Origin of the sequence: Ketobacter sp. GenoA1 (assembly GCF_003671475.1) — a bacterium.
Classification (GTDB): domain Bacteria; phylum Pseudomonadota; class Gammaproteobacteria; order Pseudomonadales; family Ketobacteraceae; genus Ketobacter.
The window spans coordinates 57,672-173,014 of sequence record NZ_RCHM01000042.1 but is presented as its reverse complement, the minus strand read 5'-3'; the positions used below and the strand labels follow the sequence as shown (position 1 = coordinate 173,014).

Below are 115,343 nucleotides of genomic sequence, written 5' to 3'. Positions count from 1 at the left end.
TACTGTGGAAAATAATCGCTCCCTGCCGGGCAAGTGCAACATCGACTACATAAGGAAATACCGGTGCAACCTGGGCATCAACATAGGCCTGTAAATATTGATCCCATTCTTCGGTAACGGCGCGTCGCGCGGCACCGCTTTGCAACAGGTTCACCTGATCGGCCGCCGCCATATCAATACGCGTTGCATCAACCGATAGCCCACCATCGAAAAACTTACGGGGCCGGTGACTGGTGTTCCACCAGTTGGGCATATCCTGGTTGCCGTGATAGGAGTGATTAAAGGGCAGTTTGATGGGATTGGGCGCCAATGACAGGGTATCCACATCCCAGATCAGCGTGAGCAGATCAAATGCACCGACCGCATTGGAGGTACCACGGGTATTGTTTAACGAAATGGGCAGCAGACCGCCCACCAGGCCGCGGGAAAGATCACGCATAAAAATCATCATATCAGTGTTGGTATTGCCCATCCCCGGAATGGAGCCCAGCCCTTCACCGTCCTCGGCGTATCCGATCTGTCCACCATGACAGATATAGCAGTTCATACTGATGCGGCCGTTATAATTACCATCGTCATCGCGCCCCTGAATTAATCCCATGGGCAATTGGCCACTGCCCCCGCTGGTATTAACCGGGTCTTCCCCCGGCAGCGGATAAGGATTGGGGTAAGGCGCCGGATTAAAGCCGTAACGCTCAGTCAACAGGCGGTCGAAGTTTTGCGGACGTGCGCTCATGCCCCAGGCTTTCCACAAATTGTTAAGAACATCGGCCGATACGGCAATGTCCGTCATGGCTGCACGTTGATTGGCAAAGAAATCACCGGCGGTCACCCTGGCCCGGTATGCTCCGCAGGTTTTCGGCGCCTGTTCAGACTCGGGCAGATTGGTATGACAATCCTGGTAAAACGAATTATAAAATACCGCTTTACCAGCATTGACACCGGGGCGAATCAAAGTGCGCGGATCAGCGGGCAACGGTGCATCGTCCGCCAGATCCTGACAGTACTGGTTCCATAAATGGCTGCCATGAGAACTACCCAGCAACGCCCCAGCGGGTTCAGGTTCGGGTACCTGTGGATCGGGTTCCGGTTGTGATAATAAAGAGCAATTTTGCGGTTGCTCCCAGCAACTCAATAATGTTGCCACTTGTTGGTACTTGTCGCTGCCCTGGGGCCAGGTTTTGCCGCCGGAGTGAGGCTCAGAAACCAAAGCATTTTCAACCAACAACAGATTGCTTTCGACGCCTTTTCCCAAATCAATCCAAGCTTGCTCAAAGCTTAGGTAATTCGACCGGCTTTCCAGCAACACAAAACGATCACCGTCCTCCGTATCCGCCACCCCGCCGGGCACATGACAAACGCCGCAGTAACTCATCTCAGGTTCGATATAACGGTTGAAGTAAACTTCTAAAGCAGACGAATTATCTTCATTATTCCGGGGAGCTTGCGGCGACCCCGAGTTCACTGAGGCGGACACATCACCTTCACTATCCTGGCTACCGCTGTAATCTCCGCCGCAGCCTGTTAGCAGCATTATGGCCGCACACAACATTCCCAGTTGCCACTTAAAGCTAAACAGTTGTATACACGTAACTTTCACAACCTTCTCCTGTAAAACTTGTTATTCGTGTTCTCATCACAGGATCAAATCCAACAGCGGACGAAGCCGACGGTGGTATGCAGGTTACTGCGAGCACAGGAACAGACTCAAGATTTGGACTGGCCAATTACGACACCACCATGCCATACTGAATTGGTGAAGCAGAAATTGACTCAGCTGAGAAGTTTGGTCACGACAACAGGCTGGAATTTTCGTTGATGTCCGGCCATATTATTTTGCAGCCAAGGTATTTCACGGCTGCAATTGAGGGGAAAACCATGCCTGCACCCACCGTTGCGTTTGAGCTATACGACGCGGTCTTTCAGTACCTGGAAAGATTGGGATATCCACAACAAACACTCTGTGATCACGTTAATGTCAGATCCAGGTTTGATTTCCGCAGCAACGGGCGCACCCCCCTATCACTCTATGAAAAGGCGTTGATTGCCGGGGCTGAAATTACCGGCGATTCAGCCTTCGGTATGCGCATGGGAGGATCAGGGTTTCCGGCACACATTGGTGTATTTTATTTTCTTTCCATGACGGCAAAAGATGTGTCGCAAATTATGGAGTCGGTCTGCAAGTTCTTTCCTTTGGCTTTCGACTTCATTCGTCTTGAAGTCGAAACCGATGCATCCAGTTTGCATACGGTGTTTCGTTATCAGGTGCCCCGCCCCCACCGGCACGTAATCGAGTACATCACCGCTTACTGGTACAGCATTTCCGCACAAATGAGTTTTGACGCCAAAAACGTACCACGCGTACTCTATCTGGAAAATCAGCAGTGCTGTGACGACAGCGTTGTCGATGAAATCTTTCAGTCCACGACCATCCTATTTGGCCAGCCTGAAGACCGCTTTGACCTGAGACTGGAGGGGCTGGGCTATCACTCTGATCTGACCGATCACAACCTGTTTAGCCTTTCAGAAAGCCGGGCGGTGAATCTAATGATGCGGCTGCGCTCGGAAGACCGTATTGCCCGGGAAATCTGCCATCACGTAACGCAATTGCTGACCGAAGGTGCCCCCGGTATAAACGACGTTGCCAGGCGCATGAATTGTTCCGGCCGCACCTTGCAGCGACGCCTGGCCGAACGTAACCTGAGTTATCAGATGTTGTTGGATTATGTACGCAAGGATATGGCCATTGAGATGCTGTGCAAAACCACCCTGCCCATTACCCGCATTGCTGAACGCACGGGCTTTGCTGATGACAGTACATTTCATCGTGCCTTTCGCCGCTGGACCGGACTGTCTCCAGGCAGCTATCGCCACTGATTTCACTGTGGGGAAACAACCGCTTGTTGCTTGTTAGGCGCCCAGCGCAGAAACACCTGCAGTTTACGAAACCGGTGGAAGCCAATCATGTCAGGAGTCACCAGGATGTGGCGGCGACCGCGCCCGGATATAAAACTGAGGCGAATGGCGTAGCTGCCCAGGTGGGTTTCCGGCGATAGCGTCAACGGCCCCGCTTGTCGCTGATCACGATAGGCGATAAACCAACCTGCTTCCGTCATCCAGACCCGAACTACTGATGTTTTCAACAGCAGCAACCCATACTTGGCGACGTTGACAAAGCCCGCCAGGACCACCAGGGGGAGCAGCGGCCAAAACACCGCCGGCAGTATCCACACGGCAACGGCAGCAGCAAAGTGAAGCAAGACAATCAGCGCCGTGAACGGCGCTGAGGGCTGCAAATGCAGATCAGGTATCCACACGATTCAGCACCATGGATACGATACGCGCCAAATCAGCTGCTTCCGGTTTGGAACGATGGGTAAACCACTCAAACATTTCCACATCATGCTGATCCAGTAGTTTTTCAAACAACTTCTTGTCATCCTCATCCAACGCGGGGTACTTCTCCTCAAAAAATGGGAGCAACAACACCTCCACCTCCTTGATGCCTCGACGGCAGTGCCAGCGTAATCGGCGGATATGCTCTTCCTGGGTGGTATTGTGATCAGACATAGGTTTTCACTCCAATTCGATGGCGGCATTATAAAGAATTCGCCCCCATTAACCTATCGCTGACTTTTCCCCGGCGGCACCGTATGATGGCAACCAAACCCGTGCCATTCCGCAGTCGAGGAGGTAAATCAGCCATGTGGTCGGATCATCTTAACGTTATTCAACAGGCTCCATGGGGAACCTGTATCAATGAACTGGACACCGAGGCCAGCCTGGTGGAGCAAAACGCAAGCTTCGTTGCTCTGCTGGAGTGCATGGCCGTCATCCGGGTATCAGGCGAGGAGGCTGCCAGTTTTCTGCAAGGACAAATCACCTGTGATGTAAGCCCATTGAACTCAGGCCAGGCGGTGCTCGGGGCTCACTGCAATGCCAAGGGCCGGGCCCAGTCGACGTTCCTGTGCCTGCGCCAGGGCGATGATTTTTTATTGTTGCTGCCACAGGATCAGGTTGCACCGACGATTCAGGTACTGTCCAAATTTGCCATGTTTTCCAAAGCCGACGTCACGGCCGACGAATCACTGTTGGTGTTCGCTCCCGCCGGCCCCGATCAGGCCACCATCCACAGCATGGTACAGGATGCCAATCAGGGAGCCACACTGTTTACCCTGCCGGCCCTAGGCTCATTAGGCGTGATTGCGCAGGCCCAGGCGCCAGCCTTCATACAATTACTGCAACAGCATTCGATTCCCCTGGTGGGGGACAACGCCTGGAATCTGTCCCAGATCAATGGGGGCTTGGTGCATATCCACGCCAACCAGGCAGAAAACTGGATACCGCAGGAGATCAACTACGACCTGGTGGAGGGCGTCAACTTCAAGAAAGGATGCTACAAAGGCCAGGAAATTGTGGCGCGGATTCATTATCGCGGACAAACGAAAGTACGCACCTTTCCCCTGGAAATCCACGGCTGTGACGCGGTGGAAATTGGCGACAAAATCGTCAGCGAAGCCGGAAATGGCACAATTCTGGCCGTGGCAAGGGTGAGCGAGCGCACACTAAAAGTACTCAGTACTCTGAAGATAGAGGCATCTGAATCACAAAATTTGAAGCTGGAACAAAATGATGCCTGCCAAATCCACGTGCTTCCGCTGCCCTATGCTATAACTTAAGTAGGTTTAATCGAAATCTATTTACAGCAAAGGATGTGGAGCTGCTGATGGCGAGTATTGAAGAAGTCACCCTGCAGGAGATCAACGAGCTTATCGACAACGACCGCCTGGTGTTACCCACCTTGCCGGAAGTGGCACTGAAAGCCCGGGAGACAGCGGAAGACCCTAACGCCTCAGCGGGCGACCTGGCCAAGGTTATCAACAACGATGCCGCCATGACCGCCCGCATCATCAAAGTGGCCAACAGCCCCATCATGCGGGGCGCCCGTGAAATTGAAGATGTGCAGATGGCCATCGCCCGGCTGGGCATCACCTGTATTTCCAACCTGGTCACCGGCCTGGCCATGGAACAGATGTTTCAGGCCACCTCGGACTTGATCGATAAAACCATGCGGGAATCCTGGCACCACAGTACCGAAGTGGCGGGCATTGCCAACGTGATTTGCAAGCATTACACCAATCTGAAACCGGACCAGGCCACACTGGCGGGGCTGGTTCATGAAATCGGGGTACTGCCCATCCTCACCTACGCGGAAGAATCCGACCGTTTGAACGACCCCATCACCCTGCAAAAAGTAATTCACTCGATCCATCCCAAGGTGGGCGTGAAGATTCTGCAATCCTGGGAGTTCCCCAAAGAGCTGATTGATGTACCCGCCTACTACCGTAAGTTCAACCGCGACACCGGAAGTGACAAACCGGACTACGTGGATGTGGTGATGGTGGCGAATCTACAGACCTACATGAGCAAACCCGATCACCCCTACATCACTAAACTCAACTGGCACGACGTCACCGCCTTCAACCGGGTGGGGCTGGACCCTAATATTGGTGATAACGAAGACGAAGATCTGAATGCAGAGATGGAAGCCGCCATGGCCATGCTGCAGGCCAACTAGCCACGGATAAACGATTAACGACTCGAAAACTCGGGGCCTTTTTGGCCCCTTTTTTAACGCTTATTTTTCCTGCTTTTCAAACCACTTCTGAATGCTGGAAAAATCCTTTTTGCCCCAGCCATTACGGCCATGCTGCACATACAGGCTCTTGGCCAGATTGCCCATCGGGGTGGCGGATTGGCTTTTTAACCCTGCCTCCAGTGCCAAACCAAGATCCTTGTTCATCAGGTTTACCTGAAAGCCACCTTCATATCCTTTGCTTGCGGGCACGGACTCCATTACCCCCGGATAAGGGTTGTATAACTCCAGCGACCAGTTGCGACCGGAGCTTTGCAACATAATGTTCGACAGAACCTCCGGATCCAGGCCATTGTCCACGCCCAGCTGCAACGCTTCAGCCGTACCGATCATATGCACTGCCAACAGCATGTTGTTACAGATCTTGGCGATTTGCCCGGCACCGTGATCACCGGCATGGAACACGTTCTTACCCATACCCAGCAGCAATGGCCGGGCGCGTTCGAAGTCAGGCAACGCCCCTCCCACAATAAAGGTGAGAGTCCCGGCCTGCGCGCCGGCAACGCCTCCGGACACCGGTGCGTCCAGGGTGGCAATGCCCCGCTGCCGGGCGGCCGTGGCCAGATTGACTGCGTTGTCGGGGGCAATGGTGGAGCAGTCAATCACCAGAGACGTTTTACTGATTGCCTCCAGCAAACGGGCACCGTGAATATACAGATCCTCCACAATGGGGCCGGAAGGCAGCATGGACACCACAAACTCTGCACCCGCCACCGCTTCCTCGGGGGATGCCGCTGCTGCTGCCCCTGCGGCAACCACCGGCTCCATCAATTGTGGTGACAGATCATAAACCTTCACTTGATGTCCGGCCCGTACCAGGTTAATGGCCATAGGCCCCCCCATATTTCCGACACCAATAAATCCTACTGTTGCCATCTTCACTCTCCGCTGTTTACCAGGCCAGATCCTGCAATGGATTTACACCATCCGGCCACGGCGCCTGAAAATGTTCTTCCACCCACTGGGGGCTGACCTCCGCAACCGATTGGTGCTGCCATTGCGGTGCGCCGTCTTTGTCCACCAACAGTGCCCGTACTCCCTCCGGAAAATCCGGGTGCAACGCACATTGCAGCGACATCACCAGCTCCATCTGAAACACCTCCGGCAAGGACAGCTTTTTGCCCCGCCGCAACTGTTCAAACACCAGGTGAGCGGTACTGGGGCATCCCGACTTCAAAGTGGCCGCCGCTTTTTGCAGCCATTTCTCGTCACTGTCGATGGCCAGAATGTTGGCCGCCACGCCGGCGGCGCTATCGGCGTCCGTCACCGCCTGAATCACATCATAGTGCTGGCGGACATTGCCTGCCGGCATCAAATCCAGCACCTCGCAGGAACGCAACACCGTGCCCACCAAAACCTCATTTTCCCGCGTGCAATCCGTCCATGCCTGCTTTTGCAAGCCATCCAGTACAGACTGCTTCTTCATGCTGGGGATGAAACGATCCGCCATACCCACGAACATCGCATCCGCCGCGTTGAAATTGGCACCGGTCAAACCAAGAAACAAGCCGGTGCGCCCCGGCGCATGATTCAAAAACCAGGTACCCCCTACATCCGGATACAGGCCAATGGTGATTTCCGGCATGGCCAAACGGGAGGTTTCAGTAACCACACGGTGTGATGCCCCGGACATCAAGCCGATTCCACCCCCCATCACAATACCGTGTCCCCAACAGATGATCGGCTTGGAATAGCAGTGAATCAAATAATCGAGCCGGTACTCGTTTTCAAAGAAAGACTGTACGTAGGGTAATGCTGCCTGTGCCCCCACTTCGGCAATTCGATCCCGCAGGCAACGCACATCGCCACCGGCGCAGAACGCCTTCTCTCCTGCGCCCTGCAACCAGATGCAGACGATGCTGTCATCCTGTTCCCATTGTATGAGCTGATCCGTTAACAACATCACCATCTGCTGCGTCAGGGAGTTGAGCTTTTTCTCCACGTTCAACGTCGCGATGCCAATTTTCTTGTCATTGGCCGCCGGCAATACATCAAACACCACACTTTCTGTCACTGAATAACCTCCGTTGCACCTTCCATCAGTGCGCGCCGTGCAATGATCATGCGCATGATTTCGTTGGTACCCTCAAGAATCTGATGTACCCGCGTGTCACGCACATGGCGCTCCAGGGGATACTCTTTGATATAACCATAGCCACCATGAATCTGCAGGGCGTCGTTGCAAACCTGGAACCCGGCATCGGTGGCAAAACGTTTTGCCATGGCGGAATAGACACTGGCATCGCCATCTTTCTGATCCAGCTTCACCGCGGCCAGCCGCACCATCTGGCGGGCCGCCACCAGCTGCGTCAACATATCGGCCAGCTTGAACTGTAATCCCTGAAACTCCGCCAACGCCCGGCCGAACTGCTTGCGCTCCAACAGGTAACGTTGCGCCGTATCCAATGCGGCCTGCGCCGTGCCCAAAGAACAAGTGGCGATATTGATGCGCCCCCCGTCCAGCCCTTGCATGGCAAATTTAAAACCGTCACCTTCACTGCCCACCCGTTGCCCCCGCGGCACCTTAACGTCATCAAAGGTGATGGTACGAGTCGGCTGACAGTTCCATCCCATTTTGTCCTCCTTGCGCCCATAGCGAATCCCCTGTCTATCGGCCTCCACCAAAAAACAGGATACCCCTTTGGCCCCGGCTCCGCCCGTGCGCGCCATCACCAGCAGCAGCTCGGTGGCACCGGCACCGGAAATAAAACACTTACTGCCGTTGAGCAGGTAATATTCTCCTTGTAACCGCGCACTGGTTTTCAGCGACGCCGCATCGGAGCCGGCGTCCGGCTCGGTGAGGCAATAGGAGGCCAGGGTTGCCCCCGAGCACAAGCCCTCTCCCCAGCGCGCCACCAACTCAGCGCTGCCGAAGGTGGTCACCATCCAGGTACACATATTATGGATAGTGAGATAGGCCGCCGTGGCGGTACAACCATAGGCAAGCTGTTCAAATATCAGGTGCGCGTCCAGCCTTGACAGCCCCATGCCACCGGCGGCCTCCGGCGCATAAATGCCACAAAATCCCAACTCACCGGCTTTGCGGATCACTGCCAGAGGAAATTCACTGAGCGCATCCCAGCGTGCCGCATGGGGGGCCAGTTCTGCGGCGGCAAATTGTTTTGCCGCCTGCTGGAAGGCCTTTTGATCGTCGGTTAAATCAAAGTCCATGGGCTTTATTTCAAATGAATCGTCATGTTGGGTCCGCTGGCGGCTATATCACTCTCAAACCAACGCGCGGTAATGGTTTTGGTTTCGGTATAAAAACGCACCGCCTGCTTGCCATAAGCATGCTGGTCACCATAAAACGAGGCCTTCCATCCGGTAAAGGAGAAGAAGGGTAACGGCACGGGAATGGGCACATTGATGCCCACCTGCCCCACCTCAATTTCGTGCTGATATTTGCGTGCCGCCGCGCCGCTGGCTGTGAAAATGGAGGTGCCGTTACCACAGGGGTGCTCATTGATCAGGGCGATGGCATCCTCCAGCGAATCCACGCACAACACGCACAGTACCGGCCCAAAAATCTCTTCGCTGTAGATGCTCATCTCTGGCTTAACATCGGTAAACAGCGTGGGCCCCACCCAATTTCCGTCGGGGTAGCCTTCTACGCTGCATGCGCTGCCATCCAACAGGCAAGTGGCACCTTCCTGCTTGCCCTGGGCGATCAACCGCAGTACCCGCTCTTTTGCCTGGAGGCTGATTAACGGGCCATAGGCTGCCTCTGGATCATCCCACACCCCGGGTCGAATACCCTCCAATGCGGTTTTGATGTCGTCGACCCAGTCGCGGGCACCACCCACCAAGACCACTACGCTGATGGCCATGCAGCGCTGACCGGCTGCACCGCAGGAGGCTCCAACGATGTTATTGACTACCTGTTCCCGGTTGGCATCAGGCATAACCACCATGTGGTTTTTTGCGCCGGCGAAAGCCTGCACCCGCTTCATGTTGGCGGTTCCGGTTTGATAGATATACTGCCCCACCGGCACAGACCCGACAAAGGAAATGGCCTTGATGTCAGGATCACTCAAGAGGGCGTCTACCTGCTCTTTGCGACCGTGTACCACCTGCAGCACATCTTTTGGAGCCCCAGCCTCAATGAACAGCTCCGCCAGCCGCATGGGGGTTAATGGATCCTGCTCAGAGGGCTTCAGGATAAAGGTGTTGCCGCACGCAACGGCCAGAGGAAACATCCACAGGGGAATCATGGCTGGAAAGTTAAACGGGGTAATTCCGGCACAGACCCCCAAGGGTTGAGTGTACGAGTAAGTATCGATGCCACCGGCCACGTTCTCAACGGTTTCCCCCATCAGCAAACTGGGAATATTGGCAGCGTGCTCCACCACCTCAATCCCGCGCCACACATCACCCTTGGCATCTTCAAAGGTTTTACCGGTTTCCTTGGCCAGAATCCCGGCCAGTTCATCATGATGGGCTTTCAGTAATGCCTGATACTTCAGCATCACCCGCGCCCGCACCGGCACTGGAGTATCCCGCCATACCTTGAACGCCGCCTTAGCCGACGCGATGGCCTGCTGCATTTCATCGGCCGTGGTACAGGGTACCTGGGCGATGACCGACTGGGTTGCAGGGTCGGTGACATCAATCCAGTGGCTGGCGGCACTGTGCTGAAACTCACCATTAATAAGTTGTTGAACCTTGATGGGGTTGGAGGGGGTCATATCGTTTCCTTGGCGCTGCATTCAATTCTCTATATGTAGCATAGCCCGGCACCGGTTACCATTGACGATATTGCGCATAATATGGATTATATTGTCATTCACCAAACCTGAGTATTAACATGCCTGTATCCTCCGGATGGCCCCTCAAACCCGGCGCCATACGCTATTTTGTCCCCCATTTCGCCAGCGCGCAGTTGGCCCGTCATCCGTTAACGGAAGAGCTGCATATCACTGGCATGGGGTTCTACCCCAGAGCCCACAACCACACCATGACGCGCCTGGAACACGAGGATAATTTATTGATGTACTGCAGCGAGGGGAACGGTTGGCTGACGCTGAACGAGGTGGAGTACCCCGTACATGCCGGTGATCTGATGGTCTTGCCCAAAGGCCTCCCCCACCATTACCGTGCCGACCTCAACACACCCTGGTCATTGCGCTGGGTGCACTTTGCCGGAAGCAGGGCTCTGGATTATATTGCGAATTTACATCTGCCCACTAATTGTTTTGTGATTGCGGTGGGGCAGCACCCCCGCATCATCAGCGATTTCGATACCCTGTTCAGCGTGCGGGAAACCGGCTACAACATGAAGGCGCTGATCCATGCCTCCCAGGCACTGAAGCAAATGTTGACCTACCTGGCCCTACTGTCTGCCAGCCAATCCCGGCAGGCAAGGCAACCCATCGACCTGGAAAACATTCAAGCCCTAATGATGGCCAACCTGGCGGGGGAACTGGATCTGCACGCACTGGCGGAAGCCGCCCATCTTTCCAAATATCATTTTGCCAAGCGCTACAAGGCACTCACCGGGTATTCCCCCATTCAGCATTTTATTCATATGAAAATGGAGCGGGCCTGTTACCTGCTGGACACCAACAACCAACCGGTGAGCCGTGTCGCACAGGCACTGGGTTATGACGACCCCCAGTATTTTTCCCGTTTGTTCAGGAAAGTAACCGGGCTGTCACCGCGGGATTATCGCAAACTGGATAAAGGATAGGTCTATTCAGGCACCGACCAGTCAATGGGCGTCAAGCCTTTGGCTTCCAGATACTGGTTGGCTTTGGAAAAATGCCGACAACCGAAAAAACCACGGTGGGCCGACAGCGGGCTGGGGTGAGGCGCCTTGAGCACGCAATGCTTCTTTTGATCAATAATCTGGCCCTTCTTCTGCGCGTAGCTGCCCCACAACATGAACACGATACCTTCCCGCTTTTCATTGAGCTCGCGAATCGCCGCATCGGTAAACTGTTCCCAGCCCTTACCCTGATGGGCAGCCGCCTTGGACTGTTCCACCGTGAGCACCGCATTCAACAACAAAACCCCCTGCTCTGCCCAGTGGGTAAGGCAGCCGTTGGTGGGAATGGGTAAGCCCAGGTCGGCGTGGATTTCCTTGAAAATATTCTGCAATGAAGGAGGAAAACGCACCCCTTTTTGCACCGAGAAACACAAACCATGGGCCTGGCCGGGCCCGTGATAGGGATCCTGCCCGATCATAACCACCTTGACTCGATCAAACGGTGTCAGGTTAAAGGCATTAAAGTACTCATCCCCTTTCGGATAAATCACTTTTCCGGCTTTTTTCTGCGCCACCAGAAAGTCACGCAGGCTATGCATATAATCCTGCTGAAACTGCGGCAACAGATGTTGTTTCCAACTGGGTTCAATCTTTATCTGCTCTGGTGACATGCTTTCACCCATATGGTTTCCCCCTTGATGCCCGCTTAGGGCAGAAAGGCGGACAACTGCCGCCTGATCATGCGACACGCCTTATCCTCATCAAACTGTGCAACCGGAATCATCAACGCTTCATGCTCAATGCGAAAAATGGTTCCCATCAACAGCTCTCCGGCAATCTCCGGATCTTCCACGCCGATGACTTTACACAGTTCCACCATCTCTTCCAACAGGTGATCGAAATAGGTCTGGGCAATGCTGCGCAAACGGGCATCCCGCAGGCACTCATGCTTGAAAGCTTGCTCAGCAATCATGTGATCACGCTTGTCCGTGAGCTCCAGTTTCATATAGCTCACTATCATTTGAGACAGGTTCTGCAGCAATTGATTAGTCACTTCCGGGCTGGCACCCACATCCGCTTTGTGCTGCTCAATGAATTCACCCACATGTTGGTAGATGGGTTGCACCACATCGTTCATGGCGTTTTCGGCGAACAGGGTAAATGTGTCAGCGATCAGATCAGAAATATCTTTAAAGTAATAGGTGGTTGCCGACAAAGGCACTTCCGCTTCTTTCGCCACGGCGCGGTGACGAACACCACGCACACCATCGTTTACCACGATGCGTAAAGCGGCTTCCAATATGGCCTTGCGCCGCTGCTCACTGCGGGCACGAGACGCCTTGCGGCCACGATAATTGATGGCATTTTCATCTGACATGCTTCTGACAACCGGTCAATTGAGTTGGCTGGCAATGATACTCGAAAGCAGTCGGCAATTCATGGTGGAGAGCAGGATAACGCGTTGTTTTTGTATCAATTTTTGAACAAACAGACAAAAAAAGGCCCCACCTGCGCGTAGCGCAGGATGGGGCTCCCAGCAAGAAGTTGAACAGCGTCGTTGGTCTGTTTCGCTGTTGCTGTACACGTTGCAACCAGCTTGCCAACTTTCACGGGCTTCCTATCTTGCTGTTTTTCCTAATTAATCTACCAGGCCTTAATACCTAATGTGGTTTTCTACCTGAGAGTACAGGTCAGAACCTGACCATATGCGTCAGGCCAGGCTACGAAAGGCAAATTGGCTGGGATCCCCTCCCAATCCATCAAAAATATTTTTACGGCGCATCCTGTGATTGCCTTGCTCCAACAGCTTCTGCAGGGCCGTTGGCGCCAGGTAACGACCTTTGGCCGCCAGCCGGATGGCTTCTCGAATCAGCCGCACCTTGGCACGATCTGCCGCAGTGGCATGCATGTTGATGTCCTTTGCCACCACCGGCCCGATAAGAAACTCGCTGAAGGCAATCAATACGCCCTCCGGCAAATGGAATGGCGGCTCCTTGGCCATGTCCCGCAGCAGCGCTTTGGCCAGTTTCTCGCTGTCTGGAGTGGGGTTATAAAGGTGGGTTGCCAACTGCAACGCCAACATCTCCTGCTCATCCAGGCTGGCCGGCAGCAACCCTTCCTTTACCCCCAACACATAGCCGGCGTAGCGCCAGAAATACTGCATCAGGCTTTTTTCTTCGGTACTGAGATTCACCCCCAACCGCTCGATGCCACGGGCCACCATAAAATCAAATTCCAAAACCGTGCCTGCCATATCCTCCTGATTAATGGGCTGGTCGTATTTTTCCACATCCCACTTACCGGAATGCCAAAGAAACTGACGCACAGATGAATGCGTCAAGCGCACTTCCATCAACGTGCGGTGCCCTGCTGAACCGGGGGCGATGTTATCCTTACCCACCATGTTATGCAGCAGTTGACCGGTTTGATAAATACGCCGGGTGACGTCTTTCTGCAGCCGCCCGGTAGCCACCAACACCTGGGCTGGCTTGTTGTAGGCATAGCCTTCCACCAGGCTGCTGCACAGCAACACCAGCCCCTGCAACGGGGCGTAGCGCTTAAATACCCGGCTACCCTCTTCCAGAATATCGAAATCCACCCAGCCGGGTACCTGATGGCAGTGCTGCAAAAATTCGCCGAACGCCCCCCCTTCAGTGGCGGCTCGGGTTTCCACTTGATCCAGCATATCCGAAGGGCGACCACGCTTGATCAGGGCAGTACAGGCATCCGCCCGCTCATCACAGACCTGTCGCCATTGCTCTAAATTATGATGGGAATAACGATCCCACCAAACGCGCTGCTGCGGGGATTGGGGGCCTAGCTTGATTCGTTCTAGTTCTTCTGGAGTAGGCATAACTTCACCGATTATTGCGTGACCACTGGGTTCCGGAACAGTAGCAAAAGCGCCTCCGCCTGACAAGAACTCGTGAGTTCTATTTTTTATGCCCACCTGTTAGCTCTATTAAATATGTTATTTATTATGTCTATTCGAACCTACATAACCTGTTAAACCCTATAATTTACCCAAAGTCAGGTTCGATTTGATTCGAATCCGAACCATCATTCTTGATAAAAACAATAAACAGAGCCATGACACACTGCATAAATCAGGATCCGATCCTGTTATATCTGTGGAAACGACGAACCCTCTATCTGGGTGAGCTGCCCTCCATACCCGACCTGACCCCGGCCGCCTCCACTTTACTGGTGGGCCTGGACAAACCGTTTCTGATCTGGGACTACGCCAGCGGCCAAAAAAGGGAAACCCGCACCGCCCTGGTACCGGCGGGCACTCACTTTGGCGCTGATCCGCGGAACCAGAACATGGTGAACTGTTATCTGGATCCGCTGGGTGAGGATTTGCGCGCCTTAAGCCCTATGATGCAGGGCAGCATCGGCCCCATTTTGGTGGACTGCCGGGATGAACTTGGCCAACTGGAGGATTTCCACACTATTGTCCGTGATACGCCGCCGGCAGCAGACGCCTATGGGATCTTGGATGCTCAATTCCACAGACAGGGCTCGGTGAGCATTGCAAAGTCCCGAATGGTAGAGCCGATACAACGGGTTATTGATTTAATTCAAAGCGACCCGCTGTCCAACGAACCCACCGAATGGCTGGCACACAAGGCGGGATTAACCCAACCGCAATTGAACCGCTGGTTCAAACGCATTACCGGCGTACCGGTACGACGTTACCGCCTGTGGCACCGGCTGTTTGTGACCGCGAACCTGATGAGCTTTGGCAAGTCGTTAACGGATGCAGCCCATGAAGCGGGCTTTTCGGATTCGTCCCACCTCAATCACACATTTCGCAGCATGATTGGCATGACACCCTCTTTCGTTTTTCAGCGCTCGGATCGCCTTAGGATTTTCACCTGCCCTGAACACTGAATGGGGTGGGGCGTGATATGACACACCCCACCCCAATCTAATGCTGGCAAACTTTGAATCAGAGTGAATCCAGCCAATCTGCAATGGCCGGAAACGAAACAGTGGGGGCAGTGTTGCCCACCAAAACATCCAGGTGTGATGTACCGGGAACAACCATCCATTGGTCATTGGGGTGTTGCGTTTTACCTGCAAACAGCAGATTACTCATGCGTTCAGGGTTGACGCCGCCATTGCTTTCAGAAAACACTGCAAAAGCCGGCACCGTAATACGATCCATATGATCATTGTAATAATAATAGCCGTCACCCGCCTCGCGATCCACAGCAATCAACCGATTGCGATTTTCGTAACCGTTTTGCCAATGTTCACGTAACTGGAAATCATTAAGCCCCCAATCCGCGAACTGTGCGATGTTACCGATATAGAAGCCGGACAAGCCGATACGCACCATAAAGTCTTCCACATAGCCATTAGTATTGGCGGTATTCCAGATCTCGATCGCCCCAAACAAATCCATCCAACCCGGCAATAAAACAGGGAACGCATCGGCCATATTGGAAATGGTTTTGAAAATAATATCCGTGGCACCGGCTACCACAATGGGGGGTACCAATGACAACACCACCGGCAGCACCGCATCCAGATCCATCTTCACTTCCAACGCCAACAGATCCCAACCGATGGCGTTATCCACCATGAAGTTGTAAGCAAAGTCGGGCGCACCGGCCGGATCCAACCCCAGAAAACCCGCTACCTGGTTATTGCGCTGAGCCGCCAGCGTCGTACTGCCGCGCACATGAGGCAGGTACTCCCCGGCCTTAACAACCGAGGCATCCATAGTAGTGCCCTGCAAATACTGGTAGGCGCACATGGCCCCGGTGCTGAAACCACCGATTACAGGTTTCCTGCCGGTAACTGCGCGCACCTTAGCCACCGCCGCCGGGTAATCCAGCGCACACCAAACATCTAACGTGGTATTGCCATTGCCGTTATCACTCTTGAAATCGCCTCTGCCGGTGCCACGAAAATTCCCCAGCCACACGTCATAGCCACGCAAATACAGGTAATGTGCCAGGCTGAACATTTTCAGGTTATCTTTCTGCACGATAGGATCGTTCTTCGCCCATTGTGGCGCATCGGACGGCATTTGATAGTTATAGCTGTTCAACCACAACGGCGAGCGCACATCAAACTGATCAAAATTGTTCACTATACCGGGAAACAACAGAACCGGCTGACCGGAGCGATAACGGTACTCGTTGGAGGGCCGGTAGCGGCGCATCTTAATGTCCAGACCGTCGTCGGTTTTCGCCACATAACGGCCTTCTACCCCGTCCACGCCACCGCCACATCCGGCCAGCAGCATCAACACTGCAACCAGGATTAAGCCCAAGGCTCTATCATTTTTCATAAGCAATTGTCTCTTTTTGTTATGTTTATTTAGATCCGCCACTGAAATTTCAGGCAAACAATGCCCGTACCCTGAAAAAGACCATTTTCAGGGTATCGAAACAGACCTTGTGATGAATCAGTAAGGAATAACCTTGTGCAGGAAGCCTTACCTGATAGGACACAACCATAAGGGCAATGTCCGAATCTGACTTGTACGAATTTAACATCACTCGATCCGGTGATAGACTGAGTGCCACACCACTGCCTTGCGAATGCCTATGGACATCAACTCCTATGGACATCAACTACGTCACACTGTGCCAGATCGATGAACTGATGTGCCTGCGGGTGGATCACCCCCAGGCGAAAGCCCTGATTGCTTTGCAGGGAGCCCAGTTATTGGAATACACCCCCACAGGCGAGCAGCCGGTAATATGGCTGAGCGAGCTGGCCGAGTTTAAAAAAGGCAAATCCATACGCGGGGGCATTCCGATTTGCTGGCCCTGGTTTGGGGATGCCAGGAAAAACCCGGAATCGGTACAAAAACACTTACCGAAGGGTGCGTTGCCTGCCCACGGCTGGGTGCGGGACAAACCCTGGTTACTGGAATGGGCAGCAAGCGATGAGGAACGGGTGCACTTGCGGTTTCGTTTCCCCACCAATATATGGCCGGCTCCGTTCCCTAACGGAGTGGAACTCAGCGTGGAAATGCGAATCGGCACAACGCTGCAGATGTGTCTTACCACCAACAATCAATCGGACCAGACGGTAAACTTCAGTCAGGCATTGCACAGCTACTTTGCCATCAGTGATGTGGGGAGTGTGCAAATTGGAGACCTGGAGGGCGTCACCTATATCGATACGCTGGATGATTGGCAAGAGAATAGCAGTGATACCCCACTCGCCATTGCCGAAGAGGTGGATCGAATCTATGTGGATACGCCGAAGGTGATCACCATTGCGGACAGCCGTTGGCAGCGAACAGTCCAGTTGACTTCACCGGACGCCAAGTCCGCCGTGGTATGGAATCCCTGGATTGAAAAGAGCAAACGCTTGGGACAATTTGCAGATGACGCTTATGAGAGGATGGTTTGTGTGGAATCTGGAAACACTGCCAACAAAAGCCTCCTGCTAAGAGAGCAGGCGGCAGGGCATCTTAGAATAAACGTAGGATTAAGATGCCCTGATTGATAGCAATTTAAGTCCAAATCACCAAAAGTATACCTGAAGATCTAGGGATAGATCGCATTACAGATGTTGTCATCTTCTATGACTATTATCTTATAGCCTTTCGAGGTTTTAACGAGCACGTCACACGAAGCCTCATATGTGACTAACGTTACCGTTTCAACGCGTTTTATTTTACCCTCAATCGGAAAATCTTCTGGACCCACATCCCGAATGACTACTTTTCTATTTTTACCAAAAATCGATTCAGGGTCTGCCGCTCCATGCTTATTAAAGAAAATCGCATATGGCAATATATACTCGCTACCAGTAGGCAAATCGACATGCCGCCCCTCGTCGACCCCATCTTCACCACGTGGACTGTTATCGCAAGCACTCAAATAGAGAGCCGCAGTAACGGCAACCAACATCTTCAACATAACACCCAAGTTACAGACCCTATACATGTTTCTTTCTCCTATAAATTAACACTAAAACCAACAAACCATTGTCGCGCCGGATAAAAAGCAAAAAACGAATCAGTCCAACCAAGAAACTCTTGCTCTTCATTCAGAATGTTTTTCACTCCAAAATTAACAAAACTATCGAACCCTTCAATCTTGTAACGTGCATCAACATTCGTTATCCACGTTGATTCTTCCAACTGATCAGAATCACTCGGTACTTCCAGCTTTTGCTTATAATATACCTGTTCAAGAAAAACAGAGACAGCCTTACGATCAAACAGCCCTATCTTTATGGGGATTTGATACCTGGAAATCCTATCATACCCAAGATTAAAGTCATCTCCATCCCTGAACTTAGATTCAACCCAAAGGCCAGACACGGACACGGATATGCTGTCTTTAATGCGGGTTGAGACATACACATTAATATTATTCTCGATAGTCTCAATATCCACGTACTCATCCAGTCTTTCAGCAGGACTTTCCATATGACGCTGCATCACCGACATTCCATATTTGTAAATTCCACCACGTTGATCATATCTCAGTACGTAATTCGTAGATACTGTACCACTCGCATCTGAATCGTATAGTTGACTCACCCCTGAAAAAGTTACCGGCTCGACGGTCTGCACATACGAGGAATATGATGAAACTGACTTGAAAGCAACCACACGCAGATTACTTGAATTATCGAAATGGTAGGTAACGCCAAGTTTGGGCAACCAGTAATTACGGTTATCTGGCACCTTAAATCTATTCTCAGCTTCTGTATAAGATGAAAAGAACAGTGATGAGAATCGCTCGCTTTGGAATGCACGAACATCGCCCTCAACTACTTCATCGAAATAAGCCAGCGAGAAATCGATATCCACAGATTCCATTAAATCGAAGTGATAGTAGCCATATACAGATTGGGTTTCGATACTTCCTACTTTAGAATCCTCATTAATCACTTCGAAAGATGCACCAGCGCCTAGATCCTCGAACAGCCGTTCATTGAACCGCTCGACAAAGTCGTCAGATGAAAAAAGTGCTCCAAAAGTTAACCTTCCTTTATGAATTCTCGTTACCCCCTGAAATTCATACACCCTAACGTCGTCTTTCAATATATAGGGATCAGGATCCAGATAAAAATCCAGTTCTTCCGATTCGTTTGATACTTCTTGCACTGATATCAACCAAGAGAAAGCATTCTCAGATTTAGATGTAATCGCCAGCCGGTCTACATCTCGGTTCAATTCTCTGGATCTGCTGCTCTCTGGCCTATCTGCGAGCTCGGGCGCCAAGTACCCTGAATACCAATTCAAACGTCTGTGCTCGAATTGCACTTTTACATTTGGAGATATTTCCCACTGAATTAACCCCGCGTAAATATCCTGCTCCTGATCCGCATTCTCACGCCAGCCATCCGACTCAAAATGATATTGACCCAGGCTCACTGCAATTGGCCCCGCCAGGAAGGAGCCCACCAGATCATCGGCCCAGGTGCCGTCGCTGCCACCAAAGCCATTCACAGCCCCGTACACCCCATCCTGCGTAAACAAAGAATGATACTCGTTATAGCCAGGCTGCTGGGGGCCGGCGCCTTCCACGAAACCAATGCCGGTTTCCGCGAGTTGCGGTTGCAGCGGATAGGCACTCAACGGCTGCCATAATTGGGATTGCAACAGCTCAGAAGCGCGCGCTGCATCATAGCGGCTATTACCCCGATATTTGTCCGCCAACAATCGATGTCCTTCTGAATTGGTAGGGTCTTCCCGTAACGCATTCCAACCTTCCAGCAATACGCCTTGATCATAACCCACCTCATCGTAGGCGCGCGCCAGGGCCGCGCTTCGGCTGGCGGCATCGCTTTGCAACAATGTTTCGGACCGATACAGCGCGCGCTCGTCATTCAGGTGGCGCGAGGTCTCCAGCTCATCAATGGCGCCGATGGGATCGTTTGCGTACAGCTTGCGCACGCCTTCATAAAAGTACGCGGTTGGATCCTGGGGATCCAGCTGCTTGGCCAATTCCCATTGGGTGGCGGCATCGCCGTTGCGCTTTTCTTCAAAATAAGCCCGCCCCAGATAACTGCGCAACACGCTGCGGGCCGGATCCAGGCTTACCGCAAACTCCAGCTGGCGTCGGCCTGCCTCCAGTTCACCCTGGCGCAACAAAACCAGGCCCAATCCCAATCGAGCCTGGGGATCTTCCGATGATTTGGCCACCGCCTGGCGGAAACGGGCTTCGGCTGCAGAATAACGATGGTTAAAAAGATCAACATAGCCGGATTGAACCAATGTTGCTGCGGATGCAGGATCTAGCCGGCGTGCATTCGCCACTGAGTCGGATGCAGCGCTGATATTACCCATGGCGACCTGGGTCTCACTCAATCGAATCCAGGCAGCCACTGCCTGCGGGTGCCTTTGTGTGGCATCACGGGCGACCTCATGGGCGGCAGGCAGATCCAGGTTGGCCTGCCGGGCATAGGACAGGGCCAATAATGCCGGTAACGCTTGCGGGTCGGCCCGCACTGCGGATTGAGCCTGCTGCAGTGCCTGTGCCGGATCATTGGTAACGGTGCTCATCATGCTCTGTAAAGCCAACGCCTCTGCCGAATCAACACCACGCAAGGTATCCCGTGCGTTACTGAAATTACCCACTGACAAATAGCTGGCTGCCAGCGCAATATTCACGCGGGGGCCAGGGTTTGTCAGGTTTTTCAAGGTTTCGATGGCAAGATCAGGCCGGTTTTGATCAAGGTGACCGGCGGCCGCAGCCAGCGCTTCGCTATTGGCCCCTTGCTGAAGCCGGTCCATAAACATGGCCGGGGGAAAGTACACCGCCCAATCCACGGTCTCCGTGGTGGCGATGTCAATGATGTCGATATCCGCTTTTCCGCTCAGTATTGCCTTTTTACCGGCGCTAAGTGTTGCTTGCTGGTGATTCTCTGGTTGATTGACTTGGGTTCCGGCAACGGTAACCTGCCCCTCAATAACGCTGACCTGGCTGGCGGAGTCTGTGGCGGTCACCAGAAATTCGGTGCCATCCACCACCGCGTTGGCGTACGGTGTTTTCACGCCAAAGCGTTGGGTAATTCGGCTGATAAAATGGGTAACACCCTGCTGCAGTTCCACCCAGAAGCTACCGGCTTGCTGTGTAGATGGAAAGGACAACACCGTATTCTGATCCAGGCGCACAAAGCTGTTGTTGCTGAGGTAAATGGCCGCCCGGCTGTCCGCACCCACTTCCAACTGTTGCCCCGGGCAGATCAACGCATCCGGTTGCACTGTGGCGCCGGAGGAATGCAGAGCCTGGCTGTCCTTCACCACCACATAACCGTTGACCGACACCACCATTGCTGCCCATTCATCACAGGCTGTGGCGACAGAATGAATTGTCAATGTACACAACATGACAAAAGCTGTTGATGTTCGCACGCACGTCTCCCCGACTACGGCGTCAGGCTGGATCAGCCACGCCGTTGATTACCAGCAATTTCAAAACAATTCGACGGCGACCAAGCCTGATTGTTTAAACAGTCACGAACGGTATTCTGAGAGTTACCTCAACAGACAGGCACAACACACTCTTAAAACCCATGGCCATTTTGCTCACTTTCACTGGTCAAATCTAGACAGATGTGAAAATTACCACCGCAATGTTTTGAAAATTGGCGATTATCACTTTGACGAAAACGGAATTATGCCCTTCGCCAATAACTCAAGGTCGTGGTCTTCAATGAGTGCGTTTATTTTTTGAACAGCAAACCCCGTTGGCCCGTCATCCGCATAATAACGTTTTACCGTGGAAAACAGCTTCAGTGCGCCCTCGATCTGACCGGCCTCCAGTTTCATGATCGCCAGCCGATATTGTTTCAGCAGCACCGGATCGCGCACATTTTTAACGGTGAACACGCCCAACGGCTGCTGTTTGCCGACAAACTTGAAACGCCCCAGATAACGCAGCGAATCATCCGACGAGAGGGCACAGGATTCACTGATCAACACCTCAGTACCCAGTTGTTTATTGGCCCCCTCCAGCCGTGAAGTGGTATTGATGATGTCACCCATGGCCCGGAACTCATGATGATCCATTGCCCCGAAGTGTCCAAGTACAATTTCACCGGAGTGAATACCGATGCGGGTGGGCAACTCTCTGCCCGGGTGCTCTGCATTGAAGCGGGCAATATTCTGATTGATCTGCGCCACCACCGGTTGCAGGGATTGCCAGGCGTTTTCTCGATCCAGATGCAGCCACAGCGCAATAACACCGTCTCCGGCCACATCAGAAATAATGCCACCAGACTGCCGGATCGGAGGAATAATCGCGTGATAATATGACTGCATCAGGTCACCCAGATCCGCAGGGCTCAGTGTTTCCGAAAGCCGGGAATAGCCTTGGGCATCCGTCACCATGCACACACTGTTATGGTAATCGCGCACCGCGGGCAATCCCTGCTGTACCACTAAACGTTCCAATTCATCCCGCGGCAAATACTTGCCGAATGCCCATTGCAGACGTCGTTTCTGGTTGAACAATTCCCGATTACGCAGCCACATCCCCATGGCACCGGCCACCGGCAGCATCACCACAACCGTATGAAACCAGGGCAGCCACAGGAACAACCGGGTAAAGGCTGCATAGATCAAACCGGTGATCAGCAAGGCCAGGCCGGCCACGGATATTGCCGCCACCATGGGCCCGCTATAACGGGCTACTGAAAAGCTCACTATGCCCACCAGCAACAACAGCACCCCGTTTTGCCAAGGCAGCCATTCCCGCAACCAATGACCCTCGGCCAGATTGGCATAGGCCGTCGCTGCCAGCTCCACACCACTCACATCCAGCCCTCTGTCATTGCTGAACGACGTATAGAAGCCATCTCTCTGATCCGGCTGATCCGCTGCAGAATAGCCCACAAACACGACACGATTCTCCACGGCAGCCTGGGCCCGGGGTGTCCGGTTGACGACATCAGCAAACTCCAGGGTGGTAATGGTGCGGGGCGGGCCATATAGATTCAGCAGCGGATCGGGTCTTGCATCAGACAGATCCGGAAGGCCCTGCTGTGATGGATTGTCTGCACTGACAATTCGCCAGGCCCGGGTGGGTAAGGTGGGAACATTGATGAACGATGGGTGCCGCAGAAAAAACCGACTGACCCGGGCCGGTACTTTTGGCAGAATCAATGGGGCGACATCCAATGCCGACTCTGCAAACGGGGCATAAGGCTGCAGAAAACTTTCCATCTCTGCCCCCTCCAGCATTTCTTTCTGGGATCGACTGAAGAGCAGGACATTGCCCGCCTGCTTGATGGCTTGTGCGAAAGCCTGATCCCCTTGCTGATCGCGTTCAGTCTCAAAAAACACATCAAATACAATCAATCTTGCATTCAGATCGGACAGGGCGTTCACCAACTCAGCATGGGATTGCCTTGACCATTGGTATAGTTTTTCCGACAACCCCAAGGTTCTGGCACTGTTACGGGTGATGGCAATCACCGCAACATTCTGTGGCGACACCACCGGGCCACGCATTTTGAACAGTACATCCAGGCCTAAACGCTGCTCAAGGGCCAAGCCGGCGGGCGTGATGGCCCACACAGAAACCAACAATACAACACCGTAAGGAATTGCCTTCAGTAACAGGCTGCGAACTGATTGCAAGTAGATTGCTTCCGTAACGATTCAGAATACTCACTACTATATTCAACCCTATACAATTTGACTACTGATTCAGCTGTTCATACTGCTCCAACATAAACCATCCATCATCACAAACGTTATAATCCTGATTGTTCTGATACAACAGATGGCCGTCAATCAGCGTGCATTGGGATACCACCGCCCCCCCATCACAATCGTGATAGGATTCGCACCAACTGAACCCATATTCACATTCAGGCCCACTACCAGGCCGATCGCAGAGGTCCTCATATACAGCAGGCCCCCGGCAGCCCATGGCAGACTGCCAACGATTCAGGCTCTGCCTGGCCGGTACCGACCACCCCCAACTGAAAATGTAGGGTACGATTACATCCACCGTCCCTCTTGCTTCCAGAATGGGTACCGCGCGCTTCTGCTTTCCCGCAGCGTCAACCGCCCGGCATTGCTCGATGGTGGCAAATGGAAAACTCTGCGAGGTAACCACTGCCCCTGCAAATACGTCAGAATGTTCGCAGGCGAGCCGACCGGCCATGGCACCGCCGTTGGATAGCCCCACTGCATAAATTCTTTCTGGATCAACATATACGTTACGTTTGTGTGTCTGTGGACGGGTCAGACACGAGGCTAACTGCAGTGCAAATTCGGTGTCGTTATCGGAGCCACCGAAACAACAATAGTCGCCCGCTCCCCAGGCCGGAACCAGGCTCATTCCCTGCGGATAGGCCACGATCATCCCTTCACGATTTGCGGTGCGGCGCCAACAGGAACCCAGCGATTCAGCTAAACTGTTCGCACCAAAACCATGAAAATTCAATAACAGGGGAGAATCCAGATGAGACTTGAGCGGAACGTACAGCCCGTAACTGCGTAGTTTTCCATTAACGATCATATAGTTGGTCTGTGTTGTTCCAGGAGAAACAAACAGCGGACCACACCAATCAAAAGCCATAACACTGTGTGAACAGATCAAGGCACCGAACAGGCATGCCTTTATCACAATACTCATGCACTACACCATCTACAACAGTGAAATCCATACTGCTTCCTGCACACGCATCACTGCAGAAATATGGTGTGTTTAATTGAGTATAGTAAGAAAGATAAGCGTGACAGGTTTTTTAAGTGTATTTAATAGAGTATGAAAACATAAGCCTATAACCAGGGCTTATGGTGTAGCGGAAGCCGGCAAAGGAAACGAAAGTGTAAAACAAGAGCCCTGCCCTAAAGTGCTCTCAACGTTCACCTTTCCATCCAACAGTTCCATAATTCGACTGACAATCGCCAAGCCCAACCCGGTACCACCATCCCGATCGGAAAGAGGGTTACTGATCTGTTCGAACTCTGAGAATATCTTTTCCAAATCATCCGAAGCGATACCGACACCTTCATCCTCGACTTTGATCGTCAACATTGGCTCAGCATAATGGGCAGCCACCTTAATTGACTTGTTGGACGGTGTGTATTTGACAGCGTTGGAAACAATATTCATCAGCACCTGACCAATCTTACCAGCATCCCCACGCAGGCACTCTGGCAGGGATGGGGATAATTCCAGCGTCAAGCTGATATCATGTTTCTTGGCCCTTTCGTCATTCAGCAAAACCACTTCGTTGATCAGGTCACGCACGTTAAACAGTGTGTCCACACGCTGCATTTTCCCGGCATCCAATTTGGAAAGATCAAGCACGTCGCCGATTAGATGGCTCAGATGCCCGGATGCTTTCTCTATGGCATGCACCCCCTCCCGAACATAATCCGGAACCTGTTCTTGTTCCAGGCGTCGACTGAGGCGACCACTGAAACCCACGATGGCATTCAAAGGTGTTCTGAGTTCATGATTCAAATTGGCAAGAAAACGCCTGTTGTGTTGGGCCATTTCAAGCACTTGCTTGCGGCTTTCTGAAAGCTCGTTGGCAAGCAACACGGAATCCCGGTAGCGAATACGCAACTCCATCAAATTGATCACGTGGGTTGCCAACAATTGCAACAATTGCAGCTGCGAGGGTTCCAATGAACGGGGTTTGGTATCGATGGCGCACAACGTACCCATGCCATACCCTTCAGGGGTACGCAACGGCACTCCGGCATAAAAACGAATGCCTGGTTCGCCCGTTACCAAGGGATTATCTGCAAAACGCTCATCATCCAGCGTATTCTCAACCACGAGAGGCCCTTTGCACAGTATGGCGTGGGCACAAAATGCCAAATCACGGCTGGTTTCCTGCGCATCCAGCCCCACCCGCGCTTTAAACCATTGGCGCTCAGCGTCTACCAGACTCACCAGAGCAATGGGCACATTGCATATTGCAGACACCATATGCACGATGTCGTTAAACACAGCTTCGGCTCCGGTATCCAGAACATCATAATCCCGCAATGCCTGCAGCCTTCGCTCTTCGTCTTCTGGCTTGGGGGCTACGATCACAATGGCATCCTTTCGTTGACTGGTTCTGATTCAGTATAGTCTATCACGACTACAACCTGCCTCAGCGCCTGGTTGGCTTACTTGCCGGCTTTGCATAATGGAAACGCCCCACCCGCGGAGGTGCCGAGTGATAGCAATCGAGACCGGACACACAAGCGGTGCCGAGGGTAACAAGATCGATGAATCCGTCTTCGCCCAGGGCACGGCCATCCAGCTCCACCCACTGTACCTCACCGATCACAAAATCGGTGTCGTTGATGTCCAGGTGCTTGATTTCCCGCAGCCTCAAACCTACCGATAACGTGCTTTCGGCCACTTTGGGTGCAGCAAACCCGACTACCCAGGCAGGCGTTAATCCGGTGTGCTCAAACTCCGATTCTTCACGCGGATAACGGGCCGAGGTCTGATGGGCCTGTGGCACAATGGCATCAACCACATGATTGATGGTGTACACACCGGTCTGCGCAAGATTCTCAATGGTGTGGCGAGCCACTGATCGTGGCCGGGTCACCAGCCCCATCAGCGCAGGATCAGCACCCAGGTGTACCACGGAGCTGACGATGGCAAGATTGGTGGCACCTTGGCTGTCCACCGTGCCCACCAGATTCGCACTTTTGTAGCCGGATAAACCGTTGATGAAATTAACCCGAAACCGGTGTTCCATGTTACGGATATCGTCTGCTGAGATATGAAGTGGATTCATAGCACCTCCTTGAACCCGGTTTATACTGCTTTGCAATGGTATCGAACCCGCTTGATATCCGCTTGTCGTCTAGATTCCGCCCACAAAAAAGCCCGGGATACCTGCCCGGGCTTCATCTGATCTGTGCCGAGGATCAGTGCGCTGAATCAGTGAACATGCCCATGGGACAGCTCTTCTTCAGAAGCATCACGTACTGTTTCAATGCTGACGGAAAAGTGCAACCGTACACCGGCCAGCTCGTGGTTACCGTCGATGGTGACTTCCTCACCCTCGATCTCAACAACACGAATGGGTACCGGCCCCTGCTCAGTCTGAGCCTGGAACTGCATCCCGATCTGCAGATCTTCCACTCCCTGGAATGCTTCGCGGGGCACTGTTTGCACCAACTGCTCGTGACGAACACCATAGCCATTTTCAGGCTCCACCACGACATCCATGGCATCCCCCATTTTCTTGCCTTCCAGTTCGGATTCCAAACCGGGGATGATGTTGCCATAGCCCTGCAGGAACATCAGTGGTTCACGCCCCTCAGAGGTATCAATGATTTCGCCTTCTTCATTGCGCAGCGTGTAATGCATTCCAACTACCCGGCCTTTCTGGATCTCCATACTCATTCCTCTCTTGTCATTCAAATGATTGTGCGACGCCTGAACCAACTCGGGAAGTCAAATCAAACCTCGTAAAATCCGCCATATGCGAAATTTCCCTCAGTTTACCAGTGTTGCGGGCATGAAACAAAAACGCCTCAGGAACGCCAGCGCACAATGGTTTGGTAGGATTGCCGATAATGGTAGTTAAGTTGTTGTTGTGAATAGCGTTGCTCCTTCTGCACCGGGCAACGCATTCTGGCGAGGCAATTGGACTGACAGGGCGACTCGCGCAGCAGACGATAATCGATACAGGCTTCAAGCTGCTTGTGCGTTTCAGGAAAATCCGCCGACAGCGCATTGGCAGGGCACGCCGCGATACAGGGTTTTTCCCGGCAGCTGCCGCAGGGCGATTCCATCTGCGGGCACTCGGTGACAGGCGGCTCACCCTCAACCCAGAATAACGCCCGATACGCATACCAGAGCCCGAACACAGGATTAATACCCAGTTTTAGGGGCGAATCGTAATGCCAGCCCGCCAATTTGCCCAACTGCTGCAGCCCAACCGGCGCATCGGAGGGGTACAGCACCTTATATTGACGGCCAGGGTACTCAGACTGCAGATACTGTTCGGTGATTTCCACTGCCTGCTGGTCCAGTGGCTGAGCCTGATCCCAGGCACGTTCAGGTAGCTGATCCCAAAATCGGCTACCGCCGTTTCCCAGCAATAACAACCATCCTGCCTTTCCCATTTCGCCCACAATTTCGACAACCTGGCGGCTGATTTCCGCCGGCAGCGCTGCCACCGAAAAGGCCGCCTGCAGGTTCAAACCACGGTCGGTCAACAGGGGGCTATTCAACTGATCAAAGGGGTTTTCACGTTGCTTCATTATTATTACAAACCAATGAATTTTATGAGTTTTTTTCACCTGAAGCAGGCACAGAAAACATGCACCAGCAGGGTGCCTGAATGCTCCAAAATAGAATCGTTGACATTCCTCCTAATCCGTATATGCTCAACATTAGCTAGGAAAGTACGGCTAGATATTTATGTTCAATCGTTACGAAGTCCCATCAGTAGAACCTCGTCCTTTTAATCATAAGTAACACCATCTCTTCTCAGCTAAACGCCCTGATTAGGCAATCTACACAAATGTTTAAATAGGATAAGACTATGTCAACTACTACTGGTACCGTTAAGTGGTTCAACGAAAGCAAAGGTTTTGGTTTCATCGAACAGGATAACGGCCCCGATGTATTCGCCCACTTCAGCGCCATCCAAGGTTCCGGTTTCCGTACCTTGACTGAAGGTCAGCGTGTACAGTTCACAGTTACTCAGGGCCAGAAAGGTCCTCAGGCTGAGAACATCGTCGCGATCTAATCTAGTCGTATCAGATCAGATCTCGAAAAAGCAGGCCCCTGGGCCTGCTTTTTTTGTCCGCAGATTATAGCCTCAACTGCTCATAGGCCTGCCGTATGGCCATGAAACGCTCGGGATCCCCCCCTTTATCCGGATGGTGCTCACTGGCCAGACGCTGATAGCGCTGCTTCACCTGCTCAGCAGACGCACCCGGCCCCAGATCCAGTGTCTGCAGGGCTTCATCACGCCCCTGGGCCGGCTGCCATTGCCAAAACCCGTTCAGCAACGTCACCACATCGTCACAGCTGGTCTCGGCGTAATGCTGCCAGTTCAGGTAGTAGTCGCGCATTGGATCTGCTGTTTCCGGTAACACAGTAGCGCAATCCGTTGCCGGACGGTTCAGCTGAATGTTCAGCGTTGCGATGGCCAGAACCAGGCCTTCATCTTCCCACAGGGATTGTTGCAACTGGTACAACCCGTTCATCATCAGAAAGTTTTTCTTAAACAGAGCGAGCTCGGGATTCGGATCCAGATTTTGTAAGCCGGGGTGGCAACCGAGCGCCGACAGTAGATGATGAATACCGAAGTTTTCACCACTGCCACGCTGCACATTCCGCCGCAGCACGGAAAGAATGGCAGGTATCAACGGGTTCCGCGTTACTTTACTTACAAGGTCAGCCTCATTCATAAAGTAAGCGTAGCAGAACCCGATGCAGAAGCTTAGGCTTGTGGCCTCATATGGGGGAACAGAATGACATCGCGAATGGAAGGCGAATCGGTAAACAGCATCACCAGCCGGTCAATACCAATACCTTCACCGGCGGTAGGTGGCATACCGTATTCCAGCGCCGCGATGTAATCCGCATCAAAGTGCATGGCTTCATCATCACCGGCATCCTTTTCTTCCACCTGCTTTCTGAAACGTTCCGCCTGATCTTCAGGGTCATTGAGCTCCGAGAAGCCGTTGGCGATCTCACGCCCGCCCACAAAAAACTCAAACCGGTCTGTCACAAAGGGATTATCGTCACAGCGGCGCGCCAGCGGCGACACCTCCGTAGGGTACTCGGTGATGAAAGTGGGATTCTTCAGTCGGTGTTCGACCGTTTTCTCAAAGATTTCGATTTGCAGCTTGCCCAGACCATAGCCGGGCTTAACCGGGATACCCAGCTTCTCACACACCGCAGTAGCCGCTTCCAGGCCAGTCAAATCCTCCGCACTCAACTGCGGATTAAAATGCAGGATGGAGTCAAACACCGTCATCCGGGTGAAGGGCGAACCAAAGTCATAGGTCTCACCCTGGTATTCCACATTCGTTTTGCCCAATACATCCTGTGCGATGGTACGCAACATATCTTCCGTCAGGTCCATCAAATCCTTGTAATCGGCGTAGGCCTGATAGAACTCCACCATAGTGAATTCCGGATTATGGCGGGTCGAGAGACCTTCATTGCGGAAGTTGCGATTGATTTCAAACACCCGTTCAAAACCGCCCACCACCAGGCGCTTTAAATACAGCTCCGGTGCTATGCGCAGGAAAAGCTCCATATCCAACGAATTGTGGTAGGTGCTGAACGGCCGCGCCGTTGCGCCACCGGGAATCACCTGCATCATGGGGGTTTCCACTTCCAGGTAACCACGGGTCCGCAGGTAGTCACGAATGCCTTCCACCACGGCAGACCGGATTCGGAATGTGTCCCGCACCTCTTCATTGACGATCAGGTCCACGTAGCGCTGACGATAACGCAGCTCCTGGTCCGCCAGCCCTTTGTGCTTGTCGGGCAGGGGGCGCAACGATTTCACCAGATGCTCACATTGCTCGATGTGCACATAGAGGTCGCCCTTTCCGGATTTTTGCAAAGGGCCGGACACACCGACGATGTCACCCAAATCCCATGTTTTGATGTCTTCCAACACCTCCGGCGACAAACCTTTGCGATCAACGTAGAGCTGAATGCGGCCGGTCATGTCCTGAATCACGATAAAGGCGCCACGATTTCGCATCACCCGGCCTGCCACTTTGACAGGAATGGCCAGCGCTTCCAGCTCGGGCTTGCTCTTCTCACCGTACTGTTCCTGCAGTTCAGAACAGTAGTGCTCACGACGAAAACCATTTGGGAACGCGTTGCCTTTTTCCCGCTTGCTGGCCAGTTTGGCCCGCCGCTCGGCAATCAGTTTGTTTTCGTCCTGCTCAATCGGCTGTTGCTGCTTATCTGTCATGGTGATGCCTTTTTTCGCTTCACTTACTATTTATAATCCAGCCTTCAGGCTGGCCTCAATAAACTGATCCAGGTCTCCATCCAACACCGCGTTGGGGTTAGAGCTTTCGACACCGGTACGCAGATCCTTAATCCTGGACTGATCCAGTACATAAGAACGAATCTGGCTACCCCAGCCAATATCCGACTTGGCGTCTTCCATGGCCTGTTTCTCGGCATTCTGTTTCTGGATCTCCATTTCATACAGTTTGGCGCGCAACTGCTTCATGGCCTGATCCTTGTTTTTGTGCTGGGATCGGTCGTTCTGACACTGGGTGACAATGCCTGAGGGCAGGTGGGTAATCCGCACGGCTGATTCGGTTCGGTTAACGTGCTGACCACCGGCACCACTGGCCCGGTAGACGTCAATACGCAGGTCTGCAGGATTGATATCAATCTCAATATTGTCATCGATCTCGGGCGAGACAAACACCGATGCAAAGGACGTATGCCGGCGGTTGCCGGAATCGAAAGGCGATTTACGCACCAGCCGATGCACGCCGGTTTCGGTTTTCAGCCAGCCGTAGGCGTATTCACCCTGAAAATGGATGGTGGCACTCTTGATACCCGCCACGTCACCATCTGAAGCTTCGATCAACTCGGTTTTGAAACCCGCCCGTTCGCCCCAGCGCAGGTACATCCGCAACAGGATATTGGCCCAATCCTGAGCTTCGGTGCCGCCGGACCCGGCCTGAATATCCAGGTAGCAGTTGCTGGCATCCATGGGCCCGGAGAACATGCGCAGAAACTCCAGCCTGGCCACATCGGCCTCAAGCTTGTCCAGCTCGGCATCCACCTCCGCCACGGCGGATTCATCACTTTCTTCCACTGCCATGTCCAGCAGTTCAGCCAGATCACTGACCCCGGTTTTAAGGTTTTTCAAGGTGGAGACGGTATGATCGAGGGCAACCCGCTCACGTCCGAGCTCTTGTGCCCGCTCCGGGTCGTTCCAGATAGTGGGATCTTCTAGCTCACGGTTGACTTCGTCAAGACGCTCACATTTGAGATCGAAGTCAAAGATACCCCCTCAACGCGTCACCGCGCGCTTGAAGGTCTTTGATTTTATTGAGAATTGGATTAATTTCCATGATGGTCGGTTATCCGAAAAATACGCTATTCAAGACGAAAGGCGCGTATTTTACCGGTCAATGCAATCAGTATCCAGCCATAGTTATGCGCTGCTGCCCCCCACCAGCAAATAGGTCCGCATCATGGACTCCAACGCATCGTATTCCAGCGGTTTGCCCAGCACATCGTCCATGCCCATGGCACGGGCTTTCTGTTTGAACTCCTTCAGTACGTGGGCCGTAAGGGCAATGACCGGCTTGTGTTCACGCAGCTTGGATTCCTGCTGTCGTAACGCCCGCGTGGCATCGAACCCATTCATCACCGGCATTTCACAGTCCATCAACACCAGGTGATAAGCCTGGTAATCCCGCGTCAGACGATCCAGGGCTTGTCGCCCATCAGAGACCAGGTCGTAAGCCAGCCCCAGTTTATCCAGCATTCGGGATATCACAATCTGATTCACATGGTTGTCTTCTGCCACCAGAACACGTTTGCCTGCGTATCCGGAATGCAATACGGCCGCAGGCTCCCCTTCAAGCGGCTGGTCGGATAACAGGCTGCCCCGTAGGGTATCGGCAACCATCGACGCCAGTTTCTGCACCACCAGCGGCCGCGGGCACCAATGAGTCAGCCCCAATTGCCGTAACTCATCCGCCACCGGTGCCCAACCAAAAGGGGCCAACAGCAATAGCGGCAAGTCGGCAAAAGCTGCTGTGAACGGGTGGATTTTCGCGGCAAACACCGTCACCTCTTGTTCCGGCTCCAAACACAGCGCCACCAGATCCTGGGCCGAATGCAAAGCGGCATCGGTGACCTTCTCGGTTGCCTCCCCAGGGTAGTCAACGCAGCGCGCAACAGCACCACAGCCCAACAATGCCCGGGTGGCCTCCTCCAAATAGCGCGACGCCGGGCCAACCAGCAGTATTTTCTTTCCTTCCAGCATTGCAGTATCGGTAGCCGGCACCGCCGCGCGGGGCTGCACCGGCAGGCAACACAGATTCAGATGAAACTGGCTCCCGGCCTGTTGTTCACTTTGCACCTGGATTTCCCCATCCATTAAGCCTGCCAGATGCTGACTGATGGCGAGGCCGAGGCCGGCCCCACCAAAGTCACGGGTGAAAGATGTGTCCGCCTGCTCGAAAGGCCTGAACAGGGTTTTCAGCTTTTCTTTGGGGACACCCATTCCGGTATCCTCAATGGTAAACCGCAGGCGGATCTTTTGTCGCCCGCGTTGCGCATTCGGATCAGCAGTATCGATCGCTCGGACCCGCAGCAACACGGAGCCCTGCTCCGTGTATTTGAACGCGTTGTCCAGCAAATTCCAAAGGATCTGTTTCAAGCGGGTGGGATCACACTGAATAGCGGCGGGCAACCCTGGCTCCAGCACGATAAAGTATTCCAGCTTTTTACGTCTGGCAATGGCCTGGAACTGGGATCCCACCTCTTCACACAACGGCAGCAGATCACTGTCAATCCATTCCAGATCCATCTTACCGGCAGAAATTTTGGAGTAATCGAGTATGTCATTGATGGTGTTCAGTAACGACCTGCCGGATTTTTTGATCACATCCAGGTATTGAATTTGCTGTGGATTCAGATCTGAATCCTGCAGCAAATCCGCCATTCCCAGCACACCATTCATGGGTGTCCGAATCTCATGGCTCATGGTGGCCAGAAACTCGCTCTTGGCCCGGCTGTCGGCCCGTTGCTCATGCAGTTTCCGATTGGCGTTCAGCTCTTCAACTTTGGCTTCATATTGTGCCTGCAGAAAGCGCTCATGTTCGTCGTGCGCCCGCTGTTCATTACGCAATGCCTGATTGCGGGCAGCAAACTTCTGACGCCTTTCCTGATTAATGCGATCCGCCAACGCAAAGGAAAACAACACCACCAAAAACATGAACCCAACAGGAAGAATGTTCGCGGTTAACCAGTTCAATGACATGATCCCGGACTTATTGGCAATAAAAATAAGGCCAGAGATCAAAATGGTAATGTTCGCCAGGATGAGATAACGCGCCTGAATCTGGCCTTTGCGTAATGTTGCCCTGCCTGCCAATACACCACTCACCGCACTTAAGATGCACACCACACCCGCGAATATAACAGCGTATTCATAGGCTACAACAAACACACTACCGCCCACCATGATAAACAGCCACGCCACCGCTCGCACCATGCGGTAATGAGGCAGGCTCTTGGATTTCAGATACAACAGGGATAACGTGAAGGCGGCAGCACACACACCGTAGATCGCGACACTGAGGATCAGGATTCGGTTATTGATCCAGGGCAGATCCGGCCACAGATACTGAAACCCGATGCCTTGCAGGGCTGCCATAAACAGCCCCACCGCGGCCACCGCGCCGGCGTAATAGAGATAGGAGCGATGCCGCACGCTGACATAAATGAACAGGTTGTAGAGCACCATCACCAACAGCACGCCGAAGTACAGCCCCTGCCCGATCAGGTTGCGTTGCCCGATCTGGTAAAAGGCTTCACGGGTCCAGAACCGCAGTGGCACAATCAGTGTGTTTTCAGATTGAATTCGCAGGTAAATGATCGTCTGGCTTTGCGCCTGCAGGGGAACCGGCGTTACAAAATGCCGGTTGGAGATGGGTCGCTCCGAAAACGGCAGGGTATCCCCCAACACATATTGGGACAGCACTATTTCAGACCCGGGTGCCGTGCCCGTCACATGGAAAACACTGATCGAATCAAGAGAGGGATAAGCAATCTCCAGCATCCCGTCAACCGGCTCTTGGGTGCTGTTGATCAACCTGAAACGCAGCCAGTGCGCAGCCGTATCATACCCAAGATAGGGAATTCCGTTTTCCAGCTCTATCCAGGACAAGTCAGCATGGGCATCTTCCAGGGTCAAGCGCCCGGTTGCATCACGCAAATAGGCAATGCCTGATGTTATGCCGGATGTTTCAAACCGGTTGTCAGTGATGTTCAGCGCGGCCGTCGCCAGCACACTGTGATGCCACAGCGCAATTAGAAGACCGACGATCAGGCGCAGCGCACCGGCACTGAAAACAGAGAACATCAAAGCCCCAGAACAAAATGGAATAAACTGATTTATATTCAAATTCTTAAGCTTAAACTATAGCTTGAGAATTGCGTAACCACTGTCTGCTATAGATTAACTATAGACAGCCGGGATCATTCTTTACAGTCCCTTTTCTTCGGTCTGCTTCCGGCGCATTCTTTTGCTTCAAGGACACTCTAAATCGCAGATTTACTGAAACGTCCTCGATACTCCCGTGGCGACAACCCCACTTTGCGTTTGAACATTTTGGAAAAAGACGACACATCCTCGTAACCCACTCTCTGGGTGATTTCAGCGATGGTCTGGGCACTGATCTCCAGATACTTTTTGGCCACTTCAATGCGCACCGTTTGCAGGTATGCCAGTGGTGATTCGCCGGTGGCGGTTTTGAAGCGGCGAATCAGAGTACGCGGGCTCATGGCGTATTGCTCCGCCAGCCAGGATAGTGAAAAGTCCTCGGCGTAGTGCTCATCCACCCATTCCTGCACAGCTTTCACCGTCTCATCGCTATGATATTTGTTCTGGTGGGTGGCAAAATAGCTCAGCTGTGAATGGCGTCCGGTATCCAACACCATGGCTTTGGCGGATTCGATAGCGGTTTCATGATCGATATACAATTCAATCAGGTATAACGCCATGTCAAACCATGCGGTTCCACCCCCTGAGCAGAACACCTGTCCATCGGTGGTAATCAGCTGCTCCGGCACCAACTGCACATTAGGGTAGCGCTCCCTGAAACGATCGGCGTGGGCCCAGTGGGTGGTGGCTTTGCGGCCATCCAGAATGCCTGCCTCGGCCAAAAAGAACGCGCCAGTACAGTTACTGATGATTTGTGTGCCCCGCTTAACGTATTCTTTCAACAGGGCGATGATGTCACTGTTGGTATCCAGTGCCTTATCCACATCACCACCAATGGAGGGCACCAACAGCACATCCACGTCGCCAATTTGTTCAAAACCGCAGTGAGCATTGATTACAATATTATTCAGACAGCGGATGGAACGCCCTCCCCTGCTTACCAACTGCACATCAAACTTGGGTTCCATACTTTTGCCGGCAAAGTAATTCCATGCCGTACCGGCGGTGGAGAGCAGGTCGATCACCCCGGTGATCGAAGTGGCAAAAGCATAGTCAAAACCGAGGATGCGTACTTTAATCATAACTGTCTAATTTAGCCCTGTATTAGTCATAAATGACAATTACACACTCAGGCCAACAATGCAAATATGATTGCCTTTTTACCGGCCTGCATCACGCCATTGAATAGGACACGGAGGGAAACATGCCACTGCTATCACGACAGGACCTGGATTTTTGCCTGTATGAAATGCTCGACACCGATAGCCTGCTCCACACGCCCCGCTATGGCGATCACAGCAGGGAAACGTTCAACCAGACCCTGAACACCGCAGAACAAGTGGCAGAAAAGTATTTTGCACCTCACAACCATTTGGCCGATGAAAAAGAACCCTGGTTTGATGGAGAACAGGTACACACCATACCCGAAGTGAAAGAGGCGTTTCGGCACTATGTCAATTCGGGGCTGTTAACCGCCCGCCTGGAGTTCGATGCGGGCGGGATGCAGTTGCCCCACGTGGTGGCCGCGGCCTGTTCCGGGTATGTGACCGCCGCCAATGCCTCCAGTGCTGCGTATCCGTTTTTGACCATGGCCGCCTCCAATCTCATCCACCACTTTGCCAGTGACGAGCTGAAGAACCTGTATTTGCCACTGATGCGCAGTGGGCGGGCGGCGGGCACTATGGCCCTCACCGAACCGGATACCGGTTCCTCGTTGGCGGACATCAAAACCTACGCCACACCCACGGAACAAGGTCACTACCTGGTCAAAGGCAACAAGATGTACATTTCCGGAGGGGATCAGGACATTACCGACAATATCGTGCATCTGGTGTTGGCGAAAATAAAAGGAGCACCGGCGGGGGTTAAAGGAATTTCCCTGTTTCTGGTGCCCAAGTGGCTGGTGGATGACAACGGCGACCCGGCACAACGCAACGATGTACAACTGGCCGGGCTGCTGCACAAAATGGGCTATCGAGGTACCACTTCGACAGTGCTTAATTTTGGTGAACAGGATAATTGTGTGGGTTACCTGATCGGGGAGCCCCACCAGGGATTGAAATACATGTTCATGATGATGAACGAAGCGCGGGTGGGTGTGGGCCTGGGTGCCGCCGTGATCGGGTACCGCGGCTACGCAGAATCACTGGAATACGCACGGCAACGGCCACAGGGCCGCCACCCCAGCAACAAAGACCCGGCATCCAAACCGATTCCCATCATCGAGCACGCTGATGTGAAGCGGATGCTGTTGGCCCAGAAATCCTACACTGAAGGGGCGATTGCCCTGTGCCTGTATGCCAACCACCTCATCGACCGCATTGAAACCTGTGCTGACGAAGACCAGCGCAAACCCCTGCAGGAACTTCTCGACCTGCTTACCCCCATCGTCAAATCCTGGCCCTCCGAGTTCGGCCCCAAGGCCAATTCCCTGGCGATACAGATCTTAGGTGGCGCCGGTTATATTCGAGAATACCCGGTGGAGCAGCTCTATCGGGACAACCGACTGAACCCCATTCACGAAGGAACCCATGGCATCCAGGCGATGGATTTACTGGGCCGCAAGTTATGGCAATCCAATGGCCTGGGCCTGCAAACCCTGTTGCGGGAGATACAGGCCACACTGCAACAGGCCGCCGAGTTTCCCGATCTGGCCCCGTACAGTGAACAACTGCAGGAGGCGTTACTGCTGGTGAATGCCACCACACAATCTGTCGGTGAGCAGTTACAGCAACAAGGGCCTGATATTGGCCTGGCCAATGCGTCTGCCTTTCTCAGCCTGAGCGGCCATGTCGTTGTGGCCTGGCTATGGCTATGGCAAGCTAGCGCGGCAATGAAAGGGCTGAAAAGCGGCACCAACGCAGAGTTTTACCGCGGCAAACTCCACGCCTGCCGTTTTTTCTTCCGCTGGGAGTTACCCAAAATCCAGCACTGGAGTAACCTGCTGCAGAGCGCAGACGACACCTGCCGCACCATGCACAATGACTACTTTTGAACCCGGCAGAGTTTGAACCCGGCAAAGATTCCAGGCCCCGACCAACAACGAAAGCACTAAATGAACGAGGACGCTATGGCACATATTGAGACCAGCACTGAGGGACACATTCTGCTTATCCGCATCAACCGCGCGGAAAAATACAACGCACTCTCGCCTGAGATGTATCACGATATGGGCAAAGCCCTGAAACGCCTGAACAGCGACCCGGAGCTGCGGGTGGCCGTTTTGTATGCGGAGGGGAAACACTTCACTGCCGGTGTAGAGCTGGATAAATGGGCACCCATTTTCGGCAGCGGCAACGCCTTCCCGGTGGCAGAAGACGAAATCGATCCCATGGGGCTAACCGGCGATCGCCACAACAAGCCGGTTATAATTGCGGTCCAGGGCTATTGCTTTACCTGGGGCGTGGAAATCCTGCTCAACACTGAAATTCGGGTGGCCGCCCGCGACACTCAATTCCAGATGCTGGAAGTGCAGCGTGGCCTGTACCCCTGTGGTGGCGCCACCCTGCGTCTACCGGTGGAAGCGGGCTGGGGTAACGCCCAACGTGTACTGCTTACCGGTGAACGCTGGAGCGCCGAGGAAGCCTATCGCTGGGGCATGATCCAGGAGCTGGTGGAGCCCGGTGAGCAGTTCAACAAGGCCATGGAAATTGCGCACAGTGTTGCCAAAGCGGCTCCGCTGGGTGTGCAGGGTGTGTTGAAGGCAACGCGCTTCAGTGCCGCCCACCCACACGATCAGGATGCCTGCGTGAAGCAGTTTATGTCCGACCTGAAACCGGTGATGGCAAGCGAAGACGCCGCCGAAGGGGTCAATTCTTTCGTGGAACGCCGTGAGGCGGTGTTCAAAGGGCGTTAATAATACAAAGCCTAAACCAACAATAAGCCCCGCTGATCCCTGCGGGGCTTATTGTTTTGCTGAGGTTGCCTGACTGAAGAAACTCAGTTGGACAGATTGGCGGCCAAGCCGGTCTGTGCCAGCACACGGCCCCCGTTAAGCGCTATGCGATCGCGGATATGGTACGCCGCCGCCAGTGTGTTGGTCTGCTTAACCATGCTGTCCAACGTTACGCTCATCACCACGGGAACGTACTTGCCATTGCTGAACTGCTCCAGCCCCAGCTTGGCGTATTCCCAGTTACTGGACAGCTGCGCTACGATCAATGGATCAATCGCGGCATCATGGGAGGCCAGACGCAACGCTTCCATACCCTGCTCATAGGCGGCCACGGTGTGATTCATTTCATCGTGTACCCAGCCGGCATCAACCCCGATGTATTGCGCCAGGTACAGGACATTGATGCGTTCGGACAACATACTTTGCTGCTGGGCCAGATCTACTCGATCACCATAATGATGGGGCAATCTTGCCTGCCAGTCCCGCATCAATAGATCGCTTTTCAATAACAGATCATCGGCGGTCTCCAGCACGTCCAACGCATTGCCCCCGTTCGGACTCAGGGTGACGGCCGCCCGCAATGCACCCCAATGCTGCTTCACGTCCAGCACCCGCTGATTGATCGCTGAATTCGGGGAGTTATGTTCCAGCTGACCCAGTAAAAATTCAAATTCTTCCACATTGGCGTCCAATCCGGCCCGTGCCGCCTGGTAATCCACGTTAGCCGCCATCTGTAAGTGATCCTTGGCAATGCGCATCACCAATGTGCGCTGTACCGCCGCTTTGTGGACGGCATCCAGATCACTGATAGTGCGGGCTGATGCCAGCGTTGAAATGAGCCCCAGGATGACAACCAAAAAACTTCGAATACTGAGCAGCTGATTCATTTTTGCATTCCTTTCGCGTTTTGTTACAAAGCACAGACTTTAGTTACAAACTGTTACCTTACCCAGTGTATGTGCTGATTGAGAATTGAACAGGGCGGAAAAGGAAGTTTGTGAAGAAGTTCCTACCGATAGTGTGGTTTTGGTAATTTCACGCAAAACGGATGCTAAATGAAGCACATTTAGGGGCACAGTGGCCCCATGGGGATGCAGCTACCCTCGGTCAGAACGCTAGGCGGGCTCGAGATGTTCCACCATAAGCTGGGCATTCTGGACACCCCGAAACTCGTTCACATCCAGGCGGTACGCCAGATAGATTTGCTTGAGCTTGCGGTTGGGCCATTTATCCAGGTCCACATTAAAGGCGATGGCGTCTACCACCCGTTTGCTGGCGGGCAAGCCAATTGAGAGCTTAAGATGTTTCTCCCCCACAATGCGCTGATCCAGCAATTCAAAACGCCCATCAAACAAGGGCTCAGGAAAACCCTGCCCCCACGGCCCCGCCTGACGCAGCATCTGCGCGACGGAAAGGTCGATATCCGCCTCGGACAACTCACCGTCGCTGTGCAGCTCACCCGTCAGGTCATCCAACTGCAAAAGACGGTGCGCCTGGGCATCAAAAGCGGCCTGGAAAGCCTCAAGATCCTGCTCACGTATGCTCAGACCAGCCGCCATGGCGTGCCCCCCGAACTTCACGATCAAACCAGGGTGGCGGCTGGCCACCGCATCCAGGGCATCACGGATATGGAAGCCGGGTATGGAACGGGCCGAGCCCTTGATTTCACCCCCATCGGCAGGGGCAAACGCAATCGTGGGGCGATGGAAGCGCTCTTTGATGCGGGAAGCCAGAATTCCGATCACGCCCTGATGCCAGTCCCGTTTGTAGATGCATAGCCCCCAGGGCAATTCCGATTGCTTACCCAGCTGCAATTGCTTGAGCGCGGCCAGGGCCTGCTGCTGCATGTCCCCTTCAATGGACTTACGCTCGTGATTCAATTGATCCAGCTCAGCGGCATAACGATTGGCCACGGCGGGATCGTCCACCAGGAGGCACTCGATGCCCTTGGACATGTCGGTCAAGCGGCCCGCCGCATTCAATCGCGGCCCCACCGCAAATCCCAGATCGGTGGCCACCAGATTGGACAAGCGGCGTTTGGCCACACTCACCAACGCCTGGATGCCAGGCCGGCAGCGGCCGGCCCGCATACGGGCCAGGCCATGATGCACCAGTATGCGGTTATTGTGATCCAGTGGCACCACGTCGGCCACGGTACCCAACGCCACGATATCCAGATAATCCGCCATATTGGGTTCTGCCAGCCCCTGCCGCTGAAACCAGCCTATTTGCTTTAACCGGGTCCGCAACGCGGTCATCAGATAAAAAGCCACCCCCACACCGGCCAGATTTTTGCTGGGAAACGCACAGCCAGGCTGGTTGGGGTTAATGATGGCATCGGCAATGGGCAGCACCTGCGCCGGCAGGTGATGATCCGTTACCAGCACCTTGATGCCGGCCGCTTTGGCTGCCTTCACACCCTCAATACTGGAAATACCATTGTCCACCGTGAGGATCAGATCCGGACTGCGCTGCAAAGCCACCGCCACGATTTCCGGCGTAAGTCCATATCCGTACTCAAAGCGATTGGGAACCAGGTAATCCACGGCCGCGGCCCCCAGTTTGCGCAACGCCAGCACACTGAGCGCGCTGCTGGTGGCGCCGTCAGCATCAAAATCGCCCACCACCAAAATGCGCTGGCGCTTTTCCAATACCGACACCAAAAGGTCCAGCGCCGGCTCCAGCCCCTTCAACTCACTGGCGGGCAACAGGTTTTTCAGTGCCAGATCCACGTCATGGTCGCTTTGCAGTCCGCGATTAGCGTAGATGCGCTGCAGGAGGGATGGAATATCAGGGGAGAACTGAGAGCGTGCGGCCGGGTTGCGACGGGTTACGCGTTTCATAGATGGCGATGTCGTCCTCAACGAGCGGATGGCTTCCAGGGTAAGTGGAAAATCCGGGCAAGCTCGCTGACTTCCCCGGAGAGCACTTTACTGCACTGTGCTTACTGCACTCTTTCTTACTGCATGTTACGCAGAATACTTTCTTTCACTGAAACCAGTTTGGCATCAATGGTTTCCATCACTGCGTTCTGGCATTGAGAGATCGCAGTATCCGGATCTTTGAGGCCATTGCCGGTCAGCGTACACACAATCTTGCTGCCTTCCGGGATTTTGCCGCTTTTCACGTCCCGGATCGCCCCGCCCAAAGACGCCGCCGAGGCCGGCTCACAAAAGACACCTTCTGATTGAGCCAGCATACGCTGGGTCTGCAGGATTTCGTCATCCGTTAGTTCATCAAACCAGCCGCCGGATTCTTTCTGCACATTCCAGGCTTTATCCCAGCTTTGTGGGTGGCCGATGCGGATAGCGGTGGCGACGGTTTCCGGATTATCCACCATGGCACCGCGCAGGAAAGGGGCGGCACCGGCAGCCTGATAACCCACCATTTTCGGCGCGCTGTTGGCAATACCGGCTTTCTGGAATTCAGTGTAACCCATCCAATGGGCCGTGATGTTACCGGCGTTACCCACCGGCAGACAGTGATAATCCGGTGCTGCGCCCAACTCTTCCACAATTTCGAAGGCAGCGGTTTTCTGGCCCTGCAGGCGATAAGGATTGATGGAGTTCACAATGGTCACCGGTGCCTCTTGGGCCACGTCCTTCACCAATTGCATGCCTTCATCAAAATTACCGCGGATTTGCAGGGTAACGGCACCGTACATCATGGCCTGCGCCAGCTTGCCCATGGCTATCTTGCCTTCCGGGATCAAGACAAACGCGGTGATACCTGCACGGGCGGCATAGGCAGCCGCAGCGGCCGATGTATTCCCGGTGGAGGCACAGATGATGGCCTTGCTGCCCTCTTCCACCGCTTTGGTGACGGCCATGGTCATGCCTCGATCCTTGAAGGAACCGGTGGGGTTCAAGCCTTCATACTTAACGTAAATATCCACGTCTTTGCCGATCAGGCGAGGGATATTATTCAGCCGGATAAGCGGGGTTTTGCCTTCGCCCAAACTGATCAGACGGGTATCGTCATGAACAGGCAGATAGTCACGATAATTATCAATCAGTCCGGTGTAGCGTTTACTAGGCATGATTCAGTTTCCAAAAAAGTAAGCGTAATAAATTTTAAATCGGTTGCCGGCATCAGCCGTCCAGGGTTTCCAGTCGAATGCGCACAACATCGTCAGCCAGCACATCCAAGGCCCGAATCTGATCCAGGGCGGTGTTCATCCTGCTTTCCAGTACCTGGCGTACAATCATGATCAGTGGTACCGGGCTGCTGGCATCCGGTTGGTCCTTCTGGATGATCGCCTCGATGTTGATATCGGCGTCACTGAATACGGCCGCAATTTTGGCGAGCACACCGGGCTGATCTTTTACATGCATGCGCAGGTAGAACCCGGTCACCACATCTTCAATGGGCAGGATCGGCGCGTCACTGAGCGAATCCGCCTGGAATGCCAGATGGGGCACACGATTGTTGGGGTCGGTGGTCAGTGCCCGGGCCACGTCCACCACGTCCGCCACTACGGCAGAGGCGGTGGGTTCAGAGCCTGCACCGGGGCCGTAATACAAGGTTGGCCCCACCGCGTCACTTTGCACCATGACGGCGTTCATAACCCCATTCACATTGGCAATCAGTCGGCTTTCCGGAATCAAGGTGGGATGGACCCGCAGTTCCACTCCGTTCTCGGTCTGGCGGGTCACCCCCAGATGCTTAATGCGGTACCCCAACTCTTCCGCATAGGACACATCCTCGCGGGTGATATTGGTGATGCCTTCGGTGTAAGTTTTGGAGAATTGCAGTGGAATACCAAAGGCTATGGAAGCCAGGATCGTTAACTTATGGGCCGCATCAATGCCTTCCACATCAAAGGTAGGATCGGCCTCGGCGTAGCCCAAAGCCTGGGCTTCCTTCAGCACATCATCAAACTCACGGCCTTTCTCCGCCATTTCCGTCAGTATAAAGTTGCCGGTGCCGTTGATGATTCCGGCAACCCAGTCGATACGGTTGGCAGACAGGCCCTCACGGATGGCCTTGATAATGGGGATACCGCCTGCAACAGCGGCTTCGAACGCCACATTCACGCCTTTTTCCTGCGCTGCCGCGAAGATCTCATTACCGTGTTCAGCGATCAGTGCCTTGTTGGCTGTGACGATATGCTTACCGTTTTCGATGGCTTTCATCACCAGTTCGAATGCCACCGTGGTGCCACCGATCAACTCCACCACGATATCAATATTGGGGTCAGTGACCACGGCAAAAATATCCCGCGATACGGCAACACCGGTGGTATCCACACTGGGATTATCACGCCGTGCCCCGACATGAGTGACGGCGATTTCACGCCCCGCCCGACGCGCAATATCTGCTGAATTGCGACTCAGAACATTAAACGTTCCACTGCCTACGGTGCCCAGACCGACAATACCCACGTTAACCGGTTTCAACTGCCTTACCTCTTTTATTTTTGAATTATACCGACTGCAGGAGGCGCTTGATGCCCCGCACTGCCTGCCGGATTCGTTGCTCATTCTCGATCAATGCAAAGCGCACGTGATCGTCCCCATATTCTCCAAACCCCAAACCGGGGGAAACCGCCACCTTGGCGTCCTGCAGCAACAGCTTGCTGAATTCCAGCGAACCGAGGTGACGAAATGGCTCCGGGATCTGCGCCCAGACAAACATAGTGGCCTTGGGTCGCTCAACCTGCCAGCCTATGGCATTTAGGCCATCACACAATACGTCCCGGCGATGCTGGTACATGTCTCTGATGTCAGACACACACTGCTGGTCACCCTCCAGCGCCGCAATGGCCGCCACCTGGATGGGTGTGAACGTGCCGTAATCCATATAGGACTTGATGCGGGCCAGTGCTCCGATCAACGTCGGATTGCCTACGCAGAATCCGACCCGCCAGCCGGGCATATTATAACTTTTCGACAAACTAAAAAACTCAACCGCAATGTCTTTGGCCCCTGGCACCTGCATCACTGAGGGTGCCTGATAACCATCAAAAACAATATCGGCGTAGGCAAGGTCATGAACGAGCCAGATTTCGTGCTCACGGCAGATGTTCACCACCTGCTCAAAGAACGACAATTCCACACATTGGGCGGTGGGATTTCCGGGAAAGTTCAGCACCAGCATCTTGGGCTTTGGCCAACTCTCCCGAATGGCCTTTTCCAGCTCCGCAAAGAAATCCACATTGGCCGTCATGGAGACGTGGCGTATATCGGCGCCGGCAATGACAAACCCGTAGGGATGGATCGGATAGGATGGATTGGGCACCAGCACCGTATCCCCGGTGCTCATGGTGGCCAGCGCCAGGTGCGCCAGGCCTTCCTTCGAGCCGATGGTGACTATGGCCTCGTCCACTGGATCGATTTCAACCCCATAGCGGCGCTGATACCAATCGCTGATGGCCTTGCGCAGACGGGGAATCCCCTTGGATTGCGAGTAACGGTGGGTATCCCCACGCTGCACGGTTTCCACCAGTTTCGCCACAATATGTTGCGGGGTGGGCTGATCCGGATTGCCCATACCAAAATCGATGATGTCTTCGCCGCGGGACCGGGCCTGCTTCTTCAATTCCCCAACAATATTGAAGACATAAGGAGGGAGACGTTGGATTCGGGAAAATTCGGTCACAGGACACCTTCAACCGCGTGTAAATGGTTACTAACTTTGGCCGGAATGCAAAGAGTGTGAACAATACTGATGTGACGCAGGATCGTCAATGGAGACGGAGGGGAGAATTATGGCCCACCGCTGCCGGCGGGCCAGGAACGGACTATTGCAGGCCCAGCTGCTGAGCCAATTGCCCGGCCTTCATATAACCACCCAGTTGACGGCCGTCCTTGGAAAACACAGCCGGTGTACCGCGCACACCGATCTGATGCCCGAGATTGATCTGGTCCTGAATGGTATTCTGTTCGCACACCTTACCGGCAGGCGCTGAAACCGTTTCATTGGACTTGGCCTTGGTCATGGCGGCTTCGCGGTCTTCGGCACACCAGACGTTGACCATTGTCTGCCCCGCCGGGGACTGCAATCCGTAGCGTGGCCAGGCTACATACTTGACGGTTATACCCAGATCATTCATCGCTTTGATCTCAGTGTGGAATTTTCGACAATAACCGCAGCTGGTATCAGTGAACACCAACACCTCCCCTTTCTCATCCTCCGTGGCCGGATAGACCACAAGGTCAGTGTCCTGCAGGTTATTCAACGCGTCCAACCGCTTGGCACTGCGGTGGTTCTCGCTGACGTTCACCGTCTGCGCGCCACCAATGTTGAGCAAATCTCCGGTGAACACAAATTTGCTGTCTGCCGACACATACAGCAGTTCACCGCTGCTGGTCTCCACCTGGTATATGCCCTGCACACCGGATTGATCAATCGTATTGATCTTAACCTGGGGGAAGCGGGCAGCGAAGGTGTTCCTGATTACGTCCTGATCATCCGCTGCATGCGAAACCAACGGCAACGCGGACAGGGCCGCTGCGATCATCATGAATACTCTTAACATTGCTCTCTCTCTGAATTCCGGAATGCCATAACGCTGGGGTATTAGAACCCAAGATAGGCCACAAGTTCCAGCCTGTCAGAGGCAAAATTCCCGCCACCGGCAAGAACTCAGCCCCTTGGGTGATGCTGCCGGTGCATTTCCTGCAAGCGATGTTTGGCAACATGGGTATAAATCTGGGTGGTGGAAAGGTCGCTGTGCCCCAGTAACAACTGCACAACCCTCAAATCCGCACCATGATTCAACAAATGCGTTGCGAAAGCATGACGCAGCGTGTGGGGGGACACCTTAGTGTTTATTCCGGCCAAAGCCACGTAATGTTTAACACGATGCCAGAATGTCTGGCGGGTCATCTGTGTACCGCGATTACTGGGGAACAACACATCACTTTCCGGATTCGCCAGCAGACTCAAGCGGGCCTCTTTCAGGTAGCGCAACAACCAGGTGATCGATTCCTCACCCATGGGCACCAGCCTCTCCTTGCTGCCCTTGCCCATCAACCGGATAACACCCTGACGCAGATTGATGTCATAGGTGCTGAGCGCCACCAACTCACTGACGCGCAAACCGCAGGCATAGAGTAATTCCAACATGGCCTTGTCCCTCAAGCCCAGGGGCTCATCCAGATTGGGTGCAGCCAGCAGGGCCTCCACATCCGCCTCACTCATGGTTTTGGGTAACGGCTTACCCAGCTTCGGCATCTCAACCCGCAAGGTAGGATCTTGCGCCATCAGGGATTCACGCACGCAATACTGGCAGAAACCACGGATAACGGACAGGAAGCGCGCCGTGGATCGGGCACTGAACCGGCACTGGTAACGGTGGGCGAGATAGCGATTGAGATCCTGATCTGTGGCCAGCAACAACCCGGGCGTACCCGATTTAGTCAGCCATTCGGCATAGGAACACAAGTCCCGTCGATAGGAGTCCAGGCTGTTGTCACTGAGCCCCTTTTCCAGCCAACAGGCATCCAGATACTGGTTAACAACAGTGGTGGAATCAGACGAAGACATGCCGGCGCTTTCCGCAGGGAGTATTAGGTACGCAAAAGCATAGCAAATTCAGCGCTCTAAGAAAAAAGCGGGGCCCGGTTTACTGGGCCCGCAAGGGCTAATCCGCCTCGCAACTTGCGGATATAAAGGGAACGATAAGGAGATGGAATGCGCCACGAACAAGAATTACGGCCAGTGCGGAGATCAGAATTACAAGAGCAAATGCTTTCATGTCGAATACCCTCTGTTTTTCTTGTTGTTGTGATTGTCATAATACGCCTGAGACTTATAACCACAATACCGTTTCACAGCATTACACCCCATTGGAACAAGGAGGAAACAATTTATAGGATCAAGTTACATTTCAGGTCCTTGAACTACACTTAACTAAAATAATATCGAGGTATGAAAACGGTTTAAGATGCCCCTATTGGCCGCCCTGTTACTTCTGCTCTCAATACCTTGCCTGGCGACCGTTACCATCGACAGCGAGCACGCTGGCCCCATCAATCTCTCCAGTGCAACCCGTTATCTGGAAGACAACAGTAACAGCCTGAATCTACAGGATATTCTGGCGCTCCCCGGCAGCCAGTGGCAAGCCTACGGCGACAACACCTTTTCCATGGGGTACAGCACCTCCACCTGGTGGCTCACTTTTAACCTTGCAAACACAAGCCCCGAGGAGGTCAGGCACCTGTTGGAAGTGGGGTATCCCGGGCTGGATCATCTGGCCGTTCATATGGTTTGGAATGGCAAGATCGACGTTTTCGTCATGGGCGACGCCCTGCCTTTTGATCATCGCCCCATTAAGTCACACAATTTTCTCGCCCCCATCACTCTGCCTGCCCAGGGTCAGGTGTCAGTCTATATCGAAGTTCGCACCAGCAGTGCGCTTCAGGTGCCGCTGATATTGTGGCAACCTCAGGAATATTACCGCCAGGACCGCACTGCAAACCTGCTGCAGGGGTTTTACTTTGGCGTCATGATCGTGATGACCGTGTACAACCTGTTTGTATTTCTGGCGGTGCGGGAAAAAAACTTCATCCTTTACGTGTGCTTCGCGTTCAGCCTTCCCATGTTCATTGCCGGAATCAAAGGTTTCAGCTTTGAATATCTGTGGCCCAACCACCCGCAATGGAATGATTTGGCCATCATCTGGCCCCTGTGTCTGGCGGTACTGTTTGGTGCGTTGTTCACTGAGAGCTTTCTGAAAATAAAGCAACTGGGCCGGTGGGCCACCCTTTTATTTCGGATACAACAGGGCAGTATCGTTTTGCTACTGCTGTTGTCTCATGTGGTGGACTATCAACTGATCATCAGCATATTGATTCCCGCCACCACAGTATCCTGCACCATGGGATTGTTGTTTGGCATGATCATGTGGAATCGCAGTGGTTTATCTGCCAAGTACTACACCGTGGGCTGGTCAGCCTTTCTCTTGGGGGGCATTTCACTGGGGCTGAACAAGCTGGGCCTGATCCCTACCAATCTGATCACCGAAAACACGCTACAAATCGGTTCCAGCATCGAGGTGATACTGCTCTCTTTCGCACTGGCGGAAAGCATCAATGAAGAACGCCGCCTGCGATCAGACGCCCAGGACAACGCCCTGCAGGCAGAGCGGGAAACACGCCATGCCCGGGAGCAGGCGTTGCGCATCCAGCAACAAACCACAGAAGAGCTGGAATCCCGGGTGCAGGAACGCACCCGGGAGCTGGAAACACTGAATCGACAACTGGCCGAACTGAGCGATACGGATCAGCTAACCGGCCTGAAAAACCGCCGCTATCTGGATCGGGTCATGCACGAAGAAATCACCCGCTGCAGCCGCTATCAACACGATCTTTCCATCATACTGCTGGATGTAGATCACTTTAAACAGTTCAACGATACTTACGGCCACCTGGTGGGCGATGACTGCCTTAAGGCCATTGCAACGTCTTTGGGTGAGAATATCCGTGACGCGGTGGACTGTGTTGCCCGCTATGGGGGAGAGGAATTCTGTGTCATGTTACCCGAAACCGGCCCACAGCGGGCCATGGCCGTGGCAGAGCGTTTGCGCGACCAGATCAGTAAAATGCCCTTCTCCGTTGAGGGCGAGCTGATCCCGGTATCCATCAGTCTGGGGGTAAGTTGCATGGTCAAAGGTGAGAAAGTAACCGGTGAATCATTGGTTTCCCAGGCGGATGAAGCCCTTTATGACGCGAAACAGGCGGGCAGAAACTGTGTCATATTTGCCGAACGCCGGGCACCCTCTTCGAGCTGCGGATCTTCGTTCGAACAAGACCAAAGCATGAACTAAACTCTATAAAACAAACACCGAAAGATAACGAAAATGCGCCTAGCCACCCTGTTGCTCCTTTTTTTCTGCAGTTGCCTGCAAGCGGCGGAATTCAAGCTATTGAAGAACCAAGTACAGCAACCTTTGGCCAGTTATCTGTACTACTACGAGGATGTGCACAGCAGCCTGACCATCAGCGACCTCAAACAATTGCCGGAAACAGAGTGGCAGCATAATAATCGCCAGGCTTTCAACCACGGCTATAACAATTCTACCTGGTGGCTGCGAATCACTATCCAGAATCAGGAAACCATCGAATTGCAGCGCCTGCTTGAAATCAGCTATCCCGTGCTGGATTACATCTCCGTATTTATTTACGGTGACAATCATCAGAGAACGTTGGAGCTGGGGGACAAACTGCCCTTCAACGAGCGGCCCACTGATCATCGAAATTTTGTGATTCCCCTGCAATGGCAATCCAATGAGGAATTAACGCTTTACTTCGCTGTCAGGAGTTCCAGTTCCATTCAGGTACCCCTGACCTTGTGGCAGGAGCAGGCCTTTTTTAACCACGACCGCACCCAGACTCTGCTGCACGGTATTTACTACGGCATCATGTTCGTGATGGTGATGTACAACCTGTTTGTCTACCTGGCGGTGGGTGAGCGGAATTATCTCTACTATGTGTTATTCGTGTGCAGCATGCCGCTGTTTCTGGCCAGCCTCAGCGGATTTGCATTTCAATACCTGTGGCCAAATTACACCCGCTGGAACGACCAGGCCATTCTGGTGACACTGTCGTGCTCGGTGATGTTTGGCTCACTGTTTACCCACAACTTTTTGCGCGCCTATGAATTACGGGGTGCCATTCGCTACGCCGGCTACAGCTTTGCGGTGATCAGCCTCTTGGTGATCATCATGGCGCTTACATTACCTTACAGCATTGTCATCAGAGTGCTCATACCCTTTGCCGGCGTCGTTTGCTGTTACGGTTTTGGGCTGGGCGTGTTTCGCTGGTACAGTGGCGGGCTGTCCGCGAAATACTACACCATTGCCTGGAGCTCGCTGCTGTCCGGGGGCATCATTCTGGCCCTCAGCAAGTTCAATTTACTGCCAAAGAACCTGTTTACTGATTATGCCACCCAGATAGGGTCGGCACTGGAAGTCACCCTGCTGTCATTCGCCCTGGCTGAGCGCATCAATCAGGAGCGTAAGATGCGCTTCGAGGCGCAGCAGGATGCCCTGAATACGGAAAGAGAGCTGCGCCAGGCCCGTGAACAAGCGCTTGAAATTCAAAAGCAGGCCACAGAATCCCTTGAGAATCGTGTGCAGGAGCGCACCCGTGAGTTGGAGGCGCTGAATCAAAAACTGGAAGAACTCAGTGACACTGACCAGCTTACCGGGCTTAAAAACCGGCGTTTTCTGGACCGGATGCTGGAAGAGGAGTACGCCAGAGGGGCACGCTACCAGCATTGTCTGTCGGTCTTGTTAATGGATATCGATCACTTCAAACAGTTCAACGATACCTACGGCCACCTGATTGGCGACGACTGTCTGCGGCAAGTGGCTATCGCCATACGCAATGGATTACGCTGGCCCAGCGATCGTGCCACCCGCTATGGGGGCGAGGAATTTTGTGTAGTACTGCCGGAAACCGGGGTTGAGGGAGCTTTGCGTGTGGCAGAAAGAGTTCGTGAATCCGTTGCTGCAATGCGATTTCTGGTGAAGGAAACCCCGGTGCCGGTTACGGTCAGTGTGGGTGTGGTGGCACTGATTCCCCCTGCCGATGGCCGCTACACGGATATGCTGTCCATGGCGGATGAGGCGCTTTATCAGTCAAAAGAGAACGGGCGCAATCGGGTAACGCTGTATTGCGAAGAAGCCGGGCATAACCCGGCTTCTTCGCAGCAAACTTAAATTGCCTTCAACTCACTTTTTTACGGCTCATCATCAAGCCAAACAAGCCAATCACCAATAAGGCCATCGTGCCCGGTTCCGGTATTTCCGTGGCACCACGGAGATAGACAGACACGTGGGAAAGCGCTTTGGGAAACTCTTTACCATAGGCCACGCCAGCGGTGGTCCAGTTTATGGTTGAAGACAGCAGCGGTGCTTCCCAGTAATAAATGCTGAAGCTATCCCCTGCCTTGAAGCTGATGGCCAGATCATAGACCGACACCAGATCATCCAGCAGCGGCGAACCACTGAAATTCAGAACACCACTGGTGGCATCAATTCCCGTGACTGAAAACAGGCTGGAATCACCCTCATACTGGCCATCATACTTGGCACCGAACTCCCAGCCGTCACCGCCAAAACCACCCTCATTAAGGATTTGGGTAACGATATTGAACTCATCGCCATTGGTGACGTCGTTTTCCCCCTTATCCAGGGTAAAGGCACCTGCACAGTCATCCCACATGGGCTGGGTAACCGCCACCGTACAGCTCACGCTGCTCATCTCATAGGCCAAAGCAAGCTGGCTGCTGACGAGTATGCCTGCCGCCACCGACAGGTTAATAATTGTTCGAAGCATGCTGCCTCCCTGTAAACTTATCGAGCGTCTATATTTACCGCTTCTGCTCACATTATAAGCAACAGTCAAGCCAATCCCAGATCTGCCAGCGCAATCAGGCACATAGCCGATGAGCCACGCCACACAACCGCAGCCTGTGTAAATTTAATCGACACTTAGAAACCATAAGCCCTCAAACCCTGTAAGAAAAACCGACACTCTTAAAGCGGCTCCTTCCGCTTCCAGTTCGCTGCTCCTACGTAAATCAACTGCAACTGCCGGCTCATTTTGTTCTCAAAATCCTGTCGTGACTGGGTACTGGCATCGGACAAATCCAGCAATTGAACGGTGGCAAACGCCATGGTGGAGATGGTGAGGTCGGCGAGCACATCCATCATCGCCGGATCCAGATTGGGGAGCAAACTGAAACGCTGTAAATCCGCCACCAACTCCTTGGCAAAATACTGCAATTCACTGCGTACAGCCTGGCGAATCAAGGCCGTTCCACCGGTCATGGATTGAGACATGAAGATGAAAAAAACCCGCTGGGACACCACGTACTGGCAATACTGCTGTACAGAATCACGGATAATGTGCTGTGGATTAACGCGATTCTGCCGTACTTCCCGCATCAACTGCCGCAGCACCAGACTCAACTCATCCACCAGATTCAGTGCCAGATCATCCAGGTCTTTGAAATGACGGTAAAATGCAGTGGGAACCACGCCCGCCCGCTTGGCGACCTCACGAATACTCAGGCTGGAGAAATGCTGCCCCTCTTCCACCCATTGCAACGCCGCATTCATAAGCGACTGCCGGGTTAATAATTTCCGTTCCTGACGGTTATTCATTCTTCTCAACTCACCTCATATTAGTGTTCAATTGTAAGCCGAACAGCCTCCTAATTGCCATCAACTTCCATCAAAAGCCTCCATTCCACCCCCCTAAAAACCCAACATAAAACAATTTCAGTTCACACATGAACACAATTCATATATTCATAAATCATTGTTTTATAATTACTATTTCTTCATATACATTCAACCCCATGTAAATCTGTTGACACCCGTCCAGGTCATGGTGCACACTTGTTCACATAATGTGAGAGGGAGGCACGACTATGCACTCAACACGCAGCGGTTTTCTCAAGAAAGCGCAAACCTGGATCAACAGCAGCCTGTTCAATACCGATCGCGCTGGCGAATATTTCGAGTACCTTCTGGAAGGTGTTGACCCTATGTGGTCTGCCATCGAGTGCAAGGCCAGGATATTGGATGTCATACAGGAAACATCCGACACCAAAACCTGGGTGCTGCAGCCCAATGCCGGTTGGAAAGGCTTCATGGCCGGCCAGCACATCCACATCACGCTGAGCGTCAATGGGGTTCTGAGCACCCGAACCTTTACCGTTTCATCCTCCCCCTACCAGTGGAAAAACAACGGTACGATTACGCTTACCGTCAAGAGAGTGCCCAATGGCCGTGTGACCGGCTGGATGCATGAAAACCTGAAAACCGGTGACATCATCAGCATCAGCCAGGCCGAAGGTGAATTTGTACTGGACCAGGATGTTGATGCACCCGTTGGATACATCGCGGCAGGCTCAGGCATTACCCCCATCATGTCCCAATTGCGCTGGCTGAGCGCAAACAACATGCCGGTTCCCGCCAAGCTGCTCTACTTTGCCAATACCAGCAAGGATTTCATCTTCGGCAGCGAAATCAAGGCACTGAGCCAGAGCAATCGCCGCCTGGACAGCCACCTGATCGCCAGTTACGACGAAGGCGAAAGCAAACACAAACTGCCACAGTCACCCATTTGTGCCGAACACATCGCGGCGCTGCTGGAAGGCAAGCCGGAACACATCTACCTATGTGGCCCCCACCCGTTTCGGGAAATTGCCAAACAGCTGCTGGCGGATGCCGGTTTCAACCTCAAGCGGGTTCACGAGGAAGCATTCGGACTGCCACCGATAAAAGTGGAAGCGGGTGCTCCGGTTACCGTGCGCTTTACCAACAGCGCCACAGAAACCACCACGGACCAACCTGGCACCCTGCTGGATATGGCGGAAAGCGCCGGGCTCAAACCCAATTCCGGCTGCCGTATGGGTATCTGCTATACCTGCAAGTGTAAAAAGAAATCCGGCCAGGTACGTAACGTGGTGACTGGCGAACTATCAAGTAATGAAGAAGAAGACATCCGAATCTGTGTTTCTGCACCGGTCAGCAACGTAGACATCGAAATCTAAGGACGAGGAGCCAAACTATGACTACTGCTACCCAACCCAATGTTGAACAATTGACACAGGAAGATGTGAAGATCGGCGGTGTGAAAGGTAATCGTCGACTGACCAAGGAACAATATGAAAGCCTGCAGAAGGAATTTGACGCTCTGCGCGAAGAAATCGTCGCAGACCTGGGTCAATCCGATGTGGACTACATGAAAAACATCATTCGTGTACAGCGCTATCTGGAAATCGCCGGGCGTACGCTGATTCACTTCAGCTTTACACCCGTGCCCTTCATGCTGGGAGTGACTGCTCTGTCAGTGTCTAAAATCATGGACAATATGGAGATCGGGCACAACGTAATGCACGGTCAATTCGATTGGGCCAATGACCCCAAGATGCATTCGAAGAATTTCGAATGGGATACTGCCTGTGATGCGCAATCCTGGAAGCGTACCCACAACTATGAGCACCACACATTCACCAACATCATCGGCAAGGATCGGGATTACGGCTATGCTGTACTGCGCCTGTCGGATGACACACCGTGGCACCCAATGCGCAGCATTCAGATGGTGTATTTTGCAGCCTTGAGTATTTTCTTCCAATGGGGCGTTGCGCTGCATGAACTGGAGTCGGAAAGGTTCCGTGAGGGCACCTTCGACCTGGAAGAAAAGAAGCCTTACTTAAAAGGGCTGTTCCGCAAAGGTGCCAAACAGGTATTCAAGGATTATGTATTCTTCCCCGCTCTGGCTGGTCCGTTCTTCTGGAAAGTCATGCTGGGCAACGCGATGGCAAACCTGGGTCGCAACCTGTGGGCCTCGGCCATTATTTTCTGCGGTCACTTTACTGAACAGGCGCAGGCCTTCAGCGAAGCTGAATGTGAGAACGAAACCAAAGGTGAGTGGTACTACCGCCAGCTGCTGGGTTCCAGTAATCTCTCTGGCAGCAAACTGCTGCATATTATGAGCGGCCATCTCAGCTATCAGATCGAGCATCATTTGTTCCCGGACATCCCAGCCAACCGCTATGAACAAATGGGCCCCAGAGTGCAGGAGATCTGCGAAAAATATGGCCTGCCCTATAACACCGGCCCCTTCTGGCACCAGTACAAAACCGTACTGCAGCGGGTATGGAAATACTCGTTCCCCAGCGCGAAGTAAGGATGGCTTTCGGTTGCCACTCATTAATGGTATAGAATTAAACTTACTGATGAGTGGCAACCGAAAACAGGGTTATTGATATGGGAATACTGAACAAAGCTGAATTACTGAAGGATATGATTCAAACCGCCATCGACAATGGCGCCAAAACGGTGGCGGAAGTTCACAAATCCATTGCGGATATGCCGTTTGAAGCCTTGGAGCGATCGGGTCTACTGGACGAAGATGGGCAAAAATTGCGCGACAAAAACCAGCAAACCATCGGCGTTGTCTATGAAAAGATCCGCGAGATCAACCAGAAAGTGGGTGAAATGGCATCAGACATGTTTGAAACCCTGGAGGATGGACAGCATATCTCCAAGGTCATGGATGATAAAGAAAACAATCCCCGATCCTAGCCGGTTTTAATCGTTCCGAATCCGCGTCGGCACTCCCACTACAGCCGACGCGGCTTTTTCACCTCCATTTTGTCCTGATGACATTCATTAACTTTTTGCCCTAGAGCGATAAGTCAACTATATTCCCCGTAACGCGCGCCAAGATTCGCAACGAATATCGGGTTATTTACGCGCGAAACCAGAACAATAAGGGAAGCGAGGAATAAAAAATGAAAAGAACTCTCATAGCGGTTGCAGTAGCTACAGGCATGTTCAGTGGCGCGCAAGCCGCCATGGCAGAGGGCGAAAGCTATGTGGGCGCCCAATATAATCTCTATACCTTCAGCACATCCGGACTGGATGACCTGGAGCCCGATGGCTTGGCGTTCATCATCGGCGGCAACCTTAATGAAAACTTTCAGATCGAAGGCCGCTTTGGTCGCAGCCTGAGCGATGATAATGTCACTGGCGCAGCCTTGAAAGTAGACGAGCACATCGGCTTTTATGTGAAAGGCGGCATGACCTTCGCCGATATGCTGTTTCCCTACGTGATTCTGGGCTACACCAAAGTGGATTATGAATTCTGGGGAGCCTCCATTGACCAGACCGAGTCTGACCTCTCCTACGGCCTGGGAGCCGACGTGGAGCTGGGCAGCTTTAAAGTAGGCCTGGAGTGGATGATGCTGCAGGACAAAAGCGACTACGAACTGGAAGGGTTGAGCCTGAACGGTGCCTGGCGTTTCTGATCACCAGGTCTCAACGCTCCCATATGAGCACTGATGTTCTGAAAGGGTCGCATTTGCGGCCCTTTCCTGTTTTCACCGGCTAGCTATTTCACCGGCTACCTAGCTCAGTATCCCAATCCCGACGGCACGGCGGATGATCCCCAGGATGAGTACCCCAGAAGAACGCCCAAAGAAACTGGCCCGAAGGCTGGCCCCGGTGCTTGAGCAACTGCAGCGCCAATCTGTGGTGGAGAGCGTAACCCACCGCCAGCAGCAAAACCGGTCGGACCTCATTGAAAACCTGGTGCAACGGCAACAGCAGGCAGCACTGGTGCGGGAACTCAATCGTCTCAACAAGGCGGATATCGGCCACCTGCTTAACATGCTGCCCGCCGACAAACGTCACACCGTGTGGCAGGAACTGCCCGATGAAACCGCCGGTGACGTGTTGCTGGAACTGAATGATGCCGTGGCGGAAGACCTGATTGAGCTCACGGACGAAGCCCGCCTGCTGTCGATTCTAGGCGCTTTGGACAGTGATGAGCTGACCGAAATCGATAACCTGCTACCACCGGCTGTACTGCAACAGGCGATCGATGCGCTGGAAACCAACGAACGCAATTGGGTAAAGCAAACCATTGCCTACCCGGAGGGCAGCGTCGGCGACAACATGAGCCGGGACAGCCTGGTCATCCATGAATCCCTCACCATTCGGGACGCCATTGAACGGGTACGCTCTGCCCCGGAACTGCCACCACAAACCGACAAACTGTTTGTCACCGGGCACCACCACCAATTGGTGGGCGTAGTGCCGTTAATCGAGCTCATGCGGTACCCTGAAGACACCCTGGTTCGCGATTGCATGGATACCGATGTAGTGGCCTTTTCTCCCGGCGACGATGCGGTAGACGCCGGCCAGGCCTTCGAGCGCTATGACCTGATATCGGCCCCGGTGGTGGATGAACATCACCGCCTGATCGGTCGTCTGCGGGTTGAAACCATCATGGACCACTTACGGGAAGTGGCGCAGAAACAGGCACTGGCCAAAGAAGGGCTGAAGGCGGACACCGACCTGTTTGGCCCCATTCTGGAAGGTGCCCGGGAGCGCTGGCCCTGGCTGATGATCAATTTGCTGACCGCCTTTCTCGCCACCCGTTTCATCAGCCTGTTTGAAGGCACCATTCAGCAACTGGTGGCGCTGGCCACCCTGATGCCCATTGTAGCCAGCGTCGGCGGTAACACCGGCAACCAGACCGCGGCGCTGGTGATACGCGGCCTGGCCATGGAGCAGATACAGGGTGGCAACCTGGGCTATATCTACCGTAAAGAGCTGCTGATCAGCCTGATCAATGGGGTGATATGGGGCTCGGTGCTGGGTCTCTTCGCCTGGCTGCTGTATCAAAACCCGCTGCTGGGCTGTGTCATGATGGGAGCCGTGATGCTGAACCTGCTGTTGGCCGCCTTGATCGGCATTACGGTGCCCATGCTATTGGTTCGCCTGAAAAAAGATCCGGCCATGGGCTCCTCGGTGGTGCTCACCTTTGCCACCGACAGCATGGGCTTTTTCCTGTTCCTAGGGCTCGCGACGCTGATTCTGGTCTAGTCTTTCTAAAGGAAGACAAGAAGGAACCAGGCAAACGCCGCTAAGTGCTTTAGGTAGTCCCGCAGTATGTTTAGAAAACTGATCTTTTTTTCGGGGGCCGTTCTGGCCCTGAACAGCCATTCACTGATGGCGGATACATTCGACGATGCCGTCAATCTGTATCTGCAAGGGTTTGAATACTGCACCGATGCCAAGGATGCGTTAACGGCCAACAACGTACCCCGAGCCAAAGCAGCCCTGGATAAGTATGAGTCACTTAAACAAGAGGCCAGCGGCATCAACAGCACCATACTGTCCACCCAAAAACGTGGCATGGACAGCAACCTCAAGTTTTGTGAACGGGTGGCCACCGATATTGAAATCGCCATCGGCACCCCCATCCTGGATCAAGCCCTGGCCGCCTGCGATGAAGCCAAGAATCAGCTCAAGGCACAAAACCCTGAACAGGCCAACATTTCCTATCAGCGCTTTAACCGCCTGAAGCAGGAAGCACTGAGCACCTCCCCCAGCCTGAATGACCGGTTCAGCATTCGCAATCAAATTCGCAGCTGCAACAGGCTGGAGAAGAAAATTGCAGGCTTCAATGAAAAGCAGGAAGCCCTGGCACTGGCCATCGAAACCGTACTGGAGGAAAGTGAGGCCTATGCAACGTTGTGCCAAACCACACTGCAAACCACAAAGCCCACTGCCTTGAACGCTTCCAACCTGCAGGAAATAAAAAGCGCCGTTAATGCTGCGCAAAAACACCGCGCCGCCGTTATGGCAGAATCATTGGCCTTGGCAGAGATGGATAAAAACCCAGACGATCCCGGCACAATAAGCAAAAACCAATACCTGCAAGCGGGCGATCTTTGCCTGCAGAAATTGAACGCGCAGCTGAGCGGCCTCGAGTCATCCCTGGAATTGGCGCAAAAAGAACTCGATGAATACAACGGCGCCTTGAAACGAGCCAATTCCCAATGCGGGGCGGCACAGAAATTCCCGCTTGCGCAGGTGGATCAGGCGGCTTACGACAAAGCCCGCTCCCAGTACGAGTCTGCTATTCAAACGCGAAACAACGTTCGAGCGGCTCTGGCCAAAAACAATTATTACCAAGCAAACCAACAGACCGGAACAGCCCGCAGCATCGAAAAAAGCCTGGGTAATCTGAATACGTGCCTGGACCAAACCCGCTCACACGTGAGTGCTCTGTTCGGTGCCCTGCCCCTGAGCAAACCGCCCATAGCCAGCGTTGCCAAGCAAAAAGCGGCAGGCAAAACCGGCGGGGTGCCTCCCAGAAAAATTCATGGCAGTGTCAAAATGCTGAATACCACCCCGGAATTCATTGTTGCCTATATGGTGGACGGGTCCCGCCCTCTCCACGACGTTGAAATCGTGATTGATGCCTCTGGCTTTGATCAGCCGGTGTATTTCGTGGGCAGCGGCGAAACCTTTCGCATCAAGAGCAAAGATTTCGCCACCCACCGCATCTCTGCCAGCAGTGCTGCGCTGGATTTTGCCAATAACCTGGCCCGCGTACAGTCACGGCAATCCCGCCAGGCGAAGGTCACCTGGCCGGTCAACAACATGGTGCAAATCCGCAGTGACCGGGGTGATGTCGTGCCCAGCTACATCGCCAATATTCCTTCCAGCAAACCCAGCATCATCATGTTTGACTATGGCTCCGACACGGTCACGTTCGAACTGGATAATCCCAGCGAAGCGGCCATCGGTTATTTACTTGTGCCGGATTTCGACCCCCTGGAAATCAAGCTCTCTGAAGGGGAAATCAAGAGCCTGGCCATCACCCGCGACAACGAGCCCCTGGGCAGCGTGCTGCTGAAAGGCCTCTAGAACTCATCTGGCGCCAATGCCATCATATCGTCGGCGCCGCTGGCAAGCACCGCTATCAGGCTATCCACCCTGGGCAGGATACGATTGAAATAATAAGCACCGGTTTTGTGCTTGCTGCTGGCAGCGGTGGCCTTACTCATCATTTTGAGCCACATATAGCCATACGAGACATAGCCGACCACCTGTAAATAATCGCAGGCGGCCGCCCCCAACTCCAACAGCGATTGTTCGCCACTGGCAACCAGGGTGTCGGTCAGGTTCTGTAACTGGTCCGCCCGTTGCAATAATGCGGCGCCATAATGCTCAAGAGCACTACCCCCACTGGATCTGGCGCACTGCCTGATCTCATCCAGATACGCCTCCATCCACTCACCGCCATTAGCGAACACCTTGCGCTGCATCAGATCCATGGCCTGGATACCGTTGGTGCCTTCGTAAATCTGGGCAATCCGCACGTCACGTACCAACTGCTCCTGCCCCCATTCCCGAATATAACCGTGCCCACCGAACACCTGCTGGCCGAGCACGGTGCAATCCAGCCCCATGTCGGTGAAAAAGGCTTTTGCCACCGGCGTCAACAACGCAACCCGGGCCTGGGCCAATGCCCGCGTTTCATCATTGTCGGCATGCTTGGCGTGATCCAACTGCAATCCCAGATAAATGGCAAATGCCCGTCCTGCTTCGGTGAGCGACTTCATGTTCAACAGCATGCGGCGCACATCCGGATGCACAATGATGGGGTCAGCCGATGCGTTGCCACCGGACTCCGCCAATGATCGCCCTTGCAGCCGCTCCAGAGCATAACGAACAGCACTCTGATAAGAGGCATCACCACACCCCAGCCCCTGAATACCAATCGACAGGCGCTCGCAATTCATCATGGTAAACATGCACTGCAGTCCGCGGTTGAGGTCGCCCACCAGGTAACCCCGGGCAGCATCAAAATTCATCACGCAGGTGGCGGAACTCTTGATGCCCATCTTATGTTCCAATGCCCCGCAGCTGACACCATTTTCACCCTGCAGAGATCCATCTTCCGCCACGGCGAACTTGGGCACCAGAAACAGAGAAATCCCACGGGAGCCGGCGGGAGCATCAGGCAGTTTGGCCAGCACCAGATGCACGATATTATCCGCCAGATCATGATCACCCCCGGTAATAAATATCTTGGTGCCGGTGACCGAGTAACTGCCATCCGACAACGGCTCCGCCCGGGTACGAATCAACCCCAGATCGCTGCCGGCGTGGGGCTCCGTCAAACACATGGTGCCGGTCCAGCGGCCACTATATAGATTAGGCAGGTAGCGCTGTTTCAGGGCCTCGCTACCGTGGGCATCCAGCGCCAGACAGGCACCTGCGGTTAACGCCGGATACAGATTGAAGCCACTGTTGGCGGCGTACATCATTTCATCCACCAGCACTGCCAAAGACTTTGGCATGCCCAGCCCTCCGTAAGCGGGGTTTCCTGTCAAGGCGGATAACCCGGCCTCACTGAAGGCGGAGAAGGCCTCTGGGAACCCGGCTGGGGTCACCACCCTGCCCTGTTCCAACCTGACCCCTTCTTCATCCCCGCTGCGGTTCAGGGGGGCGATGGTGTTGGCTGCCAGCTTAGCCGCCTCCGCAAGCATTGCCCGCGCGGTATCCATATCCAGTACCCCCGCCAAATCCGGCCACTGCTGCCAATGCTGATGCGCTTCAAACACCTCGAACAATAGAAACTCCATATCCTGAAGGGGGGCTTGGTAGTGGGGCATAGGACACCTCATTTGAGAAATTTTGTGAACATTGCAAAGACCTGGTGGCGCAAATTATTGGAATCAATCAGAGAAAAAGCAAAGAAAACACCAGGGAAACGTGCTCACTTGCAAATACATTTGCAATTCCCTTTGTTTTTTTGCCAATATTGCAAATTCGCAAACCACACAAAGACCGCACTATGGGACAACGTAAACGCAAACTCTTCCTGGGCAGCAAACTGCGCCGCCTGCGGGAGCAACACCGCCTGAGCCAGGCCGAGCTGGCCAACAAGCTGGGGCTGTCCCCCAGCTACCTGAATCAGATTGAAAATGACCAGCGCCCCCTCACCGTCCAGGTTTTGCTGAAACTGGGAGGGGTGTTTGAAATCGATCTCACTCACTTTTCTGAGGAGGAGGACGACCGGTTGGTGGCGGAAATCAAGGACTGCCTGGAAGACCCCCTGTTTGAGAACGAGAAAGTGCTGTTGCCGGAACTGAAAGAGATTGTGACCCGGTCCCCCACCTTTGCCCGCCATTTTTTGAGCCTGTATCAATCCTACCTGCAAACCAAGCAGAACTACGTTGGCCTGGCAGAAGGCGTCACCGGGGACGAAGCTGTGCGCTCAATTGAGGGCCCACAGTTTCCCTACGAGGAAACCCGGGATTTTTTCTACTACCAGAACAACTATTTTGACAGCCTGGATCAGGCGGCGGAAACCCTGTTCAAACAGGAGTCCATGCACCACGGTGGCGGCGAAGGTCAGCTCATTGATTATCTGAAGCGCAAACACGATATTCACGTTATCGTTGACGCGGACAGCGAACGCCTGCGCCAGTTTGATGCCCGCAAGCGGCAGTTGGTGCTGTCCAAGCTGCTGTCACTGCGACAACGGATATTTCACCTGGCACACCAGATTTGCCTGCTGGAACATGCTGCATTACTGGACGACATTATTGCCAAAGCCCGTTTTACCAACCCGGAATCCAATGCGGTGTGCCGGGTGGGGCTGGCCAATTATTTTGCCGGGGCACTGCTCATGCCCTACGAGAATTTTCTGCAAAAGGCGCAACAGGAGCGCTACGACATCGAACGCTTGCAGATCCTGTTCAATGTCAGCTTCGAACAGATCTGCCATCGCCTCAGCACTCTGCAGCGGCCTTCCGCCAAGGGCATCCCCTTCTACTTCCTGCGGGTGGATGCCGCCGGCAATATTTCCAAGCGTCAAAGTGCCAGCAGCTTTCATTTTGCCCGGGTGGGCGGCGCCTGCCCACTGTGGAATGTGCATGAAGCCTTTGCCCAGCCCGGCAAAATACTGCGCCAGGTGGCGCAGATGCCCGATGGTAAAACTTACTTCTGCATTGCCCGCACCGTCAGCCGAACCGAGGGCGGTTTTCTGATGCCACAGAAAAACTTTGCCGTTGGCCTGGGTTGCGAAATCGCCCACGCCCCGCAATTGATTTACTCCGCCGGCATTGATCTTAATGACAAGGAAGCCGCAGTGCCCATTGGAGTCAGCTGCCGTGTTTGCGAACGCACAGACTGCCCGCAACGAGCGTTTCCACCCATCGGCAAAAAAATCCACATCGATGAAAATGAGCGCGAATTTCTACCCTATCGATTTGAATCCTGAGCTCCGCTTCAGGCGGCGCTGGACACATGCGCCCTGAGCTCTGACTCAATGTCATCCAGCGCCACAGGTTTCTTCAAATAACCATCCATACCGGATTGCAGGCACATTTTGCGGTCTGCCTCCATGGCATTGGCAGTGACGGCGATAATAGGAAGATTACAAATCGGCGCCTGCATCTCCCGCATTTTACGGGTGGCTTCAAACCCATCCATGATCGGCATCTGGCAATCCATAAACACCAGATCCACCGGCCGCTCCCCCACTCTTTCCAGGGCTTCCTTGCCGTTGTTTGCGGTAATCACATCGCACCCCAAACGCTTCAGGTAGCCCTTGATCACCATCTGATTAACCGGGTTGTCCTCCACCACCAACACCAAAGGCTGCTGCTCCACAATGGCGACATGAGTCTCAAGGGGGCCGGTATCAGCAGGGAAATCCGAGGCTTCGTATACGGGGAAGCAAAACTCCACTGACAGCCCGCCACCGGCGCGGTTTTCCAGGTAAATGGTGCCGCCCAGCAGATTGGCGATAGCCTTACAGATGGACAGCCCGATGCCCATACCCTGGAATTGGCGCCGAAAAGATCCATCCAACTGCTGAAATGGCTTAAATAAATGCTTGATAAGGTGTGGCTCGATTCCGGGGCCGGAATCCTGTATCACCACACTGATACGATCGGGTCGGTGGTTTGCCCCCGCAATACGGGAAACGGAGATCAGTACCGAGCCTTGTGAAGAAAACTTAATGGCGTTGCTGAGCAGGTGCCGGATAACGTGAACGGTTTTTTTCTCATCACAGACCAGGGTACGATCCACCACCTCATCCAGGTGGCACTCAAGGGTCAGGCCTTTGCTTTCCACATCAACCTTAGCGACCGCCACCAGTTTCTCTATGAAAGGGCGCAAGCACAGCGGTGCCAGTTGCACTTCACCGCGCCCGGACATGATTTCACTGAGCTCCAAAATGTCATCAATGGACATCAGCATGGTATCCGCTGACCGGGAAGCCGCCTCCAACCACACTTGTTGATCCGGGCTCAACTCCACTTTTGAAAGCAAATTGAGTGATCCAATGATCCCGTTCATGGGGGTGCGCATCTCGTGACTGATGGTGGCCAGAAACTCATCCTTCAGGCGATTGGTGCGATTGATCTCGCGCAACACCCTCACTGAAATAATCCAGGCCAGTACCAGCAAGGCCACAATAACGAAAGCGCCCAACAGGGCACCAAACAGATTGGCCTGCTTCACGGCAGCATCGGTTTTCCGCAATAACAGGGCGAAACTTTGTTGCCGCTCCGCCAGGGTTCGATCCAGAATGGCCATCAGGCCATCGTAGATCTGATGGGAACGATCAATTCTGATCTGAAAACGCTGCAACTGATCCGGATATTCAATCAACTCCTGAGCCAGCCCCCGCGAGATATCGTAGTAGTTACGAAATACGCCACCTACGTTTGCAGTCAATGTGGTCATTTCGGCATCCAGTTCAGACAACGCATCCAGGCGCCGCTGCACCTGACGCGCAACCTCCTCAGAATCCTCCAGCATGAACGCATCCTCAAGCGCTACCGCGGAGGTCATGATCTCGCGCAGCACCTGAATATCGCGCTTTAAGGCCCGCACCTGCTCAATCACCGGATGTTGCTTATTGAGCAGCTCGTCCAAACGCCGCTCGTTCTGGCCCGCCATCAACACATTGGTCAGCAGGTAACAGAAAAATCCCACCCCCCCAATCAGGGCGATAGACAGAATGTACAATCTAATTTTGGCGTTTTGATTGAATCTCACTGCGCCCACCAGCCATGCCTGGCTTCAGCCTGCTCAACCCTAATTCTAGCAGCCCGATGATCTTTATCCTGTTTCTTGCACCTGCCGCCGCCATCACGGCAGGATTTGACTATGCTTAGGGAAGGAACCAGAAAAATCATAAGGGCAGGCTGTGCGGGTACTCTTTTCAGCGCTTATTTTAACAGTCGCAAGCAACTGTTTTAGTGAGCAAAATTGGCAATTTTCCGGATTTGGATCAATTGGCGTCGGCAAAGTTAACCGGGAGAACTTCCAATTCGGCGAAGCCGACGATAACTGGGATTTCGACAATGACACCCGGCTCGGCGTACAGTTACAGGGCAACCTGACAGAACAACTGTCCTTCACCACACAGGTATCCAGCTCCGGGCTGGCACTGGGAGGCAATGAATCCTATACCCCTCAGGTACAATGGCTCTTCTTAAGCTACCAGGCCTCACCCAATCTCCAACTGAGGTTGGGGCGTGTGCGTTCCTCCCATTATATTTACTCCGGCACACGGGATGTGGGGTACTCCTACCCTTGGGCCCGCCCTCCCATCGATGTTTACGCTTACCTTTTACAACCCCTGGGTAACATCGACGGCGGCGACCTGCTCTACACCCTGGACCTGTCCGACGAGCTGGAACTGGACCTCCAGCTGTTTGCCGGCGAAGTGGAGGGCGAAATCCGCGATGTTACCGTGGATGCAAGCCCCACCTACGGCACATCTCTGACCCTGCGTTCGTTGAACTGGTTACTGCGTTACAGTTTCCATGTGGAGCACACCAACATTTCATCAGAGAGCCTGAAAGAGGTCGAAAGCTATTACAAGGATTTCACGGCGCTCACCGGAGACCCCATATTCGAGGCAATCGGCTCATCGCTTTCCGCAGCCGGCACCAACTACCAATACCATGCAATTGGCGGACAATGGGATATTGAGCAATGGGGCGTGATTGCCGAGAAGTACTGGATACTGAGCCCCGACTCCGGCTTTGCCAACGATTCGGATGGCTGGTACCTGTCCCTGCTCTACCATTTCGAAAAGCTGACACCCTATGGTGTGTTGAGCGCGTACGACAACACACTGAACAAGTCCGCTTTGCCGCTGATCGATGAGGCGCTGGCCAATTACCCAGTGCCGCCATTCACCACGGTGCTGGAGGGCACCCGGGATTCCATCCAGAGTTTCAAGGCCAAGGAGCGCAGCATCACCCTGGGCATACGCTACGACTTTATGCCCAACACCTGCATCAAATTCGAGGCTCAGCGTTTCAATTTCCTGGCGGGCTCCACCGGGCAGGGCTTTCCCCTGAATGACGAACGTGCTCCACCGGACAGCGCCACGTTATTCACCGTGGTGATGGATGTGGTGTTTTGATGGGACAGCTCATTCGATCCACCTCATTACAATTGATCATTGGGCTGAGCGTTATGCTGTGTGCCGGCCTGTGCAGGGCCGACATTTTTGTGGTCACCAACCAGGACAACCCGGTGCAGCAACTAACCACCAAGGAGGTGCGAAAAGTATTTCTGGGACGACTCCACCTCTACCCCGGGACGGAGCACGAACCCGTGGCCATTGACCAGTCTCAGACCAGCGACCTGTACCGCACGTTTTACGAGAAAATCATTGGCATTTCCCTGCCCAAACTGAAGCGCTATCGCGCGTACTACCTGTTCAGCGGCAAGGGTAAAATCCCCTCAGAGGTGACATCCCAGCAAGCGGTGGTGGACGCCGTTCTGCGCTCCACCTACGCCATCGGTTACCTGAAAAACCCCGGTAAAAACACCCTGCAGCAGGTTAAAGTTCTGTACCGGTCCCCGCTGGAGGACTAGACAAAAAAAAGCGCCCCGGATGGGGCGCTTTGATCTGGCGGCGATAAAACCCGATTAATTGAGTTTTTCGCGAATACGGGCAGACTTACCAGTGCGCTCGCGCAGGAAGTACAGCTTGGCACGACGAACCGCACCACGGCGCTTCACAGTAATGCTGTCCACCAGCGGGCTATGGGTCTGGAAAGTACGTTCAACGCCAACGCCGTTGGAAATTTTGCGCACGGTGAATCCGGAATTCAGGCCACGATTGCGCTTACCAATTACCACACCTTCGTAAGCCTGCAGACGAGTACGGTCACCCTCCGTTACCTTCACGTTGACAACGACAGTGTCGCCGACGCTGAACTTGGGCAGGTCCTGCTTCATTTGCTCGTTTTCCAGTGCCTGGATGATTTTGTTTTTACCACTCATGAGAGTTTCCTCAATGTTCGCGCCAGAGGTAGGGCCGAATCGGCACTACATTCACGTCGTTAATAAAACCGTTCAGGACAAGCCATGCTCACCCTTGTATTCGTTTAACAGCTGCTGCTCCTCTTTGCTCAGAGGCCTGCTGTGGAGCAAATCCGGACGCCGCTGCCAGGTTCTGCCCAACGCCTGCTTCAGGCGCCAGCGCCGAATTTCAGCGTGATGGCCACTCAACAGCACGCTGGGTACCGGGCGGCCCTGATAATCCTCCGGCCTGGTATAATGCGGGCAGTCCAGCAAACCCTGAAAGAACGAATCTTCCGCCGCTGAATCCTTGTGCCCCAGCACACCGGGCAGTAAACGTACCGTGGCGTCGATCATGGACATCACCGGCAATTCACCACCACTGACCACGTAATCGCCGATGGACCATTCTTCATCCACCGCCATCTCAATCACGCGCTCATCAATACCTTCATAGCGGCCACACAGAAACACCACGCCCTGTTGTTCGCTGAACGCCTGAGCCGCCTGCTGATCGAACGGCTTGCCCTGAGGCGATACATACACCACTTTGGCCTTGTCCACCCCTGCGGCCTGCAATCGGGACCTGGCATCCGCCACGGCCGCCAGTAAAGGTTCCGCCAGCATCAACATGCCGGGGCCACCGCCGTAGGGTCGTGCATCCACGGTGCGATGCACGTCCTGGGTATAATCCCGGGGATTATGATAACCCAGCGCCACCAGGCCGTTTCTAACTGCGCGTCCGGTGACGCCGTATTCGGTGATGGCTTGAAACATCTCCGGGAACAGGGTGACAATCTCGTACCTTGCCAAACAGGGCACTAGAATTCCTTATCCCAGTCCACAGTCATGGTCCCGGCCCCCAGATCCACGCTGTGCACCACATCCTCCCAGACATAGGGGATCAGGCGCTCCTGTCGGTCGATGCTGTCAGCGGTGGCTTTCACCACCATCACATCATTGGAGCCGGTCTCGAACAGGTGACTGATTTTACCCAGACAGTCACCCTCGAGCGTTGTTACAGTCAAACCCTCCAGGTCGGACCAGTAGTAATCCTGGCCCTGGAGATCCGGCAGCTGCTCACGCTTGATTGCTAATTCACACCCAGTGAAAGCCGGTACCTGATCGCGGTTGTCGCAACCTGCAATCTTGGCCACCAACCCCTTTCCATGCCGCTGAACACCTTCAACGTGAATAGGCTGCCAGTTACCCTCTCGCTGAATCCAGAGCGGGTTATAGTTACTGATATTGTCCATGGGTTGAGTATGTGAATACAGTTTCATCCAGCCCTTGATCCCATATGGACCAAGCAGTTTTCCCACCACAACCCAGTCGGACATCACAACCACTGCTTACGCAGCAGCGGCTGCTTTTTTCGCTTCTTTAACCAGAGACGCCACGCGATCGGAAGTCTGGGCACCCAGACCAACCCAATGCTCGATGCGTGCCAGATCCAGGCGTACACGCTCTTCCTGGCCACGGGCCTGAGGGTTGAAGAAACCAACACGCTCAATGTAACGGCCATCACGGGCATTACGGCTGTCGGTTACAACCAGGTGGTAGAAAGGACGTTTTTTGGAGCCGCCACGAGTCATTCGAATGGTTACCATGTATCGATTTCCTTCTTACAATCAATTTGTTCAGCGTTTTTAACGTAAAAGCAGGCTCCTGATTCGCCCTTCAGCGCTCAGTAACCTACTGAATTCTTTGCTCTTTTCAAGAGCTGCTCAGCTAATATGGCAGCCTCGTTCCCAAGCCTCTGCCGGAAATTGAGGGTGTGCAGGGCAAGGGAGGCGCAGGATTTTACGGGAATTCCATGACAAATGAAAGTGTTTTGGGGAGCCGGGTTCAAAGCCCCCCACACCGGGTCGAGCGTTTACATTTTAAAGGGCGGCATACCACCACCGCCACCGGGGAAACCGCCCCCACCCATCATCCCTTTCATGCCGCGCATCATGTTCTTCATGCCGCCTTTGCCGGACATCTTTTTCATCATCTTCTGCATCTGCTTGTGCTGCTTCAACACCCGATTGATGTCCGGGATCTGGGTGCCGGAACCCGCTGCGATGCGCTTTTTGCGCGAACCGTTGATGACATCCGGAAAGCGGCGCTCGTGGGGTGTCATGGAGTAGATGATGGCTTCCATCCGCGACAGTTCCTTATCCGCCACACCGCCCTGCTGGGCCATCTGTGCCATGCCGCCCATGCCCGGCAATTTGTCCAGCATGCCGGCCATGCCGCCCAATTTTTTCATCTGTTGGAACTGCTCCAGCAGATCTTCCAGATCAAAGCCCTTACCCTTCTTGAGCTTCTTGGCCAGTTTATCGGCTTTATCCTTGTCCAGCTTGCGTTCTGCTTCTTCCACCAGGCTCAGCACATCGCCCATGCCGAGAATCCGGGACGCTATCCGATCCGGATAGAAGGGTTCCAAGGCATCCGTCTTTTCGCCCATACCGATGAATTTGATGGGTTTGCCGGTAATATGCCGCACCGAGAGGGCAGCACCGCCACGGGCATCACCATCGGCCTTGGTCAGCACCACGCCGGTCAGCGGTAACGCATCATTGAAGGCCTTGGCGGTATTGGCGGCGTCCTGACCGGTCATGGAATCCACCACAAACAAGGTTTCCACCGGTTTTATGGCACTGTGCAGTGCCTTGATCTCGTTCATCATGTCTTCATCGATGGCGAGACGGCCGGCGGTATCGATGATCACCACATCCGCATGCAGCTTACGGGCTTCACCAATGGCTCGGTTGGCAATGTCCACCGGGTTTTCTTCCGTGGAGGACGTCACAAACAGCGCCCCCACTTCGCCGGCCAGGGTTTCCAATTGCTTGATAGCGGCTGGTCGGTACACATCGGCACTGGTTACCAGCACCTTTTTCTTTTCCCTTTCCTTCAGGTACTTGGCCAGCTTGCCCACCGTGGTGGTTTTACCCGCCCCCTGCAGGCCCGCCATCAGAACCACCGCCGGTGGCTGCACATTCAATTTGAGGGCGTCGTTGGCATCCCCCATCATGTGCACCAGTTCCTGGTTCACGATCTTGATGAACACCTGGCCCGGGCTCAGGCTCTTCATGACCTCCTGCCCGATGGCACGCTCCTTCACCTTGTCGATGAATGCCTTCACCACCGGCAGGGCAACGTCTGCCTCCAGCAAGGCCATTCTGACTTCCCGCAGGGTCTCTTTGATGTTGTCCTCGGTGAGACGCGCCTTGCCGGTTACACTGCGCAGGCTGCTACTGAGGCGTTCGGTCAGGTTATCAAACATAATTCTGTCTTCATTGGCTGCTAAAAACTTGAACTGGCAAGTATAACGCAGCCAGTTTCATTATTGACAGCCTTGTGAGAAACTTAGCCCTTAAACGAAACCGGTAAGGAGCAACACCGCGCCGTGAGTATGGCGACCGTTGCAGGCATTCTGGCCTGCCTTTGCTACGGCATATCCACCGTACTGATAATCAAAAGCCTCAAGACCGATGTTCCGGTTAATCGCCCCGCCCTGCTGGGGACGGCAACGGTGGGCCTGATCCTTCACGCCTATTTTCTGTACGGTGCGCTGCTGCAGGCAAACGGCATTCAGCTGGGGGTGACCACCATGGCGTCCCTGTTTGCCCTGGTCCTGGCCGCCACCGGGACCGCTGTTGCCTATTTCCGCCACATTGAATCACTGCTGGCCCCGGCTTACCCCACGGCCATTGTCGGGCTGTTGATTGCCCTGCTGTTTAACGACCACCTGATCCCCAATCCACACCTGGGGCGGGGTGTCATTGCCCATATACTGTTATCCATATCCGCTTATTGCGTGCTGGCGCTGGCGCTGTCACAGGCCATTTTGCTGTGGATTCAGAACTATCAACTGAAGCATCGACACCTGCACGACGTGATTAATTTGCTGCCCCCCATTCAGACCATGGAAAGCACCCTGTTCGATCTCATTTCCATCAGCATGGTTCTGCTCACCCTGGCCATCGGCACCGGCTTTATCTTCGTGGACGATTTTTTCGCCCAGCACCTGCTTCACAAAACGGTGTTTGCCCTGGGGGCCTGGGCGGTACTCTGGCTGTTGCTGTTCGGGCGCAACCTGTGGGGCTGGCGTGGTATGGTGGCGGTGAAATGGACCATGACCGGATTCGTGCTGCTCACCCTGGGCTATTTCGGCTCCAAGGTGATGCTTGAAGTCATTCTGAATCGCGTATAACAGGCTAAAGATTCCCTTGAACGACATACCCATATCCATATTGTTCAGCATTCTGGGCGTTTTGATACTCCTGTCTGCCTTCTTTTCCAGCTCGGAAACCGGAATGATGTCCCTCAACCGCTACCGTCTGCGGCATCAGGTGAAGAGCAAGGATCGCGCGGCCATGCGGGTGGATGACCTGCTGAACCGGCCGGACCGGCTGATTGGCGTGATCCTGATCGGCAACAATTTCGTCAACATACTGGCATCGTCCATCGCCACCATCATCGCCATGCGCCTGTGGGGCGATGGTGGCATTGCCATCGCCACCGGTGTCCTGACCCTGGTGATTCTGGTGTTTGCCGAAGTGACACCGAAAACCCTGGCCGCACTGAAACCGGAAGCCATTGCCTTTCCTGCCAGTCTGATTCTGAAGCCCCTGCTGACGCTGCTCTATCCCTTTGTGTGGCTGGTGAATGCGATCAGCAACGGCCTTCTGCGGTTAGTGGGTGTCAATGCCGAAGAAATCGGCAGCGATCACCTGAGCCGGGAGGAATTGCGCACGGTGGTAACCGAATCCAGCGCCATTTTGCCCAAGCGCCATAAGGGGATGCTGCTCAGCATCCTGGACCTGGAAGAGGTCACTGTTGACGACATTATGATCCCCAAGCATGAGGTCATCGGCATTGATCTGGACGAAGATACCGACGACATCATCAAGGCTTTGCAGTCAACCCAGCATACCCGCCTGCCGGTCTTTAAATCCGACCTGAACTCGCCGGTGGGAGTGCTCCACCTGCGTAAAATCAGCCGCCTGCTGATGGACGACGACCTGAACAAGGCCAAAATTATGCAGCAGGCGGTGGAGCCCTATTTTGTGCCGGAAGGCACACCACTGCATGTACAACTGGTGAATTTTCAGAAAGTGAAACGCCGCATGGGCTTTGTGGTGGATGAGTATGGCGATGTGCAGGGCATCGTAACCCTGGAGGACATTCTGGAGGAAATCGTTGGGGAATTTACCACTGACTATGCCGCCAGCAGCCAGGATATCCATCCCCAGGAAGACGGCTCTTACATCATTGACGGTATGGCCACCATTCGCGATATCAACAAGGCGTTGAAGTGGCATCTGCCCACCAAGGGGCCAAAGACTCTGAACGGGCTGATCACCGAGCATCTGGAAACCATTCCCGAACACAACCTGTGCTTCACCATCGGCAACTACCGTTTTGAAACCATGCAGATCAAAGACAACCTGGTTAAAACCGCCCGCGTTGCCAGCACCAAAAGCAGCGCCAAAAAGAAGGCTATTTCGGTAACACCATAAACCCCACAGCGGCGGCGACAATCACTATCACCACCACGACACCGATGATCAGCGGGGCCTTGCTCTTGGGTGCCGGCGCCGACACATGCTGCTCCACTGCAGAACTGGTTTTTGGAATAGAGGGTGTGACAGGTTTCGCCGCTGCAGGTGCCGCCCGGGGAATAGGCGCCGCCCGGAACACCGTCGCCTCATCATCGTCCTCATCCGCTTCCACGGCATTGGTGGCCCCCAAGGGCCCGGCCACCAGAAACGTCAAATGGTCGAAACTGATTCTGTCACCGGGCTTCAACACCTGCTCACCGATGGTTTGCCCGTTGACACAGGTACCATTGGAGGACTGCAAATCCACCAGCCGCAGTACACCACCCTTCAGGTTGATCTCGGCATGCCGCCGGGACATATGGGCGTCACTGATCTGGATGTCACAGCTACTGGAGCGGCCAAACACCATGGAACCGTGAATAGCAATGCTTTTGCCCTTCAAAGGGCCGGACAGGGCCATGATGCTCCAGTCAGAACGGGCAGGCGTTGCCGGCTCCGCTTTGTCGGCAGCGGTTTTCGGCTCGATAATCACCAGCTCAACGTTGGCCAGCTTGATCGTATCCCCGGCCCGCAACTGAAAGTGCGCTTTGATCTTGTTGCCGTTAACACTGGTGCCCTGGTAACTGCCCAGATCCGACAGGTATAACGCGTCACCATCCTTGCGAATTTCCGCATGCTGCGGCTCAATCCCCTCTTCCTTAATCACAATGTGATTCTTGGGATCGGAACCGATAGTGGTTACCGACTCCACCAACCAAACGGCAGGCTGACGTTGATCCTTGAATTGCAGCTTTAACATGACCTGAATTGCGCTCCCTGTTAACGCGGGCTGGTTTCACTGGCTGACGGCTAAAGGTGTAAATCCCTGATTAATAACAACAGTATAGATCGACTGCTTGGAAAGCAAAGTGGAATTCGGAAAGCCGTTCTCATTGGGATACACGGATATCTTCTCCCAGCAGGTTTTGCAGTTGACGCTCCGCCAGGCGCACGGTTTTCTCCCCTTCGGCGATGGCCTCCTCGGCACGGTAAAACTCCATCAATCCGATATGCACCAAGCGGGGGCTTAACACCAGATCAGCAGGATCCCCCGCCATGCGGCTGCGGGTAATGCGATCCTGCATGATATTGAGCGACGTTGCCACCACCTCCATCATGCCGGGCGTGGTGTCCGCAGCACTTGCGGTATCTTTGGAACCACTGTCACTGAACATCTGCGACACCTTTTTAAAGAAGTCAGACTCCGCAAGCCGGATCTGCTTTTGATCCTCACTCTCCGGTGGCTTGGTGCTCTGTTCGGTAAATTCGTCGCCCACACGGCGGGCACCGCGCATATGCTTACCCACGATCTCGGTATTCAGGTTCACCGCAATCACCACATCAGCCCCCATGGCCCGGCACAGGGACACCGGCACCGGGTTAACCAGGCCGCCGTCCACCAGATAGCGCCCGCTGCTGGTTCGATAAGGCGTGAACAAACCAGGCAGGGAAATGGACGAGCGAATGGCCTCCGCCAGGTGGCCGTGCTGCAGCCAGATTTCCCGCCCGGTCTCCAGGTCAGTGGCCACAGCAGCGAAGGACTTGTCGAGCTGCTCGAAGGTTAAATCGGGCATATTGTCTTCAAAAAACTGAAACACCTTACGGCCTTCTATCAGGCCGCCACTGAATTTAACATCCAGCAAGCTCACCACATCCCGCCACCCGAGCCCCACCACCCAGTCCTCCAGCGCCTGCAGCTGATTCGCCGCGTAGCAGGCGCCCACCAAAGCGCCAATGCTGGTACCGGCCACCACATTGGGTTCGATACCCATGGTTTTCAATTGTTTGAGCACACCGATGTGAGACCAGCCACGGGCAGAACCACTGCCCAGGGCGATACCAATTTTCAGGGGAGGCATTATAAAGACTCCTGTAATGACAAGACCGCACCGCGCCCGGGTAGATACACCGGCACGTCTGCGGGCAACACTGTTTCGATTTTTCGCACCAGCGCCTTCAGGTCCAAACCGGGCACAGGCTGAGTCACAGCCTGGGAATAGTCATCCCAAAACACATCCCAATGCAATAGTACAACCTGCCGGGGCTGCAAAACGCGCAGCAATGACACCGGATAATCCTGCAGGCGATTGTGGTTGGCAACCCCTAACAGCGCCAGATCCACGGGTTTGCCGTCCTCCGGCAACCCGTGGGGAGGATAACCCTCCATGGGGTCTGCCGCCGAACTCTGATAATACACACGAAACCGGGTTTGCCCTGAAGCCAGAAAATCCAGCACAAAACTGAGGGTCTGCCCCGACTGCCAATCCATTACAGTACGGGGAGACTGCGCCAGTGGCTGGGTTATCCGATCGCTGTTGAACACCCGGCCCAACAGATGAGGCGCGTGGCCGGATAACAGGGGCATGATACGCAGGGAATCATTGATGGCAACCCAGTGACCTGCCTGCCCGTTCAGTGCCACCAGCCGGCCGGGATCGATCACCGACAGCAGTGAATTGCGCAAGGTTTCACTGCCGTACACCTTTACTGTCGAATCTACTTGCGCGGCAATGTAGGGCACATCCATTGCGTGATCATGATGGGCGTGCGCTACCAGAATGGCATCCAGATCATTGGTGGCCGGCAGATATCGATCAATGACATCCTCACGTACCACCAGATCCCGCAACAGAATCCAATCTTTTATGGGCGGGTTGGAAAAGAAAGGATCAGCCAGCACCGACTGACCGGCATTCTGCAGGTGGACACCACCGGCTCCCAGAAAAACCATATTGAGCCAGGCAGGGTCAGCGGGCTGCTCGGGATAGGGCCCGGCTGCAATGGGGATGATGGGGGGTGGTACGGTGAGTGATACGGTGTCAGATTGCTTCTCGCACCCCCACAGGCACAGTACCACGAGCAGGCCCAATGGCAGCAGCACCGGCACCGGACGGCCTACAGTGTCACCTCAACCGCTGCCGCCACCCGACAGGCCTTGCCCACAGCGGTCTCCACATCCGGTGCCAGCGCCAGCGCCACTCCCAGCCGGCGGCTGCCATCGATATCCGGCTTGCCGAACAAACGCAACTGCGTATCCGGCTCACGCAGGGCAGCGGTCAGGTTACCGTACTGCATGGTGGTGGATGTCCCCTTTACCAAAATCACTGCCGATGCCGCCGGTCCAAACTGCCGGATAACCGGAATGGGCAAGCCAAGAATGGCACGGGCATGCAAAGCGAATTCAGACAGGTCCTGGGAGATCAAGGTCACCATGCCGGTATCGTGGGGGCGAGGTGAAACCTCACTGAAAATCACATCATCGCCTTTCACAAACAACTCCACGCCGAACAGACCGCGGCCGCCCAACGCCTCGGTTATGGCAGCCCCCACCTGCTGGGCTTTCTGCAGTGCCGCCTCAGTCATGGGTTGCGGCTGCCAGGATTCACGGTAATCACCCTCTTCCTGGCGGTGCCCCACCGGTTCACAAAAGGTGGTGCCACCTTCATGGCGTACCGTTAACAGTGTGATTTCAAAATCGAAGTCAACAAAGCCTTCCACAATCACTTTGCCGGCACCGGCGCGGCCGCCCTGCTGCGCGTAGTCCCAGGCTTTATCGATGTCGGCCTGGTTTTTTACCGTACTCTGGCCTTTACCGGAGGAACTCATTATGGGTTTGACCACACAGGGCAGCCCCACCTGCTCAATGGCGGCCAGGTATTCCTCTTTGCTGGCGGCAAACTGATAAGGCGACGTTTTCAAACCCAGCTCTTCTGCCGCCAGGCGCCGAATACCCTCGCGGTTCATGGTCAGTTGGGTTGCCCGCGCGGTGGGCACCACGTTGAAACCTTCCCGCTCCAGCGCCACCAGGGTATCGGTGGCAATGGCTTCAATCTCGGGCACAATGTAATCCGGCTTTTCCTGCTCGATCACCGCTCGCAGGGCAGCGCCGTCCAACATGGAGATAACATGGCTGCGATGGGCCACCTGCATGGCCGGTGCATTGTCGTAACGATCCACGGCAATCACTTCGCACCCCAGGCGCTGCAATTCAATTACCACTTCTTTGCCCAGCTCTCCGCAGCCACACATCAGCACCCGGGTGGCGCTGGCAGAAAGCGGTGTTCCAATGGTCGTCATAGTCAGATCCTTATGCATTGCTCTGGCGCAACCGCGCTTCTACATTGCGCAAAATGTCGCGTTTACCCTCGTTGTCCACATAACCCCACTGGGTGATCTCCCGGCCAGAGCGCAGACAACCGATACACACGTCATCCTCGTCGAGGGCGCACACGCCCACACAGGGTGACAAGACTATCTCCGGTTTAACCTTACTACTGGAATCGTTCATCTGTCTGGAAGTCCCGCTGATACCGTTTAAAATTTTCCACGTAATGCAAAGCACTCATCTTGATGATCATCTCGTGCTTTTGGGTCAACTCTTTCACGACTTTGCCCGGCGACCCCAACACCATGCTGTTATCGGGAATGACCTTGCCTTCAGGCACCAGCGCATTGGCCCCGATAATACAGTTCTTGCCTATCTTGGCATTGTTCAACACCACGGCGTTAATACCGATCAGGGTGTTGTCGCCGATTTCACAGCCATGCAGCATCACTTTGTGCCCGACGGTGACCCCCTTGCCGATGTTCATGGGGATACCGGCATCGGTATGCAGTACCGAGCCATCCTGGATATTGGTACCCTCCCCGATGGTGATGGGGTCATTATCGCCACGCACCACACAGTTGAACCAGATGCTGGCGTTGTTTTCCAGAATAACAGAGCCGATCACCGTGGCATTGTGGGCAACAAAATAATCTTCACCCCGTATTTCAACCTGCTTTTCGCCCAACCGATAGATCATGTATTACCTCTTATGTTCTTATTCAACATTACGCGTATCACTGCCCTCGGTGCCGTTGCCGCCGATCACGTTCGGCATCACCAGTTCAAAACCGGTATCGAATATCCGATTGAAGCAATCGGTAATAAAGTACGCGGTCAAACCCCAGATTTCATAACCCTGGTAGTGATAGCAGGGGATACGATAGCGCACCCCCAGATACTCTTTTACGGTGAAATCCGGCGGCGGTGTTTCCAGAAAATAACGCAGCGGTACCCGGAAGATGCTGTCGATCTCATCCTCACTGGCTACCAACTCCAATTGGTGGGGAATAATACCGATTACGGGCACAACTTTCAGTCCCATTTTCGATACTGACTCGGGCATGGCCCCAACCAACTCCACCTGTTCCGGCGGCAGCCGGATCTCCTCGAAGCTTTCCCGCAGGGCGGTGTGGTAGACGTCATCGTCGTCCACATCCCGTTTACCACCTGGAAAAGCCACTTCGCCGGCATGACTGGTCAAATGATCAGCGCGCCGGGTTAAAATCACGTCCGGCTCCCGGTGATCGGTGATGGCAATCAACACTGCTGCGTGGGCATTGTTCAAGACATCAGCAGCGGGCAGATGCCGGGGGGCCTGTGTTCGAATTCGGGACAACCAGTCCGCCATGGTTCCTCCATACCGGTCAACCTGATGTGTACACTGACGTTCCTGTCCGAATATCGCAGGTGACTGAATTTTTTCAATTAAAGCATCAACATGCCGTGAAATGTGAACTGTTTCAAGGGGCAAACCTGCCCTATTGAGAACCAATCAATCTAACCGGAAACAAAATCACTACGCACTGATACAAAGTGTCTATGCCCAAAGTAAGCTGCTGTTTTTTCAGCCTTAGTCGCCAAGGTTATAAGGCAAAAGCTGCTAATAACGGGGGCTGGACAGAATTCGACCAAAAGGTCAAGGCTATACAAGCGGGGCTTTAAGGGTAGTATAGGATTCAGGGAATGCAAATTTTTATAACTTAATTAGTTATTGCGCATTCCAATGAACATTCATTTCACATTGGGGGCAGGAAGCCAATACACCCAGGCGTGATTGGTTAGCTGAAAGAGGTACGACCCATGAGCTACGATTTACCGGAGTTCGACAAGCTTAGGGAAATGGCGCAGCGTGATCCAGAGCAACTGGAGCGATTACGCATTGAACTATGCGACCGACTAATACAGGAAGCACCAGAGAAATACCGCCGTAAACTTCGCGGCCTGCAATTTCGCGTGGACATGGAGCGCCGCCGTGCCAAAAGCCCCATGGCAGCCTGCATCGCCATTTCCGGCATGATGCACGACTCGTTTGATCGCCTGCGTAACACCTTGAACGAAGCCGCCGGCAATGTAACGCCGGGCTATATGGAAAGCACCGCCGACGACGGTGAAGCAGCCAAGGTTTTACCATTCCGCCGCGCCTGAGAGCGTTGGGTTCTGAGCAGAGAACCCTTATACTGGCCATCGTGTTGAATGATGGTCAGTATAACGATGAAATATTGCAGTGAATGTGGATCCGAGGTTTCCTTTGTTATCCCCGAGGGCGATAACCGGGAGCGCCATGTCTGTGACCGTTGCGGTGTTATTCACTACATCAACCCACGCATAATCGCCGGAACACTGCCCGTGCACGAGGGCAGGATATTGCTCTGTCGTCGTGCCATTGAGCCCCGCAAAGGCTTTTGGACCCTGCCGGCAGGCTTTATGGAGAACGGTGAGACCAGTGCCGAAGCGGCCGCCCGGGAAACCATTGAGGAAGCCGAAGCCGAAGTGCGTCTGCACGGGCTTTATACAGTGTTCAATTTACCCCATATCAGTCAGGTATACCTGTTCTACCGGGCGGACCTGGTGGATGGGCAATACGGCGTCGGCGTTGAAAGCCTGGAAACCCGGCTGTTTGATGAGCAGGAGATTCCCTGGGACGAGCTGGCGTTTCCCACCATCCATCGCACGCTCCGGCACTATTTCAGAGACCGCAAGCTCGATCATTACCCTGTGCATTCGGAAGATCTGACTCCCCCCTATCGTAAACCGCAAACCGATTCACAATAATTTCAACGATCCCCGGGCAGCACCCAGCGCCACTGCTACACTCTTAACAGGTGCTGCACTTTAGATACGGGGCAGAATTTGCACTCTCGTGTTTTTCTAAAACTGATTAGTTTAATGCTGGCAACGCTGGTTACCTCAGCGGTGTTTGCATTCGACAACGTACACCCCATTGAACACATCACTCAGGGGGGATATGCCAATCAGTATTTCTCCCACCTGGAAGACGGCTCCTCCTCACTCACCATTGAATCCATGCTGGAAAACACCTACGAAGACCTGTTTTCTCCGGGCGCGGAAGAGGTGCTGAATCAAGGCTACTCAACATCTGCATTCTGGCTCCACGGCCGTTTTCGTGCAGGGGACAATGCGCCCCACAGTACCCGTTTTTTTGCTATTGAATATTCGCTGCTGGATAACGTTGAATTCTATGTGGTGAAGCAAGGCAAGGTCATCACACAATGGCTCACCGGCGATGCCCGCCCCTTCGACACACGCCCCATTGATCACACCTGGTTTCTGTTCCCGGTAGAATTTGCGGCCGGCGATACCCTGGACATTTACATCCGGGTGGAAAGCACCAGTTCGCTGCGCCTGCCCATCAGTATCTGGGAGCCCTCGGTTTTCTATGACCTGCAACGGCCCCGGCTGCTCACCGAGGGCGTTTATTTCGGCATCGTATTCCTGATGTTCTTCTACAACCTGTGCCTGCTGGCCACCGTACGGGATGTGTCCTATTTTTACTACATTACCTACATCCTGTCGCTGGCCACCTTCCAGCTCTGTATGACCGGTTACGGTTTCGAATACATCTGGCCGGATCATCCCCGCATCAATGAATTCATGCTGCCGTTTTCAGTGAGTGCGGTGGGCCTGTTTATCGTCGCCTTCGGCATGCGGGTGATGGACCTGCAGCGCAATTCCCAGTTGATGTATTACCTGTGCTGTATTCTCATGGTGCTGGAAGCCGCCTCTGCGCTGGTGTCGCTGGTGTTACCCTATGAGGTTGTCATCAGAACGGTGATTGCCCTGGCGCTGCTGGTGTCCGCCGTGATGCTGGTGGCCTCGGTACAGGAAAGCCTGAAGGGAAACCCCACGGCCAAGCTTTTCCTGCTGGCGTATTTCACGCTGCTGGCGGGTGCCGTGGCGCTGGCTTTCGCCTCCATGGGCTGGCTGCCGGCCAACTTCTTTACCATGAATTCGATGATGATCGGTTCGGCGGTTGAAATTGTGGTGTTGTCTTTCGCCCTGGCCGAGAGGTTGAACCAGATCAACAAAGAGAAAACCAAGATGGAGCGGGAAGCCAAGCAATATCTGGAGGACATGAATCAACACCTGCTGCAGACCAATCAGCTCAAGGACGAGTTCCTGGCCACCATCAGTCATGAATTGCGTACCCCGATGAACGGCGTGCTGGGCTGCCTGCAACATCTGCAGCAAAGCGGCCACAACGATAAGGCCAATCCCTATCTGAATTTTGCCGACCGCTCTGCCCGCCATATGATGATGATGGTGGACAGCCTGCTGGCTTACACCGAATTACAATCCGGCAAACTGACGGTACAAAATGAACCTCTGAAGATCCACGAACTGGTGGAACGCTGCCAGCAACTGTTTATCGACAGCTGTGACAAAAAAGGCGTGACCCTGCGGGTGGACATCAGTGAAGACACCCCCATGATCCTGTTTGGCGATCCCGCCCGCCTCAGTCAGGCCATCAACAACCTGCTGGATAATGCCATCAAGTTCACCCATGACGGGCACGTGGATGTGCAGATATCCAGTACCGCTATTCAACCGGAAAGTCGGCTGCTGCAATTGGAAATCCGGGTATCGGATACCGGCATTGGCATTGAGCAGGACAAACAGGAGCAGATCTTCGAAACCTTCCGCCGCGGCACGGGCAATGCCAAGCAGGGGTATGGTGGGCTGGGTATCGGGCTTTCGGTGGTAAAATCCCTGATGGACAAGATGGGCGGCAGCATTGGGTTTGTGTCACAACCGGGTATCGGTTCCACGTTCACCATGTCGCTGCCCTGTCACTACCAAACCAACGAGCTTACGCAGCGTTGCGATGCCCAGAACCAGACCCGATCCCGTGCCACCAAAACGCTTACCATTTTGGTGGTGGAAGACAATCCGGTGAACCAACTGGTGGTGAAAGGCCTGCTCAAGAAAAACGGTTACGATGTACTGAGTGCCAGCAATGGCGCCGAAGCCTTGGAAAAACTGGCGCATCACACTATTGATATGGTACTGATGGATTGCCAGATGCCGATTATGGACGGCTTTGAGACCACCCGCAGAATTCGCAACTCTGATCTGGATTACCAAAAAATACCCATCATTGCCGTCACCGCCAATGCCATGTCTGAAGATCGCCATCTGTGCATACAGGCCGGTATGAATGACTACCTGTGCAAGCCCATCGACGCCCAGATCCTCAATCGCAAGGTGATCTACTGGGCCAACCGGCCCGCCCAGACCCGGGCGGTGATTTAGAACCGGCCGCCGTCGTTACCCGGCTACACCGGCTCCAGTTTCACCAGATCATAGGCGGGCTCTTCGTAGGGATGAGCCGCTTTCAACGCTGCTACGGCATCAGCGATCAGCCTGGACTCGCACACCAGCTCCACCCGATACTCGGATACCAGCTCCACTTTACCCTGCTCACCGATAAAGGGATTGGCACCGGCCAGGGGCCGAAACTGCCCTTGACCCGAGACTTCCCAACAACACTGGTCATACTCGCCTATTTTGCCGGCGCCGGTGGCAAACACCGCCTGCTTGACCACCTCTTTATGGTCTTCCGGTACAAAAAACACCAGTTTATACATTAGCTGTCAGTCCGGGTTTGGACGACGATGTCCGCAGCCAGGCCCTCGCCGCCTTCCTTGCCATCGGCACCCAGGGATTTGAAATGACAGGCATCGCCGTTATCGACCTGATACATGACGAAATCATTACCCCAGGGATCTTTGGAAAAATCAAAGTCGTTGTCTTCTTTGCCGGTGAACAGCTTGCCCAGATCGTTGGCGCTGAGGGGGCACTTTTTCTTTTCGATATAAAAGAACTCAGAGGCCTTGTTGAGCTTGCGCACATGATCCCTGGCCAGCTCGGCTTTGGCCGCATCATTACCGCAGGCGGCAACCAATAAAGCAATTCCCATCAGCGTGCAGGAGGCAACTCGTTGCTTCGTATACATAGGCTTCATCCTCTTTTTGTTATTATGATTGTGGGCAAAAGGTTATCCCAGCCACTTGCGGCCATTACGGAATAGTCGCAGCCAGACACCCTCTTCGCCCCATCCTTTTGGCGACCAGGAGTTTTGCACCGTACGATACACCCGCTCCGGATGGGGCATCATAATCGTGACGCGGCCATCGAGATTGGTCAGGCCGGTAATGCCCTGGGGTGAGCCGTTGGGATTCGCCGGATACGTTTCCGTCACCTGCCCCCAGTTGTCCACATAACGCATGGCGATACCACCGGCCTGAGCGGCCTGCTCAATCTGCGCCAGTGCTTTGAATTCCGCCCGGCCTTCACCATGGGCAACCGCGATCGGTAACTGGGAACCTTCCATTCCCTGCAACAACACGGAATTGGACTGCTGGATTTCCACCATGCTGACGCGGGCCTCAAAGCGCTCGGACTGGTTGCGCACAAAGTGCGGCCAATACTCCGCACCCGGGATCAGCTCATGCAGGTTACTCATCATCTGGCAACCATTGCACACCCCCAGGGCAAAGGCATTATCCCGCTGGAAAAACGCTTCGAATTGCTGCCGGGCCCGGCTATTGAACAATATGGATTTCGCCCACCCTTCACCGGCGCCCAACACATCACCGTAGGAGAATCCACCACAGGCCACCAGGCCATTGAACTCATCCAGCGTTATCCCACCGGAAAGAATATCACTCATGTGCACGTCCACCGGGGTGAACCCGGCGGCGTGAAATGCACCGGCCATTTCGATGTGACCGTTCACACCCTGCTCCCGCAGTACCGCCACCCTGGGCCGGGCACCGGAATTGATCATGGGTGCCGCCACGTTATCCTGCGGATCAAAGGTGAGCAGGGGGGAGAACCCCGGATCATCCACCCGGGCAATCTGATCAAATTCCTGCTGCGCACATTGGCTGTTATCACGCAAAGCCTGAATCCTGAAACTGGTTTCCGCCCAGGCCTGCTCCAACGCAATGCGGGATTCGTCCAGCAGGATGCCATCCCCCTGCCGAATGGTCACCTGAGCGTTGTCCTGGGGTGCCCCCAGATCAAACACCGTCAGGCCTGCACCCTCCGCCTGCTGTACAATCGCGGCCGCGTCCGCCGCACGCACCTGCACCACCGCGCCCAGTTCCTCGTTGAACAGCGCGGGAATCGCATCACCCAAGGCCGCGATATCCACCTGCACGCCACAGTGACCGGCAAAGGCCATTTCGCACAGGGTGGCAAGCAAACCACCGTCGGATCGATCGTGATAGGCCAGCAGCTTTTCGTCCTGCAACAAGTTCTGCATCAAGGCGAAGAACGCCTGCAGTTGAGCGGCACTCTCCACATCCGCGCACTGATTACCCAGCTGCCGGTAGACCTGAGCCAGCGCTGTCGCTCCCAGCCGGTTCCTGCCGTTACCCAGGTCGATCAACAACAGGCGCGAATCCAGCTGCCGTTGCAATTGCGGGGTAACGGTTTTGCGCACGTCCAACACCGGAGCGAAGGCGGAAATCACCAAAGAGAGCGGCGCGGTCACGCTTTTCTTCTCGCCCTGCTCTTCCCATACGGTGCGCATGGACATGGAATCCTTGCCCACCGGGATGGTAATACCCAACTGCGGACACAGTTCCATGCCCACGGTTTGCACTGTTTCGAACAACGCCTGATCTTCACCGGGGTAGCCGGCGGCGCACATCCAGTTGGCGGAAAGGCGTACATCCGACAGTTTTTCGATGCGGGCACAGGCGATATTGGTGATCGCCTCGCCAATGGCCATGCGACCGGACGCCGGCGCATTGATAAGGGCGGCCGGCGTGCGCTCCCCCATGGCCATGGCTTCACCGGTGTAGGTATCCAGGGTGGATGTGGTGACCGCCAGATCCGATACCGGTACCTGCCAGGGCCCAACACACTGGTCACGGGTGACCAGGCCGGTTACCGTGCGATCACCAATGGTGATGAGAAATTTCTTGCTGGCCACTGCCGGTAACCGCAACACACGGTAAGCCGCTTCCTTCACATCCATCACCGACAGATCCAGCGCGGGCAGCTCCGCGGTTTGGGCCTGGTATTCCCGCAACATCTTCGGCGGTTTTCCGAACAGCACCGGCATGGGCAGATCCACCGGATCATTGTCAAAGTGGGTATCATGCACTGCCAGGTGCATCGCCTCGGTGGCTTCACCAATTACGGCATAGGGACAACGCTCACGCCGACAAATGGCGTCGAAGGTAGCCAGATTCTCCGGCGCCACCGCCAGTACATAGCGTTCCTGGGATTCGTTACACCAGATGGCCAGGGGTGACATGCCCGGCTCATCATTGGGTATGGCGCGCAGATCAAACCTGCCGCCCCGGCCGCCATCCTTTACCAGTTCAGGCATGGCGTTACTGAGCCCACCGGCTCCCACATCATGAATAAAACTGATGGGGTTGGCCTCGCCCCGCTGCCAGCATTGATCAATGACTTCCTGGCAACGGCGCTCAATTTCCGGGTTGTCACGCTGCACCGAAGCAAAATCCAGATCCTCGGCACTGGCACCGGTGGCCATGGACGAGGCGGCACCACCGCCCAGGCCGATCAACATGGCCGGACCGCCCAGCACAATCAGTTTGGCTCCCACCGGAATGCCGCCCTTTTCGACGTGCTCGGCCTTGATGTTGCCATAGCCCCCGGCAATCATGATGGGCTTGTGGTAACCCCGGACTTCTTCACCGTTGACCGTGGTCACTTGCTGTTCGTAGGTCCGGAAATAGCCATTGATATTGGGGCGGCCGAACTCATTGTTGAAACCGGCGCCCCCCAGGGGGCCTTCCAGCATGATATCCAGGGCCGAGACGATTCGGCCCGGCTTGCCATAGGGTTGTTCCCAGGGCTGGACAAAGCCGGGGATATTCAGGTTGGACACGGTAAACCCGGTGAGGCCCGCCTTGGGTCGGGAGCCGCGCCCGGTGGCCCCTTCATCCCGAATTTCGCCGCCGGCACCGGTCGAGGCCCCGGGAAATGGGGCAATGGCAGTGGGGTGGTTATGGGTTTCCACTTTCATCAGGATGTGTACGGGCTCCTGATTGAACTGGTATTCCCGGGTCTCCGGATGGGGGTAGAAACGGCCACCGGAAAACCCTTCGATGACAGCCGCATTGTCCGCATAGGCTGACAGCACCCCCTCACCACCACATTCGTAGGTGTTCTTGATCATTTTGAACAGGGTGTGACTTTGCTGCCGGCCGTCCACCACCCAGTCTGCGTTGAAGATCTTGTGGCGGCAGTGCTCGGAGTTGGCCTGGGCAAACATCATCAACTCCACGTCGGTGGGATTGCGCTGCAACTCCTTGAAGCTCTGAACCAGGTAATCGATCTCATCCTCCGCCAGGGCCAGGCCCAACGCCAGGTTCGCTTGGACTAAGGCATCACGGCCACCGCCCAGTACATCCACCCGCGACAAAGGTGCCGGCTGATCATGGTGAAACAGCGTCCGGGCATCCTCCACCGCGTACAGTACCGCCTCTATCATCCGGTCATGCAAAACGCCGGTGGCCTTGTGTCTCTGTGAAGCTGAGAGCGCAGCGTCTGCCTGCAGGTAATACGCCACGCCGCGCTCCAGCCGCTGCACTTTGTCCAGACCGCAATTATGGGCAATGTTGGTGGCTTTCGATGACCAGGGGGAAATAGTACCCGGCCGCGGCACCACCAGAATCAATTCGCCGACCGGTTCCTGTGTGGCCACGGCCGGGCCGTACTGCAACAGTGTTTCCAGTACCCTGCTTTCGCTGTCCGTAAGCGGTTCCGAGACCTCCGCAAAATGCATATACTCGGCATAAATCCCTTTTACTTCAGAAACTTGAGCCGTCAGCTCAGCAAGCAGTTTATCACGACGGAAAGACGATAGAGCGGGGGCACCACGAAGTTGTAACATCAGGGTCTCGGCTGGCTATTGGAGTGAAAATCAGGAAGCGGGGATTATAAAGGAAGTGGAATGGGTGAGAAAGGCGCAATGAGATCAGAATCGGGGCACCATGGCGATAGCCCCGATCTGCTTAGCCCACATAGCGGTTGACGATGTTCTCCAATTCCTGCGCCGTGTTTTGGATCTCCTTCTGCAGACGCCCCAGCTCAGACGCCTGGGTGGCGCCGGTGGCAGACGCATCCCCCATACTGTGCAGCGTCCGGCTGATAGAATCCGCAGCTGCGGTCTGCTGTTCCACGGCAGCGGCAATCTGCTCGTTCATGGCACTGATGGAACCAATGCCGCCGGTGATCGCCTGCAACGATTCCCCGGCTTTCAAGGCCTGCTCCACGCTGAGTTCAGCCTGCTTGCGCCCCTCTGCCATCACCCCCACAGCGTTTTTTGACCCATCCTGCAGACGGGCAATCATGTCATTGATCTCCTGGGTCGCCTCCTGGGTGCGCTGCGCCAGGGTTCGCACTTCATCCGCCACCACAGCAAAGCCCCGCCCCTGTTCCCCGGCACGGGCCGCTTCAATGGCGGCGTTCAGTGCCAGCAGGTTGGTTTGATCGGCAATACCCCGGATCACCTCCAATATGGCACCAATGGATTCAGTATCCGCTTCCAGTTTCTGGATAGCGGTGGCGGCCCGCTCTACCTCATCGGCCAGCGAATGGATGGAACGGGTCACATTGTTGACCACAGTCTGGCCGCTATCGGCTTCATTACTGGCATCCCGCGCCGCCTGTGCGGCCGTGGCCGCGTTCTGCGACGCATCGTGTACTGCCGCGCTCATGGAAGCAATGGCTTCCTGAACCTCCTGGATTTCACGCTCGTAGTGGGTACTGCCGCCCGCAGAGTGCTTACTTAATTCCCGGCTCATCACCTTGATGCGATCCAGGTTGCCGGACACCCGTTCGAACACCTCCTGGAAATGGGCCATGGTCTGGTTCACTGCCACCGCTGACGCAGACGCCTCGCCCTCCAGGCGCTGGTCCAGCCTGCGCTTGCCGGCCACCAGCTCCGCCAGAAAGACCGCAACACTGTCGTCTGACCGGGAACCATTGCTCAGGATCACTGCCGCAACGACGCCCGCCACCAGTGCGATCAGAACTCCGCCCCCCAGCACCAACCACCCGCCGTCCGCCGCGGAAACAGCCCAGGCCAAATAGCCCAACTGCAACACACCCAATACGCTCAGGGCGCTCAAAATCCGTACGTTAGCAGCCATTTTCCCAAGCCTCACACCTTGAATAGTCACGTTGGTTAAGCTTAGGCAAGGTCCCTCCAAGCTGCAAAAAAGATGAATTGTAAATTGGGTCACATTTAAATTCGTTATTTGTATATAAACGCCTGGTTTTATGCGATCTGTTACACATTGAAATCGACTTTAGGCCCTTATGCGGATATAATTCGTTCACTTTTTATACAAATTTAAGCTGACGAACAGTTCACAGATTTTGCAAGAATTGCCGGCACGCCCTGCAACTCTCTGAAACCGTTACTGTTTAGATTCAATGTCAGTGGGTACAGGGATCAGCCTGCAGGCTAAACAGGGATTCTGTTAATACGACAACGATTTATGAACGCGATAACATGGCTGATCAAAACCATCATGGGTGCCGCGCTGGCAGCAGGATTCCTGCTGGTACCAGCCTGCCAACCCAATTTACCCCTGCTGGAGCAAGTCCGGCAAGAGGGGGAATTGGTAGTGGCCACTCAGGAAGGTCCCACCATGTACTATCAGGAATGGGATCGGGAAACCGGCTTCGAGTTTGAACTGGCCCGGGCCTACGCCGATTATCTTGGTGTCAAACTCAGGATTCAAACCTACAGCGACCTGGGTGAGCTGCTGAAGGCGGTACGCAGCGGTGAGGTACACATGGCCGCAGCCGGCCTCACGGTGACACCACAACGGAGCCGTGAATTTCGTTTTTCATCCCCCTACCAGCAGATCAGTCAACAGCTGATCTATCATTCCGACCACTCAAAACCCCGCACCCTTGATGACCTGATCGGCAGAAAGCTGGTGGTGATCGCCAACAGCAGCCACTCAGAAAACCTTGAACGGCTGCAGCGGGATCATCCCGGCCTGAACTGGGAGGAAAAATCCAACAGCTCTGCCCTAGCGCTGCTCAATATGGTGAACGACGGGCAGGCGGATTATGCGGTGCTGGATTCCAATGTCTTCAACACCTACCGCTCGGTTTTCCCTGAGTTGCGCACCTCGCTGGAGTTAAGCGGCCCTGAACCGTTGGCGTGGGCTTTCTCCAGCACCACGGATGGCTCCCTGTTCACCTCTGCGGAGTTGTTTTTCAATGAAGTCAATGAGAGCGGCGCATTGGAAGAGTTACGCATTCGCTTTTTTGGCCACCGGGAGTTTGACTATGTAGGTGCACGCACCTTTCTGTCCCACCTGGATTCCCGCCTGGTGAAATTCGAGGAGACCTTCAAAGCCTCCGCCAAGGAACTAAACCTGGACTGGCGCCTGCTGGCGGCCATCGGCTACCAGGAATCACTGTGGAATCCCAACGCCATTTCCCCCACCGGGGTCCGTGGCCTGATGATGCTGACCCGGCGCACCGCCAAGGAAATGGGCGTCAGCAACCGGCGGGATCCGGAGCAAAGCATTCAGGGTGGGTCCCGCTATTTCAAGAAGCTCTACAAGCGCTTACCACAAGCCATCGCCGAACCGAACCGCACCTGGTTTGCCCTGGCGGCTTACAACGTCGGATACGGGCATTTGATGGATGCTCGCCGACTGGCGAAGAAAGACGGCATGGATCCCAACGACTGGTTTGATGTGAGGCAGAAACTGCCCTTGTTGCTGCAGCGGGAATACTACTCGCAAACCCGTCACGGCCGTGCCCGCTCCGGGGGCCAGTCGGTGATTTATGTACGTAATATTCGCCGCTACTATGAAGCGCTGGTGTGGGCAACCGAACGAAACTATCACCGCTATACCCCCACCCCCCAGCGCCTGGTGGCGATGCGCGAAGCACTGGTTCACTGAGCAGGGCTTACCTCTGGCATCAGGATTGCGCCACTAAGGTTTAGCCCTGCTGTTTATGTTGGCGCTTCAGGCGCCGGCGCATTGCAAAAAATCCGCTCATCAGGGCACTGCATTCTGCCTCCAGACACCCCCCCTCATAGCGCACTTTATAGTTCACAAACGGCTGATCAAAGAAGCGTTGCGCACTGACAATGGCACCCGCTTTCGGTTCACGGGCCCCGAACACCACCCGGTCCACCCTGGCATGCAGCAGGGCGCCCGCGCACATGGAACAGGGCTCCACCGTCACATACAGGGTTGAACCGGGAAGCCGGTAATTGCGTTCCTGCTCACAGGCGCGGCGTAACGCCACAATTTCAGCGTGGCTGGTGGGATCGTTGTTTGCAATGGGCCGGTTATAGCCCTCACCCAAAACCACCGCCTCACGCACGATCACCGCGCCAACCGGTACTTCCTGCTCCGCCGCCGCCTGCTGCGCCAACACCAGGGCGCGCCGCATCCAGAGCAGGTCCTGATCAGAGAATGAGTGTTGGGTTGTGTTCATGGGCAGGTTCTACTGTGCCAGCCTGTAGTGCTGAAATGGGAGGGAATAACCGGCAACATATCACGATTGGAAAAACCTGCCAATCAGTGCAGCGGGGTGAGTATGCCGGTCTCAGCTCAACACCACCGGCTGCCTGCGCACCGACGCATAGTAGATCAACGGAATCACCACCAGCACCAGAACGGTTGAAAACAGCAGCCCGCTGACGATGGTGGCAGCGATGGGGCCCCACAGCAGGGACTTGCCGCCGATCCCCAGGGCCAGGGAAAATAAACCGGCGATGGTGGTGGTTGAGGTAATGAGGATGGGCACCACGCGGCGGCGGCCGGCGTATATGGTGGCGTGCAGGGGGCTCATGCCCGATTTCAGGCGACTGTTGGCGGCAGAGATCAGGACGATAGCGGAGTTCACCGAAATGCCCGACAGGGCCACCACGCCGTACATGGAGGTAAAACTTAACGGATTGTTGGTAAGCACCAGGCCGAACACCACACCGATAAAGGCCAGCGGCACCGAAACCAGGATCATCAGGGGTTGCAGATAACTTTTGAACTGGGTGCCCAAAATCAGGTAAATCAGGCCCAATCCCATGGCGAACAGCATGCTGATGCCGCTGAGGTTTTCTTCAATGTCATCCAACACCCCGGAAAAATCCAGACTGATGCCCGGGTGTTGGGCACGAATGGTATCCCAGTAGGCCCGGATCAGGTCATTGGCCGCCACCGCATCCAGCTGCGTCTCATCGATGTCCCCGTTGATGGTGATGGAACGCTTGAAATTGTAGTGGCGGATATTCTGGTAGCCGGAGCCGTACTCTGCCTGCAGCAGCGTACTCAGGCGCACAGTCCCTCCATTGGCGGTAGTCAGGGTGGTGCTCAGCAGAGCGTCCAGATTGTCCTCGCTGCCGGTGCGCGCCAACAACCGGATATCCACCTCTTCACCCAGGTTTTGATAGCGCCCGATCAGCAGGCCGTCTACCCGGCTTTGCAAGGCGGCGGTGACCACCTGCGGTGCAATGCCGGCGCGCTGGATGGCATCGCCATCCAGGGTGAGCTTCAATTGTGGACTGCCGGTTTTGAAATCTGTGTTGATGTTTTTGAAGCGTGGGTCCGCCTGCAGGTGGGCCGAGATTTTATCCACCACCGCCTGAATGTCCTCGAAACGGTCACCGCGAACCTTAACACTCACCGGTTGCCCCACCGGCGGACCATCCTCCAACACCAAAACGGACACCTTGGATTCACCCAATTGCTCCCCCACTGCGTCCTCCACCGCCGCAATCAGGCTGTAGGTGTCACGCATGTCACCGCGAATGGGGTTAAGGCTGATGAAAGCCTGGCTGTAGTTTTCACCGAAATAAGGCTCGGTCTGGGTAAACATGATGCCACTGTAGGCAACAGTGGCCCGCACTTCTTCCGGCTCCAACACCGCCAGAGCCTTGCGTTCCAGTTGTTCGGCAACGGCCATGGAATCGTCGATGGTATAACGGGCCGGGGATTCCGCATTGATGTACAACAACCGGTAGGGGTCGGCGGCAAAAAAGTTCACGTTGATCACACCACCGACCAGCAACAGGACAGCCAGTGCCGCAACACCCACAATCCCCAGCAGGGAACGCACCGGATGACGCATCACCCGGATCAACAACAGGCTGTAGTAATGGCGGATATTGCGGGAAAAGTGCTGGCGTTTGCGCTGCAGTGCCGAGGTTTTGTCAAAGTTAACCCGCATCACGGAAACATGGGCCGGCAGCATCCAGAACGCTTCCAGCAGGCTCACCGCCAGGGCGATGCACACCACCATAGGAATCACCCGCAGAAAATCCCCCATGATTCCGGGCAGCAGCATCAGCGGCAGAAAAGCAGCGATGGTGGTCAGCACGGAGGTGAACACCGGTGCTGCCACTTCCTGCAGTGCCGCCATGGCCGCCTCCATGGCAGAGCCGCCCTGTTGCAGACGATAGTAGATGGTTTCCACCACCACCACGGCATCGTCCACCAGCATCCCCAGGGCGATCACCACACCCAGCAGTACCGTGTTGTTCAGGCTCATGCCCATGGCGTGAAGAATGAAAAAGGTGGCGGCCAGGGTAAAAGGAATACCAATCCCGGTGAGCAGGGCGATACGCCCGCCCAGGAAGATAAACACCACCAGTATCACCAGGCTGAGGCCGATGCCCGCGTTCCACTGCATGGTGCGGATGGCGTCCCGGGTGCTGATGGTCTGGTCGTCCACCAGGGCCAGGTGATAACCCTGGGGAATCACCACCGCCTGCTGCCGCTCGATGAACTGGTTGAGGTTGTCCAACAATTGCAGGGTGTTGGCCTGTTCCTGTTTGGTGATATTGAACATGATGGCCGGCTGGCCCTGATAGTGGGCAAGAATCGATGGCTCGGCGCTGCTGCGATAAATCTCCGCCAGGCTGCCCAGGGGCACCACTCCCTGAGCCGTCACCACCGGAAAGGCTTCCAGCTCATCCAGGGAGCTGCTGGTGCCTTCCAGCCGCACCAACCAACGGCCGTTCGCCGTGTTCATATCCCCAATGGCCACATCACTGAAATAGGCACGCACAGTGTCCGCCAGATCGTTGGGGTTGATGGCGAGCCCGAGCAGTTTTTCCGGATAGAAGGCAATGCGCAACTCCGGATCTTCGCTGCCCATCTTCAGGACTTCGTCCACCCCCGGTTGCCGCTCCAGGGCCAGTTTCAGGTCGGCGGCATAACGGCGGAAGGCTTCGTCAGGGGATTGCGCGGTCAGCACCAGGCTCGCCGTAGGGAATCCGGAGGAAGAGGTGATCTCGCGAATCTGCGGGTCGAGTGCCTCATCAGGCAATTGATCGGTATACACGTTCTGCACTTCACGGCGCAGATCCGCCACCCGTTCCCGGAACTCGGTTTTACTCAGTTGGTTGAAGCGTACCAGAATCGATGACACACCTTCGCGACTGGTGCTGGTCACAAAGCGCAGATCCCGCACTGTACTGCTGATGGTATCCTCAATCGGGTCGGTTACCCGCTTTTCCACGTCGATGGAAGAGGCGCCCGGCAGCGCAGTGGTGATGTCAATCCAGTTAAAGTTGATCTCCGGATCCCGGGCCCGGGGCATTTCCTGATAGGCCAGGATACCGAGGATAATCACCAGGCCAAAGGTAAGGTTGGCCAGTACGTGGTTTTCAAGAAAACGGCGCAACAGGTTCACGGCAAGGGCTCACCTGAATTCAACGGGCCCAGCCCCTTCACCACAATGGGGGTATCCTCTGCCATCGCCAGTGGCGCACTGCGGCCGGGGATGGCATTGGGCAGAGCAATGAAGTGCGCCTTGCCTTGCTGCTTGATGAAAACGCCCCATTGCCCATCCCGCTTCACCACATACTGGGAGGGAACGAAGCTGCGGGGATCGGTCCAGACCAGTTTGCCGGCGGTACCCGGTGGCGGTGTATCACCGTGAAACGCCAGGCGGATTTCCTGATCACGGGTTTCGGTATTCACAATACCACCGGCGCGCAGCAGGGAAACCGGATAGCTCTGATCGGCGACGAACACCAGGTCCGCTTGGCTCAGTTGCGCAACTTCCCGAGGGTTAACCAGGGCGGACAGTTCCAGTTGCCGGGTATCCACAATGGTGATCAGGGGCGTGCCGACGGCGGCCAGTTGGCCCACGTTGGCAATACGCTGGGTAACGATGCCATCAAATGGCGCCTTGATCTGGCAACGTTTCACATCCAGCTGTGCCTGCTGCAAATTGATTTCGGCCTGTTGCAGCTCCGCTTGCCGGGCGATGGCTTCGGCGTTGGCGGTGTCGACGTTCTCCCGGGATGCCAGATCCTTCTGCATCAACTGGGTAGCACGATTCTGCTGGGTTTTGGCCAGATCCAAACGGACCTGGGTGATGGTGATACCGGCCTTTGCCAGTTGCAGTGACAGATTGAAATCCGTGCAATCCAGTTGCAGCAGTATTTCACCTTGCTTGACCTGCTGACTGACACCCACCGGAATGGCAGTGACCGTGGCCTGCAGTTGGGCACTGAGGGTGGTGTGATTCAGGCTGACAGCAGTGGCCGGCGCCTGGCGGGCGGGATGCTCGGCGATCTGTGCCAGAGTCAGGGTGCGTTTGCTGTCAGCCGCGTACAGGTTGTGGGTCAGGCCGACACCCAGGGTCAGGAATAAAAGACAGAGTTTCCGCGTTGCTGTGGTCATAGAAATCTGAACGTTGAAAAAAGAACTGGCAGCATAGCGAGACGATTATGGCAATGCAACGCGCATCAATAATCAATTACGCAAAAACACCCGGCTGAGGTTTAGCCGATTTCGGTGACCCAAACATTCACTACCATGTTGGTTCCCGCTGGCCCATGGAAAGACCCGGCGATGGGCGGTACGGATTGCGGTAATCTCGCCACCGCGACCGGAATATGCTCTGCCCCGACAATATTACCAATGGTTGGATCAAAGCCTTTCCATCCGGCCCCAGGAATAAACACCTCAGCCCAGGCATGGGTGGACCCGGACTGCCCAAACTGACAGGAGATGTGATCCGAGTAGAGATAGCCGCTGACAAAGCGGGCGGCAAACCCCAACTGCCTGGCCGCCGTGATAAACAGGCAGGCAAAATCCCGGCAGGAACCTGAGCCCCATAACAGGGTTTGTTCTGCTGTCTGCACCCCTTCCTCTTCCCGTCTGCGGTAGTGCATGGATTGATAGATCAGTTGGTTCAACTGCAGCAATAAGGCGAAGGTTTGTATATTGTCGTTGCGCTGCCAAAGGTGGCTCATCCAATTGCTTAGCGCAGGGATTTCACTATATTGAACCGGATTCATATACGGGGCCAACAGCGTTGTATCTTCAAGGTTGTAGCGGAATGGATAATTAACCGCGTAATCCGCAACCAGAAAATCATGGGGCGCCTGATCGTATTTTTGGATGATGACCTCACTTTTTACAGTCAGGTGCTGCGTACCGGTGCTGAAGGTCGCCGCTGCAACGGAATTGCCTTCCACATCCCGATGCCAGCGCAATGTTGCCGCAGGGGAAATATCCAATATCAAGCTTTCTATACGCAGCTCATGCCCCTCCCGAGGCCGCAAGCGCAAGGTGTGAGGCAGCAGTTGAACCACAGCAGAAAAGTCATAATCTGTTTGATGTACAATTTTATAACGATTCATAACTGCCACCAGCACTTTTGCACAGCCCGTTGGGATACACCTTAAACATCAACGCGTGTCACAATGGTTCCCCCTTTTTTTGAAAGGTTCATCACATTCCCAGCCGTCACCCCGGCTATTGAGATGGGCATTGTCGGGCAGGCGTATAAGAGAACAGGATTGTGCCTGCTTTTCATAGCCCCGCTCACAACGCCAGCCATCACCATCATCGTTCAGGTAGGCATTTTCCGGAGGATCAACTTGGAGACACCCCTGCCGGGTCTTTTTGTAGCCACGCTGACATTGCCAATATTTCCCACGGCGATCAAGATAAGCATTCTCAGGTATATCCATGGCGACACAGTGGCCACGTTCCTCTTCGAAGCCTCTCATGCACTCCCAACCTTTATCGTGAGACGAACCGGTTGCATATGCGTTTACCGGGATAATGATTTTGCTGCAGGAGTTATCAAGCGCCTTATAGCCCTGCACGCAGTCCCAGCCCGGGCCATAGTTTGACCCATTCAAAACGGCGTTTTCGGGAATGTCGATTTCAATACACTCGGTTTGATTGCCGCTAAAATCGGCCTTGTCTGCCTTGTAACCGCGCTCACATTCCCACCCTACACCATATTGCCTATCCACCAGGTAGGCATTGGGCGGCACGTTTATCTTTATACAGGTTTCATTTTCTTTCAAATAGCCTCGATCACACGCCCAGTCTCGGCCATAGGCGTTGAGACTGGCGTTTTCCGGTACTTTAATTGGGGCGCAACGATCCCTGACTTTCTTGAAGCCGCGCTCACATTCCCAGCCGTCACCATAGGTATTATGGTAAGCGTTTTCAGGCAGGTTTTCCGTGGTATCGCTTTGTGCCCTCAGGGTTGCAGAGCAGAGCGTTAAAGCAATCGTCATCGCACTGATCTGCAACCATATTTTACTGAGTTTCAATTTCATGGGTTCAATCCTCACTCGTCCAACAAACGAGTTCATGGCGCATCCTGCGTGGTGTAAATTCTTTGCGCACAAAAGATGAAGTCATGATTCGAAATAACTTACTGTTAATGACAGTCTTTTAAAGTGACCCGGTGCTTTGGGGGCGCTGATCATTCTTTGTTTTTTTCGCCGCCTTTTTCTCTTTCTGGGTCATTAAAGGCGCCTTCTTGGTTTCTTTATTACCTTTTCGTTCCTTGCTCATACATTACTCCGATTGCGGATTAAGTTGTTCTATCTTGGCATTCATGCCTTTGAGGTATTTAAAAAGATCGCTTCCGGTGGACAATACGATGGTAGTGTTTTTACCAACGATTTCAGGATAAGAAGCCATTGTGCGCGTGAACTCGTAGAATTCCACGGACTGGAGCGTTTGATTGTAGGCACTGGCGTAGATTTCGGTTGCCTTGGCATCGGCCAAACCACGAATTTCTTCCACTTGACGATAGGCTTCGGACTGGATTTTATTAAGGTCGCGCACCCGATTACCCCGTATTCTAGCCGCCTCGCCATTGCCCTCGGACAGAAACCGCTCGGCGATCTGCCGCCGCTCACTGATCATACGGTCGTAAATTTTCGGCCGTACGCTTTCGTTATAATTAATACGCTTAAAACGTATATCCAACAGCTCTATACCGAACACACTCACTTTTTCAGCCGCTGCAGTGAATATTTCCCGTTCAACCAACTGGCGGCCTTTCTCAATAGGCACCAACGCCCCCACTATGGGGCCTTGCTCAGTGGGTGATGCAGCGTCTTCACCAAGGACAGCAGTATCGATAAGTGGCTCCCTGCCTTTGGTGGTGCGGATAATTTCAATCAGTTCATGTTTGGCCACCGCATTTCGTGTTTCGCTACCCAGAATATCATCCAGCCTTGATTGAGCACTGCGCTCATCCTGCAGGCGCAGAAAATACTGCAACGGATCGACAATCCGCCAACGGGCAAACAGATCGACAGAAATATAGAGCTTATCCTTGGTGGGCATATCAGAGGGTGCGCCATCCCATTCCAGCACACGCTTATCGATGGGATTTACCTCTTGTACAAAGGGGATTTTGAACTTAAGGCCCGCTTCGGTAATGGGCTCACCCACCGGCTTGCCAAACTGGGTAATGATGACCTGCTCAACTTCATCAACGGTGTACATGGCGCTGGCGCCGACGAACACACCACAAAGCAGCACGATTAACAGACCAACCAGGGAAACGTTTTTCATTGTTGCTGCTCCTTCTGCCGGTTCAGATTAAGCAACGGCAGTAAACCCGGCACGGAATCGTCCATCAACACTTTTGAGGTTATCTCCGGCAAGACACTTTGCATGGTTTCAATGTAGATTCGGCGCCGTGTGACTTCCGGTGCCTTTTGATACTCCGCAAACAACGCATTGAATCGCAGGGCATCACCCTCGGCTTCGTTTATACGTTTTAGGCGATAGCCATCCGCCTCTCTGATTCGCTGATCCTTTTCGCCCTCAGCCAGCGGAATCACTTTGTTGTATTCCCGCCGTGCTTCATTTATGAGTTTTTCTTTCGATTGTTGCGCCTGATTCACCTCATTGAAGGATTCCTGTACCGGTCTGGGCGGATTGATATTCTTCAATTGCACCTGATCAATGCTGATACCCATCACGTATTTGGTGGATAACTCCTGCATTTTAATCAGCGCTTCAACCTCAATCTCCTGCCGGCCTATGGTAATTACTTCATCGACCGTTCGATCCCCTACCACCTCCCGCATAACCGACTCTGATACATAACGGAGCGTTTCCGCAGGCTCGCGCACTTCAAACAGAAACTTGACCGGATCGGATATGCGGTACTGCACGACCCATTCCACCAGCGCAGCGTTCAGGTCACCGGTCACCATTTGCGTTTCACGGCCACCGTCGCGAGTGCCCTGATAGGGATCGCGGGCACCGAGTGTGGCGAACCCAAACTCCTGCTTTAGTTGCCGTTTAACCGGAACAATGGTCGTTTTATCAATACCCAGTGGCAGCTTGAAGTGTAAGCCGGGGGGCACTTCTTTGAGGTGGTTTCCAAATCGCTGCACGACCGCGACCGAATCGCTGGGCACAGTGTAATAGGCAGACCATATGCTCAGGGCCACAAACAACAGCAGGCCAATAGTCAGTATTTTCACCAAGCCGGTGCCATTATTGTTGCCAGAGCCGCCCCCGAATAAACCTTTTAATCGGTCTACCGATTCTTTAAGGGCCAACTCAAGATCAGGAGATGATTGGGAAGGAGAGCCCCATGGGGAGCCGGAATCATCATTTTGTGACGGCATTGAAACGCCTTTCAGTAGGAACAGACAAAATAGTCTGTCCAACCTGATATGGGGGTGGAATTCCCGATTGCAAGGCTAGCCCGAGGAAATAGCGCTTATGGCACCGAATACGGCCTCGGCTTTTGCCTTACTGTTGCCTTACTCTCGCTGGTTTGTAACAGCGCCTCGCGGCCCGGACGGGCCGCGAACCTGTGTTGCGCATTGACACAGCATCGCGCCCAGTCTAGTTTCAAGCCATGACGTCCGCCCCCCACTGGATTTTCTTGGCGGAATTCCTTGGCGGATCTGTTTGCTCACTTACTCTGTTGCCTGGCCACCACCCTTGCCAAACCTCGGTGGTTTGCAGCCACTGCCAAATAAGAGGAGACCATATCGTGAACCTGAGACTTTCGCGGCGTCACATCTTAAGGTTTATCGGCAGCGCAGCCCTGCTGGGCCTGGCCCCCTCGATCACGTTTGCCCGCAAAAATCCATTGCAAAAACTCATTCTCTCCAGCGGCGAAAAAATTCCCGCCATTGGCATGGGCACCTGGCAAACATTCAACGTCGGTAACGATCCGCAACTGCGGCGGCAGCGCACCGACGTGTTGAAGAAGTTCTTCGAATATGGCGGCGGCATGGTGGACTGCTCCCCCATGTACGGTTCCTCTGCCGAGATGGTGGGATATGCCCTGAAACAACTGGGCTTTCCAAAGACACTTTTTTCGGCGGAAAAGATCTGGACATGGAACGGCGATGCCACCGGGCAGCAGGTGTCAGAACAGGCTGAAGCCTGGAGCCTCGAGCGTTTCGACCTGATACAGGTGCACAACCTGACGAGCTGGCAGGATCATCTCGCCAATCTGGAAGCGATGAAACAGGCGGGAAAAATCCGCTACATCGGCATTACCACTTCCCACGGCCGCCGGCACCGGGAACTGGAAAAGATCCTGCAGACGAAGGATCTGGACTTTGTCCAGCTCACGTACAACCTCACCCACCGGGAAGCAGAACAGCGCCTGTTGCCGCTGGCCCGGGAGCGGGGCATCGCGGTGATCGCCAACCGTCCCTACGATGGCGGGAGCCTGATCAAACCGTTGCAACGCCATGAAAAGGTACCGGCCTGGGCCGCTGATGAACTCAACTGCCGAACCTGGGCCGACTATCTGCTCAGGTTTATCGTCTCTCACCCGTCGGTCACCTGTGCCATCCCCGCCACCACCCAGGTTGCCCATATGCAGGAAAATATGGAGGCGGGCCGTGGCCCAATGCCCGATGCAAGCCAGCGCCAGCGGATGATAAACGACATCCGCAGCCTGTGAGATTTTAATTCAATGGAAGAATGGTCCACCTACGCCGTCGCTAACTTTATCCCCTTTACCGCAGAGGTGTACCTGCGGCTGATCGAGCGGGTTAATGCCGCCTGGTGGCCCCTGCATCTGGCCACCACGGTGATCGGCATTGGCGCACTGGCATTGGCATTCACCGGTCGCCGCCTTGCGGGCCCCTTGCTGGCTCTGCTCTGGGGCTGGGCTGCCTATGGCTTTCTGCAGCAGTTCTACGTCAACCTCAACTGGGCGAGTGTCTGGTTTGCCCGCGGGTTTTATCTGCAGGCGCTGCTGCTGACGCTTTTAATATTCACCACCCACCAGGGCAGCAAGGTTCCGCCTGCACGTCTCCGGTCGGGGGTGCTGCTGGCCGCTCTAGGTCTGTTTTGGCCCCTGATCTCCCTGATTGGACGGGGTACCCTGCGGCAAACCGAAGTCGTGGGAATCCATGCAGATCCCACCACCATATTTGCCCTTGGGGTGATACTGCTAATGCAGCGCGGCTGGTGGCTATGGGTGTTGCTGCCGATGCCACTGCTGTGGTGCTTGATCAGCGGCCTGAGCCTGTGGGTGCTGGGCCAGTTCCAGGCGGGATTACTGTTGGCCGCGCCGATGACCGCCATACTGGGGTTGTGCTGGAGAACACCGAAAGAGTGACCGGTGCGGTCACTCCCACTCGATGGTTGCCGGTGGCTTGGATGAGATGTCGTAGGTGACCCGGGATATGCCCGGAATTTCCTGGATAATCCGGCTGGACACTTTTTCCAGCAGATCGTAAGGCAGGTGCGCCCACCGGGCCGTCATAAAATCGATGGTTTCCACTGCCCGAATCGCCACCACATACTCGTAACGCCGACCATCACCGGTGACGCCAACGGATTTCACCGGCAGGAAGACGGCAAACGCCTGGCTCACCTTGTGATACCAGTCTGCCTTGTGCAATTCCTCGATAAAGATATGGTCCGCTTCCCGCAGGATATCGGCGTATTCCTTTTTCACTTCACCCAGGATACGCACGCCCAGGCCCGGGCCGGGGAATGGGTGGCGATAGACCATGTCATAGGGTAAGCCCAGCTCCAAACCAATTTTGCGCACTTCATCCTTGAACAGCTCCCGCAGAGGTTCCACCAGCTGCATTTTCATGTGCTCAGGCAAACCACCCACATTGTGGTGGGATTTGATCACATGGGCTTTGCCGGTTTTGGAACCCGCGGATTCAATCACGTCAGGGTAAATGGTGCCCTGGGCCAGCCATTTGATCTCGTTGAGCTTGCTGCTTTCGGCATCGAACACATCAATGAAGGTATTCCCGATGACCTTGCGCTTGTGTTCCGGATCATTTATGCCTTTCAGGTTGCCCAAAAACAGGTCTTCCGCATCCACCCGGATCACACGAATGCCCATGTGCTGGGCAAACATGTCCATCACCTGATCCCCTTCCTTCAGGCGCAGCAAGCCATTATCAACAAACACACAGGTGAGCTTGTCGCCAATGGCTTTATGCAACAGGGCCGCCACCACCGAAGAATCCACACCACCGGACAACCCCAACAGAACTTCATCATCCCCCACCTGTTGCTGTACCCGGGCCACCATATCGTCGATGATGTTGCCCGCCGTCCACAGGGCATCACAGCCACAGATTTCCCGCACAAAGCGTTTCAGCAGCTCACCGCCCTGCTTGGTGTGAGTCACCTCCGGATGGAACTGCACGCCGTAGAGTTTTTTCGCTTCACAGGCCATGGCCGCAATGGGTGCGCTGGCGGTTTCTGCTATGCACGTAAACCCCGCTGGCAGCGCCACCACTTTGTCGCCGTGGCTCATCCACACGTCCAGCTTTTTATCACCGGCGTGATCATCCAAACCGGTCAGCAGCTCACCACCATCCTTTACTTTCACTTCCGCATAGCCGAACTCCCGGTGCTCCGAGCCGGCCACCTCGCCGCCGAACTGGGCCGCCATGGTCTGCATGCCATAGCAAATGCCCAGTACGGGTACGTTCAGGTCAAACACCACCTGTGGGGCCCTTGGGGTGTCATCCCCAATCACGGATTCCGGGCCACCGGACAGGATAATTCCCTGGGGCGCAAAGGCCTTGATGGCATCCGGGTCTGCATCGCAGGCCCACAACTCACAGTACACCCCGATTTCCCGAACCCGGCGGGCAATCAGTTGCGTGTATTGGGAGCCAAAATCCAGAATAAGGAGGCGTTGCGCGTGAATGTCGGTCATGATGAATCGGATTCCGTGGTATTAACTGTCACACAGTCGCTGCTGAAACTGAAAGGCCAGCCGCCCGTCGGCGGGTTCGGCTGGCCATCCTGAGAAATCGGTGATCGGCTTAGGAACGGTAGTTCGGCGCCTCTTTGGTAATGGTCACATCGTGCACATGGCTCTCCTTCATGCCGGCACCGGTGACCCGCACGAAAGTGGGCTTGGTGCGCATGTCTTCAATGGACGCACAGCCGGTGTAACCCATGCTGGCCCGCACCCCACCCATCATCTGATGAATAATCGCGGAGATCGGCCCTTTATAGGGCACGCGGCCCTCGATGCCTTCCGGCACCAGTTTTTCCACCCCCTGGGAGGCATCCTGGAAATAGCGATCGCTGGAGCCCTGATTCTGGGCCATGGCCCCCAGGGACCCCATACCGCGATAGGCCTTGTAGTAACGGCCCTGATACAGCTCCACTTCGCCAGGGGCTTCTTCCGTACCCGCCAGCAAACCGCCGACCATAATAGCATGGGCGCCCGCCGCGATGGCCTTGGCAATGTCGCCGGAGAAGCGGATGCCGCCATCGGCAACCACCGGAATATCACGATCTTTCAACGCCTCTACCACATTGCCCACCGCCGAAATCTGGGGTACGCCAATGCCGGACACGATACGGGTGGTACAAATTGAGCCGGGGCCGATGCCCACCTTGACGCCATGGGCGCCGGCGTCGGCCAGGGCCAGAGCCGCTTCCGCGGTGGCGATGTTGCCACCGATCACCTGCACGTCGGGGTAGTTGTGGGTGACCCAGCGCACCCGCTCAATGACGCCCTTGGAGTGTCCGTGAGCGGTATCCACCACCAGCACGTCCACACCGGCTTCCACCAGGGCATGAACCCGTTCCTCGGTACCGTCGCCGGTGCCCACCGCGGCTCCTACCCGCAACCGCCCCTGATCATCCTTGCAGGAATGGGGGTAGGCTTCGGCTTTGAGGATATCGGTGTTGGTGACCATGCCCTTGAGGCAAAAATCATCGTCCACCAGCAGGATCTTCTCGATCCGGAATTTGTGCAGTAACCCCTTGATCTCATTGGTGCTGGCCCCTTCCTTCGCGGTGACCAGTTTATCTTTTGGCGTCATGATGGCGGAAACCGGTTGATCGTAGCGATCTTCAAAGCGCAGATCACGACTGGTGACAATCCCCACCAGTTGCTCGCCTTCCACCACCGGCACACCGGAGATGTTATTGATCTGGGTGATCTCAATCAGCTTGCCCACCGTGGTGTCAGGGGGTACGGTGATGGGATCACGAACCACACCGCTTTCAAATTTCTTCACTGCCTTGACTTGCCGCGCCTGTTCCTCGGCCGTCATGTTCTTGTGCAGAATGCCGATCCCCCCTTCCTGCGCCATACTGATGGCCAGGCGTGATTCGGTCACGGTGTCCATGGCTGCGGACACCAACGGGATATTCAGGGTAATCTCGCGAGTGAGCCGGGTTTTCAGTTGTACGTCCCGGGGCAGGACCTCTGAATAACCGGGCAAGAGCAGAACATCATCAAAAGTAAGCGCTTCCTGAGCAATACGTAACATGCAGTGCCAGCCTTGTTGCAGGGGGGAATAATTAAACGCGCCATTATAGCAAAGCTCTGAGGCTGTTGAAATATGGCGCTGATGTCCAAAAGCGGGATGATAGTAGTAGATGCCCACGCAAACGGTTGCCTGGGGCTACCGCACAACTCGGCCCAGTAACGCCAGTAACATTGAAACGGGCCACCGGGCTGGTTATTTTGACCTCAAAAACCACTTATAGATGCACAAAAAATCAATATAATCATTTAAGAAAGCTAACAATCAGACCAAGAAAGGCTTTTCCATGCAAATCGACCCGTTCTTCCAGGTTCCCCAACGCAGCGTGAACACCTCTATGGGCGCAGTGGAGGTCCCCGTGCTCTATAAAGAGGGTGATTACAGTATTGCCCTGTTCTGTACCTTGCGGGAACGGGTGGAAGCGCTGCTGGCGGGCACCAGTTTTGTTCCCGCCATGACCTTCGGCCGTTACGCCATAGTGGGCCTGGTGATGGCCAATTTCACCCTCTGCAGTGCCACGCCCTACAGCATCGCCTCCCTGGCGGTGCCGGTATCCAGGCTTAGGGGGTTTCGCCCTATTTCCCCCTGGCGGGAATTATTCTCCAAGGCAGACCAGCGCCATATGGGCTTCTATCTGATGAACTGCCACACCAGCAGTCCCCGCATGGTCGCCGTTGGCCGCGAGGTCTGGGGGCATATCAAATCCCCCTCACGAGTGGAAATGTCGCTGCACAAAGCGACCTTGAATTGCCGTGTTGAATGCATGGAGGGCAACATACCGTTGCTGCAGTTTGGGGGCTACGGGCCACGCATCGGCCAAATTCGTCCAATGGGGTTCAACATGTTCTCAATCCTGAACGATCAGGTCATGCGTTCGATTCTGGACACTCGGGCTCCCTACGATGTGCGTTTCCCTTTTGGCTTCAAGCTGCAACTGGGGGCAGAACACCCCACTACCCTGCCATTGAGAAAACTGGGGCTGAACGGTAAACGCCCCCTGGCGGTCATCAGTACTGACCGTTTCCAGGGTCGCTTCAACGAAGGTGTGGTTATCGAGACGCTGGAACACCCCCACCCCGGTCCAGCCACTGCCACCAGGGGCAGGTTGTCGGGCGGTTCCCTGCAGGTGTAGGCGCCGCTGAACCGGGCCCCATAATCTGACCCTATAGTCCGACCCTATAGTCCGATCCTATAATCTGACCCGATACACCTCCGATAGCGGAATTTTGCGCTCCCGGGCCACCTTCAACGCACTTTGGGTCAACGGGGTCATCCCGTCCCGAACGGCCTGTTCACCTATGCTATCCGCCGGCACCCGTTGGGCCAGCAGCCGGCGCAATTCGGCGGTCATCACCAACAGCTCGTATACCGCCATGCGGCCACTGACCCCGGTATCATGACAAAGATCGCAACCGCTGCCTTTGAAAAACACTTCATCCTCCGCCACCCCCAATACCTTGCGCACGGCGGGGTCGATTTGTTCTTCCGCCATGCAGTGGACGCAGTTGCAGCGCACCAGCCTTTGCGCCAGAACACCAATCAATGAGCTGTTCACCAGGTAGGGCTCGACACCAATCTCAATCAGGCGGGTCACTGTGGTCGCCGCATCGTTGGTGTGCAGGGTACTCAATACCAGGTGACCGGTCAGCGCACTCTCCACCGCCATTTTGGCGGTCTCCTCGTCACGAATCTCGCCCACCATGATGACGTCGGGGTCGTGGCGCAATATGTGCCGCAGGGCCCGGGCAAAGGAGTAACCGGTATCGTGGTTCACCTGAATCTGAGTAATGCCATCCACGTGGTATTCCACCGGGTCTTCCACGGTAATGATATTGACGTTGGAGCAACGAATATGATCCAGCGCCGTATACAAGGTGGTGGATTTACCGGAGCCGGTGGGCCCCGTCACCAGAAAAATGCCGTTATTGCGGGTCAGCAGGTGGCGCAACTCTTCAGCATCCCGGCCATCAAAACCCAGCGCCTCCAGGCTCTTCAAGGCAAACTGGGTATCCAGGAGCCGTATCACCACACTCTCACCGTGAATGGTGGGAATAATGGAGATTCGCAGGTCCACGGTTTTATCCAGATAGTGAATGCGGGAACGGCCGTCCTGAGGCAGGCGGTGCTCGGATATATCCATGTTCCCGACGATTTTTATCCGGCTGACCACCGCCGCCAGCAGCTTTTTGCTAAAGGAACGGATGTGCTGCATAACGCCGTCCACGCGGAAATACAGCTCCACCACGCTCTCTCGTGGGCGGACATGAATGTCCGATGCGCGCCGTGCCATGGCATCGGAAATGACGCTTTGCACCAGTTGCACCACCGGCCGTTCCGTGCCCAGGCTTTCTTCGTTATCCGCATCCAAGTGGAACGGTTCATCGCTGGAAAACACCGCCAGATCATCCAGCGCGGATTGCATTTCCTGGCCGCCGTAGTAAGAGCTGATGGCGTAGGCGATGTCTTCGGACGAGGCAATGCAAAATTCAAGCACTTTCCCGGTCATAAAGCGCAACATATTGATCAGCTCGGTATCCGAGGGATCGGTGACTGCCACCAGCAGACGATCCTTGTCCAGCAACAGCGGCATCACCAGGTGTTTACGGGCGAAATGGCCGGGCACCACACTGACCGCTTTCGGGTCCACATCAAACTGACGCAGATTGACATAGGGCACACCAAAGCGTTGGCACAGGCCGCGCAATACGTCATCACGGCTGACCACACCTTTCTCCACCAGAATCTCGCCCAGACGTTTATGGCTGACGCTTTGATCGGATAAGGCCAGCGAGATTTGCTCCGGCGTGACCAGGCCCAGCTCTTGCAAAATTTCACCCAGGGGCATGGCGGTGTATTTGTAGAACGTCTGTTGATGCTTACGCAATTCCTCGGAATTGGCGATGGGGTCGGAGCAGCGACACTGGGGGCCGTGATCCATCGGTTTGAGCTTGGCCATACATACTCGAATCAATGCAGGAATAATTGAGTTAAGTATGGTCCAGATTCCGGGAATCTCGAGCCTACCGCAATCAAACCCTGACCTGGCTCAGCACCGGGATGAAAACCTCAACGCTTCAACCATTTATCCAGCTTGTCCTGCAATTTTCGTTTGGCCCGCTCTTCTTCGGCTTCCAGTTTCTCCTGCACTTCATCCTTTAACTGTTCGCGATCTTCAGCTTCCAGGCCGACTTTGTCTCCCAGTTCCGCCGCGCCTTTATCCTTAATGGCTTTGGATGCCGCCTGGCTCAGAATCGAGCCCATGGCTTTAATATCCGGCCGGCACCAATCCGCCGGCGCCCCGCTGAGCTGACCATTGCAGCGCACCGGCCAACGGGTGCCCTTGAGGTATTTATTACGCTCAATGGACGACAACACAATGCCAAACTGGTAATCAAACCCCTGCTCCAGCAAATCAATCCTGCCGCTGGCATCGATGCCGCTTTCGCCGGTGAAAAACTCGAATTTCGGCATGATCAGCTGCCCATTTTCCACTTTGGCATCGGCAATGAGTTTGCTGATCTCGGTGTCTTTGCGTAACTGCCTGGGCAGCTTTTCCTGATAATCGGGATACAGGTACTCCACGGTGGACAACTTGTCCCGCAGCGCATCCACCACCACGGCATTGAGATTAACACCGTGTAATACCCCCTGATCCAGGTTCAGATGCAGTTGTCCCAAGGCGGACTGCAACAGCTCATCCACCGTGTTACCGTCCGCCTTTGCATCCAGCGTCAGGGATGCTTTACCCGACAACAGGGAATCGGCCATGAAACGGGAGGAAATCCCGGTCAGCTCTATTTCGTTTATGTCCACGTCAGAGGTGAGCGAGGGTCGGGCACCCCGGGCATCCAAAACAAACCGGCCATTCAAATTGCCCTGCAGCAGTTCGGTACTGAGCTGGGTAACCTGCAGCACGCCCTGCTGTGCCTCCACGCGCAACACCAGATTATTGAGCGTTTCCTGCTGCAGGATGACTTGATTGGCGCGCAGGTGACCTGCCATATTCAAGCCACGCAACAGCTCCACCGGCAGCAATGATTCAGAGGCCGGAGCAGCGCCGCCCGCTGCCGGTTTATCAGTGGCTGCCGCGCCTTCATCACTGGCGGGAAGATAATGATCCACGTTGATGCGATCCAGCAACAGGTCAAAGGTCAGTGCCTGAGTGGTAAAATCGGTGACACCCACACGGCCGCTCAGCGTGCTGCTATCGAGATGCACCAGCAGATCAGAGAGTTTGGCCTGGGTACTGTCGCCACTGAAGGTGAGAGCAAAGTCCGCCGTTTTGAACACATCGGCGCTGGCGGTTGTCGGCATTTCCAGCGCCAGTGCCTGGAACAACACAGGCAGCTTGATTGGACGTGATGACAAGCGCCCCTGATAGGAGGGTTGACTGGTGATACCTTGCGCCACCAGCTCACCCTGCACGCTGACACCCGACGTTTGCAATTGCTGCAGGGTAAACCGGGCCTGATCCTGGGGCAGATCAATGTCCAGCTCAGCAGCGATATCCAGGCTTATCGGGGCCGGCAGAACATTATCCAGGGTTGCATTTATCTGCAAGGGGGCAAGCAGAAAGTGCTGTTTTTCCAGATCCGGCAACAGTTCGCCTTGCAAGCTGAGCGACACAGTGGCACCGCCGGTCTGCGCCAGGCCGGCCTCCAGCAGCACAGTTACCGGCTCCTGTGCCTGCACGTTGGTCAACTCCAGTTTGCTGACATTGATGCTGATGTCCGTAGCGTTATCACCGGATGCATCACGATAATGGACTCGGGCGTCCAGCACCCGAACCAGCGGAATGGAAACCTGAGGCAAGGGGCCGGCGGCCTCTTCAGAAGTGGCCTGTGAGGGTGAGGGTGAGGATACTGGTGCTTGAGGGTTGACCGCAGCGGCAGCCGAATCCCCGTCGATCACCTGCCAGTTACTCTGCCCCGCTTGATCCACACTGAACCGGGCATCCACCCCCTCAATCTGCAGTTGATCCACCTGCAGTTCCCCGGAAAACAACGGCAGCACCCGGATACCCAGAGCCATATTGGCAACCGTAAGAAAAGGCTCAAGATCAGCGCTGGCAGCCAGTGCGGCCTGGTTGGACTCAAAGCCCAGTATCGGGTAGAAACTCCAGCTCAGATCACCCTGCAAACTGAGCCGATAACCCGTGGTGTCTTTCACCAAAACGCTGATCTGATCTTTGAAATCATTGGGATCAATAATAAACCGAATTAAAACCAGGGCCGCCACCACCACCAACAGTATTGCGGCCAGGCCCAAACCAATCCACTTCAGAATTCGCATGAATGAGGTTTCCTTGTGCACCTGTGATCTTTTTCAAACCAACTGACGTTCAGTCATGGGATACAGTATGCAAAGGTGCCTCCACAACACAACACCTAATCGGTGCAATCGTGAATCAGGGGGCAAACAACAACGGTTTGCGACTTTCCCTGCGCGCATGATGATCCCCCAACCATCTGACACAGGCATAGGCAGCGCCCGCCGCTATGGGGTTCATACCATCTTCAACGCAAAGCTGCCGCATCAGTTGATCGGCGGGTTTACGATAGTTATCCGGATCCAGCAGGTCATGCCGCATCAACTGATAGAGCGCATCGTGTACCAACGAGGCCCGCATGAAGCTGGCCACATCCGGGACCCCGGATGGCCCATCCCAGGCATAGCTTCTGGCCAGCATCAGAGTGCCGTCCGGTGCCAGTTGAATGTAGTCTGTAGCAATACCCCGCGCAGGTATAATGGGTGTGCGCAGGGTAAACTCCCCTTCCAGCTGATATTTATAACCTTTTTTAAATGCAATTCTGAGCATGGTTTTGCCCCTATGAAAACCAATTCATTACTGCTACTACCCCATTTAACGCTCACCTCAACGCCGGGTAAACCCGCAGACAAACTTCTGTTATTTTCTGGCAATGCCCATGTGTAACTTTTACAAAATCCGCTGTAAACGGCACGCCCAGCCCCCCGCTGCTGCCTAAATCACTTCGAAGTGCGCGGTTTCAAGGCCTGGCCCGGCCATGGCATACTATCTGCAGCTTTCTGAGATACATTAGGACGATACGAGGTTCCGCATGAAACCCAGCGACCTGTTTTCAGAAGATTCCAATTGCTGGCGCCATAGTCTGGCCACCTATATGTGCCCCCTCATCGATTGCGCCAATTACTACCGGACGCTCTATCACGCCATTGTTGCCGCCCGCAAGAGTATTTTCATCGCCGGTTGGGATATCGATAGTCGCATTGATCTGTTGCGGGGCGACGAGGCCAATGCAGTGGAAGCGCCAGTTAATATCTGCGAACTGCTGGCCTGGAAAGCCCGCCAGAATCCGGACCTGCGGATTTATCTGTTGCGCTGGGATTCGTCCCTGGCGTTCTTCAGCAACCGGGAAATCTGGGCCAAGGAAGTGTGGGAAGAACAGTGCCCCGACAACGTTCAGGTTTGCCTGGACGATACCATTCCCATGGGCGGCAGCCAGCATCAGAAAATCGTCGTAATTGACGACGAGCTGGCATTCAACGGCGGCATGGATATCGCCTGGTGCCGCTGGGATACGCGCAAACACGAATTCAACGACCCCCGCCGCAACGATACAGAAGGGCCTTACGGCCCCATTCATGATGTACAGGTCATGGTAGCGGGCCCGGTGGTGCTGGAGTTCGCCAAGCTGTTGCGTTGGCGCTGGAAGCTGGCTGCCAACGCCTGCGATAAGGCGATCTCGGCACCGCAGACATCCCGGGAGCTTCCCGCAAGCTGGCCCCACTTCTGTAAACCACTCGCCCGTAACATTCCCTGCGCAATCGCACGTACCATTCCCTTTATGGATGCGGTAGAACCCGCCCAGGAAGTACGGCACATGCTGCTGGACCTGATTCATGCCGCAGAAGAGTTTATTTACATCGAAAACCAGTTTGCCAGTCGCGAGGAAATTGCCGAGGCATTAAACCAGCAATTAAAACGAAAACCACAATTGAAAGTGCTGGTGGTCAGCTCCTACGAACCCAAGGGCACCATGGAATGTGAAGCCTACTGGGCCGGACGCATTGACTTTAAGAACATTGTGGAAAACGGTGTGCGCCCGGATCGAATCCGGATTACCCACTCCTCCGCCCAGCCGGGCTCCGGTGATGCCGCGCTGAAACGCATTCATTCCAAGTTGATGACCATCGACGACCGCTATCTGGTGATCGGCTCGTCCAACTTCAGTAATCGATCCATGACGCTGGACACCGAATGCGATTTGATATTTGCCGCCGACAGCGAACCACAGCGGGCTGCCATTGCTCACCTGCGCAATGATCTACTGGCAGAACACACCAGCCTTTCCATTGCGCAGGTAGAGCGTATCCTGCAACAGGCTCAATGCATTGATGGTTTGCTGCAGGCCAAATCAAACAATCAATACCACTTATCCGAGGTCAATGATCACAAGTTTACCGATCAGACCTGGCAGGATGTACTGGCGCCGATATCCGATCCGGAGGAGCCGTTGGTACCACCCCTGCCCCTGCCCGATGGCAGCCACTTGAATCTGCCCAATCCGCGTAAAAAAACCTTGGTGATCGGCAGCGTACTGATGCTGTTCGTATTACTGGCGGGTGTGGTACTGGCCGCAAACCACTACATCAGCTGGTTCAACAGTGAAAATCTGAGCGCTTTTCTGGAGCAGGCCCGGGGCACCAGTATGGCGCTGCCCACTGTGCTGATCCTGTACGTCGTCGGGGGTCTGTTTTTCTTTCCGGTCACCGTCATGTCACTGGCGGTGGCAGCGGTATTCGGGCCGATCTGGGGGCCGATCTACGGGATGTCCGGCGCCCTCACCAGTGCCGCGGTAATGTTTTGGGGTGGCGAAAAACTGGGAGACCGTGGCCTGCGCAAACTGGGGGGCCATAAGGTTCAGAAAGTGGATGAGGCTTTCAGCAAAAGTGGTGTGATCGGTGTCGCCACCATTCGCCTGCTGCCCATTGCACCCTATAGCCTGGTGAACTTGGTGGCCGGCATCTCATCCATCAAATTACTGCCGTTTCTCCTGGGTACTTTCCTGGGGATGTTACCACCGATGATTGCAAAAGGGCTGGTGGGGGATTCTTTATCGGACCTGGCCACCAACCCTTCCACCCGGTCCATCACCTACCTGGCCATCGGCATACTGATCTGGGTGGGTGTTATCGTGCTGTCGCGGCATTTCGCCCGCAAACTGCAATCCCGCGATGTAAAAGCATGAATCAAACGGACACGCGGCTACGGGTCATCAGCTACAACATCCATGGAGGGCTTGGTACCGACGGCATACACTCTTACGAACGAATCGGACGTTGGTTGGCAGAGCGCGGGGCCGACATCGCGCTGCTGCAGGAATTTGATACCCGCAGCCAACAGCGGGATACGGTTGCCGACATCCAGGCCTTGTGCAGGGATCACTTCCAGCAGTTGCTGCCCTCCCCTACAGTGACAACCGCCCATGGCTGGTACGGCAATGCCATCCTCACCCGTTACCCGGTGCAGGAGGTGCATACCATCGACACCAGCCAGCGCGGCCTGGAGCCGCGCAACATTCAGCAGGCGACACTGCAAACACCGTCCGGCACATTGCAGGTTATCAACACCCACAATGGTTTGCAGCGCATTGAGCGTAAAGTGCAGATCGGCTTACTGAGCGATCATATCGCGGGGTTGGACATCCACATGGGTTTACCCCTGGTGGTTGCCGGTGATTTCAACGAATGGCAGTTGTTCTCGCGGGCGTTCAGCACACTGAATCAATTGCTGACGCCCCATGCCACCGGTAAAACCTTCCCGACCCGCTGCCCCGTATTCAGACTGGATCGGGCCTGGTCTTCCCCGGCGGACATTGTGCAGGCAGCGCGCGTCGTGAAAACACCCGAAACGCGCCGCTATTCAGATCATTACCCCATTGAACTGGAACTGACGTTAGCCGCGGCCAGAGCCCGTCCGCGCTAGTTAACCAGAACGGAAACCGGTACATCCACCCGCGATTCACCTCTGCTAACTTGCACCACCGCACCGTGAATGCCGCGGGGCAATTCGGCGCCAATGATACTGGCACGCCAACTGCCGGTAGCATCAAACTCCACACTGAGCCAATCGGTTTCGCGGGTACCATAGGCCACTGCCACTTGTGGCTCCATGTCCGTCACCGGGTTGCCGTCAATCAACAGCTGCTGCGGCGACTGCACCAGGCCATCACCTTGATCAAAGACGAATACTACAGGGGCCTGTATGCCTTCAGCCCGATCCAGGGTCACCATGGTTTCACCCATGCTGCGGGCAACAATCCCCAGCCCCGGAGACAACCACATGGAGGTCACCACCAGGGGATAACGCTGCAACGTGATGCCCATATAGGTGATGGCCACATCAATATTGATCTGCAGTTCAACCGCCGGCACTGAGCCCATTTGACCGGTGCTGATCAGGGATTTCTCGCCCACGACCGATCTCCAGTAATAATCACCCACCAGCAACACTTCCCCATCCGGCGCCACCAGATCCGCATCCAACGCTGAAAATGTAAAGCCCTGACCGCGGTCGTTCAGTGGATCATAAACACGCCGCAGATTATGAAATTCGACACTGCCTTCCAGCGCCACACCTTCAAGACCGGGCAGGCCCGACAGCGATGCAAACAGGCCACCATACTGGATCACATTGCCATCGGAGAGAAAATATTCCTGGCGCGGCATGGCCGCGGATGTGTGCTGCATGGACACCATCGAATTGTCGCGGACCATCACCTCTGTCTGCAACGTCACTTCGTCACCATCGCTGTAATACCAGGTTACCTGATCGGACACCGGAAAATAAATGTTGCCATCCAGAAGAGCGGAAAAAGGGGGCTCAGGCTCCGGTACATTGTCCGTATTACCGTCATCATTTTCAGATGAAGTGCTGGTGTTGCGTTCTACCGATGATGAATTGGTACCCCCACCGCTGCAGGCTGACACCCCCAGTATCACCGCCAGCAAAAGCAAAGACTTTACAAAATTCATAAGCCATCCCTTGTTCGTGTTCTGATTATAATTTTCTGCGCATCGTGCCACACTTGAGGGCATCTTACATGGGTAATTTTGTATCTACAGACCAACGGAGACGTTAATAAATTTATTAACGCAGCTGGCGCTCATGGAGCCGGATAACCTGCTCCCGCAACCAGACATTGGCCGGGTCATCATCAACCGACTCATGCCAGTACAGATAGTTGGATACCGGTTTCAACTCCAACGGCATGGGCCAGATTTTCAAATCATGATAGTGCTCATTACGCAGTGCATAATTTTTGGGGATAGTCAGTAACATCTGGGTGTGGGCCACGGTACTCAGGGCCACAAAGTAATTCTGACAGCGCATGCCAATGTTGCGATGATAACCCATCCGCCCCAGCTCGAAGTCCTCCACCACGGGGCCACTGCGTCGCGATGACACCACCACATGGCGGGAGTGCAGGTACTGCTCCAGATCCAAGCCCCCTTTCAATGCCGAATGACGCTTGCGGGACACCACCACAAACTCATCTTCAAGCAACACCTTGTGCCGAATATTGGCACCGATGGGCAACAGCACATCAAAGGCCAGATCCAGGCGCCCGGCGGCCAGCTCCGTTTCCATGTCACGGCGGGGAATGC

97 protein-coding genes (2 of these 97 cut by a window edge) are annotated in these 115,343 nt (G+C 54.6%); 31 read left to right on the top strand and 66 right to left on the bottom strand.

Annotated elements, in window-relative coordinates; genetic code table 11:
* A protein-coding gene (locus tag D9N13_RS14855; RefSeq protein ID WP_290591711.1) for a hypothetical protein crosses the window boundary here: on the bottom strand, positions 1–1,600 show its 5' portion. It extends 863 nt beyond the left edge of the window; only the first 1,600 of its 2,463 coding nucleotides appear in the window; it begins with the start codon at positions 1,598–1,600; its stop codon lies off the left edge, out of view.
* Positions 1,601–1,878: 278 nt separating this feature from the next.
* Here D9N13_RS14855 and D9N13_RS14850 point away from each other — a divergent pair, with 278 nt between their 5' ends.
* Entirely contained in the window at positions 1,879–2,877 is a 999-nt protein-coding gene (locus D9N13_RS14850; protein WP_290591710.1) for a helix-turn-helix transcriptional regulator, read from the top strand.
* A gap of 2 nt (positions 2,878–2,879) precedes the next feature.
* On the opposite strand, the gene D9N13_RS14845 is transcribed toward D9N13_RS14850, so the two are convergent.
* Together D9N13_RS14845 and D9N13_RS14840 are read right to left on the bottom strand one after the other, a co-directional pair.
* Positions 2,880–3,317 (bottom strand): protein YgfX, encoded by a 438-nt coding sequence (locus D9N13_RS14845; RefSeq protein ID WP_290591708.1) that lies wholly within the window; start codon positions 3,315–3,317, stop codon positions 2,880–2,882.
* On the bottom strand, positions 3,304–3,570 hold the full coding sequence (locus tag D9N13_RS14840; RefSeq protein ID WP_290591706.1) for a succinate dehydrogenase assembly factor 2: 267 nt from the start codon (positions 3,568–3,570) through the stop codon (positions 3,304–3,306). The genes D9N13_RS14845 and D9N13_RS14840 overlap by 14 nt, the downstream gene beginning before the upstream one ends.
* A 134-nt stretch (positions 3,571–3,704) precedes the next feature.
* On the opposite strand from D9N13_RS14840, the gene D9N13_RS14835 reads away from it, so the two are divergent.
* Positions 3,705–4,679, top strand: coding sequence for a YgfZ/GcvT domain-containing protein (locus D9N13_RS14835; protein ID WP_290591704.1), 975 nt, complete (start codon positions 3,705–3,707; stop codon positions 4,677–4,679).
* Between the two features lie 47 nt (positions 4,680–4,726).
* The gene (locus D9N13_RS14830; protein ID WP_290591702.1) at positions 4,727–5,578 is read left to right on the top strand and encodes an HDOD domain-containing protein; all 852 of its coding nucleotides are present in this window, start codon (positions 4,727–4,729) and stop codon (positions 5,576–5,578) included.
* Positions 5,579–5,638: 60 nt separating this feature from the next.
* Here D9N13_RS14830 and mmsB read toward each other — a convergent pair whose 3' ends face one another.
* From mmsB to D9N13_RS14810, 4 genes are read right to left on the bottom strand one after another with little or no spacing between them, the layout of a single operon-like run.
* Positions 5,639–6,532 carry a 3-hydroxyisobutyrate dehydrogenase gene (gene mmsB / locus D9N13_RS14825; RefSeq protein ID WP_411268173.1) on the bottom strand — a complete coding sequence of 298 codons (894 nt, stop codon included), beginning with the start codon at positions 6,530–6,532 and terminating at the stop codon, positions 5,639–5,641.
* Positions 6,533–6,548: 16 nt separating this feature from the next.
* A complete protein-coding gene (locus tag D9N13_RS14820; RefSeq protein ID WP_290591700.1) occupies positions 6,549–7,670 on the bottom strand; it encodes an enoyl-CoA hydratase/isomerase family protein in 1,122 nt (373 codons plus the stop codon).
* Entirely contained in the window at positions 7,667–8,827 is a 1,161-nt protein-coding gene (locus D9N13_RS14815; protein WP_290591698.1) for an acyl-CoA dehydrogenase family protein, read from the bottom strand. Before D9N13_RS14815 ends, D9N13_RS14820 begins: the two co-directional genes overlap by 4 nt.
* A 5-nt stretch (positions 8,828–8,832) precedes the next feature.
* Complete coding sequence (locus D9N13_RS14810) at positions 8,833–10,362, bottom strand: CoA-acylating methylmalonate-semialdehyde dehydrogenase (RefSeq protein WP_290591696.1); 1,530 nt, start codon at positions 10,360–10,362, stop codon at positions 8,833–8,835.
* 98 nt (positions 10,363–10,460) lie between these two features.
* On the opposite strand from D9N13_RS14810, the gene D9N13_RS14805 reads away from it, so the two are divergent.
* Positions 10,461–11,342 (top strand): helix-turn-helix domain-containing protein, encoded by an 882-nt coding sequence (locus D9N13_RS14805; RefSeq protein WP_290591694.1) that lies wholly within the window; start codon positions 10,461–10,463, stop codon positions 11,340–11,342.
* A 2-nt stretch (positions 11,343–11,344) separates the two neighbouring features.
* Here D9N13_RS14805 and ung read toward each other — a convergent pair whose 3' ends face one another.
* From ung to D9N13_RS14790, 3 genes are all read right to left on the bottom strand, one after another.
* On the bottom strand, positions 11,345–12,043 hold the full coding sequence (ung, locus tag D9N13_RS14800) for a uracil-DNA glycosylase (RefSeq protein WP_290591692.1): 699 nt from the start codon (positions 12,041–12,043) through the stop codon (positions 11,345–11,347).
* Positions 12,044–12,066: 23 nt separating this feature from the next.
* Positions 12,067–12,738, bottom strand: a complete 672-nt coding sequence (locus D9N13_RS14795; RefSeq protein ID WP_290591691.1) for a TetR/AcrR family transcriptional regulator — start codon at positions 12,736–12,738, stop codon at positions 12,067–12,069.
* Positions 12,739–13,071: 333 nt separating this feature from the next.
* Entirely contained in the window at positions 13,072–14,214 is a 1,143-nt protein-coding gene (locus tag D9N13_RS14790; RefSeq protein ID WP_290591689.1) for an oxygenase MpaB family protein, read from the bottom strand.
* Between the two features lie 236 nt (positions 14,215–14,450).
* Between D9N13_RS14790 and D9N13_RS14785 the strand changes: the two genes are divergently transcribed.
* On the top strand, positions 14,451–15,254 hold the full coding sequence (locus tag D9N13_RS14785) for a helix-turn-helix domain-containing protein (RefSeq protein ID WP_290591687.1): 804 nt from the start codon (positions 14,451–14,453) through the stop codon (positions 15,252–15,254).
* A gap of 58 nt (positions 15,255–15,312) precedes the next feature.
* Here D9N13_RS14785 and D9N13_RS14780 read toward each other — a convergent pair whose 3' ends face one another.
* Entirely contained in the window at positions 15,313–16,665 is a 1,353-nt protein-coding gene (locus D9N13_RS14780) for an alpha/beta fold hydrolase (RefSeq protein WP_290591685.1), read from the bottom strand.
* Positions 16,666–16,940: 275 nt separating this feature from the next.
* On the opposite strand from D9N13_RS14780, the gene D9N13_RS14775 reads away from it, so the two are divergent.
* The gene (locus D9N13_RS14775; RefSeq protein ID WP_290591683.1) at positions 16,941–17,837 is read left to right on the top strand and encodes a D-hexose-6-phosphate mutarotase; all 897 of its coding nucleotides are present in this window, start codon (positions 16,941–16,943) and stop codon (positions 17,835–17,837) included.
* Positions 17,838–17,878: 41 nt separating this feature from the next.
* Here the strand turns inward: D9N13_RS14775 and D9N13_RS14770 are convergent, their stop codons facing one another.
* The 8 genes from D9N13_RS14770 to D9N13_RS14735 form a co-directional block, all read right to left on the bottom strand.
* Positions 17,879–18,244 (bottom strand): hypothetical protein, encoded by a 366-nt coding sequence (locus D9N13_RS14770; RefSeq protein ID WP_290591681.1) that lies wholly within the window; start codon positions 18,242–18,244, stop codon positions 17,879–17,881.
* A 47-nt stretch (positions 18,245–18,291) separates the two neighbouring features.
* Positions 18,292–21,624 (bottom strand): FecR domain-containing protein, encoded by a 3,333-nt coding sequence (locus tag D9N13_RS14765; protein ID WP_290593084.1) that lies wholly within the window; start codon positions 21,622–21,624, stop codon positions 18,292–18,294.
* A 324-nt stretch (positions 21,625–21,948) separates the two neighbouring features.
* Complete coding sequence (locus D9N13_RS14760) at positions 21,949–23,934, bottom strand: CHASE2 domain-containing protein (protein WP_290591679.1); 1,986 nt, start codon at positions 23,932–23,934, stop codon at positions 21,949–21,951.
* A 61-nt stretch (positions 23,935–23,995) separates the two neighbouring features.
* A complete protein-coding gene (locus D9N13_RS14755; RefSeq protein ID WP_290591677.1) occupies positions 23,996–24,940 on the bottom strand; it encodes an alpha/beta hydrolase family esterase in 945 nt (314 codons plus the stop codon).
* Between the two features lie 159 nt (positions 24,941–25,099).
* Positions 25,100–26,359, bottom strand: a complete 1,260-nt coding sequence (locus D9N13_RS14750; RefSeq protein ID WP_290591675.1) for a GAF domain-containing sensor histidine kinase — start codon at positions 26,357–26,359, stop codon at positions 25,100–25,102.
* 61 nt (positions 26,360–26,420) lie between these two features.
* Complete coding sequence (locus D9N13_RS14745) at positions 26,421–27,062, bottom strand: flavin reductase family protein (RefSeq protein ID WP_290591673.1); 642 nt, start codon at positions 27,060–27,062, stop codon at positions 26,421–26,423.
* Between the two features lie 146 nt (positions 27,063–27,208).
* Positions 27,209–27,670, bottom strand: coding sequence for a peptidylprolyl isomerase (locus D9N13_RS14740; protein ID WP_290593082.1), 462 nt, complete (start codon positions 27,668–27,670; stop codon positions 27,209–27,211).
* Between the two features lie 137 nt (positions 27,671–27,807).
* Positions 27,808–28,539 (bottom strand): hypothetical protein, encoded by a 732-nt coding sequence (locus D9N13_RS14735; RefSeq protein WP_290591671.1) that lies wholly within the window; start codon positions 28,537–28,539, stop codon positions 27,808–27,810.
* A 284-nt stretch (positions 28,540–28,823) separates the two neighbouring features.
* On the opposite strand from D9N13_RS14735, the gene D9N13_RS14730 reads away from it, so the two are divergent.
* Positions 28,824–29,030 (top strand): cold-shock protein, encoded by a 207-nt coding sequence (locus D9N13_RS14730; RefSeq protein ID WP_101893162.1) that lies wholly within the window; start codon positions 28,824–28,826, stop codon positions 29,028–29,030.
* A 64-nt stretch (positions 29,031–29,094) separates the two neighbouring features.
* On the opposite strand, the gene D9N13_RS14725 is transcribed toward D9N13_RS14730, so the two are convergent.
* The 5 genes from D9N13_RS14725 to D9N13_RS14705 all read right to left on the bottom strand — a co-directional run bounded on the left by D9N13_RS14725 (position 29,095) and on the right by D9N13_RS14705 (position 36,541).
* Positions 29,095–29,697, bottom strand: a complete 603-nt coding sequence (locus D9N13_RS14725; RefSeq protein WP_290591669.1) for a DNA-J related domain-containing protein — start codon at positions 29,695–29,697, stop codon at positions 29,095–29,097.
* 32 nt (positions 29,698–29,729) lie between these two features.
* Positions 29,730–31,226, bottom strand: a complete 1,497-nt coding sequence (lysS, locus tag D9N13_RS14720) for a lysine--tRNA ligase (RefSeq protein WP_290591667.1) — start codon at positions 31,224–31,226, stop codon at positions 29,730–29,732.
* A 30-nt stretch (positions 31,227–31,256) separates the two neighbouring features.
* A protein-coding gene (gene prfB / locus D9N13_RS14715) for a peptide chain release factor 2 (protein ID WP_411268181.1) occupies positions 31,257–32,355 on the bottom strand; the annotation gives its coding sequence in 2 pieces (ribosomal slippage) (positions 31,257–32,279 and positions 32,281–32,355; 1,098 coding nt in all).
* 80 nt (positions 32,356–32,435) lie between these two features.
* Positions 32,436–35,378 carry a hybrid sensor histidine kinase/response regulator gene (locus D9N13_RS14710; RefSeq protein WP_290591664.1) on the bottom strand — a complete coding sequence of 981 codons (2,943 nt, stop codon included), beginning with the start codon at positions 35,376–35,378 and terminating at the stop codon, positions 32,436–32,438.
* A 179-nt stretch (positions 35,379–35,557) separates the two neighbouring features.
* Positions 35,558–36,541 carry a GlxA family transcriptional regulator gene (locus D9N13_RS14705; RefSeq protein WP_290591662.1) on the bottom strand — a complete coding sequence of 328 codons (984 nt, stop codon included), beginning with the start codon at positions 36,539–36,541 and terminating at the stop codon, positions 35,558–35,560.
* A 122-nt stretch (positions 36,542–36,663) separates the two neighbouring features.
* Here D9N13_RS14705 and D9N13_RS14700 point away from each other — a divergent pair, with 122 nt between their 5' ends.
* Both D9N13_RS14700 and D9N13_RS14695 read left to right on the top strand, forming a co-directional pair.
* The gene (locus D9N13_RS14700) at positions 36,664–38,454 is read left to right on the top strand and encodes an acyl-CoA dehydrogenase (RefSeq protein ID WP_290591660.1); all 1,791 of its coding nucleotides are present in this window, start codon (positions 36,664–36,666) and stop codon (positions 38,452–38,454) included.
* Positions 38,455–38,529: 75 nt separating this feature from the next.
* Entirely contained in the window at positions 38,530–39,315 is a 786-nt protein-coding gene (locus D9N13_RS14695; RefSeq protein ID WP_290591658.1) for a crotonase/enoyl-CoA hydratase family protein, read from the top strand.
* An 83-nt stretch (positions 39,316–39,398) separates the two neighbouring features.
* Here the strand turns inward: D9N13_RS14695 and D9N13_RS14690 are convergent, their stop codons facing one another.
* From D9N13_RS14690 to xerD, 7 genes are all read right to left on the bottom strand, one after another.
* Entirely contained in the window at positions 39,399–40,241 is an 843-nt protein-coding gene (locus tag D9N13_RS14690) for a hypothetical protein (protein WP_290591656.1), read from the bottom strand.
* A gap of 228 nt (positions 40,242–40,469) precedes the next feature.
* A complete protein-coding gene (gene recJ / locus D9N13_RS14685) occupies positions 40,470–42,197 on the bottom strand; it encodes a single-stranded-DNA-specific exonuclease RecJ (protein WP_290591654.1) in 1,728 nt (575 codons plus the stop codon).
* A 116-nt stretch (positions 42,198–42,313) separates the two neighbouring features.
* Positions 42,314–43,393, bottom strand: coding sequence for a threonine synthase (thrC, locus tag D9N13_RS14680; RefSeq protein ID WP_290591652.1), 1,080 nt, complete (start codon positions 43,391–43,393; stop codon positions 42,314–42,316).
* Between the two features lie 52 nt (positions 43,394–43,445).
* A complete protein-coding gene (locus D9N13_RS14675) occupies positions 43,446–44,753 on the bottom strand; it encodes a homoserine dehydrogenase (protein ID WP_290591649.1) in 1,308 nt (435 codons plus the stop codon).
* A gap of 25 nt (positions 44,754–44,778) precedes the next feature.
* Complete coding sequence (gene alaC, locus D9N13_RS14670) at positions 44,779–45,954, bottom strand: alanine transaminase (protein ID WP_290591647.1); 1,176 nt, start codon at positions 45,952–45,954, stop codon at positions 44,779–44,781.
* 142 nt (positions 45,955–46,096) lie between these two features.
* Positions 46,097–46,819, bottom strand: coding sequence for a thioredoxin fold domain-containing protein (locus D9N13_RS14665; protein WP_290591645.1), 723 nt, complete (start codon positions 46,817–46,819; stop codon positions 46,097–46,099).
* A gap of 122 nt (positions 46,820–46,941) precedes the next feature.
* The gene (gene xerD / locus D9N13_RS14660) at positions 46,942–47,844 is read right to left on the bottom strand and encodes a site-specific tyrosine recombinase XerD (RefSeq protein ID WP_290591643.1); all 903 of its coding nucleotides are present in this window, start codon (positions 47,842–47,844) and stop codon (positions 46,942–46,944) included.
* A 400-nt stretch (positions 47,845–48,244) separates the two neighbouring features.
* Between xerD and D9N13_RS14655 the strand changes: the two genes are divergently transcribed.
* Positions 48,245–50,125, top strand: coding sequence for a diguanylate cyclase (locus D9N13_RS14655; RefSeq protein WP_290591641.1), 1,881 nt, complete (start codon positions 48,245–48,247; stop codon positions 50,123–50,125).
* A 99-nt stretch (positions 50,126–50,224) separates the two neighbouring features.
* Positions 50,225–52,021 (top strand): diguanylate cyclase, encoded by a 1,797-nt coding sequence (locus D9N13_RS14650; protein WP_290591639.1) that lies wholly within the window; start codon positions 50,225–50,227, stop codon positions 52,019–52,021.
* A 7-nt stretch (positions 52,022–52,028) separates the two neighbouring features.
* Here D9N13_RS14650 and D9N13_RS14645 read toward each other — a convergent pair whose 3' ends face one another.
* Positions 52,029–52,640 (bottom strand): PEP-CTERM sorting domain-containing protein, encoded by a 612-nt coding sequence (locus tag D9N13_RS14645; RefSeq protein ID WP_290591637.1) that lies wholly within the window; start codon positions 52,638–52,640, stop codon positions 52,029–52,031.
* A 200-nt stretch (positions 52,641–52,840) separates the two neighbouring features.
* Positions 52,841–53,470, bottom strand: coding sequence for an HTH-type transcriptional repressor FabR (gene fabR, locus D9N13_RS14640; protein ID WP_290591635.1), 630 nt, complete (start codon positions 53,468–53,470; stop codon positions 52,841–52,843).
* A 269-nt stretch (positions 53,471–53,739) separates the two neighbouring features.
* On the opposite strand from fabR, the gene D9N13_RS14635 reads away from it, so the two are divergent.
* From D9N13_RS14635 to D9N13_RS14610, 6 genes are all read left to right on the top strand, one after another.
* The gene (locus tag D9N13_RS14635) at positions 53,740–54,867 is read left to right on the top strand and encodes a flavin reductase family protein (protein WP_290591633.1); all 1,128 of its coding nucleotides are present in this window, start codon (positions 53,740–53,742) and stop codon (positions 54,865–54,867) included.
* A 17-nt stretch (positions 54,868–54,884) separates the two neighbouring features.
* Positions 54,885–56,009, top strand: coding sequence for a fatty acid desaturase family protein (locus D9N13_RS14630; protein WP_290591632.1), 1,125 nt, complete (start codon positions 54,885–54,887; stop codon positions 56,007–56,009).
* Between the two features lie 80 nt (positions 56,010–56,089).
* Positions 56,090–56,407 carry a hypothetical protein gene (locus D9N13_RS14625; RefSeq protein WP_290591630.1) on the top strand — a complete coding sequence of 106 codons (318 nt, stop codon included), beginning with the start codon at positions 56,090–56,092 and terminating at the stop codon, positions 56,405–56,407.
* A 209-nt stretch (positions 56,408–56,616) separates the two neighbouring features.
* Positions 56,617–57,132, top strand: coding sequence for a porin family protein (locus tag D9N13_RS14620; RefSeq protein WP_290591628.1), 516 nt, complete (start codon positions 56,617–56,619; stop codon positions 57,130–57,132).
* A 145-nt stretch (positions 57,133–57,277) separates the two neighbouring features.
* Positions 57,278–58,714 (top strand): magnesium transporter, encoded by a 1,437-nt coding sequence (gene mgtE, locus D9N13_RS14615; protein ID WP_290591626.1) that lies wholly within the window; start codon positions 57,278–57,280, stop codon positions 58,712–58,714.
* 66 nt (positions 58,715–58,780) lie between these two features.
* On the top strand, positions 58,781–60,547 hold the full coding sequence (locus D9N13_RS14610) for a hypothetical protein (RefSeq protein WP_290591624.1): 1,767 nt from the start codon (positions 58,781–58,783) through the stop codon (positions 60,545–60,547).
* On the opposite strand, the gene D9N13_RS14605 is transcribed toward D9N13_RS14610, so the two are convergent.
* The gene (locus D9N13_RS14605; protein WP_290591622.1) at positions 60,544–62,301 is read right to left on the bottom strand and encodes an acyl-CoA dehydrogenase C-terminal domain-containing protein; all 1,758 of its coding nucleotides are present in this window, start codon (positions 62,299–62,301) and stop codon (positions 60,544–60,546) included. The two genes, D9N13_RS14610 and D9N13_RS14605, sit on opposite strands and share 4 nt — an antisense overlap.
* A 182-nt stretch (positions 62,302–62,483) precedes the next feature.
* Between D9N13_RS14605 and D9N13_RS14600 the strand changes: the two genes are divergently transcribed.
* Positions 62,484–63,914, top strand: coding sequence for a short-chain fatty acyl-CoA regulator family protein (locus tag D9N13_RS14600; RefSeq protein ID WP_290591620.1), 1,431 nt, complete (start codon positions 62,484–62,486; stop codon positions 63,912–63,914).
* An 8-nt stretch (positions 63,915–63,922) separates the two neighbouring features.
* Here the strand turns inward: D9N13_RS14600 and D9N13_RS14595 are convergent, their stop codons facing one another.
* Complete coding sequence (locus tag D9N13_RS14595) at positions 63,923–65,704, bottom strand: response regulator (protein ID WP_290591618.1); 1,782 nt, start codon at positions 65,702–65,704, stop codon at positions 63,923–63,925.
* Positions 65,705–65,855: 151 nt separating this feature from the next.
* Between D9N13_RS14595 and D9N13_RS14590 the strand changes: the two genes are divergently transcribed.
* Both D9N13_RS14590 and D9N13_RS14585 read left to right on the top strand, forming a co-directional pair.
* Complete coding sequence (locus D9N13_RS14590) at positions 65,856–67,085, top strand: hypothetical protein (RefSeq protein WP_290591617.1); 1,230 nt, start codon at positions 65,856–65,858, stop codon at positions 67,083–67,085.
* On the top strand, positions 67,085–67,543 hold the full coding sequence (locus tag D9N13_RS14585) for a hypothetical protein (protein ID WP_290591615.1): 459 nt from the start codon (positions 67,085–67,087) through the stop codon (positions 67,541–67,543). Before D9N13_RS14590 ends, D9N13_RS14585 begins: the two co-directional genes overlap by 1 nt.
* Positions 67,544–67,597: 54 nt before the next feature.
* On the opposite strand, the gene rplS is transcribed toward D9N13_RS14585, so the two are convergent.
* From rplS to ffh, 5 genes are all read right to left on the bottom strand, one after another.
* Positions 67,598–67,954, bottom strand: coding sequence for a 50S ribosomal protein L19 (rplS, locus tag D9N13_RS14580; protein ID WP_290591613.1), 357 nt, complete (start codon positions 67,952–67,954; stop codon positions 67,598–67,600).
* A gap of 72 nt (positions 67,955–68,026) precedes the next feature.
* Positions 68,027–68,785: a tRNA (guanosine(37)-N1)-methyltransferase TrmD gene (gene trmD / locus D9N13_RS14575; protein WP_290591611.1), complete on the bottom strand. Its 759-nt coding sequence runs from the start codon at positions 68,783–68,785 to the stop codon at positions 68,027–68,029.
* Positions 68,786–68,793: 8 nt separating this feature from the next.
* Positions 68,794–69,312, bottom strand: coding sequence for a ribosome maturation factor RimM (rimM, locus tag D9N13_RS14570; protein ID WP_290591609.1), 519 nt, complete (start codon positions 69,310–69,312; stop codon positions 68,794–68,796).
* A 12-nt stretch (positions 69,313–69,324) separates the two neighbouring features.
* Positions 69,325–69,582, bottom strand: a complete 258-nt coding sequence (rpsP, locus tag D9N13_RS14565) for a 30S ribosomal protein S16 (RefSeq protein ID WP_290591607.1) — start codon at positions 69,580–69,582, stop codon at positions 69,325–69,327.
* A 266-nt stretch (positions 69,583–69,848) separates the two neighbouring features.
* Complete coding sequence (gene ffh, locus D9N13_RS14560) at positions 69,849–71,246, bottom strand: signal recognition particle protein (protein ID WP_290591605.1); 1,398 nt, start codon at positions 71,244–71,246, stop codon at positions 69,849–69,851.
* Between the two features lie 129 nt (positions 71,247–71,375).
* Between ffh and D9N13_RS14555 the strand changes: the two genes are divergently transcribed.
* Together D9N13_RS14555 and D9N13_RS14550 are read left to right on the top strand one after the other, a co-directional pair.
* Entirely contained in the window at positions 71,376–72,176 is an 801-nt protein-coding gene (locus tag D9N13_RS14555; RefSeq protein WP_290593080.1) for an inner membrane protein YpjD, read from the top strand.
* Between the two features lie 16 nt (positions 72,177–72,192).
* Positions 72,193–73,485: an HlyC/CorC family transporter gene (locus D9N13_RS14550; RefSeq protein WP_290591603.1), complete on the top strand. Its 1,293-nt coding sequence runs from the start codon at positions 72,193–72,195 to the stop codon at positions 73,483–73,485.
* Here D9N13_RS14550 and D9N13_RS14545 read toward each other — a convergent pair.
* The 7 genes from D9N13_RS14545 to D9N13_RS14515 form a co-directional block, all read right to left on the bottom strand.
* The gene (locus D9N13_RS14545; RefSeq protein WP_290591601.1) at positions 73,466–74,326 is read right to left on the bottom strand and encodes an FHA domain-containing protein; all 861 of its coding nucleotides are present in this window, start codon (positions 74,324–74,326) and stop codon (positions 73,466–73,468) included. The two genes, D9N13_RS14550 and D9N13_RS14545, sit on opposite strands and share 20 nt — an antisense overlap.
* A gap of 130 nt (positions 74,327–74,456) precedes the next feature.
* Positions 74,457–75,425 (bottom strand): patatin-like phospholipase RssA, encoded by a 969-nt coding sequence (rssA, locus tag D9N13_RS14540; RefSeq protein WP_290591599.1) that lies wholly within the window; start codon positions 75,423–75,425, stop codon positions 74,457–74,459.
* On the bottom strand, positions 75,425–76,453 hold the full coding sequence (locus D9N13_RS14535) for an MBL fold metallo-hydrolase (RefSeq protein WP_290591597.1): 1,029 nt from the start codon (positions 76,451–76,453) through the stop codon (positions 75,425–75,427). Before D9N13_RS14535 ends, rssA begins: the two co-directional genes overlap by 1 nt.
* A gap of 8 nt (positions 76,454–76,461) precedes the next feature.
* Positions 76,462–77,643 carry a formate-dependent phosphoribosylglycinamide formyltransferase gene (purT, locus tag D9N13_RS14530; protein ID WP_290591596.1) on the bottom strand — a complete coding sequence of 394 codons (1,182 nt, stop codon included), beginning with the start codon at positions 77,641–77,643 and terminating at the stop codon, positions 76,462–76,464.
* A 10-nt stretch (positions 77,644–77,653) separates the two neighbouring features.
* Positions 77,654–77,854 (bottom strand): DUF1289 domain-containing protein, encoded by a 201-nt coding sequence (locus D9N13_RS14525; protein ID WP_290591594.1) that lies wholly within the window; start codon positions 77,852–77,854, stop codon positions 77,654–77,656.
* Positions 77,838–78,371 (bottom strand): gamma carbonic anhydrase family protein, encoded by a 534-nt coding sequence (locus D9N13_RS14520; RefSeq protein ID WP_290591592.1) that lies wholly within the window; start codon positions 78,369–78,371, stop codon positions 77,838–77,840. Before D9N13_RS14520 ends, D9N13_RS14525 begins: the two co-directional genes overlap by 17 nt.
* Before the next feature lie 18 nt (positions 78,372–78,389).
* On the bottom strand, positions 78,390–79,022 hold the full coding sequence (locus D9N13_RS14515; RefSeq protein ID WP_290591590.1) for a CoA pyrophosphatase: 633 nt from the start codon (positions 79,020–79,022) through the stop codon (positions 78,390–78,392).
* Positions 79,023–79,474: 452 nt separating this feature from the next.
* On the opposite strand from D9N13_RS14515, the gene D9N13_RS14510 reads away from it, so the two are divergent.
* The 3 genes from D9N13_RS14510 (at position 79,475) to D9N13_RS14500 (ending at position 82,945) form a co-directional block, all read left to right on the top strand.
* Positions 79,475–79,819: a DUF3135 domain-containing protein gene (locus tag D9N13_RS14510; protein WP_290591588.1), complete on the top strand. Its 345-nt coding sequence runs from the start codon at positions 79,475–79,477 to the stop codon at positions 79,817–79,819.
* Between the two features lie 66 nt (positions 79,820–79,885).
* The gene (locus tag D9N13_RS14505) at positions 79,886–80,446 is read left to right on the top strand and encodes an NUDIX hydrolase (RefSeq protein WP_290591586.1); all 561 of its coding nucleotides are present in this window, start codon (positions 79,886–79,888) and stop codon (positions 80,444–80,446) included.
* A 114-nt stretch (positions 80,447–80,560) separates the two neighbouring features.
* Positions 80,561–82,945, top strand: coding sequence for a hybrid sensor histidine kinase/response regulator (locus tag D9N13_RS14500; RefSeq protein WP_290591584.1), 2,385 nt, complete (start codon positions 80,561–80,563; stop codon positions 82,943–82,945).
* A gap of 23 nt (positions 82,946–82,968) precedes the next feature.
* Here D9N13_RS14500 and D9N13_RS14495 read toward each other — a convergent pair whose 3' ends face one another.
* The 4 genes from D9N13_RS14495 to D9N13_RS14480 all read right to left on the bottom strand — a co-directional run bounded on the left by D9N13_RS14495 (position 82,969) and on the right by D9N13_RS14480 (position 88,833).
* On the bottom strand, positions 82,969–83,280 hold the full coding sequence (locus D9N13_RS14495; RefSeq protein WP_290591582.1) for an NGG1p interacting factor NIF3: 312 nt from the start codon (positions 83,278–83,280) through the stop codon (positions 82,969–82,971).
* On the bottom strand, positions 83,280–83,648 hold the full coding sequence (locus D9N13_RS14490; protein WP_290591580.1) for a type II secretion system protein GspG: 369 nt from the start codon (positions 83,646–83,648) through the stop codon (positions 83,280–83,282). Before D9N13_RS14490 ends, D9N13_RS14495 begins: the two co-directional genes overlap by 1 nt.
* Positions 83,649–83,690: 42 nt before the next feature.
* Complete coding sequence (purL, locus tag D9N13_RS14485) at positions 83,691–87,572, bottom strand: phosphoribosylformylglycinamidine synthase (protein WP_290591578.1); 3,882 nt, start codon at positions 87,570–87,572, stop codon at positions 83,691–83,693.
* A 121-nt stretch (positions 87,573–87,693) separates the two neighbouring features.
* The gene (locus tag D9N13_RS14480) at positions 87,694–88,833 is read right to left on the bottom strand and encodes a methyl-accepting chemotaxis protein (RefSeq protein ID WP_290591576.1); all 1,140 of its coding nucleotides are present in this window, start codon (positions 88,831–88,833) and stop codon (positions 87,694–87,696) included.
* A gap of 351 nt (positions 88,834–89,184) precedes the next feature.
* Between D9N13_RS14480 and mltF the strand changes: the two genes are divergently transcribed.
* Positions 89,185–90,615, top strand: coding sequence for a membrane-bound lytic murein transglycosylase MltF (gene mltF, locus D9N13_RS14475; RefSeq protein WP_290591575.1), 1,431 nt, complete (start codon positions 89,185–89,187; stop codon positions 90,613–90,615).
* Positions 90,616–90,655: 40 nt separating this feature from the next.
* On the opposite strand, the gene tadA is transcribed toward mltF, so the two are convergent.
* From tadA to hflK, 8 genes are all read right to left on the bottom strand, one after another.
* Positions 90,656–91,159 (bottom strand): tRNA adenosine(34) deaminase TadA, encoded by a 504-nt coding sequence (gene tadA / locus D9N13_RS14470; RefSeq protein WP_290591573.1) that lies wholly within the window; start codon positions 91,157–91,159, stop codon positions 90,656–90,658.
* Positions 91,160–91,270: 111 nt separating this feature from the next.
* On the bottom strand, positions 91,271–94,357 hold the full coding sequence (locus D9N13_RS14465) for an efflux RND transporter permease subunit (protein ID WP_290591571.1): 3,087 nt from the start codon (positions 94,355–94,357) through the stop codon (positions 91,271–91,273).
* A complete protein-coding gene (locus tag D9N13_RS14460) occupies positions 94,354–95,355 on the bottom strand; it encodes an efflux RND transporter periplasmic adaptor subunit (RefSeq protein WP_290591569.1) in 1,002 nt (333 codons plus the stop codon). The genes D9N13_RS14465 and D9N13_RS14460 overlap by 4 nt, the downstream gene beginning before the upstream one ends.
* A gap of 101 nt (positions 95,356–95,456) precedes the next feature.
* On the bottom strand, positions 95,457–96,320 hold the full coding sequence (locus D9N13_RS14455; RefSeq protein WP_290591567.1) for a transglutaminase family protein: 864 nt from the start codon (positions 96,318–96,320) through the stop codon (positions 95,457–95,459).
* 48 nt (positions 96,321–96,368) lie between these two features.
* Positions 96,369–97,256, bottom strand: a complete 888-nt coding sequence (locus D9N13_RS14450; protein ID WP_290591565.1) for a hypothetical protein — start codon at positions 97,254–97,256, stop codon at positions 96,369–96,371.
* Between the two features lie 118 nt (positions 97,257–97,374).
* Positions 97,375–97,497 (bottom strand): hypothetical protein, encoded by a 123-nt coding sequence (locus D9N13_RS14445; RefSeq protein ID WP_290591563.1) that lies wholly within the window; start codon positions 97,495–97,497, stop codon positions 97,375–97,377.
* Between the two features lie 3 nt (positions 97,498–97,500).
* The gene (gene hflC / locus D9N13_RS14440; protein ID WP_290591561.1) at positions 97,501–98,511 is read right to left on the bottom strand and encodes a protease modulator HflC; all 1,011 of its coding nucleotides are present in this window, start codon (positions 98,509–98,511) and stop codon (positions 97,501–97,503) included.
* Positions 98,508–99,581 (bottom strand): FtsH protease activity modulator HflK, encoded by a 1,074-nt coding sequence (gene hflK, locus D9N13_RS14435; protein WP_290591559.1) that lies wholly within the window; start codon positions 99,579–99,581, stop codon positions 98,508–98,510. Before hflK ends, hflC begins: the two co-directional genes overlap by 4 nt.
* A gap of 374 nt (positions 99,582–99,955) precedes the next feature.
* Between hflK and D9N13_RS14430 the strand changes: the two genes are divergently transcribed.
* Positions 99,956–100,882, top strand: a complete 927-nt coding sequence (locus D9N13_RS14430) for an aldo/keto reductase (protein ID WP_290591557.1) — start codon at positions 99,956–99,958, stop codon at positions 100,880–100,882.
* Positions 100,883–100,894: 12 nt separating this feature from the next.
* Positions 100,895–101,545: a DUF6064 family protein gene (locus D9N13_RS14425; protein ID WP_290591555.1), complete on the top strand. Its 651-nt coding sequence runs from the start codon at positions 100,895–100,897 to the stop codon at positions 101,543–101,545.
* A gap of 9 nt (positions 101,546–101,554) precedes the next feature.
* Here the strand turns inward: D9N13_RS14425 and guaA are convergent, their stop codons facing one another.
* On the bottom strand, positions 101,555–103,123 hold the full coding sequence (gene guaA / locus D9N13_RS14420; RefSeq protein WP_317622521.1) for a glutamine-hydrolyzing GMP synthase: 1,569 nt from the start codon (positions 103,121–103,123) through the stop codon (positions 101,555–101,557).
* 106 nt (positions 103,124–103,229) lie between these two features.
* Positions 103,230–104,696, bottom strand: coding sequence for an IMP dehydrogenase (guaB, locus tag D9N13_RS14415; RefSeq protein WP_290591550.1), 1,467 nt, complete (start codon positions 104,694–104,696; stop codon positions 103,230–103,232).
* A gap of 283 nt (positions 104,697–104,979) precedes the next feature.
* On the opposite strand from guaB, the gene D9N13_RS14410 reads away from it, so the two are divergent.
* Positions 104,980–105,825, top strand: coding sequence for a hypothetical protein (locus D9N13_RS14410; RefSeq protein WP_290591549.1), 846 nt, complete (start codon positions 104,980–104,982; stop codon positions 105,823–105,825).
* A 57-nt stretch (positions 105,826–105,882) separates the two neighbouring features.
* Here the strand turns inward: D9N13_RS14410 and D9N13_RS14405 are convergent, their stop codons facing one another.
* From D9N13_RS14405 to D9N13_RS14395, 3 genes are all read right to left on the bottom strand, one after another.
* Positions 105,883–107,649: a GspE/PulE family protein gene (locus D9N13_RS14405; RefSeq protein ID WP_290591547.1), complete on the bottom strand. Its 1,767-nt coding sequence runs from the start codon at positions 107,647–107,649 to the stop codon at positions 105,883–105,885.
* A gap of 110 nt (positions 107,650–107,759) precedes the next feature.
* Positions 107,760–109,985: an AsmA family protein gene (locus tag D9N13_RS14400; protein ID WP_290591546.1), complete on the bottom strand. Its 2,226-nt coding sequence runs from the start codon at positions 109,983–109,985 to the stop codon at positions 107,760–107,762.
* Positions 109,986–110,100: 115 nt separating this feature from the next.
* Complete coding sequence (locus tag D9N13_RS14395; protein WP_290591545.1) at positions 110,101–110,511, bottom strand: hypothetical protein; 411 nt, start codon at positions 110,509–110,511, stop codon at positions 110,101–110,103.
* 262 nt (positions 110,512–110,773) lie between these two features.
* On the opposite strand from D9N13_RS14395, the gene D9N13_RS14390 reads away from it, so the two are divergent.
* Together D9N13_RS14390 and D9N13_RS14385 are read left to right on the top strand one after the other, a co-directional pair.
* On the top strand, positions 110,774–112,924 hold the full coding sequence (locus D9N13_RS14390; RefSeq protein WP_290591543.1) for a VTT domain-containing protein: 2,151 nt from the start codon (positions 110,774–110,776) through the stop codon (positions 112,922–112,924).
* A complete protein-coding gene (locus tag D9N13_RS14385) occupies positions 112,921–113,661 on the top strand; it encodes an endonuclease/exonuclease/phosphatase family protein (protein ID WP_290591541.1) in 741 nt (246 codons plus the stop codon). The genes D9N13_RS14390 and D9N13_RS14385 overlap by 4 nt, the downstream gene beginning before the upstream one ends.
* Here the strand turns inward: D9N13_RS14385 and D9N13_RS14380 are convergent.
* Together D9N13_RS14380 and D9N13_RS14375 are read right to left on the bottom strand one after the other, a co-directional pair.
* Entirely contained in the window at positions 113,658–114,710 is a 1,053-nt protein-coding gene (locus D9N13_RS14380; protein ID WP_290591539.1) for a hypothetical protein, read from the bottom strand. The genes D9N13_RS14385 and D9N13_RS14380 overlap by 4 nt on opposite strands.
* A 115-nt stretch (positions 114,711–114,825) precedes the next feature.
* Positions 114,826–115,343, bottom strand: partial view of a LysR family transcriptional regulator gene (locus D9N13_RS14375; protein ID WP_290591537.1) — the 3' portion only. 394 nt of this gene lie beyond the right edge of the window; 518 of the gene's 912 nt are visible here — the last part of the coding sequence; its start codon lies off the right edge, out of view; it ends in the stop codon at positions 114,826–114,828.

Coding starts and splice junctions, on each gene's coding strand:
- recJ (WP_290591654.1), bottom strand. CDS start 42,197: ATGAAACGCGTAACCCGTCGCAACCCGGCCGCACGCTCTCAGTTCTCC.
- D9N13_RS14790 (WP_290591689.1), bottom strand. CDS start 14,214: ATGCCTACTCCAGAAGAACTAGAACGAATCAAGCTAGGCCCCCAATCC.
- D9N13_RS14445 (WP_290591563.1), bottom strand. CDS start 97,497: ATGAGCAAGGAACGAAAAGGTAATAAAGAAACCAAGAAGGCGCCTTTA.
- D9N13_RS14515 (WP_290591590.1), bottom strand. CDS start 79,022: ATGGCGGACTGGTTGTCCCGAATTCGAACACAGGCCCCCCGGCATCTG.
- D9N13_RS14450 (WP_290591565.1), bottom strand. CDS start 97,256: ATGAAATTGAAACTCAGTAAAATATGGTTGCAGATCAGTGCGATGACG.
- hflK (WP_290591559.1), bottom strand. CDS start 99,581: ATGCCGTCACAAAATGATGATTCCGGCTCCCCATGGGGCTCTCCTTCC.
- D9N13_RS14740 (WP_290593082.1), bottom strand. CDS start 27,670: ATGGAGATCCAGAAAGGCCGGGTAGTTGGAATGCATTACACGCTGCGC.
- D9N13_RS14605 (WP_290591622.1), bottom strand. CDS start 62,301: ATGCCCCACTACCAAGCCCCCCTTCAGGATATGGAGTTTCTATTGTTC.
- rpsP (WP_290591607.1), bottom strand. CDS start 69,582: ATGGTAACCATTCGAATGACTCGTGGCGGCTCCAAAAAACGTCCTTTC.
- D9N13_RS14635 (WP_290591633.1), top strand. CDS start 53,740: ATGCACTCAACACGCAGCGGTTTTCTCAAGAAAGCGCAAACCTGGATC.
- D9N13_RS14730 (WP_101893162.1), top strand. CDS start 28,824: ATGTCAACTACTACTGGTACCGTTAAGTGGTTCAACGAAAGCAAAGGT.
- D9N13_RS14400 (WP_290591546.1), bottom strand. CDS start 109,985: ATGCGAATTCTGAAGTGGATTGGTTTGGGCCTGGCCGCAATACTGTTG.
- D9N13_RS14815 (WP_290591698.1), bottom strand. CDS start 8,827: ATGGACTTTGATTTAACCGACGATCAAAAGGCCTTCCAGCAGGCGGCA.
- ffh (WP_290591605.1), bottom strand. CDS start 71,246: ATGTTTGATAACCTGACCGAACGCCTCAGTAGCAGCCTGCGCAGTGTA.
- D9N13_RS14645 (WP_290591637.1), bottom strand. CDS start 52,640: ATGCTTCGAACAATTATTAACCTGTCGGTGGCGGCAGGCATACTCGTC.
- D9N13_RS14510 (WP_290591588.1), top strand. CDS start 79,475: ATGAGCTACGATTTACCGGAGTTCGACAAGCTTAGGGAAATGGCGCAG.
- rplS (WP_290591613.1), bottom strand. CDS start 67,954: ATGAGTGGTAAAAACAAAATCATCCAGGCACTGGAAAACGAGCAAATG.
- D9N13_RS14480 (WP_290591576.1), bottom strand. CDS start 88,833: ATGGCTGCTAACGTACGGATTTTGAGCGCCCTGAGCGTATTGGGTGTG.
- D9N13_RS14405 (WP_290591547.1), bottom strand. CDS start 107,649: ATGGCCAAGCTCAAACCGATGGATCACGGCCCCCAGTGTCGCTGCTCC.
- D9N13_RS14810 (WP_290591696.1), bottom strand. CDS start 10,362: ATGCAGCGCCAAGGAAACGATATGACCCCCTCCAACCCCATCAAGGTT.
- D9N13_RS14850 (WP_290591710.1), top strand. CDS start 1,879: ATGCCTGCACCCACCGTTGCGTTTGAGCTATACGACGCGGTCTTTCAG.
- D9N13_RS14705 (WP_290591662.1), bottom strand. CDS start 36,541: ATGATTAAAGTACGCATCCTCGGTTTTGACTATGCTTTTGCCACTTCG.
- D9N13_RS14785 (WP_290591687.1), top strand. CDS start 14,451: ATGACACACTGCATAAATCAGGATCCGATCCTGTTATATCTGTGGAAA.
- rssA (WP_290591599.1), bottom strand. CDS start 75,425: ATGCCTCCCCTGAAAATTGGTATCGCCCTGGGCAGTGGTTCTGCCCGT.
- D9N13_RS14505 (WP_290591586.1), top strand. CDS start 79,886: ATGAAATATTGCAGTGAATGTGGATCCGAGGTTTCCTTTGTTATCCCC.
- purL (WP_290591578.1), bottom strand. CDS start 87,572: ATGTTACAACTTCGTGGTGCCCCCGCTCTATCGTCTTTCCGTCGTGAT.
- D9N13_RS14495 (WP_290591582.1), bottom strand. CDS start 83,280: ATGTATAAACTGGTGTTTTTTGTACCGGAAGACCATAAAGAGGTGGTC.
- D9N13_RS14735 (WP_290591671.1), bottom strand. CDS start 28,539: ATGAAGCAACGTGAAAACCCCTTTGATCAGTTGAATAGCCCCCTGTTG.
- xerD (WP_290591643.1), bottom strand. CDS start 47,844: ATGTCTTCGTCTGATTCCACCACTGTTGTTAACCAGTATCTGGATGCC.
- D9N13_RS14770 (WP_290591681.1), bottom strand. CDS start 18,244: ATGTTGGTTGCCGTTACTGCGGCTCTCTATTTGAGTGCTTGCGATAAC.
- guaB (WP_290591550.1), bottom strand. CDS start 104,696: ATGTTACGTATTGCTCAGGAAGCGCTTACTTTTGATGATGTTCTGCTC.
- D9N13_RS14625 (WP_290591630.1), top strand. CDS start 56,090: ATGGGAATACTGAACAAAGCTGAATTACTGAAGGATATGATTCAAACC.
- D9N13_RS14765 (WP_290593084.1), bottom strand. CDS start 21,624: ATGGTGGTGTCGGTCAACGGTTATGTGGTGGTGAAGGACAGCCAGGCT.
- D9N13_RS14460 (WP_290591569.1), bottom strand. CDS start 95,355: ATGACCACAGCAACGCGGAAACTCTGTCTTTTATTCCTGACCCTGGGT.
- D9N13_RS14745 (WP_290591673.1), bottom strand. CDS start 27,062: ATGAATCCACTTCATATCTCAGCAGACGATATCCGTAACATGGAACAC.
- D9N13_RS14835 (WP_290591704.1), top strand. CDS start 3,705: ATGTGGTCGGATCATCTTAACGTTATTCAACAGGCTCCATGGGGAACC.
- D9N13_RS14665 (WP_290591645.1), bottom strand. CDS start 46,819: ATGATGATCGCAGCGGCCCTGTCCGCGTTGCCGTTGGTTTCGCATGCA.
- D9N13_RS14780 (WP_290591685.1), bottom strand. CDS start 16,665: ATGAAAAATGATAGAGCCTTGGGCTTAATCCTGGTTGCAGTGTTGATG.
- D9N13_RS14830 (WP_290591702.1), top strand. CDS start 4,727: ATGGCGAGTATTGAAGAAGTCACCCTGCAGGAGATCAACGAGCTTATC.
- D9N13_RS14600 (WP_290591620.1), top strand. CDS start 62,484: ATGGGACAACGTAAACGCAAACTCTTCCTGGGCAGCAAACTGCGCCGC.
- mgtE (WP_290591626.1), top strand. CDS start 57,278: ATGAGTACCCCAGAAGAACGCCCAAAGAAACTGGCCCGAAGGCTGGCC.
- D9N13_RS14585 (WP_290591615.1), top strand. CDS start 67,085: ATGGGACAGCTCATTCGATCCACCTCATTACAATTGATCATTGGGCTG.
- purT (WP_290591596.1), bottom strand. CDS start 77,643: ATGACGACCATTGGAACACCGCTTTCTGCCAGCGCCACCCGGGTGCTG.
- D9N13_RS14775 (WP_290591683.1), top strand. CDS start 16,941: ATGGACATCAACTACGTCACACTGTGCCAGATCGATGAACTGATGTGC.
- D9N13_RS14425 (WP_290591555.1), top strand. CDS start 100,895: ATGGAAGAATGGTCCACCTACGCCGTCGCTAACTTTATCCCCTTTACC.
- D9N13_RS14700 (WP_290591660.1), top strand. CDS start 36,664: ATGCCACTGCTATCACGACAGGACCTGGATTTTTGCCTGTATGAAATG.
- D9N13_RS14500 (WP_290591584.1), top strand. CDS start 80,561: ATGCTGGCAACGCTGGTTACCTCAGCGGTGTTTGCATTCGACAACGTA.
- D9N13_RS14710 (WP_290591664.1), bottom strand. CDS start 35,378: ATGTTCTCTGTTTTCAGTGCCGGTGCGCTGCGCCTGATCGTCGGTCTT.
- D9N13_RS14755 (WP_290591677.1), bottom strand. CDS start 24,940: ATGAGTATTGTGATAAAGGCATGCCTGTTCGGTGCCTTGATCTGTTCA.
- mltF (WP_290591575.1), top strand. CDS start 89,185: ATGAACGCGATAACATGGCTGATCAAAACCATCATGGGTGCCGCGCTG.
- D9N13_RS14395 (WP_290591545.1), bottom strand. CDS start 110,511: ATGCTCAGAATTGCATTTAAAAAAGGTTATAAATATCAGCTGGAAGGG.
- tadA (WP_290591573.1), bottom strand. CDS start 91,159: ATGAACACAACCCAACACTCATTCTCTGATCAGGACCTGCTCTGGATG.
- D9N13_RS14385 (WP_290591541.1), top strand. CDS start 112,921: ATGAATCAAACGGACACGCGGCTACGGGTCATCAGCTACAACATCCAT.
- D9N13_RS14795 (WP_290591691.1), bottom strand. CDS start 12,738: ATGTCAGATGAAAATGCCATCAATTATCGTGGCCGCAAGGCGTCTCGT.
- lysS (WP_290591667.1), bottom strand. CDS start 31,226: ATGACAGATAAGCAGCAACAGCCGATTGAGCAGGACGAAAACAAACTG.
- D9N13_RS14725 (WP_290591669.1), bottom strand. CDS start 29,697: ATGAATGAGGCTGACCTTGTAAGTAAAGTAACGCGGAACCCGTTGATA.
- ung (WP_290591692.1), bottom strand. CDS start 12,043: ATGGGTGAAAGCATGTCACCAGAGCAGATAAAGATTGAACCCAGTTGG.
- D9N13_RS14380 (WP_290591539.1), bottom strand. CDS start 114,710: ATGAATTTTGTAAAGTCTTTGCTTTTGCTGGCGGTGATACTGGGGGTG.
- D9N13_RS14525 (WP_290591594.1), bottom strand. CDS start 77,854: ATGAACGATTCCAGTAGTAAGGTTAAACCGGAGATAGTCTTGTCACCC.
- fabR (WP_290591635.1), bottom strand. CDS start 53,470: ATGAATAACCGTCAGGAACGGAAATTATTAACCCGGCAGTCGCTTATG.
- D9N13_RS14840 (WP_290591706.1), bottom strand. CDS start 3,570: ATGTCTGATCACAATACCACCCAGGAAGAGCATATCCGCCGATTACGC.
- D9N13_RS14805 (WP_290591694.1), top strand. CDS start 10,461: ATGCCTGTATCCTCCGGATGGCCCCTCAAACCCGGCGCCATACGCTAT.
- hflC (WP_290591561.1), bottom strand. CDS start 98,511: ATGAAAAACGTTTCCCTGGTTGGTCTGTTAATCGTGCTGCTTTGTGGT.
- D9N13_RS14545 (WP_290591601.1), bottom strand. CDS start 74,326: ATGTTAAAGCTGCAATTCAAGGATCAACGTCAGCCTGCCGTTTGGTTG.
- D9N13_RS14655 (WP_290591641.1), top strand. CDS start 48,245: ATGCCCCTATTGGCCGCCCTGTTACTTCTGCTCTCAATACCTTGCCTG.
- D9N13_RS14390 (WP_290591543.1), top strand. CDS start 110,774: ATGAAACCCAGCGACCTGTTTTCAGAAGATTCCAATTGCTGGCGCCAT.
- D9N13_RS14555 (WP_290593080.1), top strand. CDS start 71,376: ATGGCGACCGTTGCAGGCATTCTGGCCTGCCTTTGCTACGGCATATCC.
- D9N13_RS14490 (WP_290591580.1), bottom strand. CDS start 83,648: ATGTATACGAAGCAACGAGTTGCCTCCTGCACGCTGATGGGAATTGCT.
- thrC (WP_290591652.1), bottom strand. CDS start 43,393: ATGCCTAGTAAACGCTACACCGGACTGATTGATAATTATCGTGACTAT.
- D9N13_RS14690 (WP_290591656.1), bottom strand. CDS start 40,241: ATGAATCAGCTGCTCAGTATTCGAAGTTTTTTGGTTGTCATCCTGGGG.
- mmsB (WP_411268173.1), bottom strand. CDS start 6,532: ATGGCAACAGTAGGATTTATTGGTGTCGGAAATATGGGGGGGCCTATG.
- D9N13_RS14630 (WP_290591632.1), top strand. CDS start 54,885: ATGACTACTGCTACCCAACCCAATGTTGAACAATTGACACAGGAAGAT.
- D9N13_RS14455 (WP_290591567.1), bottom strand. CDS start 96,320: ATGAATCGTTATAAAATTGTACATCAAACAGATTATGACTTTTCTGCT.
- D9N13_RS14620 (WP_290591628.1), top strand. CDS start 56,617: ATGAAAAGAACTCTCATAGCGGTTGCAGTAGCTACAGGCATGTTCAGT.
- rimM (WP_290591609.1), bottom strand. CDS start 69,312: ATGTCCGACTGGGTTGTGGTGGGAAAACTGCTTGGTCCATATGGGATC.
- D9N13_RS14610 (WP_290591624.1), top strand. CDS start 58,781: ATGTTTAGAAAACTGATCTTTTTTTCGGGGGCCGTTCTGGCCCTGAAC.
- D9N13_RS14410 (WP_290591549.1), top strand. CDS start 104,980: ATGCAAATCGACCCGTTCTTCCAGGTTCCCCAACGCAGCGTGAACACC.
- D9N13_RS14695 (WP_290591658.1), top strand. CDS start 38,530: ATGGCACATATTGAGACCAGCACTGAGGGACACATTCTGCTTATCCGC.
- D9N13_RS14520 (WP_290591592.1), bottom strand. CDS start 78,371: ATGATCTATCGGTTGGGCGAAAAGCAGGTTGAAATACGGGGTGAAGAT.